At 44.2% G+C, this 87801-nt stretch carries 69 protein-coding genes; 33 read left to right on the top strand and 36 right to left on the bottom strand.

From position 1 onward, the window contains the following. Positions 1 to 694: 694 nt before the first annotated feature. The gene (locus tag AB4512_RS05485) at positions 695 to 2764 is read right to left on the bottom strand and encodes a DEAD/DEAH box helicase (protein WP_080582207.1); all 2070 of its coding nucleotides are present in this window, start codon (positions 2762 to 2764) and stop codon (positions 695 to 697) included. A 309-nt stretch (positions 2765 to 3073) separates the two neighbouring features. Between AB4512_RS05485 and rnb the strand changes: the two genes are divergently transcribed. Continuing rightward, positions 3074 to 5080, top strand: coding sequence for an exoribonuclease II (gene rnb, locus AB4512_RS05480; protein WP_017059497.1), 2007 nt, complete (start codon positions 3074 to 3076; stop codon positions 5078 to 5080). A gap of 187 nt (positions 5081 to 5267) precedes the next feature. After that, entirely contained in the window at positions 5268 to 6098 is an 831-nt protein-coding gene (locus AB4512_RS05475; protein ID WP_017059496.1) for an AraC family transcriptional regulator, read from the top strand. 184 nt (positions 6099 to 6282) lie between these two features. Here AB4512_RS05475 and AB4512_RS05470 read toward each other — a convergent pair whose 3' ends face one another. Then, on the bottom strand, positions 6283 to 6645 hold the full coding sequence (locus AB4512_RS05470; RefSeq protein ID WP_017059495.1) for a DUF3024 domain-containing protein: 363 nt from the start codon (positions 6643 to 6645) through the stop codon (positions 6283 to 6285). 264 nt (positions 6646 to 6909) lie between these two features. Between AB4512_RS05470 and AB4512_RS05465 the strand changes: the two genes are divergently transcribed. Further along, a complete protein-coding gene (locus AB4512_RS05465) occupies positions 6910 to 7725 on the top strand; it encodes a phosphate ABC transporter substrate-binding protein (protein ID WP_372174593.1) in 816 nt (271 codons plus the stop codon). Positions 7726 to 7801: 76 nt separating this feature from the next. Here the strand turns inward: AB4512_RS05465 and AB4512_RS05460 are convergent, their stop codons facing one another. The 3 genes from AB4512_RS05460 to AB4512_RS05450 form a co-directional block, all read right to left on the bottom strand. Next, a complete protein-coding gene (locus tag AB4512_RS05460) occupies positions 7802 to 8488 on the bottom strand; it encodes a MaoC family dehydratase (RefSeq protein ID WP_372174591.1) in 687 nt (228 codons plus the stop codon). Positions 8489 to 8822: 334 nt separating this feature from the next. Further along, positions 8823 to 11975, bottom strand: coding sequence for an efflux RND transporter permease subunit (locus AB4512_RS05455; RefSeq protein ID WP_372174589.1), 3153 nt, complete (start codon positions 11973 to 11975; stop codon positions 8823 to 8825). 11 nt (positions 11976 to 11986) lie between these two features. Then, on the bottom strand, positions 11987 to 13123 hold the full coding sequence (locus tag AB4512_RS05450) for an efflux RND transporter periplasmic adaptor subunit (RefSeq protein ID WP_029405640.1): 1137 nt from the start codon (positions 13121 to 13123) through the stop codon (positions 11987 to 11989). A 259-nt stretch (positions 13124 to 13382) separates the two neighbouring features. Here AB4512_RS05450 and AB4512_RS05445 point away from each other — a divergent pair, with 259 nt between their 5' ends. Beyond that, a complete protein-coding gene (locus tag AB4512_RS05445; RefSeq protein WP_004737813.1) occupies positions 13383 to 13826 on the top strand; it encodes a dCMP deaminase family protein in 444 nt (147 codons plus the stop codon). Positions 13827 to 13970: 144 nt separating this feature from the next. Here AB4512_RS05445 and AB4512_RS05440 read toward each other — a convergent pair whose 3' ends face one another. The 3 genes from AB4512_RS05440 to pepT form a co-directional block, all read right to left on the bottom strand. Beyond that, a complete protein-coding gene (locus tag AB4512_RS05440) occupies positions 13971 to 14813 on the bottom strand; it encodes a mechanosensitive ion channel family protein (RefSeq protein ID WP_019825095.1) in 843 nt (280 codons plus the stop codon). A gap of 136 nt (positions 14814 to 14949) precedes the next feature. Continuing rightward, on the bottom strand, positions 14950 to 15417 hold the full coding sequence (locus tag AB4512_RS05435) for a DM13 domain-containing protein (protein ID WP_372174587.1): 468 nt from the start codon (positions 15415 to 15417) through the stop codon (positions 14950 to 14952). Between the two features lie 76 nt (positions 15418 to 15493). Next, positions 15494 to 16726 (bottom strand): peptidase T, encoded by a 1233-nt coding sequence (gene pepT, locus AB4512_RS05430; protein ID WP_193841787.1) that lies wholly within the window; start codon positions 16724 to 16726, stop codon positions 15494 to 15496. A gap of 346 nt (positions 16727 to 17072) precedes the next feature. On the opposite strand from pepT, the gene AB4512_RS05425 reads away from it, so the two are divergent. From AB4512_RS05425 to AB4512_RS05415, 3 genes are all read left to right on the top strand, one after another. Further along, positions 17073 to 17219 (top strand): hypothetical protein, encoded by a 147-nt coding sequence (locus tag AB4512_RS05425; RefSeq protein ID WP_017068404.1) that lies wholly within the window; start codon positions 17073 to 17075, stop codon positions 17217 to 17219. A gap of 372 nt (positions 17220 to 17591) precedes the next feature. Continuing rightward, on the top strand, positions 17592 to 18644 hold the full coding sequence (locus tag AB4512_RS05420; RefSeq protein WP_372174585.1) for an aldo/keto reductase: 1053 nt from the start codon (positions 17592 to 17594) through the stop codon (positions 18642 to 18644). 175 nt (positions 18645 to 18819) lie between these two features. Further along, the gene (locus AB4512_RS05415; RefSeq protein WP_372174584.1) at positions 18820 to 19554 is read left to right on the top strand and encodes an RNA methyltransferase; all 735 of its coding nucleotides are present in this window, start codon (positions 18820 to 18822) and stop codon (positions 19552 to 19554) included. 96 nt (positions 19555 to 19650) lie between these two features. Here AB4512_RS05415 and fdxA read toward each other — a convergent pair whose 3' ends face one another. Next, positions 19651 to 19974, bottom strand: coding sequence for a ferredoxin FdxA (fdxA, locus tag AB4512_RS05410; RefSeq protein ID WP_136982565.1), 324 nt, complete (start codon positions 19972 to 19974; stop codon positions 19651 to 19653). A gap of 253 nt (positions 19975 to 20227) precedes the next feature. Between fdxA and AB4512_RS05405 the strand changes: the two genes are divergently transcribed. Beyond that, positions 20228 to 21859, top strand: a complete 1632-nt coding sequence (locus AB4512_RS05405) for an NAD(P)/FAD-dependent oxidoreductase (RefSeq protein WP_048606003.1) — start codon at positions 20228 to 20230, stop codon at positions 21857 to 21859. 124 nt (positions 21860 to 21983) lie between these two features. On the opposite strand, the gene AB4512_RS05400 is transcribed toward AB4512_RS05405, so the two are convergent. Both AB4512_RS05400 and AB4512_RS05395 read right to left on the bottom strand, forming a co-directional pair. Then, positions 21984 to 23444: a hypothetical protein gene (locus AB4512_RS05400; protein WP_372174583.1), complete on the bottom strand. Its 1461-nt coding sequence runs from the start codon at positions 23442 to 23444 to the stop codon at positions 21984 to 21986. A 197-nt stretch (positions 23445 to 23641) separates the two neighbouring features. Beyond that, entirely contained in the window at positions 23642 to 25297 is a 1656-nt protein-coding gene (locus tag AB4512_RS05395) for an ABC transporter substrate-binding protein (protein WP_372174581.1), read from the bottom strand. A gap of 400 nt (positions 25298 to 25697) precedes the next feature. Between AB4512_RS05395 and AB4512_RS05390 the strand changes: the two genes are divergently transcribed. The 3 genes from AB4512_RS05390 (at position 25698) to AB4512_RS05380 (ending at position 28102) form a co-directional block, all read left to right on the top strand. Beyond that, complete coding sequence (locus AB4512_RS05390; RefSeq protein ID WP_171733275.1) at positions 25698 to 26897, top strand: DEAD/DEAH box helicase; 1200 nt, start codon at positions 25698 to 25700, stop codon at positions 26895 to 26897. A 109-nt stretch (positions 26898 to 27006) separates the two neighbouring features. Next, the gene (locus tag AB4512_RS05385) at positions 27007 to 27408 is read left to right on the top strand and encodes a PPC domain-containing DNA-binding protein (RefSeq protein WP_017059481.1); all 402 of its coding nucleotides are present in this window, start codon (positions 27007 to 27009) and stop codon (positions 27406 to 27408) included. A gap of 70 nt (positions 27409 to 27478) precedes the next feature. Continuing rightward, a complete protein-coding gene (locus AB4512_RS05380; protein WP_017059480.1) occupies positions 27479 to 28102 on the top strand; it encodes a PolC-type DNA polymerase III in 624 nt (207 codons plus the stop codon). 72 nt (positions 28103 to 28174) lie between these two features. On the opposite strand, the gene AB4512_RS05375 is transcribed toward AB4512_RS05380, so the two are convergent. Further along, on the bottom strand, positions 28175 to 29011 hold the full coding sequence (locus AB4512_RS05375; protein ID WP_372174579.1) for a DUF6279 family lipoprotein: 837 nt from the start codon (positions 29009 to 29011) through the stop codon (positions 28175 to 28177). A 303-nt stretch (positions 29012 to 29314) separates the two neighbouring features. Here AB4512_RS05375 and AB4512_RS05370 point away from each other — a divergent pair, with 303 nt between their 5' ends. Further along, the gene (locus AB4512_RS05370; RefSeq protein ID WP_017064349.1) at positions 29315 to 29488 is read left to right on the top strand and encodes a hypothetical protein; all 174 of its coding nucleotides are present in this window, start codon (positions 29315 to 29317) and stop codon (positions 29486 to 29488) included. A 140-nt stretch (positions 29489 to 29628) separates the two neighbouring features. Here the strand turns inward: AB4512_RS05370 and dbpA are convergent, their stop codons facing one another. From dbpA to AB4512_RS05325, 9 genes are all read right to left on the bottom strand, one after another. Then, on the bottom strand, positions 29629 to 31008 hold the full coding sequence (dbpA, locus tag AB4512_RS05365) for an ATP-dependent RNA helicase DbpA (RefSeq protein WP_017064348.1): 1380 nt from the start codon (positions 31006 to 31008) through the stop codon (positions 29629 to 29631). A 148-nt stretch (positions 31009 to 31156) separates the two neighbouring features. Continuing rightward, on the bottom strand, positions 31157 to 32065 hold the full coding sequence (locus AB4512_RS05360) for an aldo/keto reductase family oxidoreductase (RefSeq protein WP_017064347.1): 909 nt from the start codon (positions 32063 to 32065) through the stop codon (positions 31157 to 31159). A 217-nt stretch (positions 32066 to 32282) separates the two neighbouring features. Beyond that, positions 32283 to 32861: a hypothetical protein gene (locus tag AB4512_RS05355; protein ID WP_102393311.1), complete on the bottom strand. Its 579-nt coding sequence runs from the start codon at positions 32859 to 32861 to the stop codon at positions 32283 to 32285. Positions 32862 to 33071: 210 nt separating this feature from the next. After that, positions 33072 to 34016 carry a PstS family phosphate ABC transporter substrate-binding protein gene (locus tag AB4512_RS05350; RefSeq protein ID WP_372174578.1) on the bottom strand — a complete coding sequence of 315 codons (945 nt, stop codon included), beginning with the start codon at positions 34014 to 34016 and terminating at the stop codon, positions 33072 to 33074. Then, positions 34016 to 34654 carry an OmpA family protein gene (locus AB4512_RS05345; RefSeq protein WP_017059473.1) on the bottom strand — a complete coding sequence of 213 codons (639 nt, stop codon included), beginning with the start codon at positions 34652 to 34654 and terminating at the stop codon, positions 34016 to 34018. Before AB4512_RS05345 ends, AB4512_RS05350 begins: the two co-directional genes overlap by 1 nt. Then, on the bottom strand, positions 34654 to 35967 hold the full coding sequence (locus AB4512_RS05340; RefSeq protein WP_102321358.1) for a TolC family outer membrane protein: 1314 nt from the start codon (positions 35965 to 35967) through the stop codon (positions 34654 to 34656). Before AB4512_RS05340 ends, AB4512_RS05345 begins: the two co-directional genes overlap by 1 nt. 34 nt (positions 35968 to 36001) lie before the next feature. Next, positions 36002 to 37327 carry an HlyD family type I secretion periplasmic adaptor subunit gene (locus AB4512_RS05335; protein ID WP_017059471.1) on the bottom strand — a complete coding sequence of 442 codons (1326 nt, stop codon included), beginning with the start codon at positions 37325 to 37327 and terminating at the stop codon, positions 36002 to 36004. Beyond that, complete coding sequence (locus AB4512_RS05330; RefSeq protein WP_372129696.1) at positions 37320 to 39479, bottom strand: type I secretion system permease/ATPase; 2160 nt, start codon at positions 39477 to 39479, stop codon at positions 37320 to 37322. Before AB4512_RS05330 ends, AB4512_RS05335 begins: the two co-directional genes overlap by 8 nt. 33 nt (positions 39480 to 39512) lie before the next feature. Next, the gene (locus tag AB4512_RS05325) at positions 39513 to 48689 is read right to left on the bottom strand and encodes an RTX toxin (protein WP_372174576.1); all 9177 of its coding nucleotides are present in this window, start codon (positions 48687 to 48689) and stop codon (positions 39513 to 39515) included. A gap of 249 nt (positions 48690 to 48938) precedes the next feature. On the opposite strand from AB4512_RS05325, the gene AB4512_RS05320 reads away from it, so the two are divergent. The 3 genes from AB4512_RS05320 to AB4512_RS05310 all read left to right on the top strand — a co-directional run bounded on the left by AB4512_RS05320 (position 48939) and on the right by AB4512_RS05310 (position 52690). Continuing rightward, positions 48939 to 50786, top strand: coding sequence for a M3 family metallopeptidase (locus AB4512_RS05320; protein WP_372174575.1), 1848 nt, complete (start codon positions 48939 to 48941; stop codon positions 50784 to 50786). A gap of 298 nt (positions 50787 to 51084) precedes the next feature. Further along, a complete protein-coding gene (locus AB4512_RS05315; RefSeq protein WP_372174573.1) occupies positions 51085 to 51747 on the top strand; it encodes a hypothetical protein in 663 nt (220 codons plus the stop codon). A gap of 109 nt (positions 51748 to 51856) precedes the next feature. After that, the gene (locus tag AB4512_RS05310; RefSeq protein WP_372174572.1) at positions 51857 to 52690 is read left to right on the top strand and encodes a hypothetical protein; all 834 of its coding nucleotides are present in this window, start codon (positions 51857 to 51859) and stop codon (positions 52688 to 52690) included. A 134-nt stretch (positions 52691 to 52824) separates the two neighbouring features. On the opposite strand, the gene AB4512_RS05305 is transcribed toward AB4512_RS05310, so the two are convergent. Together AB4512_RS05305 and AB4512_RS05300 are read right to left on the bottom strand one after the other, a co-directional pair. Next, positions 52825 to 53658, bottom strand: a complete 834-nt coding sequence (locus tag AB4512_RS05305; protein ID WP_371724962.1) for a RecX family transcriptional regulator — start codon at positions 53656 to 53658, stop codon at positions 52825 to 52827. Positions 53659 to 53862: 204 nt separating this feature from the next. Beyond that, positions 53863 to 55467 (bottom strand): mechanosensitive ion channel family protein, encoded by a 1605-nt coding sequence (locus tag AB4512_RS05300; RefSeq protein ID WP_372174570.1) that lies wholly within the window; start codon positions 55465 to 55467, stop codon positions 53863 to 53865. A 252-nt stretch (positions 55468 to 55719) separates the two neighbouring features. Here AB4512_RS05300 and AB4512_RS05295 point away from each other — a divergent pair, with 252 nt between their 5' ends. From AB4512_RS05295 to AB4512_RS05280, 4 genes are all read left to right on the top strand, one after another. Continuing rightward, the gene (locus tag AB4512_RS05295; RefSeq protein ID WP_017062732.1) at positions 55720 to 55968 is read left to right on the top strand and encodes a hypothetical protein; all 249 of its coding nucleotides are present in this window, start codon (positions 55720 to 55722) and stop codon (positions 55966 to 55968) included. Positions 55969 to 56889: 921 nt separating this feature from the next. Next, complete coding sequence (locus AB4512_RS05290) at positions 56890 to 58953, top strand: protein-disulfide reductase DsbD family protein (protein ID WP_372082831.1); 2064 nt, start codon at positions 56890 to 56892, stop codon at positions 58951 to 58953. A 3-nt stretch (positions 58954 to 58956) separates the two neighbouring features. Next, entirely contained in the window at positions 58957 to 59526 is a 570-nt protein-coding gene (locus AB4512_RS05285; protein WP_372174569.1) for a protein disulfide oxidoreductase, read from the top strand. Positions 59527 to 59653: 127 nt separating this feature from the next. Then, the gene (locus AB4512_RS05280; RefSeq protein WP_372174567.1) at positions 59654 to 60373 is read left to right on the top strand and encodes a DsbA family protein; all 720 of its coding nucleotides are present in this window, start codon (positions 59654 to 59656) and stop codon (positions 60371 to 60373) included. Between the two features lie 314 nt (positions 60374 to 60687). Here the strand turns inward: AB4512_RS05280 and AB4512_RS05275 are convergent, their stop codons facing one another. Continuing rightward, positions 60688 to 61704: a succinylglutamate desuccinylase/aspartoacylase family protein gene (locus AB4512_RS05275; protein WP_017071615.1), complete on the bottom strand. Its 1017-nt coding sequence runs from the start codon at positions 61702 to 61704 to the stop codon at positions 60688 to 60690. Between the two features lie 376 nt (positions 61705 to 62080). On the opposite strand from AB4512_RS05275, the gene AB4512_RS05270 reads away from it, so the two are divergent. The 3 genes from AB4512_RS05270 (at position 62081) to AB4512_RS05260 (ending at position 64810) form a co-directional block, all read left to right on the top strand. Beyond that, on the top strand, positions 62081 to 63079 hold the full coding sequence (locus AB4512_RS05270; RefSeq protein WP_372174565.1) for a porin: 999 nt from the start codon (positions 62081 to 62083) through the stop codon (positions 63077 to 63079). 154 nt (positions 63080 to 63233) lie between these two features. Then, a complete protein-coding gene (locus AB4512_RS05265) occupies positions 63234 to 64124 on the top strand; it encodes a DMT family transporter (RefSeq protein WP_065583706.1) in 891 nt (296 codons plus the stop codon). 68 nt (positions 64125 to 64192) lie between these two features. Continuing rightward, positions 64193 to 64810, top strand: a complete 618-nt coding sequence (locus AB4512_RS05260; protein WP_017062739.1) for a glutaredoxin domain-containing protein — start codon at positions 64193 to 64195, stop codon at positions 64808 to 64810. A gap of 153 nt (positions 64811 to 64963) precedes the next feature. Here AB4512_RS05260 and AB4512_RS05255 read toward each other — a convergent pair whose 3' ends face one another. The 3 genes from AB4512_RS05255 to AB4512_RS05245 form a co-directional block, all read right to left on the bottom strand. Then, complete coding sequence (locus AB4512_RS05255; RefSeq protein WP_010431176.1) at positions 64964 to 65098, bottom strand: hypothetical protein; 135 nt, start codon at positions 65096 to 65098, stop codon at positions 64964 to 64966. 285 nt (positions 65099 to 65383) lie between these two features. Continuing rightward, entirely contained in the window at positions 65384 to 65734 is a 351-nt protein-coding gene (locus tag AB4512_RS05250) for a hypothetical protein (protein ID WP_017057980.1), read from the bottom strand. A gap of 100 nt (positions 65735 to 65834) precedes the next feature. Beyond that, positions 65835 to 67040, bottom strand: coding sequence for a multidrug effflux MFS transporter (locus AB4512_RS05245; protein ID WP_372174564.1), 1206 nt, complete (start codon positions 67038 to 67040; stop codon positions 65835 to 65837). Between the two features lie 108 nt (positions 67041 to 67148). On the opposite strand from AB4512_RS05245, the gene AB4512_RS05240 reads away from it, so the two are divergent. Together AB4512_RS05240 and AB4512_RS05235 are read left to right on the top strand one after the other, a co-directional pair. After that, the gene (locus tag AB4512_RS05240) at positions 67149 to 68045 is read left to right on the top strand and encodes a LysR family transcriptional regulator (protein ID WP_017068382.1); all 897 of its coding nucleotides are present in this window, start codon (positions 67149 to 67151) and stop codon (positions 68043 to 68045) included. A 142-nt stretch (positions 68046 to 68187) separates the two neighbouring features. Further along, positions 68188 to 70032 (top strand): putative bifunctional diguanylate cyclase/phosphodiesterase, encoded by a 1845-nt coding sequence (locus AB4512_RS05235; RefSeq protein WP_372174562.1) that lies wholly within the window; start codon positions 68188 to 68190, stop codon positions 70030 to 70032. 106 nt (positions 70033 to 70138) lie between these two features. Here AB4512_RS05235 and AB4512_RS05230 read toward each other — a convergent pair whose 3' ends face one another. The 3 genes from AB4512_RS05230 to AB4512_RS05220 form a co-directional block, all read right to left on the bottom strand. Further along, positions 70139 to 71449, bottom strand: a complete 1311-nt coding sequence (locus AB4512_RS05230; protein ID WP_102321345.1) for a peptidoglycan DD-metalloendopeptidase family protein — start codon at positions 71447 to 71449, stop codon at positions 70139 to 70141. 276 nt (positions 71450 to 71725) lie between these two features. After that, positions 71726 to 72025, bottom strand: coding sequence for an isoamylase early set domain-containing protein (locus AB4512_RS05225; protein WP_009845720.1), 300 nt, complete (start codon positions 72023 to 72025; stop codon positions 71726 to 71728). A gap of 124 nt (positions 72026 to 72149) precedes the next feature. Continuing rightward, entirely contained in the window at positions 72150 to 72803 is a 654-nt protein-coding gene (locus AB4512_RS05220; RefSeq protein WP_017064322.1) for a hypothetical protein, read from the bottom strand. Positions 72804 to 72835: 32 nt separating this feature from the next. On the opposite strand from AB4512_RS05220, the gene AB4512_RS05215 reads away from it, so the two are divergent. The 4 genes from AB4512_RS05215 to AB4512_RS05200 all read left to right on the top strand — a co-directional run bounded on the left by AB4512_RS05215 (position 72836) and on the right by AB4512_RS05200 (position 78074). Continuing rightward, the gene (locus tag AB4512_RS05215) at positions 72836 to 73318 is read left to right on the top strand and encodes a GFA family protein (RefSeq protein WP_170791798.1); all 483 of its coding nucleotides are present in this window, start codon (positions 72836 to 72838) and stop codon (positions 73316 to 73318) included. Positions 73319 to 73493: 175 nt separating this feature from the next. After that, positions 73494 to 74168: a YoaK family protein gene (locus AB4512_RS05210; protein ID WP_372169685.1), complete on the top strand. Its 675-nt coding sequence runs from the start codon at positions 73494 to 73496 to the stop codon at positions 74166 to 74168. A gap of 228 nt (positions 74169 to 74396) precedes the next feature. Continuing rightward, positions 74397 to 75767, top strand: a complete 1371-nt coding sequence (locus AB4512_RS05205; RefSeq protein ID WP_372174561.1) for a YjiH family protein — start codon at positions 74397 to 74399, stop codon at positions 75765 to 75767. Positions 75768 to 76202: 435 nt separating this feature from the next. Then, complete coding sequence (locus AB4512_RS05200) at positions 76203 to 78074, top strand: methyl-accepting chemotaxis protein (protein ID WP_017062748.1); 1872 nt, start codon at positions 76203 to 76205, stop codon at positions 78072 to 78074. 128 nt (positions 78075 to 78202) lie between these two features. Here AB4512_RS05200 and AB4512_RS05195 read toward each other — a convergent pair whose 3' ends face one another. Beyond that, complete coding sequence (locus AB4512_RS05195; RefSeq protein ID WP_017062749.1) at positions 78203 to 79609, bottom strand: alpha-amylase family glycosyl hydrolase; 1407 nt, start codon at positions 79607 to 79609, stop codon at positions 78203 to 78205. A 283-nt stretch (positions 79610 to 79892) separates the two neighbouring features. Then, positions 79893 to 80174: a peptidylprolyl isomerase PpiC gene (gene ppiC, locus AB4512_RS05190; RefSeq protein ID WP_258185064.1), complete on the bottom strand. Its 282-nt coding sequence runs from the start codon at positions 80172 to 80174 to the stop codon at positions 79893 to 79895. Positions 80175 to 80455: 281 nt separating this feature from the next. Here ppiC and AB4512_RS05185 point away from each other — a divergent pair, with 281 nt between their 5' ends. Beyond that, positions 80456 to 81370: a chemotaxis protein gene (locus tag AB4512_RS05185; protein ID WP_017062751.1), complete on the top strand. Its 915-nt coding sequence runs from the start codon at positions 80456 to 80458 to the stop codon at positions 81368 to 81370. A 94-nt stretch (positions 81371 to 81464) separates the two neighbouring features. Here the strand turns inward: AB4512_RS05185 and AB4512_RS05180 are convergent, their stop codons facing one another. From AB4512_RS05180 to hutW, 4 genes are all read right to left on the bottom strand, one after another. Then, positions 81465 to 82025: an ATP:cob(I)alamin adenosyltransferase gene (locus AB4512_RS05180; protein WP_017062752.1), complete on the bottom strand. Its 561-nt coding sequence runs from the start codon at positions 82023 to 82025 to the stop codon at positions 81465 to 81467. Between the two features lie 113 nt (positions 82026 to 82138). Continuing rightward, entirely contained in the window at positions 82139 to 82669 is a 531-nt protein-coding gene (gene hutZ, locus AB4512_RS05175; protein ID WP_081229408.1) for a heme utilization protein HutZ, read from the bottom strand. A 155-nt stretch (positions 82670 to 82824) separates the two neighbouring features. Further along, the gene (gene hutX, locus AB4512_RS05170) at positions 82825 to 83346 is read right to left on the bottom strand and encodes a heme utilization cystosolic carrier protein HutX (protein ID WP_372174560.1); all 522 of its coding nucleotides are present in this window, start codon (positions 83344 to 83346) and stop codon (positions 82825 to 82827) included. A gap of 48 nt (positions 83347 to 83394) precedes the next feature. Next, positions 83395 to 84804, bottom strand: a complete 1410-nt coding sequence (gene hutW, locus AB4512_RS05165; protein ID WP_017062753.1) for a heme anaerobic degradation radical SAM methyltransferase ChuW/HutW — start codon at positions 84802 to 84804, stop codon at positions 83395 to 83397. A 161-nt stretch (positions 84805 to 84965) separates the two neighbouring features. On the opposite strand from hutW, the gene AB4512_RS05160 reads away from it, so the two are divergent. From AB4512_RS05160 to AB4512_RS05145, 4 genes are all read left to right on the top strand, one after another. Beyond that, the gene (locus AB4512_RS05160) at positions 84966 to 85757 is read left to right on the top strand and encodes an energy transducer TonB (protein WP_102321339.1); all 792 of its coding nucleotides are present in this window, start codon (positions 84966 to 84968) and stop codon (positions 85755 to 85757) included. 2 nt (positions 85758 to 85759) lie between these two features. Next, a complete protein-coding gene (locus tag AB4512_RS05155; RefSeq protein ID WP_102321338.1) occupies positions 85760 to 86461 on the top strand; it encodes a MotA/TolQ/ExbB proton channel family protein in 702 nt (233 codons plus the stop codon). After that, positions 86458 to 86871, top strand: a complete 414-nt coding sequence (locus AB4512_RS05150; RefSeq protein ID WP_017062756.1) for a biopolymer transporter ExbD — start codon at positions 86458 to 86460, stop codon at positions 86869 to 86871. The genes AB4512_RS05155 and AB4512_RS05150 overlap by 4 nt, the downstream gene beginning before the upstream one ends. Positions 86872 to 87036: 165 nt before the next feature. Beyond that, the coding region (locus AB4512_RS05145; RefSeq protein WP_372174558.1) for a hemin ABC transporter substrate-binding protein at positions 87037 to 87801 on the top strand (765 nt) is incomplete at its 3' end.

The following is an 87801-nucleotide window of genomic DNA, read 5'->3' as shown; positions in this document are numbered from 1 at the left end:
GTGTTTACTTCAATTTTAGTTAAGTCCATTATTCAATAATTTTTGAATCTTTCAACTTTTGTTTTGAAAAAATCACTAAATGAACACAATTAAGTTGATCTTGGTCATTAAATTATTTATTTCGAGAGCGAAATTAAAAAATAGTTGAATAAGAAAATTAATGAACAGGTGACGCAAACGAGTGCTCACGTTATTTTTAACTTGATTCAGTTAATTAAAGCGACTCGAACAAATGCAGGTGATCCGCTTAAAAAACAACCACCCTTCCCTTTCGTCTGCTTATCATTACCGATAACTTTTTGCTCGATTTCTCAATTGCTCAGTGTTTGCATCAAAAAGCTCACTGAAGTTGAGAATAGTGATCTGATCTTATTTTGATTGCCTTCGAGCACAACTCTACGAATAGATGCACTGTAACGACGCTTAGATAGCCTTCACTCTTTGTTTTAGAATGTTTTGGTATAGGCTTAGAACGCGATACAGCTAAGTTTTGGCACTAACATTCGTTCTAGGCGCGATGCTTAGTTTCATGGACGAAGCATAGTTACAGGAACGAAGCTTGATTAAAGTAAGTTAGCTACGAATATCGAGCTAACCAAAGCTTAAGTTCAAATAGCAGGCACAAAAAAGCCGAGCATTACGCTCGGCTTTTAAATTCAGTGTCTAGACCTAAAGCGTCTAAGCGACAGGTTGATTAACCTTCGTTGCGCTCTGGACGACGACCACGGTTACCACCGCCATTGCCGTTACCATGGCCACGTTCGCCACGGAAGTTACCACGGTGATCGCCACCACGGTTACGGTCGAAACGACGTTCGCCATCACGTCCGCCAGCAGAGTTACCATCGCGAGCACCATCACGGTTGCCACGGTATCCACCACGACCGCCTTCACGGTTACCACCTTCGCGGTTGCCGCCTTCACGGTTACCACGGTAGCCGCCACCATCACGACCGCCACGGTTGCCACCACGGTTGCCATCACGACCGCCGCCGCCACGACGAGGTTCACGGAAGTCATTGAAATCAACAACTACAGCGCCAGCTTCTTTTTGACGAATGCGAAGTTTGCTTAGCTTACCAGCAGTTTCAGAGTTCATTGCTTTTGGCAGTTGAACGTAAGTAGAACCTTGGTCTAGCTTGATAGCACCGATAGAACCTTTAGTTAGGCCAAGTTCGTTTGCTAGTGCGCCAACGATGTCTTTAACCTGAACGCCTTGCTCACGGCCAACTTGTAGTTGGTAAGTATCCCAATCTTGAGTATTGAAGTTGCGACCACCACCGTCACGGCCGTTGTCACGATCTTCACGACGCTCTTTGCGACGGTTCTTATCACGCTCAATAGCAGCGATCATTGGGTCTTCGCCAACGTAGAATAGTGGGCTCTTACCTTGCTGACGCTTAAGAAGCATTGCAGCTAGAGTAGCAGCATCAACTTCTAGAGACTCTTGAAGAGTAGAGATAAGACCTGCAAAGTTTTCTAGTGCTTTGCTTTCTTTCTCAGTTTCAAGTTCAGCGCCAAGCTTAGCAACACGTGCAGCAGCAACTTGGTCACGTAGAGGAAGTTGAATTTCTTCCATTTGAGACTTAGTTACGCGCTCGATTGTGCGAAGCATGCGAATTTGGTTAGTGCGAACTAGTAGGATCGCTTTACCTTTACGTCCAGCACGGCCAGTACGACCAATACGGTGGATGTAAGATTCAACATCGAATGGGATGTCGTAGTTGAATACGTGAGTGATACGTGGAACATCAAGACCACGAGCTACAACGTCAGTTGCAACTAGGATGTCGATCACACCTTGTTTGATGTGATCAACAGTACGCTCACGTAGAGACTGAGGAATATCACCGTGCAGTGCAGCAGCTTTGAAGCCACGTGCAGATAGCCAATCAGCTAGACGCTCAGTGTCTTGACGAGTACGTACGAATACGATTGACGCGTCAGTTTCTTCAGTTTCTAGAAGACGAGACATTGCTTCGTCTTTTTCTACGCCTTTAACAACCCAGAAGTTCTGCGCTACTTTATCAACTGTGTGGTTAGTACCAGCAACGTCAACTTTAGCCGGGTTACGTAGGTAACGGTCAACAATAGTCTTAACCATTGGAGGCATAGTTGCAGAGAAAAGTACACGTTGTGCAGATTCTGGAGCTTGCTCTAGGATCCAAGTAACGTCATCTACGAAGCCCATTTTCAGCATTTCATCTGCTTCATCAAGAACAAATGTGTGTGCTTCATCTAGGTGTAGACGGTCACGAGTTAGTAAGTCTTTAACACGACCTGGAGTACCAACAACAATGTGAGCACCGCGGCTTAGAGCACGCATTTGGTCAACAATTGAAGCACCACCGTAGATTTCAATAACTTTAAGACCTTTGATATCACGGCCAAGGTTTTTGATTTCCGCAGCAACTTGAATCGCTAGCTCACGAGTAGGAGCCATGATGATTGCTTGTGGTTTGTGTTGGTTCAGGTTGATTTTGTTAAGTAAAGGCAGAGAGAATGCTGCTGTTTTACCAGTACCAGTCTGTGCTTTACCTAGTGCGTCACGGCCTTCAAGAAGAAGAGGAATAGCTGCTGCTTGGATTGGAGTCGGAGAAACGAAACCCATGCTATCAAGAGCTGAAAGAATGTTATCGTTTAGGGCTAATTCATTAAATTGAATTACAGATTCGGACATTGGGATCCCACTATATATAAGTAAACAAAAGGTCCCGGGAGCTCTATCAATTCCAATACTGATCCAATCAGATACTGATTCCATTCAGAGTTACGAAGCAGTAATAAAACACTTCAAGCCATTAGGGACGTCTAAGGGAGGCGGATTATTCCCTAAATGCATAAAAAAATCCAGAAAAAATTGAAATACATCACATATTTTTCGCTTTTACATCAATACTGGTTATCATATCGTCAAAACTTGATGAATATCTCGTCACAGCACCCATCTCCTAGCAAATTGACCTAGTTAAATAAGAGGGCAATTAATTAACGCTCACTTCGCCTTTAAGTAGTAATCAAGCCTCGCAATGATTATAGTGTGCTCAATTGTCCTCGATAGATAAAAGTCAAAATGTTTCAAGATAATCCTCTACTCGCTCAGCTCAAGCAGCAAATCCAAGAAACCCTCCCTAAAAAGGAAGGTACCATCAAAGCCACTGAAAAAGGTTTTGGTTTTCTCGAAGTTGATAGCAAAACAAGCTTCTTTATCCCGCCTCCGTACATGAAGAAATGTGTGCACGGTGACAAGGTGATTGCCATCATTCGCACAGAGAAAGAGCGCGAAGTAGCAGAGCCTGAGGAATTGGTTGAACAAGGTCTTACTCGCTTTATTGCACGAGTTAAGCTTTTCAAAGGCCGATTGAACGTTGTTCCTGATCACCCGCAGCTCAAAAAACTGCAACTTAAAGCGAAAGCAATGAAGGGTCTAAACCCTGAAACGCTTAAAGAAGGTGACTGGGTTGTTGCTCATATCGTTCAACACCCATTAAAAGGTGACAACGGATTCTTGGCTCAGATCTCTGAGAAAATCACAGACGCTGACGACAAGATTGCACCTTGGTGGGTAACGCTGGCACAAAACGATCTACCAAACAGTGAGCCTGAAGGCATCGACAACTGGCTAATCAACGATGACGCCGATCTTGAACGTGTAGACATGACGCACGTCCCTTTTGTGACTATCGATGGCGAAAGCACAAAAGATATGGATGACGCGCTTTACGCGAAGAAGAAAGAGAACGGTGATTTTGAACTGACTATCGCAATTGCTGATCCAACGGCTTACATCTCTCCAGATGATGCGATGGATAAAGTGGCACGCGAGCGCGGTTTCACTATCTACCTTCCTGGTCGCAACATCCCAATGTTGCCTCGTGATCTTGCTGACAACCTATGTTCACTGATCGAGAACGAAGTTCGTCCTGCACTTTGCTGCACAGTAACGGTATCTAAAGATGGCGTTATCGGTGATGACATTAACTTCTTCGCTGCAAACATCAAATCTCATGCTCGTCTTGCTTACGACAACGTATCAGACTGGCTAGAAACAGGTGCATCAGAGAAATGGCAACCATCAGAAGAGATTGCTGCAATTGTTTCTGATCTTCACCAATTTGCTCAAGCACGTTCAGCATGGCGCTCAGCAAACGCTGTTGTGTTCCCAGATCGCCCTGACTACCGCTTTGAACTGAGCGAAGATAACGATGTTGTCGCTATCCACGCTGACATGCGTCGTAGCGCAAACAAGCTGGTTGAAGAATCAATGATCAGCGCGAACATCTGTGCGGGCCGAGTACTAAAAGAGAGCTTCAACCAAGGTGTGTTTAACTGCCATTCTGGTTTCAAGGCTGAGAAAATCTCCGACGTTCTTGAACTGGTAAACCCGCAAGCGGAAACGCCGTTCACTGAAGAGCAAATCATTTCTCTAGAAGGTTTTGCTACTCTACGTCGTTGGTTAGGTTCTTTAGATAACAGCTACTACGACAACCGTATTCGTAAATTCCAAGCGTATAGCGAGATCAGCAATGAGCCTGCACCGCACTACGCGATGGGATTAGATATTTACGCAACTTGGACTTCTCCAATTCGTAAATATGGCGACATGATTAACCACCGTATGCTTAAAGCACACATCTTAGGTAAAGCGCCAATTCAAACACCAGATGAAACTATCGGTGATGAACTTGCCCTGCACCGCCGTCACCACGGCATGGCTGAGCGTAATGTTGGCGATTGGTTGTATGCTCGCACTCTAGCCAATGCTCCAGCAGAAGAAACTCGTTTCCAAGCTGAGATTTTCGATATTAACCGTGCAGGTATGCGTGTACGTTTACTTGAAAATGGTGCTGCTGCATTTATCCCTGGATCTCTCATTCTTAATAATAAAGAAAGAATAGAGTGCAACGGTGATATGGGTACTGTATCTATCGATAAAGAAATGGTATACAAACTGGGAGACGTTTTAGAAGTAGTTCTCTCTGAAGTTAATCAGGAAAACCGTAACTTAGTAGCAAAACCTACTCAAGTATTTGCGGACTTGCCTAGCGAGCCTGAAACGACAAACGAAACCGAAGCTTAAAGGCGTTAACAGCTACAGCTTTCAAGGTTTCGGCTTTCAAGGTCAAAGCTATCAAGGTCAAAAGCTTCAAAGGTTCACTTCTAAAGGCGCTAATTATTAGCGCCTTTTTTGTAAATGTCTCATGCTTAAACAATACTTAAAAAAACAATCAATAAGCAATCAATTTACAACGTCAAAGAAGCTCACTATGTCATCAATCACAGTTACTCAGTTCAGAAACTTCATTCCCAGGAGACGAGAACGTTATCCTGCCTCTAAAAACGGTATCTTTATAGTGTCGAAAGGCAGCATTTCTTTTGTGTTGCCCAATGGTACTCAAGCCTCGTTGCAAGCGGGAGATTTCACCCTTTACAATTCTGGTCAGATTAAAGACATCACGGTTAACACTGAAAATGGCGAATTCAGCGCAACCTGCTTAGATTTTGATTTGGCTATCTTTCAAAAGTTCATTAATCAGTTCAGCGATTTAGAGTCCGCTCGAATCCCAGACAAGTACATTAAGTTCAATCAAACGGATACTGAGCTCTGTCAGTTGAAAGATCTCATCATGTCACTGGCCAACTCTTCTTCTCAGAATGACTACGCACTCACTCAATTAGGCTTAAGTTTGCTGTCTTTGATGGTGGAACAGTACCCAGCTCTATTGGCTATTATTGCTCGAGCTTCAAGGTTAACCGTGACCCAAAGAGTCATTCATTACATCGAGCAAAACATTGAAAACAATATCTCTTTGGATACGCTCGCCAGTTACATGGGAATGTCACCGGCTACGCTTAAACGTCGCTTATCGGCTGAAGATCTGTCGTTCTCAAACTTATTAAAGATAAAACGTATTGCTCATGCAGCCACTCAGCTAAGAGCATCGGATAAGTCGATCACTCAAATCGCGTATGAGTCAGGCTTTAAAAGTGCCGCTCACTTCAGCACGGCCTTTAAAACGTATCACGGAAAAACACCAAAAGACTTCCGATCGCTAGTGGCACAAGCACAACTGCAGAGCGTAAAGCCGCAAGTTTAAAGAAACAAAGCGATAGATTGATGTGGACGTCTTAGTTGGGAACTGGTGTAAACCAAGTGGCTTCAATATTAAGCCACTTGGGTGTGGGATGAGATGATTTGGCTTTGGGATTCAGTGGTTGAGTTTTGATACTCATTGATTCAGCTTTGCGAGCAGGCCACCAGCAAACGTGAAAACAGAGTGACTATGACCAGAAGTACGATTTAGGGTCTTTTTCTATTTCCGCCAAAATAGCATCAAGATCCTTCGATTTAGGAAGGTACGGATACGGCCCCCAATTCACAGAGTCGGTTTCGACATCCCCTTCAAGCGGCACCATCACTAACCAACAAGACAGCGACTCATCAAAAGTCACGCAGACGATCTCGTTTGTATAATCACTGTGAGATGAGTCGAGTAGATAATGCGCCTGAGAAAACAGCACACCACCCTCACACTCTTCATATAGGGATTTGCCTAGCTCGACAGGTAAACTTCGATTTCGAGATGTACAGAGCCTCTCGGCCCCAATTAAAAGACGATTCAGCTCGATATGAATGACGGACATAACACCCCTTGTAACTTCATAGAAACTTCATAGAAACTTCTAAGTAGTGAATTCCTCTACTTAGCTTAGGACTCAACAAACATTTTAGCGAACAAGCGTAATCAAAATACCTGCCCTGCTCCCAGAAACGAATCTTGCTTTCGGAAACCCAGAAAGCTACGACTCATCAAGCGAACAGCTATACATCGAGAGTATGGAATTTCACAAAAGTGTCATATAACCGACCTATCATATGCGACAAATGTTATTAACTAGGAGTTGTTTATGTTACGAGTCGCGCTTGCCTCTCTTTTATCCTTAGTCCTGTCTTCTCATGCTGCTTTAGCACAAGAAACCACTATTTCGGGCTCCACTTCAGTATCACGAGTGATGGATGTATTAGCTGAGGAGTACAACAAGACTCACCCTGATAACTATATTGCGGTTCAGGGCATTGGTTCTACAGCAGGTATTACCATGGTTAATAAAGGTGTCTCTGACATCGGTATGAGCTCGCGTTATTTAACCGACCGCGAACAAGACGAGAAGTTGAAGGTATTTCCAATTGCCTTTGACGGCCTAGCTGTAGTAACTAACCGCTCAAACGCTGTAAGCAACGTTACACGTGAGCAGCTGTTCGATATCTACAAAGGCAAAATCACGAACTGGAAAGCTGTGGGTGGCGCAGATCAGCCTATCGCAGTTGTCACTCGCGAAGCGTCTTCTGGCTCACGCTATAGCTTCGAAAGCTTGCTTGGTTTAACGAAGATCATTAATGACCGTCTAGTGTCTGACATCAACCCAAATAACTTGGTTGTAAACAGCAACAGCATGGTTAAAACGATTGTTAACCATAACCCACACGCGATTGGTTTTATCTCTGTTGGTTCGATCGACCGTTCGATTAAAGCAATTACATTTGAAGGCGTAGAGCCAACATCTAAGAACATTGCTAACCACAGCTATGAATTGGCTCGCCCATTCTTGTTGCTGCACAAGACAGACTCAGTTTCTGACGAGAGCAAAGACTTCATCAAGTTCGTGAAGTCAAAGCAAGGGCAAGACCTTATCGAAGAGTACGGCTACACTCGCATTAAATAAGTGAGTGAGTTTTATCTTATGAAAAAAAAGAGAGAGCATTAAGCTCTCTCTTTTTTTTGGAATCTATAGAGTTCGTTTAGAAGTGAAGTTGAATCACGGAAACGATCACAGCGCCAGGACGACGAATACCTTCGATTTCTACGCGAATTTCGCGTTCAATCTCTAGGCCTTTCTTGATTGGCGTGACTTTTGTTAGCGTACTCTTAGCACGAACGTTACTGCCCGATTTAACAGGGTATGGGAAACGTACTTGGTTAAGACCAATGTTTACGACCATCTTCGCTGTTGGGAATTGAGACTTGTCAGGGTCAACACTGTCAGTCAATCGAGGAAGCAGAGATAAAGTTAAAAAACCATGTGCGATGGTTGTTTTGAACGGAGAGTCTGTTTCCGCTTTTTCAGGCTCAGTGTGGATCCACTGCATATCTTCAGTAACAAGGCCGAACTGGTTAATACGGTCTTGACTTACATTGATCCAGTCGCCAGTATGGATGACTTCACCGATCTGTTGACTAAGCTCATCAAACACAAGTTGTGCATCTGGCTTAAGTAAGATCGGCTGTTCCACCGGCATCTCTGGTGCATCTTCATTGACAGCAGGTTTGTGGTGATCACGAACCCACGCAAAGAAATGGCTATTTTGCGTACGATTAAGAAAGTCGCCCCAGTAATCTCTAAGAGCTGGAGACATCCATTGCATAAACTCTGAGTGTTGCGAAGACATGCTATCGCCTCGGTGTTTAAATAAATCAATGACTTTCATAAGAACCTCAATGCACAAAAAATTTCAATATAACTTCGTAATTTTGAAACACTTCACACTATTGTGCAAATGTTTTCGAGCATACAACCGTTAGCTGAACCTTGTTAAAATCATATTAAACATATACTTACCAATAAAACATCATTTTATTACAAAACCCAAATTAGAGTGTTAGCTCTATCACATGACAAACATTTGTTTATATAAAAGGCGTTTTTATTCATAAGTGGAATAAAAAAAGGCTTAGCGCAATGCTAAACCTTAGTTTTTACAAGGAATTAGTTTTCCGAGGGTTGGTCTTGTAAGAGACGAATCTTACAAGACACTCAATCCCCTATTCGTCATCAAGCGGAACCAGCTTGGTATTACCACCGTGTGCTTTCTCACGCTTACGTTGCACGAATGCGTAGAAGCCAGGGATTAGGAACGTACCCGCCAGTAACACACATAACAGGCCGCCGATCAGTGAAATACCCAAAGAGTTCTGACTCACGTGACCTGCGCCCGCAGCAAAGATAAGCGGGAAGATACCTAAGATGAACGACCAAGACGTCATGTTCACAGCACGGAAACGTAAAGTACCGCCCTTCACCGCCGCATCTTCAATCGGTGCGTCTTTCTCTTCACGCTCTACCTTTGCGAATTCCACAATCAAGATTGCGTTCTTCGCGGCCAAGGCTATCAAGAGAACCAAACCTATTTGTGCATAAAGGTTCAGCGGAGTGCCCGTTAGATTCAATGCCAAGAAGGAGCCTAAGGTTGCGACAGGTACCACGAGGATAATCGCAATCGGAATTGTCCAACTCTCGTATTGAGCCACCATAAACAGGTAGATGAAGATTAGAGCCAGTGCGAAAGCAAAGATCGCTTGGTTACCTGCTAGTACTTCTTGGTAAGCCATGCCTGTCCATTCGTACTGATACCCCTGAGGCAATACTTCTGCAGCTACGCGTTCCATTGCCGCAATCGCATCACCACTTGAGTAACCTTCTGCAGGTTGACCTTGAATCACGGCACTGCGGTACATGTTGTAACGCCATGCTACATCTGGTTCGAAGATCTGGTCGTAAGTCACCAATGTGCTTAACGGGATCATCTCGCCATTAGACGAACGAACGTGGAATCGTTGTAGGTCGTCCATGCTGCTACGGTGTTCACTGTCAGCTTGCATGGTTACGCGGAAGTTCTTACCAAACATGGTGAAGTCGTTCACGTACAACGAACCAAGGTTACCTTGTAGTGTTTGGAAAATTTCCGACAACGGAATACCTAATTGCTGCGCTTTCTCACGGTCAATATCGACATAGTAGTGAGGTACGTTCGCACGGAAAGTACTGAATGTGTGTGAAATCTCAGGCTGTTTGCTCGCCTCAGCTATCACGTCATTCATCACCATAGCAAGATCAGTACGGCTTCGGCCTAGCGTATCTTCAAGTACAAACTCGAAACCAGACGCGGCCCCCATGCCCGGAACTGCAGGAGGCCCCATCGCAAACACGACAGCTTGAGGAAGTTCAGTCGCAGCACGACCATTAATACGCTGTGAGATAGCCTGAGCAGAGTGTTGACCATCCAGTGCATTACGCATGTCCCAATCGTGGAGCTTGATGAACATCGACGCACCATTCGAAGCAGAAGCGCCTGTCATGAATGCATAGCCGTTAACCAGTGTTACACCGTCAACGCCAGGCTCTTGTTCAACCATCTCTAGCAACTGCTTCGTCACATCCTCGGTACGAGACAGTGAAGCCGCATCCGGAAGTTGAACGTTAACCAGTAAAATACCCTTATCTTCTTGAGGTACGAACGCCGTAGACGTGGTTTTCGCGAAGTAAGTTACCGCTGCTAGCGCCACAACGAAGAAGGTAAACAGCAGAACACCCTTTTTCACAAGGAAGCCTGCAATTTGACCGTATCTGTTGGTTACTGATTCAAGACCACGGTTAAACGCTTGGTACCAACGAGCCGTATTACCACCGCCCTGCTTAAGAACTAATGAACACAATGCAGGTGACAGTGTTAGAGCATTAATAGAAGAGATAACAACCGCAATACAGATGGTCAGAGCGAACTGACGATACATGATACCGGTAATACCAGGAAGCATTGCAACAGGGATGAATACCGCAAGTAGAACCAAGGTCGACGTAATGATCGGCCCCGTTACTTCTTTCATCGCAATAAGCGTGGCTTTACGCGGTGAAATGGTTGGGTCTTTAGCCATTGTGGTATCAACGTTCTCGATAACCAAGATCGCATCATCTACTACGATACCAATCGCTAGTATCAAACCAAACAGGGTTACCGTGTTGATGGTGAAACCCGTCATCTGCATGATGGCAAACGTACCAATCAAAGATACCGGAATCGCAACTACAGGAATCAAGGTTGCACGCGCACTACCCAAGAACAGGTACGTTACCGCAATAACCAGCAAGATGGCTTCGATTAAGGTCTTTACTACCCCTTTGATCGACTCAGCAACAAACAGTGTAGTGTCGTAACTTGCTTCATACGCCACGCCTTCTGGGAAGTTCTTGCTTAAGTTTTCCAGCATCGCCATCACAGCTTTGCCACTTTCCAGCGCGTTAGCGTCTGATTGAAGTGACAGCGTTACGATCGACGCATCTTGACCACGGTATTTACCATTACCGTCGTAGAACTTTTTACCAAGCTCAACACGTGCAATGTCTTTTAAGTAAACCGTTGAACCGTCTTGAGTTGCACGAAGAACAACATTTTCAAACTCATCAGCCGTTTCTAGTCGGCCTTTGGTTACCAAGTTGAACTGCACTTCTTGTGCGTTGTCGTAAGGTGCTGCACCAATACGGCCAGCCGCTACCTGAACGTTCTGTTCAGCCAAGGCGCGATTCACGTCAGAGGTGGTTATATTGAGGTTAGCCATTTTCTCAGGATCTAACCAAACACGCATCGCGTATTCGCCACCACCCAATACGTTAACTTCACTGATGCCCTTCACACGAGCCAGCTGATCTTTAATGTTCAAGTTCACGTAGTTGATTAGGAATTGGTCGTTGTACTCACCGTTTGGCGAGTAGAAGTTCAATACCATCAGCAGGTCAGGAGAACGCTTCTTAACCGTTACACCCACCATTCTTACTTCTTGTGGAAGCTTCGATTCGATCTGAGCAACTCGGTTCTGAACGTTAACCTGAGCCATATCTGGATCAGTACCAACATCAAAGGTCACGTTAAGGTTGTATGAACCATCGTTAGCACTTTTAGAAGACATGTAGATCATATCTTCTACGCCGTTAACCGACGTTTCTATGGGGTCGGCTATCGCCTGTTCCACCACTTCAGCACTTGCGCCCGTGTAGAATGCCGACACACTGACCGACGGTGGGCTTATTTTTGGATATTCAGCCACTGGCAATATAGCGAGAGAAATCGCACCCGCCAGCGTTAAGATTATGGATATAACAAGGGCGAACTTAGGCCTTTGAATAAAGAAACGACTTAACATAAATAGCCCCCTTACTCAGCTTGTTCAGCAGAAGCTTGAATACGAACAGACATGCCATTACGCACACGCTGTAGGCCTTGAGTGATGACCGCGTCGTTTTTCTCTAATCCAGAATGAACAATCACGCCACCTTCAATCTGACGGCCCATCTCTATGTTTCTGCGCTCAGCAACAGGTTCAGCTTCGCTTTCAACCAATACCATCACGAAGTCACCTTCGAGGTCGGTTTGCACTGCGCGACGAGGAATAGTCACAACATCAATAGATTGTTTCTCACGTAGATCAACGCGAACGTGTTGGCCTGGAAGTAGTTGCTGATTCGGGTTATCGGCAATCGCACGCATCGCGATCGTACCAGTATTGAGGTTTATACGGTTGCCTAAGAAGTCAAGCTGACCTAGGTGTTCGAACGCTTCACCGTTCTCAAGCATGATCTGAACTTCAACACCTGCAGAGTCGCTGCTGCCATCGCCTTCGATGCGGTCCATACCCAGCTCAATACGCTCACGCTCACTGATGCTGAACGATGCGTGGATTGGGTCTAGGCTAACCAAAGTCGTCAGCACACCTGAAGACGGTGAAACCAGATCACCCGTGCTCACTTTGGTATCGCTAATACGGCCAGAGAAAGGCGCGATGATTTTGGTATGAGAAAGCTGAACATTCGCAGCATTTAGCTGTGCTTGGCTTGCTTCAAGCTGTGCTTGAGAACCTAACAAGTTTGCGGTTAATGCATCGAATTCAGATTGAGAGATACTGCCTTTCGGAAGTAGGTTTTTACCACGATTAAAATCAAGCTCAGCTTTTTTAAGGTTCGCGTTCGCTTGAGCAACAGACGCTTTTGCGCTTGCTACTTCGGCTTCAAACGAAGAAGGTTCAATCGAGTAAAGCAATTGACCCTTTTCAACCATTTGGCCTTCATTAAAATGACGGCTTTGTAGGTAGCCAGAAACCTGCGCTGTAATAGCCGTGTCTTCAACGGCTTCTATACGACCGATATACGACTTACTTTGCTGGTGAGAAACAACGCTAACATCCTGTACAGCTACGAGAGGTAAAGGTGCTTGCTTGGCATTTTGAGCATCTTGCCCACACCCAGCAAGAATAAGAGAGCTTGCAAGAGCAGTAAGGATCAACTTTTTACGCATGGTTATACCGTCACTTATTAGTATTTGAACAGCATAAAATTTACGTAACACCTCTGTTACCATTGTCCGAGGAATATCAATTATAACTGGCCAAAGTGTATCAATATGTTAATTGAAACCAAGTGCTTATAAAGTGATTACAAACACGCTACAATTCCTAAGTAAATCAATCTCTCAGCTTTTGTTCTCTATAGATATTGTCTAACATAATGTATTGTCAGACAGATAAGCATTCACATTTAATTGTTAAGGAATTCTCATGATTTCAAAATGGGCTAAACGTTTCTATCAAATGGCGGAATTGGTCGGTTCTTGGAGTAAAGATCCTTCAACTCAAGTCGGCGCCGTAATCACTAAGCACAACCGCATTGTTTCTGTTGGTTTTAATGGCTACCCACATGGCGTGTCTGATAGTGCGGATACTGATGACAGAGAGATGAAGTACCTCAAGACGCTTCACGCTGAAGAGAATGCAATTTTATTTGCTAAACGTGATTTGGACAGCTGCGAAATCTGGGTGACGCATTTCCCTTGTCCAAACTGTGCTGCAAAAATCATCCAAACAGGTATTTCAGCGGTACATTGCCCAGAGCAAAGTGAAGATTTCCTTTCTCGCTGGGGCGACAAGATTAAAGTTAGCCAAGATATGTTTGAGCAAGCTGGTGTACAAGTGGATTGGTTACCACTCGCTGACCTAGACTAAGCTAACAGATAGCAAGAACAAAAAAGCCGAGAGTCGATATTATCGCTCTCGGCTTTCTTTTGTTTGGACTTATAGTTTGGTCGCTATATTTTGGAAGCTATAGTTTAGAGGCTATAGCTGGGTCACTATAAACTGATGAGCAAGCTAAGCGCTCGTTGGGAATGCTTCCGCGTACGCTTCCATAAAATCTTTACGAATATCTTGCTCTAAATGAATCGCTTTTTCGGTCGGACAGAAGATCATAAAGTGCACTTCTTGCTCACCTGTCGAACTGCTTGTGATATGGATGTGAGGCTCAGAACCCGGAAGGTCAACGCCAGCGTGCTTTTCGATCACACCGTTGTAACGGCGGGCAACATCGATAAACTCTTCGCAATGCTCTTCAATTTTCACAATAAGACCCGGCAGCATAGGGTATAGGTTTACAAAGTCTTTCACCGTCACAAAAAAGTTATGATAAACATAGCGCTTCATGAAGTTGAGGTTCTTTACCGGATAAGTGAAGAACATGCTATTAGGCAGAGTGGCTGTCTTGCCAGTGAAGTGATATTGCCCATGATACAAATCGATTTCTTGAATCACCGTCGCCATCAAATTGTGCTCAATCACCTCACCGCTGATTTTACCCACTTCGATCCAGTCGCCGATTCTAAATGAGCGAGAACTCGCACGCTGAATAGAACCGGTGAAACACAAAATGATCTCTTTAGATGCGACGACTATAGCAACAGCAATGGCTGTTACCGACAGCGCAAACTCGCTGATTTCGGATTTCCACAGCACAAATAACGTCACAACAATAATCGCGAATGTGCCGTTTTTGGTTCGTGACATCCAGTTACGTTGGTCTTCGCTAAGGAAAGCAACATCACCTCTTATTTGAGATAAGGTGATTCGGCGAATGATTAAAATAATAGTGATAATCAACGCACTAAAAATAAACTTATGAGCGAGTAGAAAATCAATTACTTGCCACAACTTTTCCATTACTTATTCCTTAGCATTACAACAGTTAGCTTTACAACGGTTAGCTTTACAAGAAAGCCGCTAATATCCTTTCTATGAAAAAGCGCTCAACTCCTGAGCGCTCGTATACATTCTGGTATTAGCCTAGCTAAGGCTATCATTTTATCTTGGCAGAAGTAATAAATTGGCCAAAAGTTTCACACCAAATCACAACCGTATTAAATCGATTAAGATCAGTACCTTCGGGAAGCTCAACCATAAAGCGGTCGAATGTTTTCACATCTCCGACTCTCAGTAACTCGTTCTTGCTGTCATTGAAAGCCTGCTCGGTTTCAATGAAGTTAGGCGAGAGGTAAACCTTGTAATCAGGCCCCGGCGCCAATTCACCTTCAAAAGCGATCGCACTTTCAGACACTGAAACGATGCCTTCCCCCCAGTGCAAGAAGTCACTATCTTGTCGATCTTTAGTGAACTCACCCGTGTAGATAGCCTGCTCACTGATCGCTTCAACAGAACTTGAGGAAGGAGAATCAGGCTCAATCAAGATAGGTAATGCGTAAACACCCAGCCCAAAACCAACAGCACCCACGGCTAAGTGGGTGCAAAGTAAAACTAACTTTTTCATCGCGTACTCCCTTATGCTTAAAGAGAGTATTATTGAATACTCTCAAAAATACAAAGAGATATAACGCTCTGATGTTCTATTTTTGGTAATGCGTCGCTGTACGTTGAGACAATTCAACAATCACTTTTACCGCTTGCTCCATGCCTTGAATGGTAATGAACTCATGAATACCGTGGAAGTTGTAGCCACCAGTAAAGATATTCGGACATGGTAGCCCCATGAAAGATAAACGAGCGCCGTCTGTACCACCTCGAATAGGCTTGATCATTGGCTCAACATCGCACTCAATCATCGCTTGCTTCGCCAATTCGATAATATGTTGATGCGGTTCAACCATCTCTTTCATGTTGAAGTAGCTATCGGTTAGCACCAGTTCAACACGGCCTTTCTCAAGACGCTCATTCAGCTCATCGACTTTCTGCTGCATGAATGCCTTACGCGCTTCTACACCTTCACGTTCAAAATCACGGATGATGTAACCCAGTTCAGAGCGAGCCACACCCATTTCCGCCGACTTCAGGTGGTAAAAACCTTCATAACCTTCTGTGCACTCGGGTGTTTCTTGTGCTGGCATCATCAATTGAAATTGCGCTGCAATGTTCATCGAGTTCACCATTTTACCTTTTGCGGTGCCCGGGTGAACGTTCACGCCATGACAAATAACGTCAGCGCTCGTGGCATTGAAGTTCTCAAATTCCAACTCCCCTACTGGGCCACCATCGATAGTGTACGCCCACTCGGCGCCAAATTTTTCAACGTCAAACAGGTTCGCACCGCGGCCAATCTCTTCATCCGGTGTGAAACCAATGCAGATGTCACCGTGTTTGATGTCTGGATTCGCTTTTAGGTAAGCAATTGCACTGATGATTTCAGCGATACCTGCTTTGTTGTCGGCACCAAGCAGAGTTGTGCCGTCAGTCGTAATAAGGTCGTGACCATGTAAAGAATCAAGGTCTGGGTATTGGCTTGGGCTCAAACTCTCGCCACTTTCCCCTAATTCAATCGTTCCACCTCGGTAATCTTTAATCACTTGCGGTTTCACGTTGGCGCCTGATGCGTCAGGAGCGGTATCCATGTGTGCCACAAAGCCAATCGCCGGCACTGGATAATCGACATTCGACGGCAGTTTCGCCATCAAGTATCCATTGTCATCTAAAGACACATCAGCTAAGTCTAATGCCACCAATTCTAACTTTAAGGCTTCAGCAAAGGTAATTTGACCCGGTGAACTTGGGCATTGCTGATTAGAAGGATCGGATTTGGTATCAAAAGTAACGTAATTCAGAAAACGTTCTACAAGCTTTTCCATAATTCATCTCACCATGGATTAAGTAATTGATTTACTGACTTATATTTTTTCGATATACGATGCATCGTTAAATAAATACGAACACAGAGTCAGTAGCGAGGTTTTTCATCTTACGCCCCTGACCATGTATGTAATTGCTCTAAATCATTATTGTGCGAAATTAGATGCGCTTCCTATACTTGAAAACAGAGGGTTTCGTCAGTTCAACATTGCATACGGATGATAAGAGATCGCTTTGTACGCATTCTACGCCCTCCGCTCTCAGCCTAAAAAAAGTACAAAGTGGATGATGATCACAATTTATCCTTGATGCAGAATCTGTCATACGTTACACGGAGACACAGTTATGACGATTAATAAATATTTCATTTTCTCTCCTCAAGCCTCTGAGGAAACGCTTCAACCAGTATTAACTGAGAAAGAAGTTCAAAGGCAGGAAGCTCTAAGACAGGCGCAGATCCAGGGTGGATTAGACACAAACGCGACCTCGTAACTCAATGAATACCTAGCACTATTAAGACCCCTATAAAAAAGCTCTACGCTCTATCCTGTAGAGCTTTTTTTATTTTTGATCTGTTCTCCTCTCCCCCACTCCCAAACAAGCTGAACATTAAACCTTCGTTCATTACTTCTTGTTCTTCAATTCTCGCTCACTGTTTGGCTCATAGTTTCTCGCGAATGTATTTTCACGCATTGCACACGCTAGCTTACGGCGCTGAGAAATGACTAACTAAACTCCCCGATGCCATACCTTGTCGTGTCATTTTGTGCTAATAATTCATATTCGTTTTCATTCCTCACTCGCCCTCTTTTCAAAACTATAATGCGAGTACCAGAGAACCTAACCACAGGAACCCCGAATTCAATGGAATATTCAAAGCTAGGAAGTAGTCAAATTCCCGTTTCCCGTATCTGTCTTGGCAGCATGACTTGGGGGCTACAAAATACGCAACAGCAAGCCGACCAACAGATCGAATACGCATTAAGCCAAGGCATTAACTTTATCGATACTGCAGAGATGTACGCGGTTCCACCTTCTCCAGATACCTACGGAAAAACAGAAGCGATCATTGGTAACTGGTTATCGCGTAACCCACAGCGTCGACAAGAGTTGATCATTGCGAGCAAAATTGCCGGACCTGGGCTTCCTTGGGTTCGAGATGGTGGGCCGATAACCGGTGAAGCTGTGATCGCAGCCGCTGACGCATCATTAAAACGCCTACAAACAGACTATATCGACCTTTACCAACTTCATTGGCCAAATCGCACAACGCCTCACTTTGGTAAGCATTTCCCAAATCACATTCGATTCAGTGATATTGACCGAAAGCAGCATGAAGCTGAGATGTTGGAAATCCTACAAGCACTGGCTAGCTGCATTAAGGCGGGTAAAATTCGCCATGTCGGGCTTTCAGATGATTCTACTTGGGGCATTAACACTTACCTCAAGCTGAGTGAAAAACACGATTTGCCACGTATGGTTTCGATTCAGAATGAATTTAGCCTACTGCACGCAAAAGACTGGCCATATCTGATTGAGAACTGTGTGCATGAAGATGTCGCTTACCTGCCATGGTCACCTTTAGCTGCAGGCATGTTGAGTGGAAAGTACATCGATGGCGCAAGACCAGAAGGCAGCCGTTGGACTTACATGCAACGTAAAGGAATCTTCCGTGATACTGAATCTGCCAACGAAGCGGTTAAAGGCTATGTTGAAGTAGCAAACGCTCATGGATTTACTCCGAGCCAACTGGCATTGGCTTGGTGTAATCAAGTTGATGGGGTGACTTCCACTATCATTGGGGCAACGACCATGGAGCAGCTAAAAGAGAACGTAGCCGCTTTCAATAAACCCTTATCAGAAGAGATCCTGACTGATATCAACACAGTCTTTAAGCGCTATCCTGCTCCGTATTAGGCTGTCAGTTCAGCTTAACTTAGGTGAGTAAATCCCATAAGAGCGCGCTATTTAGTGCGCTTTTCTTTTTTAAGTGGATCGCTTTTGCTTTTTATATGGATCGCATTGAGTCATCACGCTTTTGGTTCGCCAACCTTTGCTCTATAATGCGCGGGCTTATATCTAGGATAAAAACATGATTTCAAAAAACCAATTAAAACTCCTTCGTGCTTTGGGTCAAAAGAAACAACGTAAAGCCCACGGCCTGTTTCTAGTTCAAGGTGAAAAGAACGTTCTTGAGCTGTTCAATAGTGACTTAGTGGTGAAGAACGTCTTCGCTACCGCTGATTTCTTATCTGAAAATCATGCTTCACTGATTGAGTTTGATTGTGTTGAAGCCTCTCTGGATGACCTCACCAAAGCGAGTACTTTGGTAAGTAACAACGCAGCGATTGCGGTTGTTGAGATCCCAACGTTTGAGCTACCAGAAGCAACTGGGCTAATGATTGCACTTGATGGCGTTTCAGACCCTGGCAACCTAGGTACAATTATTCGCGTAGCAGACTGGTATGGCATCAAGCATATTGTTGCGAGCAGCGATTGCGCAGACCCATACAACCCTAAAACGATCAGCGCGACTATGGGCAGCTTTGGCCGAGTTCACGTAAGCCAAACTGACTTACCCGCTTACTTAGAGCAAGCAAACCTACCTGTTTACGGTGCGTTTTTAGAAGGCGAAAGTGTTCATAAGACTGAGTTTACTGCCAACGGCATTTTGTTGATGGGCAGCGAATCCCACGGTATTCGTGAACATGCGGCTAAATACGTGACGGATAAGATTACGATTCCAGCATTCGGTGGCGCGGAGTCTTTAAACGTTGCAATGGCGACAGGTATCATTCTCGACAACATGCGTCGTCAGCACAACTAGACCTCTAAGCTAACTAGCCACTCGACAGTGTTCAGATATTAAAAAAGGCGTATTGATTAAATCAGTACGCCTTTTTATTTGAGTTCTTTTCAACAATTACTTTTCTAGCATTGCCAACTTATCAGACACACCATTCCACTTTTCCGCATCATCCATCGCTGGTTTTACTTCCGTTTGCACAGGCCAAATCTCAGCAAGTTCTGCGTTCACTTCAATGAAAATCTTTTGATCTTCAGGCAGTTCATCTTCTTGGAAGATCGCTTGAGCATCACATTCAGGTACACATAAACCACAATCGATACATTCGATCGGGTTAATTACCATGAAGTTTGGGCCTTCATGGAACGCATCTGCGGGACACACTGCCACACAGTCTGTGTATTTACATTGAATACAATTATCGCCTACGACAAATGCCATGATGCTCTGCTCTATAAGTTAGTCAAAATTGAAGAATGGGGATAATACTCATCCCAAAGCAAAATTCAACATCATACGGCTCTAATATCGTGTCTATTTGCTCCATGTTTCCAAATTAGTATGACAGATAAATCAATTTCTCGTAAAATGCGCGCCATTGTGAGCTTATCGCTTCTTTGAACATCAGCGTTTCCATCAAACTCTGTATTAAGAAACGATCTAGCTAAGACACCTATAAAAACGAGACATCGAAATGATACGTTTAACCGAAATTAAACTCCCACTAGACCATGAAGAGTCTGCTATTCAAGACGCTATTGAAGCGAAACTTGGTATTAACTCTGATCAGGTACTCTCTTTTAATATCTTTAAACGTGGCTACGATGCTCGTAAGAAATCAAAGATCTTACTTATCTACACGCTTGACGTTCTCGTTGAAAACGAAGCTGAGTTGTTAGAACAATTCATTAGCGACCCGCACGTAAAAGTGACTCCTGATATGGAGTACAAGTTTGTTGCTAAAGCGGTTGAGAACCAAACTGAGCGCCCTGTGGTTATCGGTTTTGGCCCATGTGGTCTATTCGCTGGCCTAGTGCTTGCTCAAATGGGTTTCAACCCAATCATCGTTGAGCGTGGTAAAGAAGTTCGTGAGCGTACGAAAGATACCTTTGGTTTCTGGCGTAAGCGTACGCTGAACACAGAATCAAACGTACAGTTTGGTGAAGGCGGCGCAGGTACTTTCTCTGACGGTAAGCTGTACAGCCAAGTTAAAGATCCAAAGCACTACGGCCGTAAAGTAATTGAAGAGTTCGTTGCTGCGGGTGCACCAGAAGAAATTCTATACGTAAGTAAGCCGCACATCGGTACCTTTAAACTGGTTACCATGATCGAGAAAATGCGTGCTTCTATCATTGAACTCGGTGGCGAAATCCGTTTCAGCACTCGCGTAGACGACGTTCACATGGAAGATGGCCAAATCACTGGTCTAACACTTTCTAACGGCGAAGAGATCAAATCTCGCCACGTGGTATTGGCTGTTGGCCACAGTGCTCGTGACACGTTTGAAATGCTGTACGATCGTGGCGTTTACATGGAAGCGAAGCCTTTCTCTGTTGGTTTCCGTATCGAACACAAGCAATCGATGATCGATGAAGCTCGTTTCGGTAAGAACGCAGGCAACCCAATCCTAGGTGCTGCGGACTACAAACTCGTTCACCACTGTAAGAATGGCCGCACTGTATACAGCTTCTGTATGTGCCCAGGTGGTACTGTGGTTGCTGCAACGTCTGAAGAAGGCCGCGTAGTAACGAACGGCATGAGCCAATACTCTCGTGCAGAACGTAACGCAAACAGCGCGATCGTTGTAGGTATCGACCCAGAGCGTGATTACCCAGGTGACGCACTGGCTGGTATCCGTTTACAACGTGAACTAGAAAGCGGCGCTTATGTTCTTGGTGGTGAAAACTACGATGCACCAGCTCAAAAAATCGGTGACTTCTTGAAAGGTCGCGATCCAAGTGCAATCGGTGAAGTACAACCGTCATTCACGCCGGGTATCCACCTGACTGATATTTCAAAAGCGCTGCCTGATTTTGCTATCGAAGCGATTCGTGAAGCAATCCCAGCGTTCGAGAAGAAGATCAAAGGTTTCTCTACGCCAGACGGCCTACTTACCGGTGTTGAGACACGTACGTCTTCTCCTGTATGCATCAAACGTGGCAAAGACTTCCAAAGCATCAACCTTAAGGGCTTCTTCCCGGCTGGTGAAGGTGCAGGCTACGCAGGCGGTATCCTGTCTGCTGGTATCGACGGCATTAAGGCCGCAGAAGCGCTAGCACTATCAATGGTAGAGCAGAACCAAGCTGAGAAGATTGAGATCGCTTAAGCGCTTTCGATAAAGCAAAGCTAGATCGCGATCAACCAAAACTAAAAATCCAGTGCCTTGTCGACACTGGATTTTTTTATTGCATAAAGGTATCTAAAATTATTTAGTCACGACTTCGGCAGCGTTACTTACAAGTCTCTTTTGACCAATTCACACCATCATTTGAACACTCAAATAAACTTGTCCCATTCTGGTAATAATAACCTTTAGTCCAGTTCCCTTGAGAATATTTAGACGTTATCGTCTGAGTATAATCAAACGGTGTATTTTCAATGAACGCATACTTATGTCGGTTCCAGCTGTCAGAACCATATGAACTGTTGTCATTAAAATCTACCGATAGGTAGTTGAGTGCATCAAAGTCGCTGCGCGAAACGCTACCCAATGAATCACCCAAATTCACCCACTCTGGATGTGGTGCATTATTCTCAAAATTAAATTTCGCTTGTACCTGAGTAAACTGATCTTTGTAGTCACCGACAACATCAGCCGACAAGGTTTGCATGAAGCCCGCACCCACGTCTTGACGAGAACAGCTGTCCCAATCAGGTTGTTGAGACCCGCTACGGTTAATCACACCAAAAGTAGTCAATGAGTTAGGTAAAATCTGTTGCTTGATGGTCTCTTTCACCGAACATGAATATTCCGTTCCATCACTACCCAATGAGAACCAAGCTTCTTTGTCATATTCCAAACCATTTTTCTTTTGGCTATTACGCTCAATATGCTTATTTAACGCCAGTTCTGTCTGCAAGTCAGCTGAAACTTCATGTTCAATGACAATCAGCTTATCCGCAGTCATCACTGTTTTAACTTTATACCACTTATTAATTTCGTTCTTCTTGGAGTAATCCCAATGCTGCCAGTAATAGTCAACATAAGCTTGCTGGGCTGTCGGGTTCTCTTTTTGAATCTCTTTGGTCTCTTGATACGACTTTTTAATGGCAGGCATCATCTTCTGCGCTAAATCGTAGAGCTCAGTATTTTGATCTTTAACGAAATCACCATACAAGTCCTCTACTGCGATGTTGTATCGGTTCGCAATTCGGAAGTCATGCTCTTTCACATTTTGGATAATGCTATTTTGGGTGTTCACGGCTTGCTTCAAAGCAGAGCAACTGTTTAAACCACCTTTATACAAGTCGGCTTGGATCTGATTCCATAAAACAGTTGTCAGTGGCGTAGTCGACTTAATTTCTTGCTCAGAACTCACCGTCATGACTGGCGGAAAGATTAACTGATAAGGTTCAGTAATCGGTGTGTTTGGGCTGTCTGCATCAATAGCGCCTACTGGCACGTTCACTACGATTGGAGCGTAGTCCATACAGTCTGAGTTAGAACCCGTCAAAGATAGCTCATAGCTGCCCTCATCGTCCGTGACACTGCTAGGCTCACCTTCATCTAATACGCCATTATAATTGATATCTAGAAACGCGGTCGCCCCGGAAATATACCCGTCAATGGCGACACCTTGTAAGGTTCTCGTTTGAGGAGCAGGAGCACTTGTGTTGCTACCACCGCCTCCTCCGCCACAAGCCGTAAGGCCAACAGCTATAAGTGCGATAGAAATAAGCTTAAGTTTCATTCGATTAGATCCTAATGAAATACATTATAAATGGAATTGTCATTGGGGGGATGACCGGAAATGACTGTGATAGTCATAGCCAGCCATAATAGCGATTGGCATTAGAAAGAAACACGAAAGGGTGATAGCCGATTCGTGCATGTTTTCATTTTGAACAGAAACTAAAAGATAGGGAAATGGGGTTAAAAATGGACTAATTACTTCTCGTTCGAAGCTATCCAAAGCTTATAAAAATCACTATAACCGGTTTGGTTAATCTCTACCCCATGAACCTCAACACTATTAAAAACCTTCTCTTTGCCGTGAAATAACGGACAAAGTAACTTCTGTTGATAAAGCGAACCTTCAATCTCTTTCAAGTCGCTCATCGGGTCCTCGCCACTGACAGCAGCTCTAACTCTCTCGCAATGCGCCTTCATCTCCGAATTGTTGAAAATGAACCTAAGACCAGATGAAGCAAGTAGCCAATCGTAAAGACCATACTCTTTTGGCTGTTCGATAACTTCTTCAATAAATAACAAGTCTGCCGACTCACTCATGGAGCTAGGGTCACTGATATTGGTAAGCTCAACAACTTCAATAGCGACACCCGTTTTTACAATCGTTTGTTGCAACCAGTCCGCCATATCTTGAAGTAAAGGAATCGTCATTCTAGGTCGTGTTAATACAACCGTGCCCGTCAAAATAGGAATGGGATTGCTGGATGTTAATTTACTCGGCGAGAAAGACAGATCATCCGTCACCATATCAGCATCAAACTCTTTACTGCTGGACTTGATAAACGATACCAACCTGTCGAGTTCTTCAGGGGTTATGCCCGAGTTTTCTCTACGATTAACCGCAAGATACGAAAGTGCATTGATTGTGGTTTCTTCTGCTACGCCAGATTGATTAAAACTCAGGGTGTGATCATTCAAACCTTCTATGTCGGTGAGCGTTATCTGTTCTAACAAGGCATTTTGAGCAAAGTAACCTAGGTGACGTTTAAGAACCAAGCACTCTTCGCTCCAATCGTCTAATGAGAAAGGTCCGGTTCCGATATAGGCACTGCGCCCGCTCGAAAAATAAGTACGCTTGCAGCGGTAAATAGACGAGTGTGGGCTAGTCAAAGCATAGAGAAACATTGGGTTTGCGTGTGTCAGCTCAATAGTCAGTTGTTTATCACCCACCACTTGAACATCACTGACCTGATCAAATAAAGACTGTACTGGCCCTTCGATATTTTTTAGCTGCAACAAACATTGAGCAACATCTTTGGCCGTTAAAGTTTCACCGTCATGGAATAACACATTCGGTCTCAACCAAAAATGCAGAAATCGCCCTTCCACCTTCCAATGGTGCGCGAGGCTCGCTTGGGGATTTCCCTCATGGTCTTGGACGAGTAACGTATTGTATAGACTTCTTAAGATGTGATGTTCTGCGGTTCGGTATGTTTTTGCTGGCTCAAGGTTATCGACCCACGGATATTGAGTGATCAGCAAATGGTCATGTTGTTGATTGAACAGACTATGTTTTTCAGTCGCTAGCGTCAGTGCCTTTATTGCAGCATCACCATAGCTTTCTAGAAGACGAGGAATAACGTTAAAGCACCCTTGTTCTAACTGAAGCGCTAACACTTGTTCTAATGCTTCGGGAAAGCTGACCAAAATTCTAAACTGGCTAAGCTTCCCTCTTCCTTTGGACGGAATCCAACAAATCCAGCGATATTCTGATAAGCATTTAAGAATGATCGAAGTGTTTCGACGAGAAGTCGATAGCGAGTGTTCTAGGTCATCGATCGTTAGGTGATACTCTTCACCTAGTTCATACTTTGCAATAAGCTGCTGAAGTCTACGTAAGTTAGCGTCGTTCAATGGATATCCGAATTAAGCGTCTAGTGGAACGAGAATAGCTGTAACCCAAATGGGAGGTCTATTTACTCATTCAAGTTGGAATATGCTGTATGAAACTGTTGATATAAATAATATCAAGATCCAACTTAATTGATAAACACCTCTTTTAGCAAACAAAATAATCACTGATCGTGCATATTCAGTGGCAAAAATAAGTGGGAGATTAATCCTCCACCGGATTTGCTATTTGCTTTACATTCTTGCCTTATCGTTGTGCTATTGAGCCAGTATTATCCAACTAAAGTGTCTATGTTACTAGCGGTACACAAGCAACATGGTAGAATGCCGCCATTAATCTTATCCTTGTATAAGATTGTTAAACCTTTCCATCGCTATTTAGCCAAATCATACCGAGAAACTTATGCCATTTTCCAAGCTTGGATTAAGCTCACCTATTGTTAAAGCCGTTGCAAAACAAGGCTATGAAAAGCCAACCTCTATTCAAGAAAAAGCAATTCCGATTGTTCTTTCTGGTAAGAACCTTATTGCTGCAGCACAAACAGGTACAGGTAAAACTGCGAGCTTTGTTCTCCCTATCTTAGAAATGCTAAGCAAAGGTGAAACGCAGCGTAAAAAACGTATCCGCGCAGTTATCCTGACACCAACGCGTGAGCTGGCAGTTCAGGTTGAACAGAACATCACTAAGTACGCGAAGTTCCTAAACCTAACATCACTAGCGATGTACGGTGGCGTGTCTTACCAACACCAGAAAGATCGTCTTATTGAAGGCGTGGATATTCTTGTGGCAACACCAGGTCGTTTGATCGACATGTACGGACAACGTGCCGTTCACTTTGATGAAGTGGAAGTACTGGTTCTAGATGAAGCTGACCGCATGCTAGACATGGGTTTCATTGAAGACATCAACAAGATCATCGCGCGTCTACCACAAGACATCCAAAACCTGCTGTTCTCGGCAACGCTTTCAACGCCAGTGCGTGCACTAGCGAAAAGTGCAATCAGTGAAGCGGAAGAGATTTCGATTGCCAAGACTGATGCGTCTAAAGCGAACATTGAGCAATGGTTGGTAACGGTAGATAAAGACCGTAAGTCAGCACTATTGAGCCACATGATTACCGAAGGTAACTGGGACCAAGCGCTTATCTTTATCGAAACCAAGCACGGCGCGGCTAAGTTGGTTGCTCAACTTGAGAAACGTGGTATTCAAGCGGAAGCTTTCCACAGTGGACGTAGCCAAGCGATTCGTGAAAAAATCTTGGCTGACTTTAAGAAAGGTCGCCTAAAATACTTAGTCGCGACGGGTGTTGCTGCTCGTGGTATCGATATCGACAACCTAAGCCGCGTAGTAAACTACGACATGCCTTTCCCAGCGGACGACTATGTTCACCGTATTGGTCGTACAGGCCGTGCTGATGCGTCTGGCGAAGCGATATCTTTCCTATCGAAAGATAACTTCAAAAACCTGTGCATTATTGAAAAGCGTCTGGGTCACTTGATTGAACGTCGCGTTGTTGAAGGTTTCGAACCACGCAAAGAAGTGCCAATCTCTGTATTGAACTTCGTGCCTAAAAAGAAAAGAGACCTGCAGCAACCTGAGTAATTTCAGGTTTAGACAATGCAAAAGTCGCGTTAGCCAAAATGAAAATAAAACGAAGTCCTATGTGGCTTCGTTTTGTTCTTTGAAATACATATAACGTTGAGGCAATAAGATGATCACTCCTATCGCAACGAGATTAACCCGCGGCCAAGACCTAAAGCTAGAGATCCAGAGGCTAGTGACAGCGCACAATATCTCCGCGGGCTCTATTGCGTCTTGTGTCGGATGTGTTTCTCAACTCAATATTCGCTTAGCTAATGCCAACAACACCAAGCTAGTTCAAGCTCCGTTCGAAATAGTCTCGGTGATGGCAACGCTAACCCCAAACCACCAGCATATTCATATCTCCGTTGCTGATGAGAATGGCAATGTAATTGGTGGGCATTTGCTTGAAGGGACGATTATCGCGACCACGGCTGAATTGATTGTTCACCGCTACGATACCTTGACCTTCAACAGAGAGCATGACGATTCGACGGGTTACACTGAACTTACTATCAGCAATAGCAAATAACTGATTTACCCATAGCAACACCAAACGCCCCATACAAAGCGATACTACCAAACAGCAATTAGGAAACACGATGGCTCCAAACTCCGCAGATTCCGTTATCGTTCTCGATTTCGAGACCACAGGCTTATCACCAAATATGGGCGACCGAGCGATTGAGATCGGTGCGGTTAAACTCGTTAACGGCGAAGTCGTCGACACCTTCCAGCAGCTCATGAACCCGGGATTTCGTGTGAGTGGATTCATTGAAGGTTATACCGGAATCAGTAACCGTATGTTAAGCACAGCGGCCAGTTGTAGTGAAGTGATGGATGAGTTTGCAGACTTCATTCAAGACAGCCAACTTGTCGCTCACAATGCCTCATTTGATAAGCGCTTTCTTGATGCGGAATTAGATAATATTGGTCGCGATTACAATGGACAGTTCGCTTGCTCAATGTTGATAGCTCGTCGTCTAATCCAAGACGCACCAACTCATAAGCTAGGCGACCTTGTGCGTTTCAAAAATATCGACAACGACGGTACTTTCCACAGAGCGTTAGCCGATTCAGAAATGACAGCAAGGTTGTGGTTATTAATGATCGATGAGCTGCAGAGTGACCACGGTATTCAACAGCCGAGCTTCCAATTGATGCAGAAAATATCGAAGACAGCCAAAGGTTCGATTCCAAAACTACTGATGAGCAACAGGGGTTAGGTTCCGAAATTCACCTTAAAGTGGGATGAAAGGCTAGCTCGACAATAACCGCTAGCCTTTAAAAGGGACGCTCTACTCTTGCAATGACTTCAACGTTCCTTTGAGGCTTTCTAATTCATTCATAAAATACGCCCACTGCTTGTTACTGCTGGTCGCGGCGATATCTACTAAAAACTTGGCTGATGTTTCCATATTTTGGTTGAGTTGTGACTCAAGTTCATCAGGATAATAAGCTTCATTGTTTAAAAGCAACTTCATGATAATCGGCTGAGCAATATGCAGATCGCTCTTCTTTGCCATCAGCGTCGTTAGCTCTTGATAGGTGTTGTTTTGATATTGTCGCCAACTGCTATTGGTATTTACCCACTCTTTAGACCAAGCCAAAATAATCTGTTTTTGTTCTTTCGATACTGAACCTAACCACCGTTCTGCGCGCTCTTCTATTCTGCTTCGGTATCGCTCTCTCGAATCGGCATCGTTCAACGACAACCTTTCTTCATAATAGTCTTGCTGCTTTTCACGAAAGTTCTTTAAAAACTCCCTGTCTTGCTTAGGGCTAAGCTGCATACTCAAGGCGTAAATATCTGGAGCGAACTTATTGACGATTGTGCGAATATGCTCTTTCGTTTGTTCACTTTGGCCCACAATAAAAGCGGGATTCATATCCGACCGATCTACGTTTTGAATCGCTTCTAATTGCGAGATGTACAGAGGTAGCTGAGTTTCTTTATGCCATTTTTGTAATATATCTAATCGCTCTTCAAGCTCTGATTCTTGGCTATTTGAGAGGGAAACAAAATCTTCTATATAGCTAACGACAAACCAACCTATATTGTTATAGGCGAACTTGGTCCCGCACCCAGTAAATAGAAAACAGATCATTAAAACTAACCACCGGCACTTTCTCATTCTACCCTCTCACGACATTCAACAAAGCCACAAACCGATTAACTCATCCCTTTAAGGTTAGCCCAGTTTTTATAACGCTAATTCTAGCTCTTATAAAAGTAGTCTTAATAAACAGTGGTCGTAAAAACTTTGAGATAAATTGAGACCCAAACTTGCTAATCTAGCTATTTAGGCAAATGATTAAACTAAAAATAATTAATGGCAGTGATGTAACTTGATTTTATTACTCATTTGACGTGATACGAGCCCTATAAATGAGTTGGGTTGACGTATTTAAAATGATTGATATTTGGGAGGGAAGCTATGGCCGCTATTCCTGATCATCCAAGCGATTTAGAATATGAGCTTTGTTATTTTGATGATGGTTCAATAACCACAATCACGATATTGGTTCACAATCGACAGGAAGCGATGACTTGGTATCTTAGCGAAGGAAAACATATCAACGATCTTTATTCGATAAGACCCGATGAATAATGCTTTGGTATAGAGGACTAGGTCGATAAACCTAAGATAAGAAACTTAAGTGGCATTTTGTGGAACACCCTTTACTGCAATGCCATTAATTAGCAATGTCGTTAATTAGACATATCGCAGCAAAGGGATTCAGTCTCGAATTACTTCAGGATTCGGGCGCGGAATTGACGACCCTTCATTTTACCTGATTCGATTTTGTTCAGTGCTTTTTTAGCCACAGATCTTTCTACCGCTACGTAAGCACGCATTGCAAACAGATTGATCTTACCTACTGATTTACCATCAATGCCGCCTTGGCCCGTCAGTGCGCCAAGAATATCACCAGCACGAAGCTTAGCTTTCTTACCGCCATCAATTTGGATGGTAACCATGTTTGAGTAGTACGGCTTAGCAATTGGTTTTGCTGGCAGTTCAGATGGCTCGATTGGCATGTCCATGTACTCATCAATTTGAGCAACACGGTACATCTCTTTTTCACTAAAAAAGCTGATCGCTACGCCTTTGCTTCCTGCACGGCCAGTACGACCAATACGGTGTACGTGAACTTCAGGGTCGCGAGACAATTCAAAGTTGAACACAGCATCTAGGTTATCAACATCAAGACCGCGAGCCGCAACGTCTGTCGCCACTAGAATCGAGATGGTTTTGTTTGAGAACTGAACCAAAGCTTGGTCACGTTCACGCTGTTCCATGTCACCATGAAGTTCGATAACACTGAAACCGCGGTGGCTTAGCTCATCGTTTACGTTCTGCACTTCTTTCTTAGTGTTACAGAACACAACCGCAGACTCCGGTTGGTGATGCAACAACAGCAGCTCTAGAGCGTCATCACGAGCTTCAGAACCTTCTAACTTGTAGAAGTGTTGTTGGATGCTTGAGTGATCGTGTGTTGATTCAACCTTCACCATTTCTGGATTGCGCATAATGCGGTCTGCAACAGATTTGATCTGTTTAGGGAAAGTCGCACTGAATAGCAGAGTTTGGCGTTCTTTTGGCGCCGCTTCAATCACAGCATCCAAAGCGTCTTGGAAACCCATCTCTAGCATGCGATCCGCTTCATCTAACACAAGTGTGTTCAGCTCAGACAAGTCAATGCGGCCTTTCTCTAGGTGATCAAGAATACGACCAGGTGTGCCTACAAGAATGTGTGCGCCATGCTCTAGTGAACCAATCTGTGGGCCCATTGGCATACCGCCACATAGTGTCAGCACTTTAATGTTGTGAATACCACGAGCAAGAGTACGAATCTCTTTTGCTACTTGGTCTGCAAGCTCACGAGTCGGACATAACACTAAAGACTGAACACGGAAACGCTTAACGCGTAGGTTCTGCAGCACGCCTAAACCGAAAGCAGCTGTTTTACCTGAACCCGTTTTACCCTGACCGATAACGTCCTTGCCATTTAGGATAGTAGGAAGACTTAACGCTTGGATAGGCGTCATTTCAGTATAACCAAGAGAATCTAACGTGTTTAGAAGCTCTGGTTTAAGGGCGATTGAAGAGAATTTTGAAGTGCTCAATGGAAATATCCAACTGGTGAAAAACAGAGTGCATTATGAGTGTTTTTGAAAATTATTCCACCTTAATCACAGTTTTGGAGAAACATGTTAGGCGAACACAAAAAAGCCAGCTTTGTTAGCTGGCTTTAACTTCTATACGAATTGCTTTCTATGGCACACCGTGACCTTTAGATGCCACCCATACGCGATACCACTGTTCGCGCGTCAGCTCGATTTTCAGTGCATCAACGGCCGTCTTCACACGCTCAATCTTACCAGAACCAATAATTGCAATTGGACTAGATGGTAAACGACGAACCCAAGCGTAAATCACTTGATCAATGCTGTCTGCACCGACTTCTTGACGAATCGCCTCTAGCTCATCACGAACGCGAACCGCTTGCGCTGAATCACCACTGAAGATGCTACCACCACCGAGACAAGACCACGCCATCGGGCGAATGCGGTTCATCTGCAGTTGATCTAGCGTGCCATCATGAGCCACTTCAAAGTTCAATGGGTTGATTTCAACTTGGTTAGTCACTAACGGCTTACCGAGTCGAGATTGAAGCAGTTCGAACTGACGCGGTGAAAAGTTAGAAACACCGAAGTGCTTAACTTTACCTACTTTGTGTAGCTCTGCGAACGCTTCTGCTACTTCATCGGCATCCATTAACACGTCAGGGCGGTGAATCAACAATACATCGATATCGTTAACACCTAAGTGCTCTAATGAGTTATTTACTGATTGGTAAATATGCTGCGCGCTGGTGTCATAGTGATTGATCTTACGATCTGGAGTGTGGTCACCACATAGGTTGATATCGCACTTGGTGACGATTTGAATATCATCACGAAGGCTTGGTTCAAGCGCTAACGCCTCACCAAACAACTTTTCACATTGGTAGTTACCGTAAATATCCGCGTGATCAACAGTTGTGATGCCAAGATCAATATGTTGCTTCAGGAAAGTCAGGCGTTGTTGCGGGGTCATGCCCCACTCTGCTGTACGCCAGTATCCTTGCACCAGCTCAGAAAGTTCTGGGCCTTGTGGCGCTATCGTTACTCTTGCAACCATGGGTTGTCTCCTTTATCAATACTGAACGTATCCTAAGCTCGTTTTACCGAAGGCTCAACGTATAACAAATGGCAAAGCTAAACGCTTATTAAAAATGTGAGAGCCGCAGAAAAACGAACACTTAAATGAATTATAACTTGCTGTCTGCCCGCGAGCCGTTCTCCTGAAAGGCTTGTTTAACCTAATAAATAACGAAACTATCTATAAATTTGAGCAATTAAAAACGATTAAGTTCAACCATTAAGTTGTCACCATCACTCTGTAACTGAATCCAAGGAGAGGTAGAAGATAAGCTAGGCACATTCCATACACTCAGTTGCTCTGCTGAACCGTGAGGCGCGTTGATGAATTCGACCAGCTGTTTATCCACCTTATCGAAACCAACACCTTCATTTCGAGCTTGTTCGAGTTGAGCTGTAACATCGAATTCATCTTCACCAATACGAATTGAACTGAGAGCAAAGCCATCTTGGCGAAGGTATGCCTGAAGCTTTGTGTAACTTAGGTCCGAATATGGCAGGTTTAAGCGAACTGTTTCAACGCTTGAGTCGCCCAGTTCCAGTTCAACATACACATCCAGATCGTAATATTGGGTTAAGTCACTGCATAACAGCGTATCTTCGATCTCACCACAATCCATCAACTCGATGTCGTTAATATAGTTTTGAGAATTCGGCTGACTTGGGCTGCTGTTAAATACTGTTCTTAGCCACCAGCTTTCGGTTGCTTGCGCTGAAAATGAAATAGCAACGAGGGACAACATTAGAGGCAAGATTAGAACTTGAAAGATTTTCATCGACTGGGCTTATTTAGCGCTATATGAAGTGTCCATTATACGTGACCAATCGACAAACAACCGCTCGAGTCGCAAATTTTAGGCGAAAAAAAACGGGCATACATGCCCGCTAGATAATTTCATCACCGAATAACGTAATCCGTCACGTTGAGAACCATTACGAAAGAGAGAATATCACTCTCCCACAACAGTTACAACATGACATACCCATTACTTGTAGCCACCTTCAATAGCAGGCTCTTCAAGCGACAATCTGACTTTGTTACGTTGAATAGCTTCTGGCGGCAAGCTGATGAAGCCGTATTGGTTCAAAACGACTTGATGATCTTGTGACAAGGTAAGCCCAACAAAGAACTCCTCTTGTTCCGTAAAGCCTTTGCGATGCGCTGGAATATTCAAGTACATGTAATAAACCGTTGCTAACGGGTAACGACCAGAGAGGATCGTTTCTTTGTTTAGGTCGTAGTTCACACCTAGGTTATCAACCACGCTCAACCATTTCACATCAGAGATCTGATCTGAGTAAACGGTGTAACCAATGGCGGCATCTTCGTCTTCAATCTTATTAATCAGATCAGGTAAATCCGCTAAGAACTGAGTATGGGCATATTCTCCTTCTGTTCCACATTCGACCCAACTTGAAAAGGTAGTATGGCCTTTCAGGTTGTGATCAATGGCAAAGGGCAACATATGAGTATCTAGGCTTTCACCGTTACGAATATCACTACTTGCTGACCATTTTGGATGTTTAGGATCGTTAGAACAACCAAACACATCAATTAATTCAGCGACGGTGATTGATGTCGCAGGGTTATTTTCATTGACTAGAATCGCAATCACGTCAGCGGTAAACATCAGCTCTGTTGGCCTATAACCGTAACGCATATCAAACCTTGCCATCTCTTTGTCAGTCCACTTTTTGGAAGTGATACCAACACGCGAGCGCTGCATGATCATCTGTTCTGGGACGCTGTCACTCAACAAGATTTCTAAGTCGATCTCTTGGCTCTTAAGCAGATCTTCTACAAGCCCCTGCATATTCGGCTCAATCGCGACCAAACCAATGTCACTGGCATCATTCGCAAATGTCGATACAGAGAACAACGCAGGTACAGCAGCAAGCAGCAAGCCCGATTTATTAGCTAGACATTTCATTACTGGCCTCCTACTGGATCAATCGACGTTTTAGACTCAACATCGCTATTACTATCGAGCTGCATTTCTGAAGTGAAGATGTTCCAAGATGGGTTCACTTCCATGCTTTCTGTTTTAATCACCGCGATCGTTCTACGCTTACGCTTGTGAAGATGCTGAGTTAAGCTGGTTATCTGAGTAAACTCTTGTTCAAAGATTCGCTCACCATTGATGCCTCTATCAATCAATGCGTCTCGAATCACGCCCGTTCTTTTCTTGGCCAATGCTTTGTTATACACGTTTGTACCTTCAGCACTGGTATCTCCGACCAAGGTAACCGAAGCATCAGGCTGCTCTCCTAGTAAACGCACCAACTCATTTAATACAGCGGTATGATCAGGTTTAAGGTCATACTTATCAAAATCAAATGCCACACTTAATACTTCAACGTCTTCGACAATTTTCCAATTGGCACACCCTTTAATGTCTACCGTTACACCTTCTGGCGTATCGGCACATAGATCTCGCTGGTTAATCACACCATCTCGGTCATTATCCGCTAAGTCATCAATTTGGTGGCGTGTCATTGTCGTATCAGGCGTTTCTGCACATCCCATTAGCAAGATAGAGCTAAGTAGCGCTAGTTTAAAATATCTCATTACTTATTCTCCCCTTGCCACTCTTCTGGATGTTCAATCCTCAACGCATACGTCAACATACCCATCGCATTTAACACTCGATAAGCCGCTAACGTTTGATCATATTCAGTGCTGATGAAGTTTCTTCGAGCCAAAAACACTTCTACTTTTGCATCCAGTACATCAAGAAGGCTTCGTCTGCCAACATTGAATTGCTGGATATAGCCAAGCTCTGCAATTTTCGCTGCATCAACATTCTGTTGAAGTAAGGATTTTTGCTGCTCAAGCATTTTGTAAGCGTTCCAAGCCAGTTGTGTACCTTCTCGAACCTCACGCTCTGTTCGTAATCGGATCGCCCTTGCCTCTTCCACTCGCCAAGCTGACGATTCAACCCTGGAGTCGGTAGAGAAGCCATTAAACAGGTCATAATCCATCGTCAACATGATACGTGCATCTTCATCGACACCGCCTGGCGGGTTAGATACGTTGTCATTCTTATTGGCATGAAGCTCAAGTTTTAGTTCTGGGTAGTAATCCCCTTTCTCGCGGCGCATCTCTTTACGAGCCGCGTCGATATCAAGCAAAGAGGCTTTGATTTCAGGGTGATTCTCGACAGCCTGTTCAAGCGCGACCTGTGCTGAACTTGGTAACAAAGCATAATCAAAACGTGGATAAACCAAGTTCACAGCAGGCTTGCCGACTAAACGTAGGTACTGAGTTTGTAAATCAAACAGGTTGTTTTGAGCAGCGATTAGTGAAGATTGCGCCGTCGCAACACGGGCGGAGATTTGAGCCAGATCCGAGTTGCTACTCAAGCCTTTGCTCTTTTTATCTTGGATATCTTGATAGATCTCTTGGTGCTCTTTTACATTACGCTTAGACAGTTCAAGTAGCGTCTCTGCCTTGAGGATATCGAGGTAATTTCTCACCACATCTAACGATACGTTTTCAGCTCGCGAAATCAGAGTTAGACGCTCAGCTTCCGCTTCGAACGTCAGTCGATCGACATTCGAGGTCGTTTTAAAACCATCGAATAGTAACTGGGATACTTTAACGCCAATTTCCGTTCTCGTTAGGCCTCTATCATCGCTATCGAGTTTGCTGCCACTGTTGTAGCGTGTCTCTTCATAGCCTGCTGCCGCGTACAAGTTCACTTGTGGCATATACAAACCACTCGCAGCGTCTCCGTCTCTGACCACCGATTGGTATCGGGAGTATTGCGCCAATATCTCTGGGCTATAGTCGATGGCAAAGGCCACGGACTCTTCTAATGAAGCTGCTTGAGACAGCCCACTCATTAGCAAGCAAGAAGAGAGTAAGAATTTTGAATGCATTACACTTCCTTTTATATTTATGCTTTAACCCACTTCATCGTTCACGAAGTGAGTTTTCCTTAGCTCGTAAAATAGGTTTTAACCAATAACTCAATACTGTTTTCTCTCCGGTTAATATATCGACCGCGACTTGCATCCCTGGGATAATGCTAAAGGCAGAGTTTTGTTGCTGGTCTTCGTTTAACTGAATATGGGCACGATAATAGGCGTTTCCGTCTTCCGTTTGTAAGGCGTCGGCACTCACGTAAATCACCTCGCCTTTAAGTCCGCCATAAATGACGAAATCGTAGGCCGTGAATTTCACTGTTGCACCTAACCCGTTATGAACAAACGCAATATCTTGCGGAGAGATTCTCGCTTCAACAATCAGGTCACTGTTTGATGGAATGATCTCAATGATCGGCTCGCCGGGACGAACTACACCACCAATGGTACGCACAAAGATCTCTTTGACTGTGCCATCAACGGGCGCGACAATTTCAGTACGCTTGAGTTGGTCGGCAATCGCCTGCTGGCTTTCGTTCAGCTGCGCTATCTTGCTCGCCACTTCATTCAACTGGCCTTGCACTTTGGTACGAAAATCTAAAGCGATACTTCGATGATCCGCTATCGACTCTGAGTAGGCAGCTATCTGCTTCTGCGCTGCTACTTTTGAGCTAGCAATATCACCTTTGAGTTTGACTACATCACGGTTGAGTTTAAGTAGCTCAACTTCCGCAACAGCACCGCTCGCTACCACGTCTTTCAGCATGTTGCGCTCACGAATCACAATCTCGAGGCTGCTTTCAAGAGTCTGGATATTGTTAAACGTATCGACACGAGCTTGGTCTTGTTGCTCGATACGAAGTGCCGCCTCTTCCAGTTCAGACTTCAACTGTCCTAAACGTTCTCGGTAGTTCGCCTTGGCATTCATTAACGCAGGGTGGCTTGATACATCAACCGCAATATCTTGAGGCACCAAGACCACTCGCTCATACCACTCTTTCGCATCGTTATTTAAAACGACCGTCGACAGCTCAGCCTTTAATCTTAATTGCTGAGCAAGCAAGGTATCCGCTTGTTGAGCCGACTCTAAAAACGCCGCCTTAAAACGTGTGTCTTCTAACTTAGCTAGAGGTTGCCCCTTCACTACAGATTGGCCTTGTCGCACCATGATCTCTTGAACCAGTCCACCTTCTAAGCTCTGAATGGTTTGCACCGAAAGACTTGGAACGACTTTACCTTCACCGATCACGACTTCTTCTAATGTTGCCCACGTAGCCCAACCGATAATTGATACAATGAGTAGAGCACTCAACCAAATCAGCTTTCGAGAGCGGAATGCTAAGTGGTTGTTGGTCCATTGAATATCATTACTCATGACGACCTCCCTTCACCACAGATACCGTCTTAAACCGGCTCGTACCTTTAGGTACACTTTTCTTCTGTAAAGAGAGAATTTCTTTAGGTTCACCTTCTGCCACGATTTGACCTTTATCCAATACAATCACTCGATCACACATCATCAAGAATGAAGACTTATGGGAGCTGATTAGCATTGAGGTTTCTCTCGGCATACTTTGCAGCGCATTGAAGAATTGAATCTCAGCTTGACTATCTAATGCACTGGTTGGCTCATCCATAATCAACAACTTTGGACAACGATACAGAGCTCTCGCGATGGCAACGGCTTGACGCTGACCACCAGAAAGTAACCGACCACCCTCACCGACAGGTGTTTCAAGGCCATTGCTTAGGCGCCCCATGTAACCATTCAAACCCGACTGTTGAAGAGCTTGTCTTAGCTTTTCTTCATCAACGTTGGTCGCACCAAGCGTAACGTTGTCGTAAACACTGCCAAAAATAAGATTAGTGGTTTGCCCTACCCAACCCATGCCACTACGCAGAACGCTGGTTGGCCATAATTGCCCATCGATTTCTTGATAGAAAGCTTGTCCTGTTGTTGGCAAATACTGGCGCGCAACAATCGATAGTAGAGTTGTTTTACCCGCGCCTGCCGCACCGACAAGACCAACTCGCTCACCCGGTTTGATCTCTAGGGAAATCTCCTTTAATGCAGGGCTTTGAGTCTCTGGATAAGTAAACGTCACTTCATCTAACCTAACCCCACCATCAAAGTCTCCTTTGTCGATAACTTGGTGTTTGGACTCTTCCTGAGGTAGCTCCATAATCTGATTCAGCCCTTCAACGGCCGAACGTGTTTGCTGGAACCTCAGCAATAGAAGAGAAAGCTGGTTCACCGAACTTGCAGCGCGCCCACTCAACATCACAACGGCTATCAAACCACCCATACTCAGCAAGCCTTCAGAGATCTGATACACGCCGAAGATGATCAGAGTGATGGTAACGATCTGCTGACTGGACTGAATAGAGTGCGTCACGATATTGGAGTAATGACGAGATTGAGTCTGCCATTGAGAAAGCGACGAAATCGTCTGTTCCCAACGTTTCTGAGTGATTCCCTCAGCATTATTTTGCTTGATATCCGGAAGGGTTGTTAAGCAATCAAACAGCTGTGCTTGTCTTTGTGTCGAGAGACGTGCGGTTTCATCGAATGTTTTCTCAACTTTGCCTTTCATCGCAATGCTCAGCACGATCAAGACCAACATGATCGCGACAGGGATGAACATCATCGCGCCACCAAGCCAGCCGATAAGCAGTAGGAATAACAAAGTGAATGGCAGATCGACTAAAGTGACTAACGAGATAGAAGTGAAGAAATCTTTCACGCTATCGAAGTCTTGAAGCTGTCTGGCAAATGCGCCTACCGACTGAGGTCGATTTTCCAGCTTCATACCAAGGACTTTAGAGAACAGTTGAGAAGACAACTTGTTATCAATATAGCGCCCAGCCATGTCAGTCACAGAGCTTCGTGAGCTTCTCAACACCCAATCAAAAATAACGACAATACCAACGCCTGCCGCCAACACCCAAAGCGTGTTAAACGCTTGGTTTGGTACAACACGGTCGTACACATTCATGGTAAAAAGAGGAACTACTAGCGCAAGCACGTTGATCAAGAACGAAGCGATAAACAGATCGCGATACCAAGGCTTCACTTCTTTGACCACCCGCCACAACCAACGGGTGTTGGATTTACTGTCATTGCGCTCATGTGCCTGAACACGGGCGTCATCAAGCGCTTGAGCACCCACTTGCCAAACAAATGCATCCACTTTAATGACTAAGTCTTTAAGGAGAATTTGTTGGCTTAAGTTGGATTCACAATTCAATACTTGAAAGTCGCCAACGGAGCTTTGGGTTACGACAAGAGGAGACCCTGTCGCGGACTCAACAGCAACAACAGGGAACTGACATTGATTCAATAATTCTTTTTTAACGTGGCTCAGCGTTAACCCCGATTTCTCAATCGCTCTTGGAAAAAGGGATTCATTGAGCCTGCCTTCATTTAAAGGTAGGCCAGACACTATTTTGGAAGGGTGACTGCGAACATTAAAATGCTCACACAACCACTCAACACAAGCTAGCCAGCTGTCTTTTTGTTCTACCAATCTAAACTTCCTTTTATAGACTGTACATCTAACTTACAGCGTTAAATTATTGTCTTCTATCATTTTTTGTAAAATTTGTGCTTCTAATGCACTGCTACTGTCACCTTGATACAGATCGTCGTACGTGACATCAGCTAGCAAGATGTTTTGTTGAACGTCTTCGTCACCATTAGGTTTAATAGAAATGGTCACACCTTCACCAGATTCTTCTAAATCTAGATATTGTGTTGCCCCTAGCCCTGTATTAAGCCCTAGGCTTCCCAAAATACCCGAGAGGTCAATTGCATCAGTGTCTGGAGACGCATCAAAATCTTGAATCACATCGTAGCTTGGTGCTTCTGCACTCCCTAAGCCTGAAGATGCGAACACAAAATTGTCAGAGCCTGTACCGCCAATCAACAGATCGTTATCATCTGTCGCGGTAATCGTAGAATCCCCTTCAGCGACAAACTCAATCGATACGGTTTGGGGTAACCCGACCGCTTGGTTATTGCCTATCTCTGCAGACGGCTCTATCGTTAGGTCAAATTGATCACCACTGTTGTAGCCCCCGGTAATCGCTAGGTTAGGCACATCTGCCAAGTCCACCACATATTGACCATAGACCATAGAGCCGTGTGAGAACGTCAAACCTGCGGGAATATCATGAATTGTAATGAAGCCCACTTCTGAATCAGCAGGGTTTACAAGAGAAAGGTCTAAACCAAGAGGAATCGTGCCACTTGCTTCTGCCACGATCGAAGAATATTCAACGCTCAATAACGGTGCATCAGGCTCTGGTGTGATAATAAGCGTCATGTCTTGCGAGCTCGGGTCACCCGTGTCGACCACTAACTCACCGAGTACCGTATTTTGATCAACCGTTCGGCCGGTAATCGTAATATCGAGGTTACCAAACGCATCGCCTGCAAAGAATTCGAGCTCATCAACAGAACTTGCTTTAACGAGGATCGTCGCCTGTATGATGCCACCAACACTGGTGAAAGAACTGGTTTCTGATCCAATTCGAATTCGGTCTAACCCAACTAACCCTGATGGGTCCGAAGTTCCATTCACTGTTACCGTAATTGCTAAAAACTCATCACTGTTAGTTTCAAAGCTATTGGCATCAAGAGGAATCACGATGCCATCATCTTCACTTCCAGTGAGCTGTTCAGGTAAATCGAAGAACTCAACTTTGTCACCTATAGGGTTAACACCTACAGTGAATTCAGATTGTGTATAACGGATATCCGTCGTACCAATTTCTTGAGTAATCGCCTCTAGAGACAGATTAATGTCACCACTAAAGTCTCTTGGTGGCAGAATGACTAGATTAGATAACTGACTTGGATCTAACTGCCACTCATAGGTAGGGTTTCCATCGAAGGTACCGCCATCAGCACCATTGTTTGGAACCAACTCATAGTTGTCTCCGATTTTAATCGCGACAACTGCGCCTTCAGGAACTCCCTTCAACGAAAGCGACATGTTTTCAGAACCATCTTGGTCAATCAGCTCTGCGCTAAGTGATGACAATGAAATGTAGTTATCCTCGTCGCCGACTATATCCTCTGTCACCAAGTTCGCCGCATCAGCGACTGGCTCAACGGTGATCGTGACTACGGTCGTTTTATCTTGCGTATCCGTTTCTGTCACGCAATCCGCTTCATCGGTAATATTTGCTGTCACAGTGAGGGTAATTTCACCACTGTAATGCTCAGGTGGCGTAACTAACACATCACTCAAACGGCTAGGGGCTGTGACCGTCCAAGTCCCATCGCCATTATCAACTAACAACCCGGTGTCAGTTGGAGTTTCAGACAAGGTCGCTCCATTCGAAATGCTCACCGTTAGAGAGTTAACGGTTTCTTTACCGGTAGCGCTATTGCCTTCACCAGTGATTAATTGTCCATCTTCAACGCTATCACCAAGAACCAGTTCAAGGTTAAGGTCTGTCGCGATGTCTTCTTGAATGGTTGTGGAGTCGGCTTCAACCGTAATGTCATCGACCACAGGCAGAACTTGGATACTAATGGTTTGGGCCGTCGTCACCGTATCACCGCTACATGGTGAGGTCTCAATTGTCTCTATGGTGAAATCAATACACCCTGCAAAATCTTCATCCAAGCCCGTTAACGTTAGTTTCGAAAGTCCATCTGCAGTGATTGAATAACCGACGATCTCACCAGAAGCATCGTATTCAGCAATCACACCATCACCGGAGATCTCAACGCCTTCAGGAAGTGAATCGGCAGGAATATAGAAAGAGATTTCATTGTCTGGATCACTGCCAACATCGGTGTTTAGCAAGCCAGTGAGATCAATATCTTCCCCTTCAGGTGTTTTAATTTCGCCATCGGGTTGAATCGGGCTTGGTGGGCCAACAGGGTCACAAGAACCGCCACCGCCGTCATGACCAGTAATTTGCAGCGGGAAAGTCGCATCAATATATCTCGCATCATCACCATCAATCACACGAGCACGAACCACAATATCCAGTACCGGAGTATCACTTGGGCTGGAAATCGTCGCATTATCTAAAATGTACGCTGCGAGTTCTTGGAAAGAGTCACTCGTTAACCCATCCGCAGATATGATCCAATTCCCAGAGCTATCTTGAGCGGCACCATTAGGGTGCTCAACAATCAACGAATAGCCGTCGGGAATCTCGATCAAAATATAATCGAGGTACTCTGACCCATCGATATCCGCGTCGACGAACGTCACGGCGTTAGAGATATCAACAGGCGAGCCGTCTGTACTCTGTAACAGCTCTGTAGAGCCTTCTAATCGAGTATCTACCTCGACACGAGCATCTACAGTCACGCTAATAGAACCAGTAATATCTTTAATATCCGTTGCACCAGTTGGAGAGGTATCCGTGACTTCATAGGTGATAGGAATTGAGAATGTTCCGCTTAAATCTTCTGTCGCTGTAACAGAAAGCCTGCCGCTGCTTAGAAGATCCGAAAGCGTTGGCGTTGTTGAGTCCAGTAGAGTATCCAAATCTAAGCCTGAAGCTGGGACCTGAATAACACTCCCATCAAAATAAAGAGTGAGATCTGCAGGTAGGCTATCAATGACATATCCCGTCAAGGATTCGCTGCCATCAATATCCTGATTCACTGAAGGTTCAAGGTTCAGGCCGATTTGACTGTCTTCGATGCCTTGAGTACTGACCACTTGACCGTCTTCTTGATCAACGACCGGCGCTAGCTCTACTTTAAGTGTCATAGGAAACTCGCCCGAATCACCATCGGGCTCAGTTGAGATAGCAATAACGGTGAGTTCTAATTCACCACTAAAATCAAGAACTGGCTTGAGATACAGATCATCCAGTTGAGCGTTAGAAACTTGGAATACGGGCCCTGTCACATCATCAACATACGCAATCGTCAGCGAGACTGGTTCACCCAACGCATCCACCAGCAAAGTGCCTTCAGGAATGTTAGTAAGCAGTATGTTGATCTCTTCTGAAACATCGTCATCCGTCGTTTGTATGAGGAAGTCGAGCTGTATTAACCCATCTTCATTCAAGACCGATTGGTTGCTGATGACTTTACTGTCACTGTCGTATTGCCAATGACCATTACCACCGTCTACCGCGATAGGTTCATCCACAACACCTTTCAAAAAGATATTGATGGTTTTTGTATCACTTGACGCTTGCCCATTGATAGGAATAAGTGAATCGATCGTCGACTCAGTCGCTATTGCTGTTACGTCTATTGACAGATCTTCAGTAAAGGAACTGATGTCTTCTTTAGGCTGAATATAAGCAACACCATTGGCGATAGCTTCGGCAGTGACTGAATAGGAGTTATTGCCTATCTTTGCGGTACCATCACCTTCAACAGACCAGCCATCTTGAACTTGAATAATATAACTTAACGATTCAGAACCATCGGTGTCCGCCAAAGCGCCTTCAATAACGTCTTTGAGGTAAATAGCTTCATCCTCTAGTCCCTTGTAGTCTTTAACAGACACATGAGGAGTATCAGCATCAGGTGAAATATCGACAGTAACGGTATGTACAATACTTGCCGTTTTATCATCTGGGTCAGCGAATGAATTGCCAGACTCTGTTGCAACCGCAGTAATCTCAAACTCAAAGCGACCCGCTAGGTTGTCGTCAGCCCTGATTTCCATTTTATCAATCTGAGCCTGTGTGTAAGATTTCCCTTCTTTGACTGCGTTGCCATTTAACGTCAAATTCAAGCCGTCAGGAATCCCACTAATCTGGTAGCTCAATGTTTCTGACGTATCTTGATCCACCAGCTGAGCTGTTATGTCCAAACTGACTGGGTCTGAGTCATCTTCTACTGAATGATAGGAGAATACGGAAGCCGACCAATCCGGTGCATCAGCCACCGGTAAAACAGACACTGCAACATCAGTCGTCAGTTCTTTAGGATCCGTATCAGTGCTAATGATTGCGTTGATCGCTAGGATAACCGTTGAGGTGGTATTGGATTCATGAAGCGCGGGACGATAAGTCAACTGTCCATTAGGCCCAGTGAACTGACTATCAATCGCTGCCAATTGACTTCCAGACAAGGTGACCTTGCCGTCTACAACTTGAAGCAACACCCCATCAAGGTACAAGCTACCACCGTTTAGCGATGCTTCTGAGAACTCGATAGCAGTAACGGTTTCGCTTTGGTCGACATCGCCGGTTGCCACACTTACAACGATAATCGCGTCATTGTCTTCTGTGGTTTCAGAATCTTCATAACGAATAAAACCTTCGTTATCATCCAGAATAAGCTCAGCAGTACTGGTAACTTTATCACCGTCCGCATCTCGCACCAGATAATCGATGTCATCGACGATCTTAGGATCTGCAGGGTTTGTTGATACATTGGGATTTGTAGTCAGCTGGTAGCTACCATCTGAAGAAAGCGTAAACTGACCGTAAGTAGACCCACCATCATAATCATTAATTAGATTAATCGTGATAGGAGTGCCTGCGTTATCAAAGGTATAGGTAGTACCGCGATAGTCAAAACTTACAATGGTTGCGCCATCGGCACCTGCGAATTTTTCTGTTAGAAATTGTCCATTAAGGTCATCACCCTCAACCATTTCAATTGCCCCTGAACGCGCAACTGGGACAGCATCTGTTACGTTGACAGAATAAATTGCCGGATCAGAGCTATCGCCGTCCGCATCGTTGACCACCAATTCAAAATTGAGGGCTAGATTATTCTCTCCATCAGCATTGGCGTGATCGAGAGGTGCATAAAGGTCGAACTCTGTTGTCCCGTCAGTATTAAAACGAATCCTAAATATATTGTTTCCATCAGAATCTTGACCGTAATACCAACCATCAGAATCGACAGCTTGCAGTGAAATGTCTTTCCCTGCACTCGAATATGAAAGTGCATCAAACGCAGCGGTGTCGACCGTCACAGAGACAACATCATCGGAACCTTCGATGATTCCTAACGAAGGGCTAGAATCTTCAACACCAACCTGTTCGCTGTCTCCAAGCAGACCGTCTTCATCAACAGAAATGCTTCCGATAACAGTAATTTTAGGGTTTGCACCATCGTAAATCTTAATATCAGATTCTTGTGTATCTCGTGAACCGTCTGAATCGATTGTGACGATTGAGGCTGGAATCGACAGCTCTGTGTCCTTCACACCGGTTCCGTGGTCTATTGACTGGTACAAATCAATCTCAACCGTGACATTCGTGGAACCATTGGCTTCTAAGCTAAAATCTTCAGGAAGTCTCACTTGGAAAACAGCATCGCCATTCGACAATACCGCATCAAACGTTCCATCCCCATTATCTCGCCAAGACAATGCTTCACCATTACGTGTCACCGCCTCACCGTCACTATCAAGAACGGCTTGGCCAGTTGTCACATCTAACCCCAAGAACACGAGTGGATCGTTGCCCGCACTCACGGCTAAGCTTGCACTCGCTGTTGTTCCAACACCAGACGGGGTTGTATCAGCAACAGGGTTTTCACTCAACTCGACCATGCCAGAGCCAATCGTAGGCTCCCCACCATCCGTAATCGAGACGTTCAAGGTTAATTGAGTTTCATCGTTGTCATCATCTTTTGCTGTGATGACAAAAGGAATTTGGTCGGTTCCATTCGTTTGGTCGAGGCCCTTGAATAGTTCAAAGGTGTAAGTGACATCAGTATCGGTCTCACCTGACAGAGAGGTAAAGCTCAAGGTGAACGCTTTATTTTCAGCACTTTCAGAGCCAACATAACCAGTAAGTTCATTTCCGTCTGCAGAGACCACATAGATGATCTGTACACCCCCACTAAACAACTGCGGCTGATCTCCAACATCAAAAAATACAGACTCAACAAAGTCACTTCCGACGTTGAGATTGAAAGTGCCAGTATCTGAAACACTGCCGTGAATAAGATCTGATTCGTCCACAGCAGCATTGCTAGTTGAAGTTAATATTGGGTCGGCTCCATCCTGGATGATCCAGTCGAATTGCCCTTGTTTTAAAGAAGTGCCATCTAAATCCGTTCCATCAATAATAAGTGGCAGGGTGATGGAGTCGTTGCTGAACAGGTGGTTGATAGGCTGTTCTAACACTAATGTGACATCTGCTAGAACATCGATACCACTAGCGACTGCACTCAACGTTAGCGTGAATATCGTTTCACCATTTGCTTGTGCGGTAATCGTTTTACCATCATTCGCTAACGTGTAGGTTAGAGGAAAGTTCTCATCTCCGGTCGTCAAGCCCAAGGCGTCTAACTGCACCGGAGTATTAGCATTAAATACAATAGAAGCGGGATCTGGATTATCTGATCCAGCGGAAACGGTAAACTGGCCGACTACAGTTTGAATTCCATCAGACACATCACCTTCAGAGCTGGTCGTTGTCCCATCAACAACTAGCCCTGCATCACCATCAAAAATATCAATGACCGCAGTGCCGTTTCCGAAATCATTACTGATGTCGCCAGCAACATAGTTGAAGGTGATGTTCTGATCAACTGTGTGGTCCAAATTCCTGTTGGCGACGAACGTCCAGTGGCCATTCGCAAATACGGTCAAGGTGCCTTCGCTAGTAGCAAATGAAACCGGAGAGCCACCAACAATCGTCTTGGTCGTACCATCAACTTCAACACTTTTTATCGTAAGTTGAGTATCCAAATCGATGTCGTTATTCAACACGTTCCCTGACGCAATCTCACCCTCGATCATTTGATAAGACTCATCAAAAACCAGAGGTTCAGAATCTTTGATGACAATAGGTAAACGTCCTATCACTAACTCCGTTGTACCATCAGCATCGGTTTGCAAACCTTCGATGAGCAGAGCCGTCAGAATTGAATCTAACCCAGATTCCTGATCAATCGCCTTATAAAAATTGATATTTACGTTGCTGCCGGAAATTGACGCATCGAATACTTTTTGCCCATCGCTTCGTGTGCCAATTAGGCTTTGTTTATCAGCCGATACAGCAACGGTTATCGATAGGGTTTGAGAAGTTAGTGACTCTGCGATGCTTTGATCATCGCTAAAAGAGAAGTCCGCATAATCGATGCGAATATCAGAGGTCTGAGTTTGATTTCCAAAAATCCCGACAACAGTTTCTGAGAACACAACCGACTCGGGCAGTATAATGCTTGGCATATCATCGATAGCTTGATTGCCTACCGTATTGAAAACTTTGGCATCAACCGTCCATTCTGACGCCAAGTTTAGGGACGAGACATCTATATTTTCAACAACCCAATTACCTGATGCATCAACAACACCCTCAAACACAAGAGTCTGAGAGCCATCATTAACTTCAATATAAACAGGAAGACCTTCGGCAACATTGGTTGTGCCTTGCATGGTTGTAAGTTGGCCGCCACGAAATGCCAAAATACTAAAACCGTCTAGCGTATCAATGTCTATAACAGGCGAAACAGTATCAATAACAATTTGCCCTGCGCTATTTATTGCAGAAGCAGGGTTACCGGCAACGTCAACAGTGTCAGCCTCAATTTGAATGCCACCATCGGAAAAGCTGGTTAGATCCACGCCTTCAACTGACCAAGCACCATCAATCACAGTTGCCGTCAGAACAATGACATTCGTTGTGCTGTCAGAAATACGAATATTGACCGTTTGGCCATCTTCTACGTTCTGTACCGTACCAAAGAATTTAGCCGACTGAATTTCGAAGCTATTGAGGACACCGTCGCCACCATCATCAACCGCAGCGGTGATGTCCGCTAGCGTATCTTTCACGATCGTGTCGGTCGCTGTTGTAGGGTTTCCAGCAATATCGATAGTATTGGCAACAACGGTTAGCTCACCTTCTGCAAAGCTTGAGTAGTCTTGAAGAGTCAGAGTCCAAGTTCCGCCGGATACTTCCGTTGTGTATTCTTGTATCGTTCCTTGGCTATCGGTAATTGAAATGTTGATGGTTTGCCCATCTTCTACATTGGCAATCGTACCAACTAGCACCCCATTCGATATTTCAAATTGATTGTAAAACTCATCACCAAAGCCATCGAAGTCAACCTCAATGTTGGCTAATGTGTCTTTGATTGTGGAATCGTTAGCTGCAATGCTATTGCCAAAATCATCAGCAATGACAGCATCGACTTGAAGATCCCCCTCCTCCAATGAAGAGAGGTCGACGCCATTGACGACATACGTTTCATCGCTTGTGATGGCTGTGGTGGTTACTGTGTTTCCGTTAACATCGGTGATGGTCAGAACAACGGTACGCCCGTCTCGAACATCCACTGCCGTGCCCGTAATCGTGACACTTGGTACTTCAAACTGATTTTCGTAACCGTCTCCACCATCCAAAATATCAACGGTTAATAGTGCACTAGGTAACAGAATATCAAGGTTACCCTCATTCGAGGTTGTATCTTCGTCGGCATATTCTGCAGGACGCGTATCAAAACCCGCCTCAGCGAGCGTTTCATCTAAGGTGGAACGAACATAAGCAATAAAAGAGGCGCTGGAACTAGGTTGATCATTTACTGAGTTAGGCTGTTGAGGTGCGCTTTCAATGTTGTTGACGAGTTCGGTGACCACCTTTTCCAACTGTTGTTCAACTGCGGCGATTTGTGGTTCGGTTAGGGGCTGAGCCTCTTGTAAATTCTGAGGTTCAATGCTGACGACTTGCACGCCTTCAACTTTTGGCTGCGTAGCAGGTAATTGAAGCCAAGTCCCATCAGGGAATACTTGCCACACAACACCACCAACTTCGATATATAAAATAGGATCCATCCTAAACCTCTTCCTTACAAAAACGCTGACCTTGAGAACATCAATTTACTCAATAAAAAGCCGGAGAAATCAGCACACTCTCTTTAGTTAATACTAGCAAACAACAAACCATTAACAGTTAATTATCACTAATACGCTGTAAAGTAAACCGATAGGCTGTGACTGCATTCAGTTATATCTATCGTCACAAAATACATTCAATGAATGTGTAATAATGTTGAAATTACTGGTTAAATTTCAAGGAATGTCATGACTGCAACGAACTATCTCAACCAATTGAATCAAGAGTATCTTGCGACTCATAAAGCGAAAGAAGACTTCTTTTGGGATACATATATGGGTATCAGTGACGACCACGATGGTTCGACACTCGCACAGACTCAGTGGACGGAATTTCTAAGCTCTGCCGAACAGATTACTGCTATCGAAACGCAACTCGCTGCTATTGATGAAATTCAAGATCCTCTCGAAAAAGAGAGTACGCTGACAGGCTTGAATGGTTGGTTGGCGACCTTTAGATCTCACGCTATTGAGTCTGAGCAGTCACAGAAGCTTAAATCCGATCTCATAAAGTTTGAGGCTGAACTGTTTGAGAAAAAACAGAATCATGTAATGACTTACGTAAATGAAACAGGTGATGAAACAGAAGGATCGCTGCCCGTTTTAGGTTCAGCCGTTAGAAGTAATGGTAATGAACAAGTTAGGCTTTCTGCACATCAAGCATTATTAGATTTAGAGCAATGGCTGCTGGCTAACGGCTTTATTGAGCTGATCAAAAAACGTAACCAATTTGCTCAATCACTGGGGTTTAAAACCTTCTTTGATTACTCGGTGGTAAAAACCGAACAGATGACGACAGAACAACTGTTTACGATTCTGGATGACTTCGAAGCACGCACGCGTGATAGCCATCAGCAAAGCCTAGCCAATTTGGCAGAGCAGAAAGGCGAGAATGCACTTCAAGCCCATAACTTTACCTACTCTTTTGCAGGTGACGTTATGAATGATCTTGACCCGTATGTTCCGTTCTCAAAATCATTAAGACGCTGGATAGAGTCTTTTGGTCGCCTCAACATTGAATACTCTCAAGCGACATTGAAACTCGATTTACTTGATCGCAAAGGAAAATACCCTAATGGCTTCTGCCATGGCCCTATCCCTTCTTTCTATGACCAAGATGCTTGGGTTGCGGCCCAAGTTAATTTCACTAGCAACGCTAAGCCCGATCAAATAGGCAGTGGCTATGATGGGATTAACACACTATTTCACGAAGGTGGTCACGCGGCGCATTTTGCTAATGTAAAAATGAACGCCCCTTGTTTCTCTCAAGAGTTTGCGCCGACTTCGATGGCTTATGCTGAAACACAATCCATGTTCTGCGACAGCTTGTTAAATGACGCTGACTGGCTAAAACAGTACGCTCTAAATGCGGACGGGCAACCTGTGCCAGATGATCTAATTAAAGCCATCATCGACAATAAACAGCCCTTCCGAGCTTACCAAGAACGCAGCATTCTTGTGGTTCCATATTTCGAGCGAGCCCTGTACGAATTAGCTGATGAAGACCTCACGCCTGAAAAAATCACGGCACTTGCTCGTAGCAGTGAAAAGGCAATTCTTGGATTGTCTTGCAGCCCTCGTCCACTGATGGCGATCCCTCACTTATTGTCTGATGAAGCATCTTGCTCATACCAAGGTTATCTATTGGCTCATATGGCGGTGTATCAAACACGAGCTTATTTCACCGACAAGTTTGGTTACTTAACAGATAACCCAGAGATCGGGCCTTTGTTGGCGAAACACTATTGGCATAAAGGCAATAGCGTGAACCATAACGGTACAATCGAAAGCCTGACTGGGGAAGGTTTTAATGCCAAATATCTCGCTGACGAGTGTAACTTATCGCCAGAGGAGGCTTGGGCGATTGAGGAGCAAAAAATCAAACAGCTGTCGACAAGAGAACGTGCACCAGTCGCGGATTTGAATGCGAAGGTATCGATCGTTGATGGAGCAACTGAATTAGCGAATAATACAAAGTCGAATGACCAAATGTGTGATGATTTTGAGCACTTTATTATTGAGCAATACGGTCGATAGATTGAGTTTTAATGCTAATGAAAAAGGCAAAAATGAGTAGTGACATAACTCATTTTTGCCCCAAAAACGTTTAGAGTAGATGATCTTCACTAAAGACGCGCACTCAGGTAGCTCAAAATTTTCTAATCCATGTTCTGGGAACTTGTACGGAAAGTTTTGGTATTTTCTTCATGAAATCTATCTTCAATTCACGCAACAAACGGATACTGGTTGAGTTTCATAATAAATTGAAGCAACATACACGGAATGCAAACACAGAAAAATGCCACCTATAAAGTGTTATTCCTCAAGGAACAAGATGCACATTCCTGATTATTTGATAAGTCGAGAAAGTGAGCTTGAATCACTTTCTAAAGAAGAGTTGTTTCGCATATATGTGTTTAGGCGAAGAGTGGAAAGCTTCGTAAACGCAATGAAGCGTTATTACGTTGGAGCCATCGCACAACATGCAATATCAGACGATCCAGAAGTAAAAAAAGCAACGTTTGAAGCCAATACTCCAGATCTAGACCATATTCAAAACCTTGCACTTAAATTCCGATTTTTCTATGCCGAAAAAGAGCCAACAAAGCTTGAATCGGTTATTAGCGTTTTGAGAAAACGAGCCAAAGATGAGTGGGCATGCAATTACCTTGATTTAGTGCGCAAGCAGTACAATGGACTGATGAACAGTTGTTATATGAGTGACTCAATGGGGCACCCTGTAAGCAACCGAGAAATAATTAATCTTTGGTTTAATTCTGACTTTTTTCATTCAGACGTTGATAAGCGTAAAAAGTTGAGCGTTATTAATCAGTCGATTTCAGAGCAGGTGTCTTTGTTTCAGCTCTATACAGCTATTACTGGTGTTTCGACGCAGTTAAAATCAGTGTATGCGGTTGCTCATAAAATTAGTTCGGACACTAATACGATTTGTACACCTAATCACCACTTTAGGCGTAAGTCACAGGAAAAAGCATAAAAAACATCAAGGTGAACGCGTTACGCTGGTTGTTTTTGTATGGGTTCTGCGTGCTTGGTGAGCCATCGAGGCGCACCTGATGTTCTGCGTTATAAGCTAAGGGGGAATTGTGCAAGTAGTTATAATTTCATTGGTATCTATCTTGTTGTTTCAAGGTGTCCTTTTAATTTTATCAGCTATCTCGACAGTTTTTCTTGAATTAAACTCAGGTTTTTTAACATGGATCGATGTAGCATCAAAAGCCGCAACAGTTGCTGTGTTTCTTTGGGCTGTTCATACCTTTATTTCTCAGAAAAAAGATAAGGAAAAAGAAGAAAAGTACACTCGTTTAAAAGACCTCAGTTATAGGCTAATAGATTATGTTGGGCGGTCAGATTTCACTGTAACCAAGAATTCAGCAAGTATTTTAATCGCATATTTAGATGCAATCATAACTGAGGCTAGTCAGGGAGATGTTGCGACTGAGCATCTAAAAGAAAAAAAGTTAGCTCTTGATGTAACCTACGAGACATTGAAGCGAACAAGTCTTAATGAAGCATTGGGACTTGATGGTTCTCAAGATTACTTTGAAATTATTGAGGCGCTAGAAGCTCTCTATTCAAGTAGTGATAAGTTATCCAACTTTGATTCTGAAATGATGTCATTTATCGAACAAAGGAGGCGTCGGTCTACCAACATGGTGATAAGTATGCCTTCTAACAGTTTGCAGCTATGGCAAATACTTAAAATTCTTTCTCTAGTTTTAGAACAAGAAGAAGATGAGTTAGAAGAAGAGCTTATGAGTAAGCCGAAAGGCATTGGTAGTCGTCACTACCAGTTACCAGTTCTTTATGCAATTTACTACGTGTACAGTAACGGTACATTACATATAGCTAGTGATGATAATTTTACTTTTACAACATCTGGAATGCTAATGGCGTGCGAACGTGAAAATTGCTTATAACAAGACTATGGCACTGCTTGCCTCACCCAGAGTAATCCATAAATAGCTAAATTAGAAGAGTCACTGACACGTCTTTGTCCAATAGTTACTTAGGACAAACCAACATACTACAATAGGAAATTTTTCCGGCTTAGTTATTCGTTATCTTCACTCAATGCAAATTTGATCTCGTCAGAAGAGAACCCCTTTCGACTTAGCATCGCGTAAGCCTTAGAGCGTTCTTTATGATCGTTTAGGTCATAAGGCTTCTTCTGCAACTGTTCTAAACAAGAAGAATAGAAATCTAGCTGCTCTTCATTAATCAATCGGTCGATGAGCGATGACAGCTCACTTGTGTCGATTTGTCGTTGTCTAAGTTCTTGCTGAATGGCGGTCAGGCCCTTGCCTTTACGAGCATACTTGAGCACCTCTTTTTCCAAATCGGCTTTCTCGGCCTTAATTTGAATGTTACTTTTCAGTTGATGCGCTTGTGGGTGCTGGTCAATCGCTACCTTAACTTGTTGATAGCTAAAGCCACGCTTTTGCAGTGTCGCAACCAGCTTTTCACGGCTCATGGTAAAGCTTGAATAGTAGTGGTTGATTCGGTCTATCAAGATGGTTTGTTCATCAATAGACTTTTCGAACGACACTTTATGGATTGCATCAGAAATCACTGAATCGGTCAGCCCCTTCTTCTTCAGTTTTTCGACAATGTATCGAGAACCGAATTCACCAGAGAAAGCTTGTTCCACGAATTGTTCTGCAAACACTTGGTCAGACTTGAGATACCCGAAGCCTTTCAATGTCCCTAGAGTTTCATCGATCCATTCTTGATTGTCGGTTTTCACTTTGAGCTTCGCCACTAACTCGCTTTCCGTCATGTCTCTCTGAGTTAAATGCCACATCGCAGAGTTCATAACACTTTCAATTCGCGTCGCTTTTCTTACCGTTGTATTTCTAGTATTCGTTTTTTGCTGTGAATCGTCCATTCGATTTCAACTTTCCAGATTAAGCCTACCCCATCATAACGTAATTCTAAGGTGGTTGAGTGACATAAAAGAATGAAGCTCAACATAAGCGGCAGCCAATAAAAATGGACGCTTGTTCAGCGTCCATTTGATATCACATTAAGAATGATGGCTCTAAGCCATGCTTAGCTTTTTCGTAATAGCTTTTCATACTAGATCTTTCGTTTAGTTCTCTTCGTGATTGTAAATATGTACATCTCGTTGAGGGAATGGAATCGTGATGCCTTCTTCATCGAAGCGTTTCTTCACGGTTTCCGTTACATCCCAGTACACATCCCAATAGTCATCAGTCTTAACCCAAGGTCGTACTACGAAATCAACAGAAGACGTATTCAAGGTATGAAGCTTGATCATATGCTCTGGTTTTTTCAACACTAGAGGGTGTGCAAGAATGATGTCGTTCAATACCGCTTTCGCTTTATCGATATCATCTGAATAACCAATACCGAAAACCATATCAACACGTCTTACACGTTCTGCCGTGATGTTGTTGATCACGTCACCCCAAATCTTGTTGTTTGGGATCACCAAGCGTTGGTTATCAATGGTTTGAACAGTCGTCGATACTAAGCTCATGTCTTTTACCGTGCCTTGCACGCCTGCCACTTTAACCATGTCACCGACGTCATAAGGACGGTAGATCAAGATCATCAAACCCGATGCAAAGTTAGATAGTGTGTCTTGCAATGCGAAACCAATGATGACACCGGCTACACCGAAACCAGTAAGAAGAGGTGCTAGCTCTATCCCTATTTGAGACAGTGCGATAAGCAAACCAATAAACACGACCGCTTTAGATGCGATGGATACAAAGAAGTCCTGCATCAATACACTGAAGTCCATTTTAGAGTGCGAAACACTCTTACGAACGGTTTTGCGAGCCACGTTAGCAATAAGGCGAGTTACATACAAAATACCGAGAAACAGAGCAAGTTTAACGATAAAAGAAGGGGTATTTTCAAAAGCCCATGAACTGAACGAACGAAGCCAACCATCCAACAGCTCCAGTGCAACATCAACATCCAACACATCGGCGTTAATGTCACCTGTCGTCGCTAGCAAAACACGTTTGTACGAAGTCACATCCACGCCAAACGGTTCCATTAGCGTGATGGTTTCTTCTAAGCTCGCGACCATAACGCTAGTTCGCTCACTGAAGCGTTCAAGCTCAGTTTTAATCGTCGCTTTCTCTTCTTCACTTACATAAGATAACCGGCGTTCTAAATCTTGACGTTGTGTATCCGTGTATAGAATTGCATTAGTAAGATATTGAGAACGAGAAACAAGTGCCGTTTTGAGCTCACCTTCAGGAACAGCAACATCAACACCACGCTCTTTCGACCAATTTAAGGTCTTAGCAAGCTGCTGATAATAGACATCCATCATTCCGATTCGTTTTTGAATACGCAATTCAAGGCGTTTTTTAGCGTCACCTTCAGCTGAACGGTTTTCTTTACTCATTGAAACGATTTTAGTTTCATTCAACGACAGCAATTTTTGTAGCAGTTCGACCTGCTGAGCAAGAGTGACATCCAGCCCCTCTTTTTTATCTGACGATAGCTGTGAAAAAATCTCTTCGCGTAGGCCCTGATTCTTACGCCTTAAGATATCTTCAAGAAAGGGCTTCTCAGCATCATGCGCCGTTTCTAATGTTGCTAGATCGAGCATTAACTGATCTTGTACTTCTGCGATTTTATCAACGCTCTGCGCATAACTTCCAAATGCGACAAACGCCAACATTAACAATAGACAACGCCAAACCTTCATCATATTAATTCCTATTACTGTCTAAATTGACCCTATAAATAGTAGTAAAAAGAATATGGATAACAAGCATTTAAACGTATGTTATGTTAAAAATTCGCAAATTATCAGCCTGCTTCTAATATTTGAGAGTTCCAATCCCCTCTTATGACCTGTAGAGTACGCATCCAACAAAGAACAACAGCCAATATCTTCATTCGAGCACATGCACTAAAGCGCCCTAAATACGATGTTGGCTCACAGCAAGAGAGCATAAAAATGAACAACGAACTTGATATTATTGAGTCTCTAGAAGAACTAGAGCAATTCCTAATTTCAGTGGAAGCTGGCGGTTTAGGCCTTGAAGGCGTTGAAGGTGTAGGCATGGCAACCAATAATTCAGATGGTCGTCACTTCGTTGCTGTATTCAACAGCAGCCACAAAGTTCTGCTTGCTCGCTGGATCACCAAAGAAGTGTTTGATAACGGTAAAGACTTGGTACGTAACGGCCCTCGCCGCACTCACTAAGCCTTTCCAATAGCACCAATGATTAAAGCCCAACACGTTCAACGACGATCTGTTGGGCTTTTTTGTATCGCCTGTCCCGTCCTGATAGTTAATAAACCACTCAATACAGAATAATTAGCGATAACTTTCAGTTGTTGTGAACTTTAGCTACAGCTCAATGTCGTATTCGCGTGAATTGGTGTTTATGCGTCTTTTATCGTGTATCTGCCGTTTCCCGCATTTATACATAGTTTCACTTTAACCATTTTATGACTTGTGGCACGAAGAGAACTTATCTAAGCTAACCACAATTCAATGAGCTTGCTTTAACGACTAACAGATTTGATTACTGACTAATTTGCTGAACACATCGCTACTTTTCTTATCCACACAGAACCGCCGACAAAAGCATTCGCTTTGGGCGCTCTTCCTTACCGGACTGGTTATCGTAACTTGTCTGGCGAGCACTCTGGCCGTCAAGAAAGTATCGTTATCTGCATCCGCTAATGGCCAATCAGTCCTAGTTGGCACACAAACTCATACAGAAACCAGTAATCCCCAAACCAACATCGCTTCTTCAGAAAAAATGGCTGCTCTATACGCCAGCGTTTTCGGCTTAGAAGCCTCAAAAATGTTAACGTCCCCCAATTCAAATTCATGCAGCCTAAGTTCGAAAATGCTGACCTTTGCCGCCCCAAAAACCGGCTGGCTGATCCCATTCGTACTTATTATTGCTGTTGCGTTTAACTTACCTCCTCACATCTCGAGATTATCTAGAGACAATCATCGCTCTACTCGACCGACAAAACACCGATTGCATCTAAAGCACTGTATATTTAGAGAGTAAATAACCGGGCTACTACACCCTTTTATTTATTTTTTGGAGATACATTTGTGTACAACACACTACTAACTAAGTTTGTCGATTCATTGGCATTCTCTATGCGTACATGCGCGAAAACCTTAGTCACTGCCCTTTTGGTTATGACGTCATTTACCGCCTTGGCACAGACAACGGGCTGGCTTAGTGTGCCTGAGCATCCGCCTGTTAAAATGCGAATGATGTCGACGGGTGAACAGTCGGATGACGGCTCTAAGATCCAAACCGTGCTCGATGTCGTGCTCGACGGCGACTGGAAAACCTATTGGCGCAGCCCAGGCGAAGGTGGCATTCCGCCAAGCTGGGACTGGTCTGGTTCAACAAACATTGAGTCAGTAGAGTGGCACTGGCCGATACCTAAATACTACGAGCAGCTTGACGTCATGACGTTAGGCTACAAAAAACATGTCAGCTTTCCTGTCACTTTATCCCTGAAAGACAACACGAAGCCTGCGATATTCAGGGCATCGTTTACCTTTCCGTCGTGTACCAATATCTGTGTGTTAACCGATTACGATATCGAACTGCCGATTGACCCACAAACTTTAGCGCTCGATGAAGAAGCGATGTTCTTGTTCAACCAAGGCATGAGCCAATCTCCACGAGAAGCTAATCGCACTTCAGTCAATGGTCTATTTTGGGACAAGAGCAAGCAGCAACTGGTTACTCAGCTGACAAGTAAAAATGGCTGGGATAAGCCGATGGTGTTGATTGACGGGCAAGAAGTGATTGATGACTTCTTCTCTCAACCAAGCGTCTACATCACAGACAATACAATGACGGCCGTATTTGATGTGAGCAACTGGATAGGTGAAGTCGACTTAACGGACCGTAACGTGAGTGTCACCGTTTCAGACACTAATTTCGCCGAAGAGATGACGGCCAAAGTTGGCTCAGAACCGATCGCTTACCAAACAAGCAACAACGGCTTTTTGGCGATGATAGGCTTCGCTTTAATTGGTGGTTTGATCCTCAACATCATGCCATGTGTGTTGCCAGTCTTAGGAATGAAATTAAACAGCATCATTCAAAACCAAGGTGCATCTAATCGTCATATTCGACTCTCATTCTTAGCTTCTGCTTCAGGTGTCATTACATCATTTGCGCTGTTAGCCCTAGGTATGACCGCTCTAAAAATGGGTGGTAATGCAATTGGCTGGGGAATCCAGTTCCAAAATGTTTGGTTCATCGGGTTCATGCTGATCATCACTTTGCTGTTTTCGATTAACCTGCTTGGGTTATTCGAATTCAGACTACCATCAGGTTTAAACACCTGGATGGCAACCAAAGGCGATGACTCACATTCAGGCCACTTTGTTCAAGGCATGTTTGCAACGCTGTTAGCAACGCCGTGTAGCGCGCCATTCCTAGGAACCGCTGTCGCGTATGCACTTGGAGCAAGCTACCAAGAGTTATGGGCTATCTTCATCACGCTTGGTATCGGTATGAGTGCGCCTTGGTTGATCTTTGCGCTATTCCCAAGCCTAACCAAATTGCTTCCAAAGCCTGGGGCGTGGATGTTCAAAGTTAAGCTGGTATTTGGCTTAATGATGTTCATTACCAGCCTATGGCTAACAAGCCTCCTTAGCCCATTCATTGGTAAATTCCCAACTATCCTGCTGTCGCTATTTATCGTGATTTCAGTATTGATTTGGATTGGCCGTAAGTTGGGTCGCAAGGTGCTTATTCCTATCGTCGCAACCACAACCTTGGTGTTTGGTGCTGCATTGATCGTCGGTAGTGTCACCGCTGATAACTGGGCGACTCCGATTGTTGACGATCTCGCTTGGCAAAAGCTGGATGCGAAGCAAATCCCTCAGCTCGTTGATGAAGGCAAAACGGTGTTTGTTGATGTGACTGCTGATTGGTGTATCACTTGTAAAGCCAACAAGATCGGCGTCATCCTTCAAGACCCTGTCTACAGTCACCTACAGCAAGAAGACATTGTTTTGATGAAAGGTGATTGGACAACACCAAGTGAAAGTGTCACTCAATACTTACAAAGTAATGGGCGATTTGGTGTGCCATTTAATATCGTCTACGGCCCGAGCTATAAAAGCGGTATTCCACTGCCTGTCATTCTCAACAGTGACACTGTCGTTCAAGCCATCGACGCTGCGAGATAACTGATGAAGACTCCCAACAATGAAGATAAATCTAGCACGATTGAAGACGACGCTGTAAAGGGTGAGGCCAAAAAGCCAAGTCGTCTTAAGAAGTGGGGAAAGGAACTGGTTTCAATGATATTGATCGTTGGCGTGGTTTCATTTGCCATGGACTTTTATCACAGCAGAAGCATGCCTCAGGGCGATGCGATTCCAATTGTGGGTCAATCGCTCCAAGGCGAAGATATTGATGTTATCGAGCTAAGCAAAAATGGTAAGCCAGTCATTGTCTATTTTTGGGCGACTTGGTGTGGTGCCTGCAAATTTGTAAGCCCGACGGTTAATAGCTTCAGTGATTCCCATCAGGTGGTTTCGGTCGCTCTATCGTCTGGTCCAGACGAACGTGTCCAGCGCTACTTGGATGCAAAAGAGTATGACTTCCCTGTTATCAATGATCTTTCTGGGTCAATCAGCAGAAGTTGGGGCGTTAGTGTCACTCCAAGCATCGTCATCATCAAAGATGGAAAAATTAGCAGTATCGCAACAGGCATTACTTCCCCGATAGGGCTTTGGTTGAGAACCTACTTTGCCTAACTCGCTTACAAAGAAAAACAGAGCAAAGCAAGGTGAACAACTCGATTTAGCCCGTTTAACGAACAGGATTTCCGTGAGCGCGACCCAATGAGCGCTCACGATTATCAAGAATTAGAGAATAAATAGCATGAAAAAGCATCTGATTAGTACACTGATTTTAGGCTCACTAATGAGCACCACTGCCTTCGCTGAGTTAAGCACAGAACAAACCCAGCAACTTGAAGAGATTAACCAATTTCTGAAAGAGAACCCTTCTACGATCTCTGGTTTGCATACCAGTTTAGAGCAGTACGTAGCAGGTCAAGAGCAAACGAAAAAAGCCCAAGCGGAAAGCCATGATTGGTTATACAACAATGACGCCCACCCAATCACGGGCAATCCGGATGGCAAATCGGTCATCATTAACTTTACCGACTATAACTGCCCTTACTGTAAGCGCTTGGAAAAAGGCTTGGTTCAATTAGCCTCTGAAAACAGCGACATTAAAGTGATCAACGTGTACTTATCGTTTAAGCAGCAACAGGTTTCGGGGCTAGACACCAACGCGGCGCTATACGCGATGAAAGTATGGAAAGATAACCCAGAAGCATTCCCTGAAGTTGATAGATTGCTGATGGCGAAAAGCGGTATTCACTCGAAAAGCTCACTAGAAGCCGTTGCCAAGAAGACGGGAACAGAGGCGGAACTAAAAACAACTCAAGAACAAAACCAGGTTCTAACCACTAACCATCAAACGTTCGGTGCACTCGGCTTAACGGGCACTCCAACCATGATGATGAACGGAAATGTTTTACCAGGATATGTGCCTTACGACCGATTAAAAGAGGTCGTGGATAACGCTTTTTAATCGAGTGTAGATAGAGATAAAGATTCAAAAGAGAAGTAATAAAAAGCCGACTCGCGTAACTCGCAGTCGGGTTTTTGATGAGTTTAAGATTATGTTTTCAATATTATTTTTGAAATAGAAAAGCAGTCGAAGTGTCACTATCTTGCAATGGATTCTTAATCTAGCCTCGCTACTCTAAAAGCAGTTCTCTCGATGAGTCCAAGACGTGCTTACTCTAGACAACTGTCCTTTGACCGAGCCTAGCTCGGTCTTTTTTTACGTGTTTTAGATAACAACACAGTGCATTAACACGGAAACGTCAAACCGACTGAGCCTTAACTTAGCAAACGACAAACAAGCGCACCCGGCTCCCTTAACGCATCCACGTTATAGCTAAGGACACGTCCGGCAGACGGCGCGTGATAACGGCGACACTCATTACCAAAAGCGTCATATTGAATAGCCAACAGATCATCTTGTTCTACGCTCTGCAGAAGCTCAACCTGCGGCAATACGAAACCACCAATATCAGCGCGGATAGAAACCACATCATTACCCTCTATCCAATCCATACTCGGCAGCTGCATTTTCTCGGGATGATTTATTTCAACCTCGAACATTTCATAATAAGACAGCATGTTAAAAACACCGTCTACCGCTCGTTGAATCATGTCAGGCTGAGTAAATTTCCCCATCCCAACTTCCACCGTGATGCTCGGAATTCCACTTCGATTCCAAACCGTTTCCAAAATACCTGGGTCACCAGGGTCATTCAGAACACAATCGGGCTGCATCAGCCTCGCCATCTCCAAACATTGTTCTATGCGGTAATCAGCAAACACATAAAGTGGATAAACTGCGCCACGAGTTTGAGTGTGGAGGTCAACGGCGAAGGTGGCATTATGCTTAAGCAAACGCTCCCACAAAGACGCAACAAAGCGCTCCGCAGCCAAGCCATTCGCGTCACCCGGAAAGAGTCGATTAAGATTAGCAGGGCAAGAACCCGGATCCGAAGAGATGAAATCACGGCTATGGTTCAGCAAGCCAGACAGATTCACAGTAGGTACAATCGTTACCGTGCCTTTGAGCGTTTTACCGACTAAGTCCCTGATAATTTGCTGTGCAGCCAACACTCCGTTTAGCTCATCACCGTGAATACCGGCGGTGATCATCAAACTAGGACCTTCTTGACTGCCTTTGAAAACAGAAACCGGCATGTTCTTAGGTTGCCCTAGCCCATCACTGGTGACTTGAAACCAAAACTGGTGCTCTCCAACGGGTAGGTCTTCAACATTCAAGGAGCCAATAACCTGCCTACCTTGTAAAACATCGCCTAAGTACTCTGTTTTCATCCAACGTCTCCATATTGTTGAGCAGAATCTATTCTCTTCTAAGTTTTTGCATCATAGAGGATATCCTTACCAGTACAAGCAGTTAATCAGATTAACAAGCTCTCAGCGCAGCCAAAATTCACCACCATCGACATACGTGATTCCAAGGTAAAACTTGCTAATGTGACCTTTGAAATACACGCAACTTGTATAACTATTCATAGAACACTCAGTCGCATGAAATAAAAGTGCAATAAAATCAACACTTAAAAAAGCTCCCCATTCACGAAAATGTAATTTTATGGAAATGAAAGCTTAATTTATCTGCTCTAAATTAGCTTCATATCGAAACGGAGAGCACATTGCTCACGGATTTTAAAATACAAGGTAAGTGATTATGAAAAAGGCAGTTCTAGCTTCTGCAGTGGTAGCGGCACTAGTTTCAGGTTCATCTCTAGCAGCAACAGTTTACAGCTCTGATGGCACAGAACTTAAAATTGGCGGTCGTGCGGAATTCCGTGGTGATTTCATTGGTTCAGGTGGTGCTGAAATCGACGGTACGATGAAAAACAAAAGCCGTGTTCGTTTGAATGTGGGTGGTACTACAGAAATCACTAGCGACCTATCTGGTTTTGGTTTCTACGAAGCAGAACAAAGCGTGAAATCTTCTGCTGATAACAGTAAGACTGAAAACTTTAAGCAACGTTACATGTATGCAGGTTTTGAAGGTAACTTCGGCACAGTATCAGTAGGTCGTCAAGATACAGCTGCAGCTCAAATCTCAGAAATGTCGGATGTTACTATCTACTCTGGTGACCAAAAAGCATTCATCAATGCAGGTGACGAGCAAATCAATAACACGTTTGTATACGCTTACGACGCAGACGCACTTTCTCTTAAAGCAAGTTTGATTGCTGGTGAAGACAAAGATACTGACGGTTACGGTATCTCTGGCATTTACACACTACCGATGGGCTTAGGTTTCGGTCTTGGTTACTCAGGTAACGACAACGGTACTGGTAATGGTTCAGCTACAGCATTGATTGCTGGTATTAACTACAAAATGGATGCTTTATACCTAGGTGCAACCTACACAATGGGTGACCTAGACGACAAAGCAAAAACTGAGTTCTCTGGTGTGGAAGTTGCTGCTAAATACAAGCTAACAGACCAATTTGAACTGGCAGGTTTGTACCAAAAACAAGAAAAAGACGCGACACAGAACTTAACTGTAGATACAGCTGACTTCTTTGAGCTGACTGGTACCTACAAGTTCAACAAATCTATCCGTACATACGTTGCTTACCAATTAAACAATCTAGACGACGTAAAAGTTGCAGGTTTAGAAACACAAAGTGAAGACTCTCTTCGCCTAGGTGTACGTTACGACTTCTAATCTAAAGCTACTTTAGATGAAGACCAAAAAGGTTGGGCAATGGCTCAACCTTTTTCATATTCAAATATTCTGACTAACTTCATCAATGCTTTTTCTGGTTAAGTGGTGTTAAATCCGTATCATAGGTGAACCACATCAAATAATTAGAAGCATCATGTCACAACACCATCCGATCCAAGGCGCTAGCTGGATGCTAACCGCAGGTTTAGCCTTTGCTTTGATCAACAGCCTAACTCAAATTGCTAGCATTCATTTCGGACTTACTTCTACCACCGTTGCCGTCATTCAGTATTCAATCGCATTGTTCGCCATCCTTCCTTACCTAAAAACATTGGGAATTCGCCGCGCACTAAAAACTGATAATCTCAAGCTACACGTATTCCGTGTCTTCTTGTCTGTTATTGGTATTCAACTTTGGATATGGGCACTGGCTTACCCAGTACCAATTTGGCAAGGCATTGCCCTTCTCATGACATCGCCATTGTTTGCAACCATTGGTTCAGGGCTTTTCTTAAAAGAGAAAGTTGGGGCTGCTCGCTGGGGCGCGACCTTAGCAGGCTTCGTGGGTGCGATGGTGATTCTAGAGCCGTGGGCTGAAGATTTTAACTGGGCAACGTTATTACCAGTCGGTGCCGCTTTCTTCTGGGCATGCTACTCACTGATGGTGAAAAAACTCTCTTCGCAAGACAGTCCTTCAACCATGGTGGTCTATCTTCTACTATTAATCACACCATTTAACATCCTGCTTGCTGCGCCAGATTGGCAGACGCCAAGCGGCGGTACAATTTGGGCTATCTTGATTGTTATCGGTGTTATGACGGCACTCGCTCAATGGGCGATTGTAAAAGCCTACTCAGTCGCTGATGCTTCGTTTGTGCAACCTTTTGACCACGCCAAATTACCGCTAAATGTTTTAGCAGGTTGGATTGTGTTTAGTTGGGTTCCACCGGGTCGTTTATGGCTAGGTGCTGCTATTATTATTGCGTCAGTTGCATTTATAACGCACTGGGAAACCAAAAAACCTTCGAAAGTGAAGAAAGTTTAAGGTTGGTGAAATAAATAGTTCGACTGTCCGTTCTATATGGATAAGAGAATTCAAACGAGGCCGTAACCATGAAGAAACCAGTCAAGATTACACTATACCGTTGGGCAGGCAGCTGGGGTCCATTTAAAGTTAATATCCCATGTGGGGAATGTACCCTTACCAAAGACATTCTGAAGGATACTTTTGAGAATGAATTGGCCGATGTCGATGTCGAACTGGAAGTGAAAGATTGGTTGTCTCACTGGTGGGAGCCGCTAAAACTAGGCTCTTGGCATGCTCCAATCCTTGTTGTTGAAGGCAAAGTGGTCAGCCAAGGTGAAGCGCTGAATCGCGGTGTGTTAATCCAATCGGTGATCAAAGAGTGGACCAAACGAGACAGCCTAAAAGGCAACATCGTTTATGGTAAGGCGACCTGCCCATTCTGTGTTAAAGCGAAGAAAATGCTGGATGAAGCGGGTGTTGAATACCAATACCACGATGTCGTAAAAGACAGCGCCGCTTTGTACCGTATGATTCCAGAGGTAAAAGCACACATTGGTGAGAAAACACCGGTCACCGTCCCGCAGATCTGGCTTGATGGTAAGTACATCGGTGGTGCCGATAACTTAGAAGCGTGGATGAAAGAGAATGGCTTAGATAGCATCCCTAATAATGTGGTCGACTTATCCAATCAATCTGCTGGCTGAGTTCATTAAAAGCCATTAGTCAGAAGCTTAATTGGTATTTTTTGTGTCCATCCACAACAAAACAAAGCGATAACTTTCACCAATCGCTAAAACGAAAAAGGCCTTAAACTTCATCGAGTTTAAGGCCTTTTAAAATTCCGTTTTTGAAAATGCTTATTTAGCCATTTTCTTCATCATTCGCTTAAAGAACGATGGTTTCTTTGGCTTTGAAGTGCCGTACAATGCTTCGTGCATCATGTTTTTTGCTGCCATTTGACCAAGGTATGCGTGGCCTAGTTCGTAATTCATGCTTATCTCCGCACATAATCAACTTTCTTTAGCGCGGATTCTACACTTAAAACGCCCAAAAACAAGATCTAAATCACACTTTAATGCAATATTAAGCATTCATTTGCAATTAGCCTAATTTTGTCTCTGTGCTAATCAGCATTGTTTTTGTATATCAATGAGTTAACCTAAATTCTGGTTTGAGCTTAATGCTCCATTCCTAATAACAACCCAAGACATTGATTTAGACACTGATAAAAAAAGCAGCTCAATAGAGCTGCTTTCTAAAATGCTTTACTGAGAAACCTAGCTGCGCTTTGGCTGTCTGTAAGTTTTACCGGCAATTTGGTATGTGTCTTTTTGCTTCAATTCAAACATCGTTTCAAAGAACCAAGCTGCAAATTTGATTAAGTCATCGCCTTCATTCATAACATGTTCGATGTACTCTTGCTCTTCGCCTTGTTCATTTTCTTGAAGCGTCACGTGGTAAATACGCTTTTCGCCTTCCACTTCAGCAAGTGCAAATTGACCAGTCAGTGATGCAGCAGCCTCAGCGACTTCTGTATCCTCATTGGATTTCAATAGCTCAAGCGCTTGAGGCAGGCCATCTAGTGCGCAGATAGCTTTTACCAGTACTTCAAATTCATTTTGCTGCATTTTGTTTTTACCTATTCAATGGACCGAAGCATTGTAGAAAACCATCAGCACAAATACAACGTATTAACGATGGTGCGTTAAACGATAGTGAATTTAGTGTTTAGCTATATTCCACTTCAACAGTATCGCCTTTGTTGTTCATTTTGGTTGAAGACCAAAGCACTCCGCCCATGGCTGCGCCAATAATGAGGTAGAACACGCCTAACTGTAGATGAGTCGTGACCCAACTCTCTACTAGATACCCACCCAATAAACCCGCTAAACACATCTGAATAGAGCCCGACAATGCCGATACTGCGCCCGCTTGCTTCTTATGAGGTTCTAATAACATGCTGATTGATAATGGGAACGAAATGCCTTGTGCTATCGCCAACCAAGTAAACGCCCAAACCAAGTTAAAGATGGATAACTCATGAGTAAGAAGCCAAGTTCCCGAAGCCAAAATAATCAAAATCGCAAGGCTCATCAATTGCGGAGTGCTAAACCTACGATTGAGCAAGTTCAAAGCCACGCTACCGATCAGTAAGCCTGCCGAAGGGACAATCATCAATGAACCATATTCAGCGGCGGTCAGCCCCAATTGCTCTTGCATTAAGAATGGAAACAACGATAGCGATACCAAACTCGCCATATAACTCATCCAGTTATAACTGGCGCTGCTTATCACTTGGCGATTCGTTAACAAGCGTCCGTAGTTCTTCACCACTTGGCACGCATCAAAGCGGCTCTTTCCGTATGGCAAAGTTTCATGCAGAACAAAGTAACCCAGTGTGAATATCGCTAGTAGATACAATAAAACGAACAGGAACACCGCCTGCCAACCGAGGTGAAATGAAATCCAACCACCGAATACCGGCGCAATGATCGGCATAATCGACGCGGTGATCGAGATATAAGACAACGCTTTGGTAAGCTGTGAACCATCATAGCTGTCACGAAGCACACTTCGCCCAAGAACCGAGGCACTGCCCGCCCCTAAACCTTGCAGCAAGCGACCAACTTCTAGCGCCGTCATATTGTCAGAAAACACAACACAAACGACTGTACCAATCAAATAAACACCCTGACCTAACAAGAAGATAGGTCTTCTTCCCACCGCATCGGACATCGGTCCGTAAAATAGCTGAGACAAGCCAAAACCCACCAGAAACAGCGTGACGAGAAGCTGTACATCTACTTGAGTAGCACTTAAATCAGAAGCAATTAACGGTAATGCTGGCAAGTAGATGCTCACACCCACCTGCCCCGTAGCAATAATCATCATTGCTAAGAGTAACGGTGTTTTTTTAAAGGTCGATTCGCTCAAAAAATTCCCTATTCGTTTGATATTTGTTCATTAGATGAGTTTACATTCAAAACCAATAATTGATAATTAGCTAAATTGGAATTTTATTAAGTCCCAACAGGAAATAATATGGATTGGATTCTTAACGTAAAAAGCTATGTCAGAGTAGTGGAAGAAGGTAGCTTCAATGGTGCTGCTCGAAAACTTAACACCACCAGCTCGGCGATCAGCAAAAGAGTGAACTGGCTAGAAGAGCGCATCGGCACCCAACTGTTAAAGCGCACCACGCGATCAATTAGCCAAACCGAAGCAGGTGCGCTCTTTTACCTGCGAGCCAAGGATCAGCTCGACAATTGGCAGTCCATTATTGATGAGACTCGCTCGGTTAACCAAACCCCAGCAGGCCTATTAAAGATTGGCGCTACGATTGCGGTTGGCTCTAAGTTTCTGGTGCAATACATGGACGACTTCTTAGAAAAGTACCCTGATATTAAGGTACAACTCATCACCACTACGCCCGGTCAATTACCCGAGCTTGGCTTGGACTTGGTAATCAGTCGTGAACTAGAACAACTCAACTCATTAAGCTTCAAGAAAACACCGCTGTTTGAACACAGAGCCAGCTTCTATGCAGCACCAAGCTATCTTGCCAAACACGGCTACCCCACTTGCGAGCAAGATTTGGAGCAACACAATTCGTTAATTTGGGGAGAGCGTCCGACCCGTGAAGTAGCACTCACCAAAGGGCAGCGAATAACGTTAAACGGTAACTTTGCGACCACCAATCCAGAGGCTTTGTTTCATGCTGCGAAGCGAGGAATGGGCGTACTGTTAACCATCAAAGCGATGATCAAAGAGGATCTAAAGCAAGGGACATTAGTTCCAGTATTGCCAAATATTACCGCCGACGAAGTGATGGTTTACGCGTACTACCCTAAGCTTGATTACTCGCACACGCGAACCAAGCTCTTTTTGGACCATCTGAAAGACAGGCTAGACAAAGAGCGTAGCACGCAAGCTCTGTGAAATAAGTCACATTTTAATTTGAAAAGTTATACAACACGGTCAATAATAAACTTGACGCATATAGATTATACAAGTTCGCACATATACAAGATAATACGTATACCGCTTACACAGTGAATCTGGTTAACTAGGGGTGGTGGCTATGACTCAACATACGCACAATAGCATGATAGACACAGAGCGCATTGGCCGTTTGCTGAAATTGGAAGGTATCGACCTTTTAGAGTCAGCTGTGCTTACTTTACATCAGACCTTTGATACTCAATACACTAGCATCATTGAGAAGAAGTACTTCCCTGACCAAACCGTTCCTTTGGTGATCGCCCATTCTGATCATGTATTACATGACAAAATCAATGCGCGCCATGGTCACATCTACCAACAAGCCTTCAATCAAAGACACCCAGATTGCTCATTTTCTCAGTACATCGTCCAGTCATTGCCAACATCGGCATTTAGGCAGGAAATCACCTCACAAAACTCCATCGCGATCCCGACTCAAACTCAAAGTGGCGAAGTGATGGGCGTGCTGTTTTCAACGTTCACCTCGCCTCTTAGCCCTGATCAGCAACAAGACGTGGTAAAGCACCATCAATTGTTCGCCGACATCATCATCCACACCTTGCGTGAAATGTGGTTTAACGATCGTTCCGAACAACTTGTAAATCAGCTTAGTTATGAGGTGTCACACGACAGCCTAACCGGGTTACTCAACCGAAGCTGTTTATCAGATACCTTAGAGTCGATTACTCAACAGAGCGTCACTCCATTTACATTGGCTTTACTCGATATCAATAGCTTCAAAGCCATCAATGACATGCACGGCAATTATATTGGCGATAAAGTCCTCCAATTTGTCGCAGAAACATTGCGGAGAACCTTACCCGAGAGCAACCTGACTTTCCGGACTGCAGGCAACGAGTTCGCCTTCATCACCTACCATTCTGATCCGATAGCCGTGTGCGAACAAATACTGGCCAAAATTAAGCAGGGCTACAGTAGCGTTGATATCAAGATAGATTTCGACGTCAGCATCGGTATTGCCAGTTCGGATGGAGACAACAAAGACGTTGAGCAAATCATCTTCAATACCAGCTTGGCGCTTAAAGAGTGTAAACACAGCCAAGATACTCATATTCAATGTTATGACACTCACTTAAGAGTTCGTTACCAAAGAAAAACCGAGCTAGTCGTAGCGCTACGAAGTGAGCTGGAAAACCCAATTTCACAAAGCTATATCCCCGACAGCAATGGAATGTACGTAGTGGTACAGCCGATTGTGGGTCAAGGTGAAACGCAATGGGAATATTTCGAGGTACTGACTCGCTGGAAAACCGCCAGACATGGAGACATCTCACCCGTAGAGTTTATTCAAGTGGCAGAAGAGTCAGGGCTGATTGTCGAATTAGGTGAACGCATTATTGAATTGGTGTGCCGCGCTAAAACCACACTAGAGCAAGGCTTGGGCTACAAGGTTAAACTTGGAATCAACTGCTCTGCGCACGAGCTTACTGATTCGAAACGTTATATATCCTACCTGACTCGAACCATTGAACAGCACCATTTTAAGGCGAATGAGTTTGTTATCGAGTTAACCGAAACCGTTCTGTTATCGCCAACACAAGAGACAAAATCCGCGCTTAACTTTTTGAGAGGGCAAGGCTTCACGATTGCACTCGACGACTTTGGTACAGGCTACTCCAGTTTGAACTACATCCACAGCTACCCTATCGATTGCATTAAAATTGATGCGACCTTTATTCGAGATTTGTTAACTAGTTCGACCTCAGAGAGCGTAGTATGGCTGATTGTTCAACTGGCCCATAGACTCGATGTATTTTTGGTTGCGGAAGGTGTTGAGAAGCGTGAGCAATTAGAAAAGCTGCACGCGATGGGATGTGACAAGATCCAAGGTTACCTCTACTCACCTCCAATGCGACCTGAAGCTATCGTTAGCTATGTCGCGCACTCAGAGCCTTTAGTTTAAACCCTTACCGAACCTTCTATTGAGAACTAAAAAGCCGCAAGAGCATCACTTAACACTGACTGTGCTTTGTGATGCTCTTGCGGCTTTAAAACAGTTTAATGGCTAGCTACTTACTAGCATTATTAACCATTGCTAGATTGCGCGTTTCTAACGCTGCCTTCAATAGCTTGTCGGCTTCATCTCTCGCGGCTGTGAATGTCGCTTTTTCCTTTTTAGGCACAGAATCGGCCATTGGGATATTCGCTTTCATCGCATCAACAGGGCGACCACGTTCGATCAGTTCATAGTGCAAGTGAGCACCTGTCACTCGACCCGTTTTACCCGATAGGCCAATACGTTGACCACGAGATACCGTTTGTCCTTTACGAACAAGGATCTTGCTTAAGTGCAAGTAGCGCGTTTTATAAGTGCTACCGTGTTGAATCACCACATAGTTACCCGCATAAGGGTGCTTACGCGTCATAATCACTTTGCCATCACCCGTTGCTTGAACCGGCGTACCAACTGGCGTCGCGAAATCTGTACCGTTGTGCGGTGAAATGCGGCCAGTCACAGGGTGTAAGCGCTTAGGGTTAAACTGAGAACTTTGGCGCCAGCTACTGCTCACTGGGTAACGTTGGAAAGCACGTTGTAAGCTATCGCCATTAGCATCGTAATATTGTCCGTCAGTGTGTAAGTATGCTGACACAACGCGGTTACGATTCATGATCTTAATTGCTTCAATTTCACGTTTTCCGGTTGCAACACCATCAACATATTGCGCTTTTTGAAGCACTTCAAACTGATCGCCAGCACGTAGGTCTCGGCTAAAGTTCAGCTTATCTTTAAGAAGAGTCACAATATGGTCAATCTCAAGACTGCTCAGGCCAACCTTGTTCGCCGACATAGAGAAGCTGCCTTGAATATCACCCACTAAAGGTTTTTGCTTCCACTCGCCCGGAATAGAGATATCTTCAAACTCGTATGTACCATCTTCAAGCAGTCGGTAAACCACTTTATCTGCAACACTAAATTGAAGTTCCATTTTGGAAAGGTCGCCCGTCGCTTCATCACGCCAAAAACGCAATGTGTTACCTGGGCGAAGCGTGTCTAACGCAAGGAAGTTTAAATCGGTTTCCATCACGCTCATCATCGATTTGTAAGAAAATCCAAGCTGAGTGAAGATGCTACTCAAGTTATCGCCCGTTTGAATTTGATACTCAAATGTCGGCGGCTCAATAACGGTAACAGAAGATGGTGACAGAATTGACTCAATAACGGTTGAGTCGGGCAAATCAAGATCGATCGTTTTCGTCAGATCCGATTGTGACGATTGCAAAGCAACACCAATCGCAGCAATAAGTGGCAGTCCCAAAATAGCTACTTTTTTTACAGGTGAAAGCTCAGCAAACGGAGAGGGAAATATTTTTGAATACACGGTAAACAGGTCTTTCTACGATATAAAGGCATAGGATATGCTTTTCAAACGCATAAATCATCAATGCATTGTCATAATATGATGTGAATCTTCCCAACTTAGCCTAAGTCATTGAGTTGCCGTAGATGAAGAGCCACTAGATAAGAAATAAAATTAACCGCTAAATTTAAAAATAAAAAAGCAGAAACGGCTAGTTTCTGCTTTCTATTGGTTGACGTTATTCCGTTTCGAATAATTAATAAACGAAGCGAATTAGTCGCTGGTTTTAAGAAAAGATTATGCGTTTACCGTCGACACTAGGCAGTTGTCTTCACCAAATTCATTTGGGATGTAACGATCGGCATTCGCATCGTTCACCCATTGTTGGTCATCAACTAGGTAGCGGAATTGAAACTCGCCATCTTTAGGTAGACGAGTTTTAAACTTGTAAACCTTCCCTTTGGCCAGTTTTTTCATTGGGGTGGCTTTCCAATCAAGAAAGTCAGCAACGATGGATACAGAGTTCGCTTCCTGAGCTTCTAGCTCGAAGGTCACTTCAACTTCATCTTTCGTCTTAAAAAAACGTTTATTAATCATTCGCAAGCTCCATTTGTAATAATAAGCGGACACAAAGCTAACTGTGTCTAAATTTCATTCATCTAACTAAGATAATATGTAATTTGGCTCACATAAACAACAGATCCTTACATTCACGAAAACGTTATTGCTTACCAATTGATTGCGTATCAAAAGAAAAACTCATTAACACCTTTTCAGAAGGGGGTTCTGCAAATGATTGTTCCGCAGAATGCTGAGTAAAGCCGATAAAACCTTCCCCAGTAAGTTTATTCTGTGATTGCGAACCTGGCTGCTGAGCTACCTCCAATGTCTGAATTTGTATACGATCACCCAGTAAAAGTTGGTCGACTAACACCACACGGCTTCGTTGCTGGTCATGCTTAAACAGGCCTAGATAATAGAAAACACCGCTGCCTTGGTTAGATATCCACATCGGCGCGACAAAGAAACTCGCCTTGCCCAACGTGGCGGCTGAAAGATTATTGGTGTCTACCGTTACCACACCGCGCTCAACACCTGAGTCATAGCGTCCAAACGCGATGGCTCTAGGCTCATCAACTTCATTGATAAAAGCGTAGGCGTTAGTCTCAGGAACTTTAATTGTCCATGGATTGGTCGTCTTCAAATCAAAAACGGTTTCTACGACTGGGTCATAACTCACTTGAGAAGAAGGAAACTTCGCCAAGATCTCTTCATCACTTAAGCTAAAGCGATAAATACCCGCTACTATCACCACAACCAGCATGACAATTGGAATCAGTAGAATCAGAGGGATAGGTAAGATTTTCTTTTTCATGGGCAATTATATTCTTTTGTTTTCATCCAGTTGTGCAGACCATAAAGGGCTTTAGTATAATTATCAATACAGGGTTAACCAGAAGTGGAGCATGGATGGATATCAATCATATTAAAGATAGAAATATCAGAAGTTGCGAATGCCGCTGTGGAGCAGTCAACCTAGTATGCCGAGGTGAACCTCAACGTACATCTGTCTGCCATTGCTATGAGTGTCAGAAACGCACCGGAAGTGTGTTCGGCATTCAGGCTCGGTTCCCAATAGAACAAGTTACACTCAGCGGTGAAGTGACCTCTTTTTCACGCATCAGCGATACGGGTAATGAAGTCACCTATCAGTTTTGTCCCAAGTGTGGCACCACCATGCTTTTGCAGTCGGTTGCCGCCGCTGATTTTTATATCGTCCCGCTCGGATTATTTAAAGAGCAAGACTTCCCACTGCCGAGCTTTTCGGTTTATGAAGAACGCAAACACGGTTGGGTTAAGTTCGACCACCAAATGAGCCATTACAACTAGTTCGTCATTGAGCGTTATCTTTATCTCGTTATTGACCGTTATCTTTATATAGCAACAGTATTAAAACAAACTGCAATACTGTTGCCTAAGATCAAATATCACCGCTTCACAGCGCTAGCGTATCTTTTGTCTAGCGTTATAATCTTGCTCCTCTATTTAACCCAGGGTGAACCACATGATTTCTAAGTTACCTCGCTGGGTTGAATACGGCGCCCTTTTGTTAGCTGGTCTTGCTGGCAGTGTTAATGCTATCGGCTTACTTGGCTTCCAACATCAAGCTATCTCCCATATCTCCGGCACCATGTCTTTGCTAGGCAGTAGCCTGCTTACACCGACCTCGGCTTCTGTTCACCTCCTATTGGTGATCATGAGCTTCATGTTAGGTGCGGCGTTCAGCGGGTTCTTTATTGAAAACCAAGCATTGAAGTTAGGACGCCGTTACGGTGTTGCACTATGTATTGAGGGTGGATTGCTGTTTTTGGCGCTGTGGACACTGTTGCAAGGCTATACTTCAGGTCAGTATTTCGCTTCAGCCGCGTGTGGTTTGCAGAACGCGATGATAACCACTTACAGCGGGGCAATCATTCGAACAACACACATGAGCGGGATCATTACCGATCTTGGGATCATGATTGGCGCTCGCTTAAAGGGGATGCCTTTTGACCGCCGTAAAGCCAAACTGCTAATTTTCATTGTGGTTGGCTTCCTGTTTGGCGGCTTAATTGGCGCTTGTCTGTTCCAACGCTTCGAAATCTTGGCATTGGCTGTCCCTGCCTCTTTTGCTTTCATTATTGCGTTTAGCTACTGGTTATACTTGACCTATCGAACTGAAACCCCAGTCAATTTATAAATACCTGGCAATATAACCTCAAACTACGTAACATCCGCAACACTTTATTCTAAACTCTTAATACGTTGCAGAATAACCAGCATGAATATTTAGCGATATTTGATGAATAGTATTGCAAGCGATATTAATACTGGGTAATCTTGCACCCAATGAGAAAATACGGACGTTTAGTGAATAAAAATTCCAAGGATGTGGCTTTTTTACGTGTAGAAATTCGAGAACAATAACATGTCTAACAACACGAATACTGCTCATACAGAGAAATCTAAAGGCAGTTTCTGGGTTTTCTTAATCCCATCATTGATTGGTTTATTCCTTTTCATGGCGCCAATCAGCTATCAAGGTGATCTAACCATCCCTGTAGCTATCTTAGCCAAATCAATTCAAGCGGTTTTCGGTGAATATCTAGTCCCTATCATCACTGCGATCGTTGCTTTCATGTCTGTAGCTTCAGTTTTAAGCACCATTTTTAAGCCTACATTCATTACATCAAATTCATTTTTAAACGGCCTTTTCAACCCATCTCCACTGTGGTTGCTGGTTCGTTTAATTGGTGGTGCTGCAGCCGTTATGGCTTTCTTCCAAGTTGGCCCTGAGGTTATTTGGGAAGAAAATACTGGTGGTCTGGTTCTAGAAGGCCTGCTTCCGACACTGTTCTCAGTATTCATCTTTGCTGGTTTGCTACTTCCGCTTCTACTTAACTTTGGTCTACTAGAGCTGTTTGGCACGCTACTAAGTAAAATCATGCGTCCAATCTTCAACCTACCAGGCCGCAGTGCTATTGACTGTATGGCTTCTTGGTTGGGTGACGGCAGTGTTGGTATCCTGCTTACAAGCAAACAGTACGAGAAGAAATTCTACACTCAGCGTGAAGCTGCGGTTGTTGGTACGACTTTCTCAGCAGTATCTATCACATTCAGTCTTGTGGTTATTGCTCAGGTAGAACTAGAGCACCTGTTCCTACCTTTCTACGCAGCAATCTGTTTAGCGGGTATTGTGGCAGCGGTGATCATCCCTCGCCTTCCACCACTAAGCATGAAGAAAGATACTTTCATTGATGGCAGCAAGCCGCACAAAGACGCTGACGCGATCCCAGCAGGTCACTCAACGTTCTCTTGGGGTCTTGAGCTAGCGGTAAATAAAGCATCTCAAGTAAAGTCGGCTAAATCTGTATTTGGCGAAGGCGTTCGTAACGCCGTAGATATGGTATTTGGCGTACTGCCTGTTGTTATGGGTTTAGGTACAATGGCACTGGTTATTGCGGAATACACGTCTGTGTTCTCAATCCTAGGTCAGCCTTTCATTCCATTCCTAGAGCTACTTGGTGTTCCTGAAGCGGTTGCAGCATCTGAAACGATTGTTGTTGGTTTTGCGGACATGTTTATCCCAGCAATCCTTGCGGCTTCTATCGACAACGAGATGACTCGCTTTGTTATTGCAGCAATGTCGGTAACTCAGCTGATCTACATGTCTGAGGTGGGCGCTCTACTTCTAGGAAGTAAGATTCCAGTGAACATCTTAGAACTGTTTATTATCTTTATTCTACGTACGTTAATTACGCTTCCAGTTATCGCTGGTGTAGCGCATCTAATATTCTAAATTAGATACTACTTATGTAACTCAATAAAGATTCAGTTTATAAAGCCTCACTTTTGTGGGGCTTTTTATTAGCACAAATATATACACAGCATTATTTAGAGTTCAATCAATTTATAAGTTCTGTATATCACTTGATTTCATATCATTTATTCAACCCAACTCTTGTTAATAGAAAACTGAACGCATAATCGTCAAATTAATACATTCTTAATCCCTCCTTAAACTCTGTCTAGCCCCATTCCCCAACTCATTGAACCAAATACTAAAAGTAACAAATATGTGATTTAGTGAATTTTGTATTGTTTATGTTGTTGTATTTTTGCAGTCTATTTTGTGAAATTACATTCAAGTAAAACCCAATCTAGTCGATATATATAATTACAAAAACACGATTAACTTTAGTCTTCGCAAAGCCTGTGAGAAGGGGAAAACTCAATGAAATTTAGCCATAAGGTGGTTGCTGCATCATCAGCCTTGCTGCTAGTGACAGTATCATTGCTTTCAATACAACAACTTTACACTGTAAGAAGTGCAGTAGAAAACCACGTCAATGCGAGCCTGAAAGAGATGGTCTCGGGCGTGAAAAATACCGTCGTATCGGAGATGAACGCCAAGAAAGCGTTGGCTCAATCGACGACTGAAGTCATCGAGATCAACCCTGAAGATCGCGCTTACGTTAAAGAAATCTTAGAAAAGCCAAAGCTTAAAAACAGCTTCCTAGCGGTTGGTTTTGGTTATGAAGCAAACGGTTTCGTTATTGAAAATGATGATGGTTGGGATGCCGGTCCAGACTACGACCCACGAATTCGTCCTTGGTACATTGATGCTAAATCCAAAAACAGTTTAGTTGTTACCGCTCCTTATGTGGATGCATCAAGTAAGAAAGTCATCATATCAGTAGGTACTCCAGTTAAAGACAACGGCCGCTTTACTGCGGGTATGTTCTACGACCTAGAATTGACGAACCTTGCTACCTTGGTCAACCAAGTGAACTTGTTTGATGCGGGTTACCTGTTCCTAGTAACAGCCGACGGCACCACGATTGCTCACCCAAATGCGAAAAACAACGGTGAAACGCTATCAAGCTACATGCCACAAGCGACTATTCGTGAAGGCTCTCAAGAAATTGAAGTCGACGGCAAAATGTTCCTAGTTAATTTCACCCACATCCCTAGTGAAGATTGGTATATAGGTGCCATCCTGGATGAAGAGATCGCGTTCCAAACCGTTGAAGAATTGAAGAACAGCTCAATGATCTACTCGTTGATTGCAGTTATTCTCAGCATCATTGCACTGACTGTTCTGATTCGTGTGTTAATGCGTCCACTGGATGCGCTTAACCAAGCCATTCAAGATGTGGCGAGCGGTCAAGGTGATTTAACTAAGCGCCTAGATACCAACACAGACCAAGAGTTCTCTGACCTAGCGAAAGGTTTCAACACCTTTACTGAAAACCTGCAAAATCAGATCATTCAATCGAAAGCGATTGGTGTTGAAATTAAGCGTGGTACTGAAATCACGGTTAAAGGTGCAGGCGAATCAGCGAAAGCGATGAATACCCAACTGGAAGAGCTTGAACAGTTAGCGACTGCAATGAACGAGATGGCGGTTACTGCAACTGAAGTTGCAAACAATGCTCAAGGCGCAGCAGCGGCAGCCCGTGAAGCAGACGAAGCAACGCTAGACGGCACATCTGTCGTAAGTGACACCACTCAAGCGATTGATAACCTTTCAGCACGTATCGACCAAGCGGTTGCCGAAGTACAAGTACTTGAATCAGCAACAGCCAACATCGAAACAATTCTAAAAGTAATCAACGATATTGCAGACCAAACCAACCTACTGGCATTGAATGCGGCTATTGAAGCGGCGCGTGCTGGTGAATCAGGCCGTGGTTTCGCAGTCGTTGCCGATGAAGTTCGTACTCTGGCACAACGTACTCAAGAATCAACTACGGAAATCCGCAACATGATCGAGCAGCTCCAAGCGGGTGCAAGCTCAGTATCGAACGCGATGAACCAAAGTAAAGACACAGCCACTGACGCCGTTGAACGCGCTCAGCAAGCGAACTCTTCACTTGACCGTATCCGTGACGCGATTCAACGCATCTCAGATATGAACATCCAGATTGCTTCAGCGGCAGAAGAGCAGAGCTTAGTAGCGGAAGAGATCAATAACAACACTGTTAAGATCAAAGACCTTTCAACACAAGTATCAACAGCGGCCCAAGAAGCGAATACCGCAATGCAGCAGCAAACTGACAATGTTCGCCAACAAGACGAGCTATTGAATAAGTTTACGGTTTAACCAAGGTTTGGCTCAGTTGCCGTTTGGCTGAGTCGCCATTTGGTTTAGTTACCGAGCAATAGCTTAAAATAAAAAGCCCCGATTACTGATTGCCAGTAAGCGGGGCTTCTCTTTCTAGTCTATCCAAGTTAACTCGTGACAGGCTTCAATTCATTCGTCGTTAACATCATGCATTGGTTCGATTCCACCTTGATGGTTAAATCCTTACCAACACATTCAAACACATCATCCGACAGTAAATCGGTTACCGCACCAGTCCAATTTAATGAGGCTGTTTTGCTTCGCTTCGACTTGTTGATCACCACAATGCCTTTATCGCCACGGACAAACACCAACAAATCATCATTCGCTTCAACCACACGCATCGCTTCGCCATGAACATGGTTATGGAATTGAATCATGCTTTTCATGTAAGGCGCTTGCCAGTCGTTAAGCCAACGAGGCTGACCGCTCTTGTCCAGAATACCGCTGGTGCTCAGTTCACTGTAAACAAGCGGCACACCGCCGTCTCGACCAAGAATGAAAGCATGAGCCAATCGCTCATCCACTTCATCCATCACATGCTCCAAAAACACCTCGTTATTGGGAATATCATGAGTGACCGCAAACGTGATCGCTCGCATATTCGACAGAGCCTGACCAAAACAGTATGGGTTAATCAAAGACTTAAAGCTGCCCTGCTCTTCAAATGCTTTGAAGATGGTGTTGAACAACGGGAAATCGTAAGCGCCTAAGCGAGTGTGTTTAAGATAAGGCTCAAGGAACAGCTCATACTCTTCTTCTGTCGCGCCGCCATCGGTAATGATCTCACCGAAGATGTGCATTTCTTCGCAGATGTCATCCGTCCACACCTTGCGTAGGTGTGCCAGTGTCATATGCTTTGCCGCATCAATGCGAAATCCTTTCACACCAATCTCTTTCAGTGCTTTTAGGTAGGCTCTTTGTTGTGCCACCACATTATCGTTATCGAGTAGCGTTGGCAGGCCAGGATCGCTGGCGCCACCGGTAATACGCCCGTTTTGCACTTCCCACGTGTCTTTCCAGTTCTTGATACCAAACGCTTCCACGAAGTCGTTCTCATCAAAAAGAGGCTCAGAAAGGTCACCAAACAAACGTATGGATTCATAATAGTCAGCATCTTTTTGATAAGACGCCATGTCTTGCTGATTGGGATACGTTAGATCACCGCGGATACCCGATTCGTTGGCCATGTGGTTAAACACCACATCCACATAAGTACGAAGCCCATGTCGCTTTAACGTGTCGACCATCGCTTTAAAATCTTGTGTGTCACCCAACTGATTATCGATCACACGATAGTCTTGGGGCTGATAGCGTTGCCACCATTGAGTGCCAGAATTTCGATCGCAACCTTTAGGGCCGCGCAGCGATTTCATCGCCGGTGATACTAAAACAGATTTATAACCCAACTCTTGGATCAGTGGGGCGTTCTTCATTACGTCAGCGTAGCACCAGTCAAAGGCATGCAATATGACATCTGTCGCTGGTTTGCTTAACATAGCTGAACTCTCCATGTTGTTCTCCTACCAAACTCGTTTACAGCTTTTTAGAAAAGGCAAAGGCTAAAAGGCAAAGCTGCAATAAATTTCCTCAAGAATGGCATTTATTATATGAGTTACTCATTAAAAACCCTCCTCCTCCTACCAATTACTCACGGTGGATGGTTGAGGGCGTAGCACCAATTATCGCATAACGTCTGGGATGAACACTCAACCGTATTGCTTTAAAACGCGCAAAAAAGTCACAAAAAAGGAGCGTATATACGCTCCTTTTATTCAATCTATCACATATTTATTGCTAAGTTCTGTAAAGAACCTTAACCACATGCCAACCAAATTTTGTTTTCACAAGGTGTGGTACTAGCGTCTCGCCAGAGAAACAAACCTTATCAAACTGAGGCACCATTTGACCTTTTTTGAACTCGCCTAGGTCGCCGCCCTTTTTACCTGATGGACAGGTTGAATGTTTCTTCGCTAACGTTTGAAATTTAGCGCCCTTTTTAAGCTGCGTCATGATGTCTTCTGCTAGTTCTTTATGCTTCACCAAAATATGAAGCGCTGCTGCTGTTCTTGCCATGATAATTCTCAGTTTGTTGCTGCCAGTTTACTTTCGACGGTTGCTTTGAACATCGCTAATGAACTGACTGTTGTAAATCTGTTTGCCGCTAACGGCTTATCGACATAAATCCATCGACAGCCAGCGTTTAACGTGATTTTAACCCAAGAACCGCTATTCTTCACTCTATAAGCGAAAACAACTGCCTTAAAGGCCACTAAAAACCGCATCGCGACTTGCTGCGGCTTCCATTTCCCTTTAAATTAATCCTTATAAATTAAGCGCGTATTAAGTAGGAGCCACTTATGGCCAAACCGATCAGTAAAGCGAGTCAGTCACAGGGAATGTTGATGTTCAAGTTATCCCTCACTCAAAGTTTTGCGATTGGCACGCTTAAGGTCAGAGAGATCGTCCCTTTTCAGCCGATGACTCAGATCCCCTACTCTCATCATCACGTGATTGGTACAGTGACTATCCGCGACCTTACGGTTCCTGTGATTGATATGTCCGCTGCGATTGGCTTCCGTCCGATAACACCCGCTGAATACCAAGATTGCGTACTCATCGTCACCGACTGTTTAAGAACCGTTGTGGCGTTCTTGGTTCGTTCGATTGATAAGATCATTGAATGCGACTGGAAGAGTATTGAATCTCCACCCACCAGTGTGGGTCGCAATGTGTTTGTAACGGGTATTACACGTTTTGAAGACCGTATTGTGCAAATGCTCGATGTGGAACTGCTGCTTTCTAAGATCTACCCAGCTTATGAGAATGCTCATATCCCGATGCTGACCGATGTAGAAAGGGAACGTCTCAAAGCGTTGAACATCTTGTTGGTTGATGACTCGTTAATTGCACGTAAGCAACTATCTGACGCTCTAGACAGCATCAACATCCCTTATAGCATCTGTAACAATGGCTTAGATGCGATTGACCTGATGCGACGTCAAGCCAGCGCTGGCAATGCCATTGATCTTCTGGTGAGTGATATCGAGATGCCGGGATTAGATGGTTATGAGCTTGCATTTGAAGTGCAAAACGACAGCGCTTTAAGTCACGCTTACTGTATTTTGCATACCTCACTGTCCAGTGAGATCTGTGTCGACCGTGCTAATCAGGTGGGGGCGCATGAAGCGCTTGAGAAGTTCAACGCGGGTGAATTAATCGAAGCTATGCTACGCGGCGCAAAAGTCTTAAACGGCGCCTCTACGGCTGCTTAGGCTCTGTTATAGAAGCTAAACCTGGCATAGTGCTCAATGGTTTAGCTTCTTAGTCTCTTCTTTCTTCAAATCTTAATAAGAATAGAGCTAACCGTTAGTCTTTGTTTTCTGGCATAGACTTTTTCGGCATAGAGTAGCTCTTACTCACAAATTCCACTTCCTCGACTTCATTCACATGATTGGTAAAAGAGGCCAATGCATAGAGAGTGTTCGCGACTAGGTTGGCGTATTTAAAAAGAATCGGGTCTGGCGACTTTTTGCTTTCATGATGTTCAATACTCACCAAAGCTCGCACAACTTTCTTAGCCTGACAACGACACAAGTGAAGTTCACTAGACACTCGGTGTCCACCGGGTAAGACAAAGCCTTTAACCCCCCCTTCTAACTGCTCACGGATACGATGATAATCTTGCTTGAGCTCGACCAATTCAGACTCGGTGATGGCAAGCTTACCGCGCACAGAGCCATTCAAATGGTAGATGTTTGGCTGCAAGCGTTGCAGGATCTCACGAACCTGAGGCTCTAGCTCTAAAGACAACACCAATCCAACTCGGCAACAAAGTTCATCCGACAAAATCTCAAAATCACAGATAGGACTGTCTTCATAAATAAACGGGTAACAGAACTCGTCCCAATCTCGACTTACTGGTTTCACGTACCGATCCTTACACATAAATAGTCATCAAACGTCAATATACCAAACTCTTTGATTTAGACATAAAAAAGCCCTCACATTGGAGGGCTCCTAAAGAAATCGATTAAACGAGATTACTCGTTAGATACTTTTTTGTGACCTTCTTGTAGGTGAACGAAATCCACCAGATCGTCGCCTGACACTTGGTATGCCTGACCAAAGCCTTTAACGAACAGGCCGTTCTCAGCTTTAAGGTTAAACAGAGAGAAGTCTTGAAGTTGGCTCAAACCATCAATGATTTCACCAAAACGCTCTTGCATCTGGCCAATCACTTGAGTCCAAAGTTCCGTTTCACGATCTACAACACTTGCTTGAGCATCAAACGTTAAACGTTTACGTGCGTAAAGTTGCTTCGAGCTCTCTTCGTCTTCAATCATCATCAAAGAGACCTGAGGGTTCGCTTTCAAGTTGCGAGCATGACGAGCAATATCAGAAATTAGAACAAAGTAACCTTCTTGGTTCTGAACGAAAGGTGCGTAACTTACGTTCGGGCGACCTTCTTCATCAACCGTTGCAAGTTGAAGGGTACGGCGCTCTTGGCGAAACTCTTTAATTTCTGGACCTAGGCGACCTTGTAGACGTTCTTGTTTTACTTGCTGTTCCATGGGTAATTCCTTTCTTCACTTTCTCTGATTTATTATTTTTGCCCAAGGTTGAGCGATCATTAGCGAACTAAACGATCCTCGAGCATTGATGTCTTGTTTAAGCCAGTTGGCAACCCTATGTAAGATTGCTGCTGATTATTTACTGTAAATTGAACTTAAGCTTGTTCTTTTAGCGCTTTGAAGCGTTCTACTTGGTCGGCAATAAGCTCACGCTTTTCGTTGCGGCCTAGGTAAATCTTAAAAATGTTCTCACCGGTTTCACTGAAGAAGCCGAAGTAATGACTTTCACGACCCATGAACGCCTTGCTCACCAAACCGATATGTTTAACGTTATCAAGTTTAAGGTGACCATGAAGCTCGCCCTCTTTGCCCATTAGGTTGTAGTAACCACGCGCTACCTTACCTTTCGGGAATGGCGCTTTAACTTCAAAGATAGAACCAAATGAATGCACGATAGTGGTCACAGGGCCCCAACCCACTAAACCTTCTAGAATATCTTGAGCACGGCTGCCATCTAGCATTACCGCCATGTCGTTTGGAAAAGCAGCAACCACTTCAACCTCTGAAACACCTAGCTTCTCAGCAATTGCTGTTGGCAGTAGTTTTGGCTCTTCTTCTAAAATTAGAGCTACGCGTTGTTCTAGAGTTTCTGTCATTTCTAATGTTGTATCTGTCATTGAATATGTTCCGTATAAACGAGTAAGTTATAAACTAAAAATTCGATATTAAGCGTGCTTCAAACTTGCATGCGGGTGTACGCCCGAACCTGACGCTTTAGGCGCTGGGTGCATAGCTTGGTATTCAGCGTTAAGCACTTGAATCACACTCTGCGCTAGGCTTACCGCCCAAAAGCTGCCAGCAATAGTCAGGCTCAGATAATCTTCCGAAAGCTCAACTAAACCGTTCTTTTCCCAATGCGCGAACAAAGGCTTGAGGTAGTCGAACGTATCTTGCCCCATAAATCTCGGTAGCGTACTTCTTCTAACAACACCAGAATCGAAACCTGCCTTTAATGTTGAGAAGATAGGCTCTAATGAGCTTTGCTTAGTCATCATGGCAATAGGTAATTGACCTTGCTTTATAGACTCCATGTAGCTGTCTAAAGTTCGATGCTGCATCACACCATGACCGCCGATGTTGCCACCAGCGCCACAACCAATGGGTAGAACTTCGGCATAAGTTTTCGCTAAGCTGTTGTAAATGCTGCGTTCGCGGTTATCACGAGTCCAGTGGTTTACGCTCAGTTGCTTGACCTTATTTTTTGCCATGAACTCCACACCCGCCAAATACATGCTCGCCTTATCTGGCGTATTCGCAGGCGGTGGGATTTTTCCTTTCTCAACAAGATTAAGCATAGGTGCATTGCCCGCAACAATCAGTTGGTAGAGGTCAATGCCGTGTGCGCCAGTAGACATGTAGTCTTCTAAATCTTGTTGGAACACTTCCATAGATTGGTGTGGTAATCCGTATAACAGATCAAGAACGATTGGCGCTTGCTCGGTGCGGCTTAGTGAACTGATACGTTCTAGCACAACCTCTCGGTCATCTAGACGCTTAGCACTACGTCGAACCTGAGTATTGAAACTTTGAATACCGAACGAGAAACGATTGAAGCCACCTTCAAGCGCACGATCAAACATCTCGTCACCAAATCGATTGATGCGCCCTTCCAATGTCATCTCAACATCGTTTGCTAGTGGGAAATATTGACGAATCGCTTTACCCAGCTGCTCAACTTGTTGAGACGACAAATCGGTGGGAGTTCCGCCACCAATATAGACGGCGTGAAATAGTCCAGACTGAGCCCAAGGTGTTTTGGCTTTCTGCTTTAGCTCGACCATCAGTGCATCGAAATACTCATCCACTAATTTACGGCTTGCGGCATTTTGGAAGAAATTGCAGAACGTACAACGCACACGACAGAAAGGAATGTGGATATACAAGCAACGCGTATCCTGTTTTTTCCCTTCACTCAGCATCAGTTCGTCAAAGAGTTCTAACTTCTTACTGGGGTCGACCGGAATTGAACTTCCTCCGGCGTGTGCAGAATGCTTTTTCGCAAACGCAAAACGAAGCGGATCAGGGCTAGAAACGCCCAAGATTGATTCGTCAAATTTATAAATATTAAGACTCATATAATCTCTCTAAACACTTACATAGCAAAGTCTGGAAGACTATTCGCTAAAAACTGAGAGAATCATAAATACACGCAAATGATAATGCAATTGATAATTGATCTTATTTAGATTCTAAGCAATAATCCGATACAGAATTTTGATTTGGTAAAGGATTGATTGTGAACGTTCCTAGATATGTTATTGCAGGCGGTGCATCGTTAGTGATTCATGCCGCGTTGTTGTTTGTCGCTCAAGAATCCAAAGTATTTGCGATGCCTGCAGGTAGCCAATCGAACACGGTATCGATCAACTTCACTCCTAAGAGCGTTCCTTCACAAGCTCAGCAAAAAACAATCACAGAGCCAGTTAAACCTGAGCCAATAAAAGAAACCGTCTCACAAGCCGAACCAAAAACGGTTGAGCCAAAGCAAACTAAGCCAACCCCAAAGAAAAAAGCGATCACCAATAAACCTCAACCAAAGAAAGTTGAGAAAAAAGTGATTGAAAAGAAGGTTGTCGAGAAAAAGCCTGTTCAAAAGAAACCAGTGACTGAGAAAAAGGTGGTGAAGAAAGAACGCCCAGAGCCAGCCACTCAACCAGAGAAACTGGCCGACAAGAAAGTCGATAAGAATATGGACGAATCTGCCAACCAGTCTCAGGAAGTAAACCAAGGCGTATCAAACCAAGAGCCGGTTTTAGTCACTAAGCCTTCGTTCTCTGCGCGTCCTACCCCACCGAATTACCCTCGCCAAGCAAGACGTCGTGGCGTTGAAGGTGTCGCGACTTATGAGATCTGGCTAGACGCTGAAGGCAAACAAATTAAACAAGCATTAGTAAATTCATCAGGCGCGCTAATGCTCGATAACGCCGCATTAGATGCCATTAAACAATGGAAATTCTCACCTCACACTGTCAATGGTCGAGCGATTGCTCACCGAGTACAAATACCTGTTCGTTTTAGGTTGGATTAATCATGCAACAAATCAGTTACTTACAAGATCAACTTGGCTTAATGACTTGGCCTCTTCTTATCTGCTCAGCATTAACAGCAATGATCATCGCTGAACGTGTCTTCCAAGTCATGTTCAGCATTGGTGTGGGCAAACGTGCCATTCGTCGTGAGCTTAACCAAATTTCACCAACCAACAGTAAAGAGATTGAAGCGCTTGCTCAGTCGATTTCAGGTAAACGCCCGCTACTGTACAAGGGCGTGTCAATGTTGCTTGCTCACCACTCTTTCTCAAAAGGGCTACGTGAAGATGCTGCTGGAATCTGGCTACAAGAAAAACGCCACCAGCTTCATGCCGGGTTAAGACTGCTTGGTTTGATCGGCGTGATAAGCCCACTCATCGGCTTGCTTGGTACGGTACTTGGTCTTATTGAGATGTTTAAAGGCGTTGCCGCGACAACAGGCAGCATCACGCCTAATGATTTGGCAGATGGTCTTGGATTAGCAATGCGAACCACAGCAGCAGGTTTAATGATTGCGCTTCCAGCTATTTCTGGTGCTCAGCTACTCGGGCTATGGGCCGATCGAGTGCTAGCTCAATTGGAGCATACATTGAACTATGTGAATGTGTGGTTAGAAGGCATGTCGATTCAAACCAATCAGTCAGATGATACTCAAGGTAAGCCTGTCAACAAAACCTCTATCGGTGATGTGAGCCAAGCATGATTAAAACGCCCCACTCATCTCACACACAGAGCCTAGCGCCGGACTTAACACCGCTGCTCGACATCATTTTTATCGTGATGGTTTTTCTATTGCTTACGGCATCAGTAAAGCTGGAGTCACTGGAAGTTGAGCTGCCAAGCTCGGATGTCAAAAACGTTTCTGAAGTCCACAAGGATTCGATTAGCGTCAATATTTTAGACCGCGAACCCTACTGGGCAATTAACGGCCAAGAATACATCGACTGGGAAAACTTCAAGATTGCGCTGTTAGAAGAAACTGGCTCAACGGATAAAAAACCGATCATCATTGGCGCGGATAAAGCCGCCAACGTTGAAAACTTAGTGAAATTGCTGTCATTCCTTCAAGAGAACGGAATACCAGCGACTCAACTGCTCACGGACGATGGTTAGAACAAGACTCAATTTTTATGAGGCCTAGCGTTTATGAAATTTGGGTCCTGATAGCTAAGACCAAATAGACAGAACTAAGCCTCTCTATCGATTCGAACTCACAATGCGAACGGACTGCTCACTGAGTATCTTCGCGATACAAAAAGAAAATATAAAGAACTTATTATGAACAACTTAAACGTGCTCAATAAATTAAAGACCAAGACACATCTCCTTTCAGTTGCCGCTATGAGCTTGGCACTTAGCGCACCCGCAATGGCCAACGACGCTGGACAACCTCGAATCATCAGTGCCGGCAGTGCCGTTACTGAATTGGTTTTGGCATTAGGTGCTGAAGAGCAGCTAGTCGCGATTGATGTGACCAGCCACTTTCCTCAAGCAGAAAACCTGCCAAAGATTGGTTATCACCGAAACCTGTCAGCGGAAGGCTTACTTGCCCTAGAACCGACCACGTTGATTGGCTCAGATGAAATGGGGCCAGACAACGCGATTTCTCAATTGAAATCGGCGGGTGTCGATGTAGAGATCGTCAATACCGAAGCAAATGTTGAAGGGCTGTTAAAGCGTATTGACCAAATCGCCAAGATTACCCATACCGAAGCACACTCACAGCAAGTTAAAGCTGAAGTAAATCAAAAGATTGCTGCACTGAAAGCGAACCAAGTACCAAGTAACGAAGCGAAGAAGGTACTTTTCCTATTGCTGCACGAAGGTCGCCCTGCGAACGTTGCTGGCGGTGAAACGTCACCAAACGCGATCATTGAATTGGCTGGTGGTGTGAACCCTGCCGCCCAGAGCCTAACCTCTTACAAGCCACTGTCGATGGAATCACTGGTAGAAATGCAACCCGATGTGATTTTAGTCAGCGGTCGTAGTTACCAAAAAATGGGCGGTGCTGATGCCATCCTGAAATCGCTACCTATGTTAGCG

Source organism: Vibrio sp. 10N.222.52.B7, assembly GCF_041474275.1.
Classification (GTDB): domain Bacteria; phylum Pseudomonadota; class Gammaproteobacteria; order Enterobacterales; family Vibrionaceae; genus Vibrio; species Vibrio crassostreae_C.
The sequence above is the reverse complement of the archived record's forward strand: the minus strand, read 5'-3'. Positions and strand labels throughout refer to the sequence as shown.

Coding starts and splice junctions, on each gene's coding strand:
- AB4512_RS05210 (WP_372169685.1), top strand. CDS start 73,494: ATGATTTCTAAGTTACCTCGCTGGGTTGAATACGGCGCCCTTTTGTTA.
- AB4512_RS05155 (WP_102321338.1), top strand. CDS start 85,760: ATGCAACAAATCAGTTACTTACAAGATCAACTTGGCTTAATGACTTGG.
- AB4512_RS05440 (WP_019825095.1), bottom strand. CDS start 14,813: ATGGAAAAGTTGTGGCAAGTAATTGATTTTCTACTCGCTCATAAGTTT.
- hutZ (WP_081229408.1), bottom strand. CDS start 82,669: ATGGAACAGCAAGTAAAACAAGAACGTCTACAAGGTCGCCTAGGTCCA.
- AB4512_RS05195 (WP_017062749.1), bottom strand. CDS start 79,609: ATGGAGAGTTCAGCTATGTTAAGCAAACCAGCGACAGATGTCATATTG.
- AB4512_RS05485 (WP_080582207.1), bottom strand. CDS start 2,764: ATGGAATCAGTATCTGATTGGATCAGTATTGGAATTGATAGAGCTCCC.
- AB4512_RS05240 (WP_017068382.1), top strand. CDS start 67,149: ATGGATTGGATTCTTAACGTAAAAAGCTATGTCAGAGTAGTGGAAGAA.
- pepT (WP_193841787.1), bottom strand. CDS start 16,726: ATGGAAAAGCTTGTAGAACGTTTTCTGAATTACGTTACTTTTGATACC.
- AB4512_RS05150 (WP_017062756.1), top strand. CDS start 86,458: ATGATTAAAACGCCCCACTCATCTCACACACAGAGCCTAGCGCCGGAC.
- AB4512_RS05320 (WP_372174575.1), top strand. CDS start 48,939: ATGACTGCAACGAACTATCTCAACCAATTGAATCAAGAGTATCTTGCG.
- AB4512_RS05305 (WP_371724962.1), bottom strand. CDS start 53,658: ATGGACGATTCACAGCAAAAAACGAATACTAGAAATACAACGGTAAGA.
- AB4512_RS05235 (WP_372174562.1), top strand. CDS start 68,188: ATGACTCAACATACGCACAATAGCATGATAGACACAGAGCGCATTGGC.
- AB4512_RS05415 (WP_372174584.1), top strand. CDS start 18,820: ATGATTTCAAAAAACCAATTAAAACTCCTTCGTGCTTTGGGTCAAAAG.
- AB4512_RS05290 (WP_372082831.1), top strand. CDS start 56,890: ATGCGTACATGCGCGAAAACCTTAGTCACTGCCCTTTTGGTTATGACG.
- AB4512_RS05470 (WP_017059495.1), bottom strand. CDS start 6,645: ATGTCCGTCATTCATATCGAGCTGAATCGTCTTTTAATTGGGGCCGAG.
- AB4512_RS05420 (WP_372174585.1), top strand. CDS start 17,592: ATGGAATATTCAAAGCTAGGAAGTAGTCAAATTCCCGTTTCCCGTATC.
- AB4512_RS05275 (WP_017071615.1), bottom strand. CDS start 61,704: ATGAAAACAGAGTACTTAGGCGATGTTTTACAAGGTAGGCAGGTTATT.
- AB4512_RS05350 (WP_372174578.1), bottom strand. CDS start 34,016: ATGAAATGTCTAGCTAATAAATCGGGCTTGCTGCTTGCTGCTGTACCT.
- AB4512_RS05255 (WP_010431176.1), bottom strand. CDS start 65,098: ATGAATTACGAACTAGGCCACGCATACCTTGGTCAAATGGCAGCAAAA.
- AB4512_RS05375 (WP_372174579.1), bottom strand. CDS start 29,011: ATGAGAAAGTGCCGGTGGTTAGTTTTAATGATCTGTTTTCTATTTACT.
- AB4512_RS05270 (WP_372174565.1), top strand. CDS start 62,081: ATGAAAAAGGCAGTTCTAGCTTCTGCAGTGGTAGCGGCACTAGTTTCA.
- AB4512_RS05200 (WP_017062748.1), top strand. CDS start 76,203: ATGAAATTTAGCCATAAGGTGGTTGCTGCATCATCAGCCTTGCTGCTA.
- AB4512_RS05445 (WP_004737813.1), top strand. CDS start 13,383: ATGATTTCAAAATGGGCTAAACGTTTCTATCAAATGGCGGAATTGGTC.
- AB4512_RS05360 (WP_017064347.1), bottom strand. CDS start 32,065: ATGGTTGCAAGAGTAACGATAGCGCCACAAGGCCCAGAACTTTCTGAG.
- AB4512_RS05465 (WP_372174593.1), top strand. CDS start 6,910: ATGTTACGAGTCGCGCTTGCCTCTCTTTTATCCTTAGTCCTGTCTTCT.
- AB4512_RS05185 (WP_017062751.1), top strand. CDS start 80,456: ATGGCCAAACCGATCAGTAAAGCGAGTCAGTCACAGGGAATGTTGATG.
- AB4512_RS05250 (WP_017057980.1), bottom strand. CDS start 65,734: ATGCAGCAAAATGAATTTGAAGTACTGGTAAAAGCTATCTGCGCACTA.
- AB4512_RS05325 (WP_372174576.1), bottom strand. CDS start 48,689: ATGGATCCTATTTTATATATCGAAGTTGGTGGTGTTGTGTGGCAAGTA.
- AB4512_RS05380 (WP_017059480.1), top strand. CDS start 27,479: ATGGCTCCAAACTCCGCAGATTCCGTTATCGTTCTCGATTTCGAGACC.
- AB4512_RS05260 (WP_017062739.1), top strand. CDS start 64,193: ATGAAGAAACCAGTCAAGATTACACTATACCGTTGGGCAGGCAGCTGG.
- rnb (WP_017059497.1), top strand. CDS start 3,074: ATGTTTCAAGATAATCCTCTACTCGCTCAGCTCAAGCAGCAAATCCAA.
- AB4512_RS05460 (WP_372174591.1), bottom strand. CDS start 8,488: ATGAAAGTCATTGATTTATTTAAACACCGAGGCGATAGCATGTCTTCG.
- AB4512_RS05405 (WP_048606003.1), top strand. CDS start 20,228: ATGATACGTTTAACCGAAATTAAACTCCCACTAGACCATGAAGAGTCT.
- AB4512_RS05205 (WP_372174561.1), top strand. CDS start 74,397: ATGTCTAACAACACGAATACTGCTCATACAGAGAAATCTAAAGGCAGT.
- AB4512_RS05355 (WP_102393311.1), bottom strand. CDS start 32,861: ATGAAAATCTTTCAAGTTCTAATCTTGCCTCTAATGTTGTCCCTCGTT.
- AB4512_RS05225 (WP_009845720.1), bottom strand. CDS start 72,025: ATGATTAATAAACGTTTTTTTAAGACGAAAGATGAAGTTGAAGTGACC.
- AB4512_RS05435 (WP_372174587.1), bottom strand. CDS start 15,417: ATGAAAAAGTTAGTTTTACTTTGCACCCACTTAGCCGTGGGTGCTGTT.
- AB4512_RS05315 (WP_372174573.1), top strand. CDS start 51,085: ATGCACATTCCTGATTATTTGATAAGTCGAGAAAGTGAGCTTGAATCA.
- AB4512_RS05450 (WP_029405640.1), bottom strand. CDS start 13,123: ATGCGTAAAAAGTTGATCCTTACTGCTCTTGCAAGCTCTCTTATTCTT.
- AB4512_RS05455 (WP_372174589.1), bottom strand. CDS start 11,975: ATGTTAAGTCGTTTCTTTATTCAAAGGCCTAAGTTCGCCCTTGTTATA.
- AB4512_RS05425 (WP_017068404.1), top strand. CDS start 17,073: ATGACGATTAATAAATATTTCATTTTCTCTCCTCAAGCCTCTGAGGAA.
- hutW (WP_017062753.1), bottom strand. CDS start 84,804: ATGAGTCTTAATATTTATAAATTTGACGAATCAATCTTGGGCGTTTCT.
- AB4512_RS05285 (WP_372174569.1), top strand. CDS start 58,957: ATGAAGACTCCCAACAATGAAGATAAATCTAGCACGATTGAAGACGAC.
- AB4512_RS05280 (WP_372174567.1), top strand. CDS start 59,654: ATGAAAAAGCATCTGATTAGTACACTGATTTTAGGCTCACTAATGAGC.
- AB4512_RS05400 (WP_372174583.1), bottom strand. CDS start 23,444: ATGAAACTTAAGCTTATTTCTATCGCACTTATAGCTGTTGGCCTTACG.
- AB4512_RS05390 (WP_171733275.1), top strand. CDS start 25,698: ATGCCATTTTCCAAGCTTGGATTAAGCTCACCTATTGTTAAAGCCGTT.
- AB4512_RS05295 (WP_017062732.1), top strand. CDS start 55,720: ATGAACAACGAACTTGATATTATTGAGTCTCTAGAAGAACTAGAGCAA.
- fdxA (WP_136982565.1), bottom strand. CDS start 19,974: ATGGCATTTGTCGTAGGCGATAATTGTATTCAATGTAAATACACAGAC.
- AB4512_RS05345 (WP_017059473.1), bottom strand. CDS start 34,654: ATGAGATATTTTAAACTAGCGCTACTTAGCTCTATCTTGCTAATGGGA.
- AB4512_RS05385 (WP_017059481.1), top strand. CDS start 27,007: ATGATCACTCCTATCGCAACGAGATTAACCCGCGGCCAAGACCTAAAG.
- AB4512_RS05475 (WP_017059496.1), top strand. CDS start 5,268: ATGTCATCAATCACAGTTACTCAGTTCAGAAACTTCATTCCCAGGAGA.
- AB4512_RS05340 (WP_102321358.1), bottom strand. CDS start 35,967: ATGCATTCAAAATTCTTACTCTCTTCTTGCTTGCTAATGAGTGGGCTG.
- AB4512_RS05220 (WP_017064322.1), bottom strand. CDS start 72,803: ATGAAAAAGAAAATCTTACCTATCCCTCTGATTCTACTGATTCCAATT.
- AB4512_RS05370 (WP_017064349.1), top strand. CDS start 29,315: ATGGCCGCTATTCCTGATCATCCAAGCGATTTAGAATATGAGCTTTGT.
- AB4512_RS05265 (WP_065583706.1), top strand. CDS start 63,234: ATGTCACAACACCATCCGATCCAAGGCGCTAGCTGGATGCTAACCGCA.
- AB4512_RS05300 (WP_372174570.1), bottom strand. CDS start 55,467: ATGATGAAGGTTTGGCGTTGTCTATTGTTAATGTTGGCGTTTGTCGCA.
- hutX (WP_372174560.1), bottom strand. CDS start 83,346: ATGACAGATACAACATTAGAAATGACAGAAACTCTAGAACAACGCGTA.
- AB4512_RS05335 (WP_017059471.1), bottom strand. CDS start 37,327: ATGAGTAATGATATTCAATGGACCAACAACCACTTAGCATTCCGCTCT.